The following is a 115,343-nucleotide window of genomic DNA, read 5'->3' on the forward strand; positions in this document are numbered from 1 at the left end:
CTGAATTACGCAACAAAGCCGCAAGAAGTTCATATCTCGATCGTAAGTTTAATTTACGAAGTAAGTTTGATGAGTGAGTTTTCACTGTATTGATACTTACGTGTTGCTGAGATGCTATCTGAGAGTTTGAAAGCCCCTTTAGCATCAATGTGCAAGTATCCCTTTCTTTTTTAGTTAACTCTTTGTAATTAATTATATTCTCGCAAGCTGATTCATAGTTAGGTTCATTACTTTGGTAGGAAGAAACCAGTTTATTTAACACTGACCTTGGGAACCATATATCTTCTTGATAAACAGATAAAATTGCTTTCGATATAAACTCAAAGTGCTGACCTACTTGCCCCGAAAAGCCTTTCTCTAGCCATACTGTAGAGGTACTGTCATTCACATTGACAGCTAACCAAAATTCGTTTCGTTCATGTAGGATAAATCCGTATCTTTTGGGACATGGCACTGTTTGAATATCAAACAAAACAACCGTTTCAGGTTCGAGTTTCGGTACTTGCATAAAGCATTGGGAATGAGTTATTTGCGCACTAGGAATAGATACCGAAAGTAGGTCTTTTATCACCCGATAGTATGAATTATTTCGGGTAAGGACATGAATGTCTAACGCGAGTTCAGAATCAACTTCCATGATTGACCTCTCTATTTACTCATACACAAAATCTTTAATAATCGGTAGGTTAATGGGGAGTTATCCCACGGTCTCTGGTTAGACAATATTAGTATTGATTGAGCATTATTCAATGTAATGGATGTGGTATTTTTTTAAGGTGTTGATTTTTAATGATATATAACTAAATGAAATGAAATGCGCACCAATGGGTCATACTTTAGTACCGTAAATGGTGCGTTTGTTAAAGGTGGGAGCCAGCTAGTTTTTTAGTTGGATGTAAATCTGCTCTACCTTTGTACGAGCCCAGTCTGTTTTACGCAAAAACTTTAAGCTAGATTTAATGCTTGGGTCTTTTTTGAAACAGTTGATGTTCACCATGTAACTCAACTCTTCCCAACCGTAATGCTCAACCAATTCAGTCAGTAGCTTCTGCAATGTGATACCGTGAAGTGGGTTATTTTCTTGTGTCATGAGATGTTCTCGCCATTTATTTGAGCTCAGTATATCAGTTTCGCTCTATGAATTATCAGACCATTTAAGTTGGTAATCTGTATCGATAATAGTTAACTCTTCTCGACCTCTATTCCCAAACAGCCGAACCTGACTTTGCATCCAAGCTTCAAAGCGTTTGATTTTCTCGCGATGAAAGTATCCAGCTGGCGCACATAGGAAATAATTGTATTTGGGCTTAAGTGCGATGTTACCTATCCGTACCAGCTTCTTTTCCTGCAAATACCGATAAACCAAGCTGTGCTTAACCAGAGCGACACCTTGAACGGATAACGCGCCTTCTAAAACAAAATGCGAACCGTCAAATTGCAGTGATGAGCGTCCTGCCTTCGCTCCAACAACGTCTAGCCATAGATTCCAATCCATATCAGGCCAGCGGTCTTCAATTAGCTCAGCTTTGTGTAGATCGTCGATGTTATAAATACCATGCTTCTCTTGGTAGATAGGGTGACAAACTGGGTAAACCACCTCGTCCATTAACCAACGAGACTCGATATTTGGGTAGTTACCGTGACCATACCGAACGCAGACATCGACATTAGAATCTTCAAACGTCACGAGCTTGTTGGTCGGTTCAATCAACATGGATAGATCTGGGTGACGATCGCGAAAGTCGCCAATTCTAGGTACCAACCAGTGTTGGGCAAATGATGGCACAGTTGAAATAGAAAGTTGAGTAGGGTTTGGGTCTTGGTTAATTCGCCTCACACCATCTTGAATGTGGGCAAAGCCTTTCTTCGCTTGCAGGTAAAGCACTTCACCTTCGTGAGTGAGTACTATTTTTCGGTGCTGGCGAATAAACAGGTCTGCGCCTAGCCATTCCTCAAGTTGGCGAATTTGTTGGCTGACGGCGGCTGCCGTGACAAACAGCTTTTCAGCTGCGAGCTTAAAACTGCCAGCTTCAGCCGCAGTATAAAAATAGTAGATCCCTTGGAATGGTGGGGTGCGTTCTCTCACATTAGTTTTCCTTAACTGAATGTCAGTATCTATCGTTTGTCGATGTTGCTCTGTTAGTCGATTATTGACCATAACAAAGCGAAAGATCAACAGGAGAAAGGCTATGAATACGATAACAGCGACATCAAGGGCTAACCAATTATTCTTATCATCGTTATCAGTTAAGAAATTCTATTCTAACTTTGAGCGTTATCTTCAGAATCGTAGAACCAGACAACAGCTGTCTGAGTTACCAGAGTATTTATTGAGAGATGTCGGGATTACTCAGAATCAAGTCGATAAAGAACTGAAGAAATCGTTTTGGGAGTGAGTCAAGACAGCGTAGCTTTTAACTCGACGTTGCTTTAACTCAACATAGTTTGTCGGTGTCGGGAGGTTTACGTTGCCGCTCTATGCTCATTGCTTATTTAAGCCTATTCCTTGTTTAAGAAATTAGTAGGTGAGATCTAATTATCCAATAGCTCGTTTACTTCTTCGTGCAACCAATTGGTGAACGCGGTAATACGCTCTTCTCTCGGGGAGTTAGGGTCAAAGCATAGGTTGACTTGAACCCCAGGTGTCATGCCTATATCAAAGGGCTTCACTAGCAAGCCGCGTTCGATGAAGTCACCAGCTAAGCTGTCTGTTGCCAAGCAAACCCCATGTCCCGCCATGACAGTCGTTAACCCCATATCAAAGGTACCGACTTCCATCCACTGAATGGTGCTGCTTTGAGTCGATATGTTTGCTTGCCTAAACCATTCCTCCCACGGGAAACAACCGCTATCAAACTGAATCAGCCAACATTTGAGGAGTTGTTCAGGTGATGTGAAGTTCAAAGAGTTTGCGAGTTCAGGGGAACAAAAAGGGTAAACCGGTTCGTTGATTAGCATCTCAAGAGTCAAGCCTTCTTCAACGCATAGATCTTCGCCTTGTCGAATAGCAACATCAATCTCGCCATGTTTTAAATTTGGGGTATCACACCCTGTTAGTATCTTAATTGGGATCTCTGGGTGCTTTACCGAGAACTTCCACAGCCTAGGTAGTAACCAACGAGAAGCAAAAGAAGGGGGACTTCTAACAACAAGCAGCCCTTGAATAGGTTCTGATTGGATCTTGTTTAACCCCAGCAGAACCTCTTGAAATCCATCAGAGACATGTCTAAAAAGTGTGTGCCCTTCATGCGTCAAAGTCATTGCACGCCCCTTACGAATAAAGAGCTTACATCCAAGCTGTTCTTCTAACTGTCGAATCTTCTGGCTGACGGCTGCTTGAGTGACGAACAGCTCTTCAGCCGCTTTGCTGTAATTGCTCAAGCGAGCCGCAACTTCAAAGTAACGGAGACCTGAAAGGTGACGCAGTCTATTGTCCATAACTTCTTCTTATAGTTCTTGTTAGGAATGGTTGTTCGCTTATCGAACAGGTTGTTTTCATAATAACGACAGAACGATGACAAATACAAGAGAGTAATTATGGAAGCATTGATCAGTTGGACGAGATTTTATGGTACTAAGTTATTTAAAAATAAGAAGATAAAAGTAGGTGAAGTTAAGGCGAAACAGAATCAGGTTTTATGTGCAGAACAACTGAGCCGACGAGTGAAGGAAGACATAGGGTTAGAATATGAGAACAACGATGCTTCTGATTATACGAAATACTTATAATTCTGACTTATGTAGTCAATAACGTGAAGTCGGGTCTCGCTGGCTTTATCTCAGTCATAATTTTCATCTGTATTGGTTTAGCTCAATCAGACTTTACTCATTAATTGTCGAGTATTTTTATAATTCCATTTATTATTAAACTAAATGCTTACTTTGAAATTATTCTGTCTTATTTTTGAGACTTTAACTCTAATTTATATAGAAATAAACGTCGTATTCTATATTTCATTTATTTTTCTAATAGATATAAAACAACCAGTTATTTGAATGATAAACAAATAAAGGTTCGAATTCTACTGTACTTTTGGATTTTTAATTTATTTAACTTTAGAAAAATAAAAGACTTAATTAACTTTCAGTCTGATTCACCCTTCTGTTGTACTACTTAAAATTCCCTGCGTGTATAAAACTTGAACAACTCGTTTATCAATTCTATATCTTTAGTGTTGAGTCTTTCTATATCTCCTTGGGTTTTCTATTGGGCAGATAGAGGGAATAGAAAGACGAGAGGGTGGGGGCTGTATGAAATCTATTTCAAGAGGTTCGGAGCGTAGCCGTTATCGAAACGGCTTTAAATCTAAAATAAAAGGCATCGCTATTATCGAGTTTACGATCGTGGTGAGTCTATTTTTTGCGCTTTTTTTAACGGTTGTTGATCTTGGTATATACGGGTTTGTTAAATTGACCATGCAACATTCGGCAAGGGAGGGCGCAAGATACGCCATTACAGGTCGTTCTGACTTGGATCCTGACTCATCGAGTGATCGCGAAGCGGCAATCTTAGAAAAAATTTCTCAATCGTCGAGCGGCTTGCTCGACAAAGTGATGGATGTCCAAAACATACGTGTTGAAGATGTTTACGGCAACGCTGTCACCGGGTTTGGTGGTTCAGGGGACATTATTTCTATTCATCTTGATTGCGAGTGGCCATCTGTAAATCCCTATATGTATGTTTTGCTCGATGACGGGAAGTTTAAATTTACCGTTAGCGCGGCAATGAAAAACGAAGCGTTTTAGGGAGGACAGGATGTTTCCTTTTAAGATAAAAAAAGCCGCTGAGAAAGGGTTTGCGGCAATCGAAATGACGTTAATAGCACCTTTGTTTATGCTGCTTATTGTTGCGGCCGTAGATATCACGCACCTCATTCAAGCCAACCACATTATTATCAGTATAAGTCGAGAAGGTGGAAACATTATTTCTCGGAGTAATACAGATACCCCGCAAGAAGTGATGGACATTATAGCAACGACATCGGGAACATTGGATTTGACACAAGACGGGGTCATTTACATTACCGAGGTGGTTGGTCAAGAGGATGCTTCTCCGTACATTAAAAGCCAATACCGATGGAACCAACACGGGCTAAGTAAAAATAGTGCTATTTGGTCGAGTTGCAGTAACTGGACAAGTGATGGAGAGTGTTCTGATGTGGATGCAGATAACCCTCCTCTGGTTAACAATCTAGCGGTTGCGCTGGATGATGGGGAGATTGTGTACAGCGTAGAAGTATTCTATGACTATTCGCCTATTTTTAGTCGAGTTTTTGATGAAGAATATATTCTGAGCGACACAACATATATGTAAGGGAGATCAATATGGATAAGAGAACCCCAATCAAATATCGTTACAGTCGAGGGCTAGTGGCTTTAATGTCAGTTATCGCACTGCCTTTTATTCTCTTAGTTGTCGGGCTTTCTGTTGATGCTGGACGAGCTTATATTGTTAAGTCGAAATTATTTGCGGCGGTCGACGCGGCTAGTATTGCGGCTGCAAGAGCGGTCGCCAATGGTGAAGATGCAGGACGAGCAGCTGCACAAAAATATTTTGCAGCGAATATTCCAGCTGATTTTTATTCGGCGACACCTAGCTTGGGTGCGGTCAACTTCTCATATGATTCATTTGGCAATATCTCGATTGATATTTCAGCAACGGCACAAGTACCCACGCTCTTTTTACCCTTGATTGGGTTAGATACATTCAATCCTGGAGTGTCTGCGCAATCTATTCGTCGCCCCGTAGATTTAGTGTTAGTGATTGATAACACCACTTCTTTGAGGCTCGGTAGCATAGGTGACGTGACACAAGACGTCATCGACAGGTCTAAGTCATTCGTTGAAAACTTTCACGAAGGATTTGATCGGGTTTCATTGGTTAAATTTGCTTTCGGAGCCGAGGTTCCGGTGGGGTTCAATGCGACTCGCGGCCATAGTCGAAGTACCATTAAATCGGAGATAGACAGTTTTAATTTTGGTAGTACGTCTAATGCACAATATACCAATGCATCAGAAGGGATCTATCGAGCTTTAAATGAGCTTAGAACGGTTACTGATCCCGCTAACTTGAAAGTGATCGTGTTCTTCACGGACGGAGCGCCCAACACCTTTGCGACAACGTTTGATTTTGAGGACGGTGATTCGCACACGGGAGCTATTCGATCGAGTGATGGTAGCAGTGGTACGCCCCGAGGGCTTTGGAGGCATGATTCGATTGCAACGACTTTAAGTGGCGGTTATGAGGGCCGTGATATTGATGATCATATTAGCGAGATGCCCGATTACTATACCACTCATGATTCAAGTGCCACCGAGTTTAACATTTTAAATCCGACACATTCAGTACGTCCAGTGTCACAGTATGATCCAGATAGTCACTCTGCCAGTGACTTATATACTCGGGTGAATAGGGTTGCTCGTAATTTAGTGGAAGACATTGCTGAGGCTGCAAGAGGAGAAAACATTTACGTCTTTACCTTAGGTTTAGGTTCATCATTAACATCGGCAACCGGACCTGATAGTGAGTTTGGAGAAGACTTATTGTTACGAATGGCAAATTCTAGTGCGCTTTTGGATGACCCAGACTTAAGTGCAGACTATGACCCTGCTCAACTCGAAGGTGTGTATTGCCATGCCATAGATGAAGAGGCATTAGGTCCTTGCTTCGATGAGATGTTGGATGTGATTATTCGTTTAACCTTGTAACGTTTTTCTGGTTTGTCACTTTTATATATTGAAACTGAGGGACGCTCAATCGAGGGTTGAGCAAAATAAAAGAGGGAGCTAAAAGCTCCCTCTTAATGCTATGTATATTTTGTAGTTTGTTACTCTTCCCAAACCACCAATTTATCTTTCGGCCAGTTATGACCGACTTCGTGATATTTTTGCTCAAGGATATGTCGTTTGATCTTAAGCGTTGGTGTTAACACGCCATTCTCAATACTCCACGGTTCCTTAATCATTAATACGCCTTTGATCTTCTCGTGCGAGGCAAGTTGTTCGTTCATTTTTTCAATGACTCGTTTACTTGTTCTTTCGTAACGTGCTCTATCAAAATTAGGGAAGTCATGGGGTACAACAAGCAGGATAGGTCCTGGCAAGCCTAAGCCTATCAAACACATCATTTCTACACGGCTGTATTCAAAGAGTTTGTTCTCGATTGGAACGGGAGCAACAAACTTACCTTTAGCGGTTTTAAAGGTGTCTTTCTTACGCCCACGAATCGTTAAGTAACCTTCGCTGTCAATATCACCAATATCACCCGTATGTAGCCAACCCTCTGAGTCAAAAGACTCTTGAGTCGCAATGTCATTTTTGTAATAACCAGAGAACATGCCTTTGCTTCGAACTAAAATTTCTTCGTCTTCTGCAATTTTGAGTTCGATGCCCGGACCTGCATTACCCACGGTACCAATTTTGTCTGCTCTAAACGGGTGGTTAATCGTGCTGTAGGCGAAAGACTCTGTCATCCCCCAAGCTTCGGTAATGTGTAAACCAACGCTTTCATACCATGCGAGTAAAGCCGGTGATACAGGCGCTGATCCACAACCAAGAACACGAGCTTGGTCTAAGCCCAGACCATCAGCCAGTTTCTTCTTAATGATGTTATTCACGAACGGAATTTTAAGTAAGAAGTTCAGTTTTTTCTGTGGCAGCTTATCCTGAATTCGTTGTTGGAATAGAGTCCATAAGCGAGGAACTGAAATAAACAAGGTTGGACGGTGCATTTTCACATCGTCAATAAACGTGTCTAAAGATTCAGGGAAAGCTGTGACTACTCCGCCCATTACGGAAGAACCAAAGATGTACACTCGTTCGGTGATATGGGCAAGCGGCAGATAAGAAAACAGACGGTCACCAGGTTGGATACCAATGTGATCAATTAACCTTTGAACTGACCATGTAAAGGCACCGTACGTGAGCATTGCGCCTTTTGGCAGCCCAGAGGTGCCAGACGTATACACAAGCGACATCAGCTTATCATCGTGATGTTGAGGTCGTTTGGTTGATGGTTCATGTGTCTCGATGAGCTGCTCAAATGTATGTTGGCACTTCGCCGCAGTATCGTAGGGTAACGAGATACTAACTAAGCTCGGATTATCATCGATTACTTTTTGAGTCGCTGCAGGATCATCAAGCTTACCTGCAATTACGATTTTACTTTCACTGTGTTCAATACAGTATTGAATGGTGTCTGCCCCCGCTGTTGGAAAGATTGGGACGCTGACAAAATCTCCTAACATCATGGCAAGATCACAGATAAACCACTCTGCACAGTTTTTTGAAACGAGAGCGACTCGATCGCCGGGTTGGGCTCCGAGTCCTTCTAATGCTGACGCCAGTTTTAGTGCTTTGTCGGCCACTTCTTTATAAGTGAACTCAACAAATTGGCGGTTAATTATTTGTTTTAAATAGACTTCATCTGGGCGTTCTTCTGCCCATTTTAAAATCATGTCATTGGGTGTAGGGAGAGCTGTTGCTTTTTCTTGGCTAAACTCGTTAGGCTGAATCATTGTCTAACTCCATGTTTTTCGCTAAGTTATTTTTGTTAAAATCATGTTAAATGTACCATGATTTTTTCTTTTAGGGAGTAAAATTAGCGTTTTCTGTTATCCGTGCAGGCACGTCTGTAGCTTGCGGGTGTTACTCCGGTCCTTTTCTTAAAGATTCTTGAAAAATACGACACATCCTTGTATCCACATTGATAAGAAATAACAGCGATTTTTGATTCGGTATCGGCTTCGATCAACTTTTTGGCTAATAGGATTCGTTTATCGCATACAAAATCTCTAAAGCTTACCCCAAAGTGTAGATGAAACTTCTTAGAAAAGTAGGTTGTTGAACAGTGGCACTTTTCAGCGATCTCCGTTTCTCTTATCTCCTTGTTAATGTTGTCCATAACAAAGTTAACGACTTCAGAGGTAAACAACTTTGCAGGTAGCTGATTATTGTTATTCGTATCTCGGTCGAGATCAAAGTGAGGCTCGAAGATATGTTGCGTTTTACGCTGCAGTTCTTCGAACTTACTGGTCAGATGATTACTGCTCGTTTCTATTATAAAGAATATATTCTTATGATTTCGAACGATATTAGGTATCTGACCTGAACAAATAATGACTATTCGCTTGTTCAGGTTTTCGCAAATAGATAGTGCCATTTTAAGTAGTTGAAGTTCATCCGTTCGATTCAATATATAGAATACTAACCTTACATCTAAGTTACTGATTATAGATATATCCTGTTTATAGTTTTCAATAGGAAAGTAATGACGAATTTTATTGGTAATAACTGAATTGAAATCACTGTCTATATCAGAAAGTAGTGGTGTTATTATTTCCATAGGTATTGAACCTGTATCATATCAAAATAAACAGTAAGAAATACATATCAAAATGGCATTTATTAAATAGATTAGAAGTACAACAAAAAAGTGCAAGTAAATGGCAAGAAAATCCTAACCAAAAATATTGTTCAGCTCTAGATTTAGTTTACAGGTAAATAAACCTGTAATGTAAATCAAGGAGAGATTCTCATGAGTAAGTTTTTGAAAAATTGTAAAGAATTCATGAATGATGAAGAAGGTCTTACGGTTATTGAATATGTTATTGGCGCAGCCATGCTTGTTCTTGGGCTAACCACAATATTTACTGGGATTGGTACAGCGCTATCAACGAAACTAAGTACTATTGTTGACCAAATTAGTACTTCATAAGAGCTAACAGTAATGAACCTTAAAAGGGTGGGGTATCAGAAAGGGTTGACTACGGTCGAGTATGTTATTGGAGCTGCTTCACTTGTCATTCTCGCTTGGTTAATATTTTCTGGAATAGCGACGGCTCTAATCAGTAAGTTTCTTTCTATTGTGGCGGGTATCTAAATTAATGATAAGTGAATCTTTATTGTTTTGGGCATTGCTTATTATTGTTTCGGTATACGATGTTGAGAAACATCGTATACCAAATAAGATACTGATTTTGTTTTTATTTTTGTACTTTTTATCAGTGTTAAATAGTGGATTTTCTTTAGATGCATTAGTTACTTCATTGATAGGTGGTGTAGTTCTTTTCTGTTCAGGTTTGATTTTGTATTTTCTGAGGGCCATGTCTGCAGGTGATGTGAAATTATTGGGTGTTATTGGGTTGTATATTGGGTGGGGCTCATTACTTGATGTGTCTTATTACATACTCATCGCTGCCGGAATAATTGGAACATTATATTTACTTTATAATCGAGCCAATAATAGTGAGATAACAGTTAGAGGATACTTTGAAGAAAAACTAATGCTAGTTAGCGGGATATCTCCTGATATTAAAGGTGAACCTGTTGTGCATTCTCGTTACTCAAATAAAGTAACCATGCCATTTGCTCCTTCAGTTGTAATAGGTTTAGCGATGTACAGTTATTTTACATAGATCAAACTAAATCACTAGTCGATGTGTTGGAGAGGACATATGGATATGAGAGGGATACCTTCCCCGAGCAATTTAAAGCCTCAAATATCAGCTCCAGTGGTACCGACTTCCATCGAAATGCTTGGTGTTCCTGAGGTTGTTGTTGAGAACCTATTGCTCAAGCACCTATCAGCTTACCCTAAATCTGATGTGTTAGATTTGTCTAACTATTTATGTGTTGTTACACATGTCATAGAAAATGGACTAGCCACACTCAGAAATAAATCTCTTATCGAAGTATTTCAACCTACTTCTGCTTTGTCTTTGGAATCGTCTTCTCATAGTCACGTCCGTTATTCCTTGTCAGAGAAAGGCTTAGAAGAAGCCGATCTTGCATTCAAACGAGATGCTTATTTAGGTCCAGTTCCTGCTTCTCTCAAGCAATACACTGAAATTGTAGAGCAACAAGATTTAAGGGCGGAGCTTGTTACTCGCCCTGATGTGGAAGCGGCATTGAGTGATGTTTATGGCGTAAAAAAAATGATCTCCGTGTTAGGACCAGCAATAAATTCGGGTAGGGCGCTGCTGTTGTATGGGCACGCTGGCACAGGAAAAACTTTTGTCGCGTCTCGTATCGTGAACGCGCTTCATACTTCTGTTTTTATCCCTTATGCCGTTTATGCGTTAGGGAATGTCATCAAGGTTTTCTCAGCGCAACATCATACCCCTTTAGATCGTAATGGCAGTGAGCAAACTGTTTCACTCCGAGACCAATACGATAAGCGATGGCTCAATTGTGAACGTCCTAATATCCAAGTGGGCGGAGAATTAACCATGGACATGCTTGAGGTGAATCACTCTGAGCATAATCGCGTTTGGTTAGCACCTTTACAAATGATGGCTAATAACGGCATTTTTGTTATTGATGATCTCGGACGCCAACCCATGCCTGTTGATGCTTTACTCAACCGCTGGATCGTCCCAATGGAGTACTTCTTTGATCACCTGTCATTACCGAATGGGCAACAGATCACCATGCCATTCGTTTTAACTCTCGCATTTTCTACCAATTTGAATCCTGAAAAGATCAGTGACCCTGCCTTTCTGCGTCGTTTGGGTTACAAAATAGAATTCAAGCCTCTGAATCAGCAAGATTATGAAGCGCTGTGGGTGAGCGTAACTGTTGATAAAGAGATAGAACTGCAAGATGGGTTCTTTGGACGTTTATCTCAAATGCATACGCTGCACAAAGTACCGCTTTTCCCTTGTTTACCGAAAGACCTTGTTGGTATTAGCAAAGACATTCTTTCGTTTGAGCAACTCCCACCCGTTATCACATTCGACATTCTAGCCATGGCATGGAAAGTCTATTTTACCTCTGATGGACACGAGGAAGAGAATAATGAATAAGAGTCAAGTTTTCCTACTGTTTTTACTGTCCGTAGTATTCGGTTTAGCCGCTGTATTTTTCGCTAAACAATGGATGGACAATCAAGTTCAACCGACGATTGAAGTCGAGCAAGTTGAGCGTCATCCGGTTGTAGTGGCATCTCAAGAAATTGAAGCTGGAACCATAATTGAAGAGCAATATTTAACAACCAAGTTGATGGAAGTTGATTGGATCAATGAAAACAACTATTCGGATAAAACAGAACTGCTCGGCAAAGTAGTCGCCAATACCATTTATGCCGGAGAGGTACTTCATAAGTTACGTTTTACTGTGCCAGGAGAAGGGTCAACACTTGCTGCTCTTATTCCTGAAAATAAACGTGCAGTAACTATACGTGTTGATGATGTTATTGGTGTGGCTGGTTTCTTATTACCGGGGAATAAGGTTGATATTCTCAATACTGTTTCTTACGGCAAAAATTCTGCAGCGACTCAAACGGTATTAAAAGACATTAAGGTTTTGGCTGTAGACCAAACGGCTAAAACGAAAGAGAACAGTCCGATTATCGTTCGTGCGGTAACACTTGAGATGACGCCAAAAGAGGCTGAGAAACTCCTCACGGCTAAAAGCAAAGGTAGTATTCAGCTGACCTTAAGAAACCCACATGAAGTAGAGAAAAAAGTGGTTCGTCGATATGTGCCTAGACCAAGTGTCACCATTATCAAAGGTACAGAAACATCTAGTGTGCGCGTCAAGGATTGAGGTGAGATATGAAAATATTATTAGCGTGTGTTTTTAGCCTGATTTGTTTTTCAGCAGCCAGTGTTGCTGCTCTACAGACGGGAAAAACGGTCACGGTGCCGCATCATAAATCTACGCATGTGGTGCTGTCGGGAAAAGCGGCGAAGGTTTCTCTTGGCGATCCTGAAGTCTTAGACATTGTGATTTTGAAATCTAATGAGTTGTTCTTAATTGGTAAAAAATTAGGGGCGACGAATTTGATGGCTTGGGATTCGCGAGGTCAGTTGATTGAGTCGATTAACATCGAGGTTACTCATGATCTTAATAGCTTAAAGTCAAAGCTATACGAGTTTCTTCCTGATGAGACGATTGAGGTTCATAGTGCGCAAAACCGTTTGCTGTTAAGTGGGCAAATCAGTAATCAACAAAAAATGAATGTAGCGATGCGAATTGCCGAAACTTATGCGGCAGGACAGGCAGCGGATGATGCTAAAGAGAGTGGTAGTGAGCAAGCTGCTGCAACTGGTGTGATCAACTTGATGTCTATTGGTGGCGCACAACAAGTTATGCTTGAAGTGACGGTAGCCGAGGTTCAGCGAAGCTTAGTGAGAAAGTTCGATGCTAACTTCCATTTCTTCCAAACCAGTGGTTCTAACTTTTCGTGGGGTGCTTCATCAGTTCCTGCAGGTGTATTGGGCGCAACGCCAATTTTTGATATTCCAACCTCTACTGATTACGGGATTTTAGGTTCTTTCATCGATAGCAATACCTTGTTTACTTTTGCTCTTGATGTCGCGAAGCAAAATGGTGTGGCTAAGGTATTAGCAGAACCAAACTTAACCGCATTGAGTGGCTCAAAAGCGGAGTTTTTAGCGGGTGGTGAGTTTCCTATTCCTGTTCCCGACGACGATGGAATTACCATTGAGTACAAGGAATACGGGGTCGGATTGAAATTCATACCTACCGTACTCAGCGATAAAAAAATCAATCTTAACCTAGCGGTTGATGTGAGTGAGATAGCTAACAGCAGTTCATTGACTATCGATCCTGGTTCGACGAATGCGACCTACTTTATTCCGCCAATCACACGTCGAAGCGCATCTTCTACTCTTGAGCTGGCTGATGGTCAAACTATCGGGATCGCAGGGTTGTTGAGTGAGAACGTGCGAGATGTCAGTAACAAAATGCCGGGGATTGGTGATGTACCGATTTTAGGACAGCTTTTCAATAGCCAAGAATACATATCGGGTGAAACCGAGCTTGTCATCCTCGTTACACCGAGGCTCGCTAAACCAGTGGACCGAAGTAAAGTCACACTGCCAACTGATGCCTTTGTGGATCCGAATGATCTGGAATATTACTTGTTAGGTAGAAGCGCATACATTGCGGAGCCTTCTGATTCTGAAGACAGCAGCAATACAAGTTCAGACAAAGGAATCGCGCCAACTGATGGTGGCAGTGAAGGTTCATTTGGTCATGATTTATAAGGAGATAGATATGATTAGAACAATGATGGTCTTTCTCATAGTTGTACTCGTCGGTTGTGCCAATGACGCACCACTAGGGCAATCTGTGGCCACGTTAAAGATGGAACAAACATACAACCCTAATGCAACACAAGAGAACTTACAGGTTTTGCCTGATGGTACTGGGGAGCGCATGCAAGCTGGGTACGATAAGTATGTGGGTAAAGGTGATGAAGAACTCTCCGGAAGTAGCAGCCAGGTTTTAAATAGTTTTAATTAGCGCAAATGATTAGGTACAGATGCATCTAGTTACAAGTACTGTTTAGACGATCTCATTAGGGCAAATTAGATTTTTTGAACAGTGGTGCGAGATTGAATAGGAAGCGTCGTGAATAGGTTAGCCATCATCGTAATGAACTTAGTGTTTACCGTTAAGGCTTGATGGTATTAGGACAAGATGTCCACAATGAAGACAGGTGGGAATATGGGCGAAGCAATTGATATTTTACCTAATGAAGACGATGCGATTCGCCTTAAAACTAACTTGAATGTATGGCTGATTTATAACAATGAGAATTTTCACGCTCATATGAGACAGCAATTGAAACGTTGTCGAAACGTGCATATTGAGTCTTTTTCTTTGTTAGGTATGACTGAAGAGTATGTGAAGAATATTGATGCCCCAGATTTAATCTTTGTTGAAGCAAGCGGTGGCTGGGCTCAGAAAATGGTGGATTTGCAAAGCTACAATCTTCAGTTAGAAGAGCATGATTTATCTTTGGTTGTGTTTGGTGATGAAAGTGACAATGGGTCATTAAAAATAGCGCTAAGACTCGGTGCTTCGGATTTTCTGTCTCACGATATATCTATTTCTGGTCTTCTCCCCTTACTAAAGAAAACAGCGGCAGAGAAAATCGAAAACTCTAGCTACGGAGAAGTGTTCTTATTTATCAACACTAAAGGGGGTATGGGGGCGACGACCTTAGCGCTTAATACCGCCGTAGAAATAGCAAGTTATCACCCTAATGAGGTGCTGTTGCTCGATATTGACCTCCAGTTTGGTGTTATTCCTGAATATTTGAATATCACGCCGACCTACAGTATTTCGGATGCCATCGATAGCTCAAATGATTTAGATGAGATGTCCTTGAGTAGCTTGGTGAATAAGCACTCATCAGGGTTACACGTTTTAAGTTTCAAGCATGAAAATAACGCAGATGATTATGAACATGCTCAGAAAATCGGGAAGTTACTGCCCGTATTACGTCGCTTCTATCGCTACATTATTATCGACTTTTCTCGAGGGTTGGATCATATCTTCGCATCGGCTATCTCCCCTGCGACTAAGGTGTTACTTGTGGCTCAACAAACCTTAGTTTCGGTTAAAAATAGTAATCGATTAATTCGAACGCTCAAGTTTGAGTACGGGTTGCAGCAGGACTCAATCGAGATCATTGTGAATCGTTATGAAAAGCGACAAACAATTAAGCTAACAGATATAGAACAAACCGTTGGAAAGCATGACATCCATTTAATGCCTAATGATTTTAAGGTGGCTCTTGAGAGCGCTAATTTAGGTTTGCCGTTGGTTGAATCGAAGAAAAAGAGCTCAATTACACGGTCGATTATTGATTTGTCTCATATCCTTTCTCCGCCAGAACAAGAAGAGAAAGGTTGGCTTAAAAAAATATTTTCATAACACGTTTGTTACAGCATATATGAGGGATCGTTATGTTCTTTAAACGAAAAAATATTAATCCGGAGTTTGAAAAGAAAGTAGAACAGTTTTCCCAAGAGGAAGACGGCGTTGTATCGCCCCTCATTCAGAAAGTCGCTAACGTATCCCATGAAGCTAAGAGTTTAGAGGCGAGTGAAGAGCAAGAAAAGTCGATGAATGAGGCGAAAAAAGTCTTAGAGCAAGAATTGTCGATTAAACACTACTTTCATAAGCAGTTACTCGAAACATTAGATTTAGGGCTACTTTCTAGCTTAGATAAAGAGCGCGCCAAAGTAGACCTTCATGAAGCGATCGTTCAGTTAATGGCGGATGACCAAAGCCACGCATTAAGTGCCGAGGGGCGTAAGCGAGTCATCAAGCAAATTGAAGATGAAGTATTTGGCCTTGGCCCACTTGAACCATTGCTCGCCGATAAAACGGTGTCCGATATTTTGGTCAACGGACCTAAAAGTGTTTATGTCGAACGCCGAGGCAAATTAGAAAAAACACCGTATACGTTTTTAGATGATCGTCACTTAAGAAACATTATTGATCGTATCGTTAGTCAGGTTGGACGCCGGATTGATGAAGCGTCGCCAATGGTAGATGCTCGATTAGTTGATGGTTCACGAGTGAATGCCATTATTCCCCCTTTGGCCTTAGATGGCCCTTCCGTTTCTATACGACGTTTTTCTGTAGACAGCCTAACCATGGATAATCTGCTGGAATACAAGTCAGCCTCTCCACAAATGGCAAAGTTCATTGAAGCTGCCGTAAAAGGTGAGCTTAATATCCTTATTTCTGGTGGTACAGGCTCAGGGAAGACGACGACGCTGAATATTTTTTCTGGGTTTATTCCTAGAGATAAACGGATTATTACCATAGAAGATTCCGCAGAGTTACAACTGCAACAGCCACACGTGATTCGTTTAGAAACACGCCCTGCAAACCTTGAGGGTAAAGGTGAAATCAGTCAGCGAGAGCTAGTAAAAAACACCTTGCGTATGCGACCTGACCGTATTGTTGTCGGGGAGGTGCGTGGTAGCGAAGCTGTTGATATGTTAGCGGCGATGAACACGGGCCATGATGGTTCACTTGCCACGATTCACGCGAATACACCTCGTGACGCACTAAGCCGAGTTGAGAATATGTTCTCGATGGCGGGATGGAATATTTCAACGAAAAATCTAAGATCGCAGATTGCTTCTGCTATTCATTTGGTGGTTCAAATGGAAAGACAAGAAGACGGTAAGCGTCGCATGGTCAGTATCCAAGAGATCAACGGGATGGAAGGAGAGGTCATCACTATGTCTGAGATCTTCCACTTCCAGCGTCAAGGTATCGATGAGCATGGCAATATCTTAGGTTATTACACCGCAACCGGTGTTGTTCCTCAGTCTCATGATCAACTAGTTAAACGTGGTCTTGATTTGCCTTATGAGATCTTTACCGAGTCACATAGCTGAGGAGCCGATCATGGATAGTGTAACTGTATCGTTGGCCCTATTGTTTGTTGCGGTATTGTTTATTTCGCAAGCTTTGTTATTGCCAGCTGCCGGGAAAAAAGCTAAGCACAAAGAGCTATCTCGTCGTTTAAAAGAGACACAAAGAAATATTGATGAAGAGAGTTTGTCGCTCTTAAAAGACCATTACAACAAGGAACTTTCTCCCTTTGACCGTAAATTAATTGTTGTTCCTTTTTTTGCCGACTTAAAGCGCATGTTGGAATTAGCAGGCCTCAAAATCACATTAAGCCGCTTTTTGCTGATCGTATTCTTGGGCGGAATCCTATTGGCTTTGGTTGCTCTGGTGCTCAATCAAGTTTGGTTCATTTGTGTTGCCTCTTTCGTCTTTGTTTGGGTTGTTGCTTATCTGTTTGTTCAAAACAGAGTGACCTACAGAATGGCAAGGTTTGAGGAGCAGTTACCAGACGCCTTGGACATCATAAGAAGAGCCTTACAAGCGGGTCAGCCATTAGTTCAGTCTTTTAATGAGGTTGGCGAAGAGATGCCAGAGCCTATTGGGGTTGAGTTTAAGAACACCTATAACTTATTGAACTATGGTTATGATTTACGGCTCGCCATCTTACAAATGACAGAAAGAGTACCGACGGTTTCTATGTTGGCTTTTTCAAGTGCGGTCATGTTGCAGAAAGAAACGGGGGGCAACCTCTCTGAGAATCTGCAAAAAGTATCTGAGGTATTAAGAGCGCGCTTTAAGCTAGAAAGAAAAATCAAAACCCTTTCAGCTGAGAGTCGACTTTCTGCTTGGATACTGACGCTTTCTCCGTTTGCCCTATTTTTCGGTCTTAAATTCGTAAACCCTGAATACATAGAGCCTTTGTACAGCGATCCTAGAGGAATATCTATGGTCAGTGTGGGCGTGATTTTGTTGGCGATTGGGGCATTGTGGATAAGAAAAATAATAAATATCGAGATATAGATTATGGAATTCTTTGATTTAGAAGTATGGAAACAAACACTCTCTGAGTTCGGTATCACTAGCCAGACCCTGCTTTACGGGATGATTTTGCTGACCACTATGCTACTTACTCTTACTTTAGGGTTTCTTTTTGTCGGTACTCGCTCCCCGTTGGATAAAAAGTTAAAACAGATTTCCGGAGGGAATCATACTGGTAGTCGCAAACCTTATGACTTTACCAACACTTTGGAGTCGCTGACGCCATTTATTGGGCGAGGGAACAAAAAAGATAACGAAACGTATTCAGAAAAATTAATGCATGCTGGATATCATGAAAAGAGCGCACTTTCAGTATTTTACGCCTTTAAAGTACTTTCAACATTAATAGGGTTTGTTTGTGCATTCACAGTGTTTTATTTAGACATAGGTGATAGTTACAACAACTTGCTGATTGTGACATGTATTTTTGTCGGGACATTCTTCCCCAATTTTGTATTGAGTAAAATGCAAAAAGAAAGACAGAGAAAAATCAGAAACGGTGTCCCTGATGCTTTAGACCTTTTGGTGGTATGTACAGAATCAGGTCTTGGTTTTAATGCCGCACTAGGGCGTGTCGCTAACGAGTTATACATTTCACAACCCGAACTTGCCGATGAGCTAGATACTGTGTTTGCTAAAATTCAAGCGGGTGTCACGATGCCAGATGCTTTGAGTCAACTCGTTGAACGAACTGGGCTTCGTGAGTTGGAAGGGCTTGTTTCTTTGCTCTCGCATGCTTCAAGAATGGGGGGGAGTTTAGCTCAAACCTTACGTGACTATACCGAAGATTTTCGAGACAAACGCCAACAAGCTGCGGAAGAAATTGCAGCAAAAATCCCTACCAAAATGCTATTTCCCATGTTGTTGTTCATTTGGCCTTGCTTCTTTATCGTTGCTCTTGGGCCCGGAATGATGATTGTAATGGATGCACTGACATCTCCAGGAGCGAGTTTATGATGCGAATGAACAGAATGGTTTTACTTTTACTACCGCTATTGATTCTCGGGTGCGCCTCTTCTGATGAGCCAACTAATCAGTTTGATGCAGAATTGTATTCGGGTAAGCCAATTGACACCTTAACCAGTGACGATCCACCCGTCAGCGAAAAAGAAGCAATCATGCGTGGTGATGTCGCACTTAGAGACAACAACATCGATTTAGCTCTCTATGAGTACATCCGATCTCTGTCTTTTCCTGAGCAAGAGTTTCACGATAAAACGCTATTTACGATAGGTCGAATTCACTCCTCGAGAGGCAATTACGCACTCGCTGAAAAAGCGTATTTGGCGGCATTAGATTTTAACCCTGCGCATACTGAAGTATTAGAGCAGTTAGGTGTTTTATATGCTAAGCAGCGCCGTATAGACGAAGGTCGAAGCTACTTCTTTAAAGCGATCAATGCAGACCAAGTTCGTTTAAAAAGCAGTGAAACGATTAAAAACTACCAAGCGTTAAGTCAAAGTGAAGTAGCGGGTTTGAAGGTTGATAGTATGTCTCCAGCTTTGGCTTACATGGGAATCGGAGTCTTGGAAGATGTAGAAGGTAAACATCAGATAGCCCAAGAGTATTTTAAAAAGTCTCTTACTATCGATAAGACATCAGTGAAGGCTCTACTGAACATGGGTTACTCCCATTACATGTATGGTAACTACAAAGAAGCGTATCAATACACGCGTTCTGCTTTAGAGATCGAACCTAACAATGAGAAGGCTCAGAATAATCTTGCACTCATTTATTTGGCATCAGGTGATGTGAAAAAAGCGATAAATGTGTTCATGCGCCATATGGATGCGCCAGAAGCTCTGAATAATGTCGGGTACTTTTTAATTATTCAAGGTCGACCTGATGAAGCGATTCCTTACCTTCAACAAGCCATAGATAAAAAACCGTCTTATTACAAAATCGCCAATGAAAACCTAAATCGAGCCTTAGCCGAGGTGAGAGAAATGAAGGAGAGCACACCAATATAGTGTTGTTCTATGAAAAGTTACTCTCCTTATGGTAAATAGCACAAATGAATTAGCCCCTGATGAGTGTCCTTATCAGGGGCTATTATTTGTAACTCAGTTTGGTATTTAAGTACTTAATTATAAATAGTTAAGTATCGCACCAGCTGCGATAAAGGTACCAACTAAACCTACAATCGGCATCTTCACGGTTTTCAGTAGCCAAACACCAACAATGATCAGAGCGAAGTCTACACCGCTGCTCACTGCGCTTGTGAAGATGGGTTGATATAGGGCCGCAAGTAATAGACCAACAACTGCTGCATTCACACCGGTAAGAGCACCAGCCACCAAAGGTTTACTCGCAATTGCCTGCCAGTTCTTCAATACACCCAGTAGCAATAAGAAGCCCGGTAAAAACACCGCAATTGTAGCGAGCAGTGCACCTGTAATCGGCGCTGACGGCATTAATACATAACCGAGGTAGGTGGCCAACGTAAACATCGGTCCTGGTACGGCTTGTGCTGCGGCATAGCCCGTGAGGAATGCATCTTGAGACAGTTGGTCGCCAATACCATTTTGCAGCAACGGAAGAACCACATGACCGCCACCGAATACTAAGCTGCCTGCTTGGTAAAATAACCCAAACACTTCGATGCCTTGAGAATATGCACTGAACAGAGGTAAACCAACCAATAGTGCTACAAAAATGACAAGCGGAGTTATGGATATCTTATGTGTTGAAGGCGTTGTTTTTAAGTCTTGTGAGGTTAAGAACTTGCTGCCAATGATTGCTGCAAATAGGAGCACTAAGACTTGAGGCCAGATCCCAGGAATCAAAAGTAGAACAATCGCGGTGATCACACACAGTGCTGTTGCTATCTTTGATTGGCAAAAGTTTTTGTACATGCCGAAAGTGGCGTCAGCGACAACCACAACCGCGAGTAGCTTAAGTCCGTGGATGATTGAAATGAAAAGCGGCGCTTCCAACAACTGGTTACTCACTAAGGCCAATATCAACATTAGGATGACAGAAGGGGAGGTGAAGCCTACAAATGCAGCGATTGCACCGGTTAAGCCACCCTTTTTATAACCAACCGCGAAGCCAACCTGACTAGAGCCTGGACCCGGTAAAAATTGACTGAGGGCGACAATTTGCCCGTACTCTTCGTCGGATAACCAATTCAGTTTCTCAACAAAGGTTTTACGGAAGTAGCCAATATGTGCCGCTGGTCCACCAAAACTGATCCAGCCAAGCCAGAAAAAGGTTTTAAAAATTGAAAGCATGATCGATTCCAGATAAATGTTTAGCGTAATTTAGGTGGAGTTGAACTATGATTCAAATTAATTATTTTAATTATGACTATTAATGAAATGGGTTCGTATGTATGGCTGATTTTAACTGGAAAGGAATCGACCTTAACTTGTTGATTGCACTACAGGCATTGTATAAAACGAACAGTGTGAGCAAAGCGGCTGAGCGTTGTTATGTTAGCCAATCTGCAATGAGCCATAGTCTACAAAGATTACGAAAGCTGTTTGATGACCCTTTGTTTGAGCGAGTTGGCAGCAAGATGGAAGCGACCGACCGAGCCATTGAATTATCAAGTACCGTCGATGCGTTGCTTAATACTATTCAATCTGAAGTTCTGTTGTCCAAAAGGTTCGAAGTTGATAGTTATAGAGGCAGCTGGAAAATAGGGCTGACCGATTACGCTGAACAGATGTTTGGGCCAATGATCTTTGACTTTATTAAGCAAGTTTCGCCAAGCTCTCAAGTCGCGTTTTTCAACGTTAATCGAACCAATTATCAGCAGGTATTTGAAGAGGCTAAGCTAGACATTGCGATAGGCAGTTTTGGTGAAGTGCCTAAATTGTATGGCACAGAACTTCTCTACACCGAGCAACATGTCTGCTTGCTTGATGAATCCGTTTTGGATGTTGAGTTGCCTATGTCATTACAATCGTTTGTCTCTGTGGAGCACGCCTTAGTATCGCCTAATGGCGCCCTAAAAACCGCAGTTGATACTAAATTGGCTGAGTTAGGCTACACCAGAAAAGTGGCAATCGCATCGAGCAACTTCTTAACGGTAAAGCGATTGATCAGTGGCAGAAAGCTATTGTGTATTGTGCCGAAGTTAGTCGCTAGAAACGCCCCTAATGTAGACAGTTCACTGATAGCTGTCACTCCGCCAATAGACGTCCCTGATTTTGATATACAGCTTGTTTATCGTAAGGGAAAGCAATTAGACGACAAGAATACTCACTTGAGAAAAGTGATCTCCCATGCGGTTGAGATTGTCATTGCTGTTGAGTGATTGATTGTGGGTTTCTTTTGAGTATCTAGCCTATCTTCTAAGCATGTAACCTATCAAGTGCCAAAGAAAAACGACCATTAGTGCGCCGACATAACCGTCAACAGCGTAATGCCATGCCAAATGCACCGAACCAACCTGAATAAAAAAGGCGTAAATCCACGCTATGTAACCGAGTTTCTTATTCAATTTGAATGATGTCATCGCAATCAGAACAGATATGGTTACATGCATGCTAGGCATGGCTGAGATGCCAGTCCCTATATCTCCAATACCTCCAACGTAGCTTGCCCAAAGCGCATCTTGAGTACTGAGTGCCCACAAAGACATAAAGCCACGTTCAGTGAGTTCTGCGCTCTGCATGTTTAATCTTTGCATCAAAGGAAGATACAAATCTTGGTCATTGAAGTGACTAATAAAAACAGGGCCGGCTGATGACAGAAGGGTCGCCATTATGTTCCCAATGATAAACCACGAACTTAAGAATGTGAGTAAAAACTGGTTGCGAAGTTGGTCATCTTTACGGTAAATGACAAAATAAAGCAGCATTCCCCACATGATAAAAAACCACAAGTTGTACAAGATGTTGATGGCGAGTGAAGCTATTGAATTCGTTAAAAAAAAGTGGGTGATTTCCCAAGGTGAAATGCCAAAGTGCAACCATTTATCTAAATGGTAAAAATCGAGATCTAGAAAATATGGATTGAGATAAGGAATGACTGATTTTAAGAAGGTATAGCTAGAGAATGAGATGTTTAAGACGAGCATCAATAAAATAAAGTAGATCGGCTTTGATACTGGAAACAACAGAGTTTTGATTTTCTTGATGAACTGTTTGGTGGGTCTTTTTTCTCGATTGAACAACAAATGGCAGTAGTAGTATGTCGCCCATAAAATAAAGGTGACGTAACAGACAGTGGCTAAGATCTCTAAGTAGGTATATATGTTGTATCGAACTTCATGAGGCACGAAATAATTAACAACTAACGTTAACGGTGTCGTAAATGCAACATAATACAGAATCAGTTTGTTTCTTCTGAATTCATGAAGTAAAGACGATAACAAGTTTGATTGTTCTTTTTGAGGTGCGGGTTTGTCGGTGGTCGCCTCTGAATCCATATAACCCTTCATCACGATTTCCTATCATGCTTAAAGGTTAGTTCATTTGAGCTGGTTTTCTACTTTTCAACCTTGTGTCAGGGGTAAAAATAAACGAAATAAATCCTTCCATTTTTCACAACCAGACTATACTTAATTTACGACTCAAAGCAGTCGTAAAGAATATGCTTTTTGATTTACCTAAGTAAAAAAATTGGTTATATCCTCATGATATAGCTTAAAAAACTACCAGGCTAAACGGACTTAGTTGGTCTTGAAGCGCTAGCTCCCCCTAGCGCTTTTTCTTTTGTTCGATTATGGCAAAAGGGTCTGAATCCTTTTTAGCAGTTGCTCGATCTCTTGTTTTTCATAGTGAGCCGTCACCTTAGGTTGGCTGCTTTCTCTTGGGAGTAATGCCGTTTCGATATGGTGCTGCAGTAAGGCATCTTGTGAGTTGGCGTTGAGCTTCTCTGCAAGTACCACAGCTTGTCGGCCAATCGTGGTGAAGTCTTGTTTGATGGTGGTCAGTGGTGGATTAAAAAACGCACTGTCTTCGATACCATCAAAGCCGACGACCGCAACCTTATCAGGGACAGGTATCTGCAGTTCTTGCAGTGCACGTAAAGCCCCCAATGCCATCTGATCACTTGCCACTAACACGGCATCAAATACGGCTTGTTTAGCGACAGCTTCTCGAACGCCAAGATAACCACTTTCTGCTTGCCAGTTTCCTTGATATTGATACTGCACCTTACTCTCTGCATCTGATAACGCGGCTAGCCAACTTTGGTGACGAATCTTTGAGGCGCTGGATTCGTTCGGACCAGTGATCAACAGGAAGTCCGTTCGTCCGCTCTCAAGTAGATGTTGAGCCGCCAGTTTTGCTCCTTCCGCATGATCACCACAAACATAGTTCACTTGGCTGTTAGAAGGGACATCAATGAAGATAAGATTGAGGTGCTGATATTGTTCCACTAACAATTCTGCATCGGCACTCTTTAAAGGCACGTTCAGAATAATGCTGTCGACCTGTTGAGCCATCAGTTCACGAATGGCCTCACGGGTATTCGCGAGATTAGGCTCGGCAACAACAGAGAAAGCAACGCCATAACTCATATCATGAGCCTGCATTCGTACGCCATTTGCGATCATTGCTGCGCCATGCAGTGCCATATCGAGAGTGACTAAACCAACGCTGGTGGACTTGGCTCGACTGAGCATTTGAGCACCTTTATTGGGTACATAACCAAGTTGCTTTATGGCGGCGTTAACCTTGTTGCGGGTGGATTCCGCGACGTCTTGTGAGCCATTGGTTACTCGAGATACTGTCTGGGTGGATACCCCTGCCAGTTTTGCTACGTCTTTAAAGGTGATACTCATCGCTCTGCTCATCGAATATTTTAGAGTGAGATAAGCCTACCGAAATTTACCAAACTAAACTCTGCTCACTCTCAAATAAATGTCTTTTAAAACATTAAAAATGTTTCCGGAAACAGTCGATCTTGTGCAAATTTTTTGAATGTTAAAGCCAATTTACATCACGGTTTTATCGATATTGGATACTAATCTGGCGTGATGAGTTCACTATTATTTCTATATTATGTTTACGAAAACAATAGAGATTAGTAATGAACGAATTTATTCACTTAAAGAGTAAAAATCATAGTTTGATCATTAAATCAGGACGTGTTCCAGAGGTTTTGCATTGGGGGGCAAAGATCGCAAGTATTGATGAAGATCTTCTGCTTTCGACAGAAAGACCGATTTCTCAAGCTCGACTTGATGTGGATGTGCCACTTTCTCTTTGCCCTGAGTTAGGCAGTGGACACTTTAACGCTCCTGGCATTGAAGGTCACAGAGAAGGGCGTGATTGGGCTCCCGTCTTTAAGACCGTTCGTTACGATGCTCAAGATCAAGAGGCGTGTTTTTTCCTTGAAGACAAGGTTGCTCAACTGGATCTTAAGGTAGAGATTAAGCTGGATTTCGAATCTGACGTTGTCCAAAAACGTGTGACAGTCACCAATAAAGGCAGCAACAAATACTACTTGAACAAGCTTTCTTCAACGCTGCCATTGCCGAATCATGCTAACGATCTTATGACGTTCCATGGTCGTTGGTGTCATGAATTCCAAACTCAGCGTCAGCGCTTTGAACATGGTGGCTTCATGCAAGAAAACCGTCGTGGTCGTACTTCACATGAAAACTTCCCTGGCATGTTTGCAGGCACTCAAGGGTTCTCCGAGCAACATGGTTTGGTATGGGGATTTCATTTGGGCTGGAGCGGTAACCACCAAATGCGCGCCGATGTTCGTAGCGATGGTCGCCGCTTTGTTCAAGCGGGTGAGTTGTTGCTTGCAGGCGAATCCATTCTGGAATCTCAAGCAAGCTACCAAACACCTTGGCTGTTCGGCTGTTACAGCAACTCAGGTTTAAATGGTATCGCGCAACGCTTTCAACAATTTGTTCGCGACAACATTATTCAATTCCCAACCGATAAACCTCGTCCCGTTCATTTGAATACATGGGAAGGGATCTATTTTGATCACAAGCCTGACTACATCATGAAGATGGCAACGGAAGCGGGCGTGATGGGCGTTGAACGTTTCATTATTGATGATGGTTGGTTTGTGGGCCGTGATGGTGAACGTACCGCACTGGGCGACTGGTATTTGGATGAGGTGAAATATCCAAATGGCTTAGAGCCTGTGATTGAACATGTAAACCAACAGGGTATGGAGTTTGGCCTTTGGGTTGAACCTGAGATGGTAAGCCAAGATTCTAATCTTTACCGAAATCACCCTGATTGGGTGCTTGGTTTACAAGGGTATCATCAACCATCTGGTCGTTGGCAGTACGTGTTAGACCTACAAAATGAAGCGTGTTTTAACTATTTGTATGAACGCCTCAATGCGCTTTTGACTCGATACAACATCACTTACCTTAAGTGGGACATGAACCGAGAGTTGGTTCAACCTGGGCATCAAGGTAAAGCTGCGGTGCATGGTCAGACTAAAGCGCTATACCGTCTTGTTGATGAGTTAAATCGAGCGCACCCAGAAGTCGAGATTGAATCTTGCTCTTCAGGTGGTGGTCGTATCGATTTTGAAATTCTAAAACGAACCCATCGTTTCTGGGCATCAGATTGTAATGATGCCTTAGAACGCCAAGCCATTCAGAAAGGCATGAGTTACTTCTTCCCACCAGAAGTGATGGGGGCGCACATCGGCCCAGCAGAATGCCACTCAACCAACCGTCGTCATAGCATCAATATGCGTGGTGTAACCGCACTCATGGGGCACATGGGTGTTGAGCTTGACCCTGTTAAAGAGTCACCGGAAGAGAAACAAGCATTCTCACATTACATCTCACTGCATAAGCAATTTCGTCATGTTTTGCATTCTGGTCGTAGTTTCCGAATGGATCCTTCGGACAAAAATCAGAATATTTATGGCGTTGAAAATGACGATGAAATGCTGATCACCGTGTGCCAATTAGCGATGCCTGAATATGCTCTGCCTTCGCCACTTCGTATTAGCTGTGTGGAAGACAACGCGATGTATCAAGTGAAGTTAGTGGACATGCCAAAAACCAGTTTCCAGTTGATGAAACAGCGCCCCCAATGGCTCGACAAAACGTTGACCCTGAGTGGCGATAACCTCAAGGAAATTGGATTGACCTTACCGATTCTAGACCCAGAGTCAGCCTTGATTGTTCATCTGAAAAAGATATGAAGCGCTAACTCTGAGTACCCCTACAAATAAAATTCTAAATATAAAAATATAATCGGCAGCGAGGAATTGCTGCCGCAATAACTAAACTTAAGGAAAACAAAATGTCTATTACAGTTCTGCTGTCATTCTTGTTATTTACTGGTTTTGTTGTCGCGTTTACCTACAACAAAGTTAAAAATGACAAGAACACCTCACAAGACGGTTTCTTTCTTGGCGGAAGAAGCTTAACCGGTGGTTTGATTGCCAGCTCCCTAATTTTAACCAACTTGAGCGCGACTAGCTTTGTTGGCATGAGTGCACAAGCTTATACCCACAACATGAGTGTCATGGGGTGGGAAGTGGCCTCTGGTGTCACTTTGGTGATCATCGCTTTGATGTTGGTACCGCGTTACCTGAAGCAAGGGATAACGACGATTCCAGACTTCTTAGAGAGCCGTTACGACATGTCGGTGAAAAAGTTTGTGACGTTACTTTTCTTGTGCCAGTACGTCATCAATATCTTGCCAACCACACTTTATGCCGGTGCCGTTGTTTTGGGGGAGATCTTTGATGTTCAAGCTCTGCTAAATATTTCAGAGTTTAGTTCAATAGCCCTTATTTCGGCGACGATTGGTCTACTTGGCTTCTTTTACGCGATTTATGGCGGCCTAAAAGCGGTTGTGATTGCGGATACGATTAATGGCGTAGGCCTGATTGTTGGCGGCATGATGATCCCCGTGTTTGGTTTGATGGTGTTGGGCGAGGGCAGCTTTGGTGCTGGCTTGGATATTCTGCTTTATGCAGCGCCAGAGAAACTGCAATCGGTTGGTACAGAGACTGATCCACTGCCGTTCTCAACCTTGTTTACAGGTCTTCTACTTGTGAACCTTTACTACTGGGGTACGGATCAATCAATCATCCAGCGTGCGTTGGGTGCTAAGAACTTAAAAGAAGGTCAGAAAGGGGTGATTCTTGCTGGTGCGATTAAGGTTATCTCTCCGCTGTTCCTAATCATTCCAGGCATCATCGCATTCCACATGTTTGGTGCAGATGCCGGTAATCCAGACACCATGTACACGCGCTTGGTAAACGAAGTTTTGCCTAAGCCGTTGGTTGGCTTCTTTGTCGCGGTTATGTTTGGTGCCATCCTAAGTACATTTAATGGTGTGCTTAACAGTTCGACCACTCTATTTGCATTGAATGTCTACAAGCCTTTGTTTGGTCAAGGAAAAACGGACGAAGAGCTGGTGGGTAAAGGACGTATCTTTGGCGTTGTGATCGCGATTATCTCGGTATGTATCGCACCATTCATCATGTACGCACCAGAAGGTTTGTTCCAGTACCTACAAATGGTAGCTGGCTTCTTCAGTGTGCCAATCTTCACTATCGTGTTTGTGGGTTACATCTCTAAACGTGTGCCAGCTCTAGCGGCTAAAGTGGCATTGGTGGTATTTGTAAGTTCATACGCTGCGATGCAGTTAGTGTTCAAAACACCTATTCACTTCTTACACCAATTGGCGATTCTGTTTGTTGTATGTACAGCGCTGATGTTCATCATTGGCTACTTTATGCCACGTGAAGATGATTATGTGATGCCTGTGAATGAAAACATTGATGTTACGCCTTGGGCATTCCGTTTCGAAGCTTCGGCTATCATTCTCTACATGGTATTAGGTGCTTACGTGATGTTCTCTGATGTTGGTTTTGTCTCGGATGATCCAACCATCATGCAGGTGTACGGTGTGTGCGGCATTGTAATGTTAGTCGGTATTTTTGGCCGATTAGCAAAGCGTAAGAAAGCGCTTGAAGCTGCCGCATAACCTCCACTGAGCCTGCTATTCGTTCTTTTAAAATGAGCTTGATAAGTAAAAGGATCATAGTAGGCCAATAACTAAAAAGGCATCTCAATTGTAATGAATGAGATGCCTAACATATTGTTTTTATGATTGGTTATTGTCTGACTACTGACTACTGACTACTGACTACTGACTACTTACAAATTTACAAAGAAAAACGAGTCCATTTCTTCGCTCGCCAGCGACGAACCATGATCAATCCGCGGAACCATTCGTCCATCGCGATTGCCATCCAAGCACCAAATACGCCATAACCCCAATGCACACCAAGTAAATAACTCATCGCAACGCCAATGCCCCACATACTGAGAATGCCCATTTTGATAGGGAACTTAATATCGCCTGCGGCTTTTAAGCAAGAAATGAAAATTAGGTTAAACACGCGACCAGCTTCTAATAGTATCGAGCCTGCGATGAGTGCGGCAGTCAGTGCGATGATCTCTGGGTCTTGAGTGAATAAATCCAAAATCTCGAATCGGAAAATATAGACCACGCAGGTAATGGTGATAGAGGCGATAAAGCCTACTACAAAGTATCGTTGTACACGGTTGGCTATCTCATCTATCCAACCTTTACCAATGTAATAACCCGTTTGGATTTGGCTACCTTGGCCGATGGCTAAGGCAAAGGCAAAAGAGAGACGTGCGATGTTTTGTGCGTAAGTAAACGCGGCCAGTGAAGACGTTCCCATCTGCACCACAAAGAAGGTAATGCTGATCTGCGCCATGTTGTAAGAGAGTACTTCTCCAGCATTCATAGAGCCGATCTTCATGATTTTTTGATAGATAGCTTTAGGCACAGATTTGAACTGTTTCATCGGTAGGTCAATGCCTTTGTTTCTTACGACACCGATTAAGATCAATAAGCCGATCATTTGGCTAATGACTGTCGCCGTTGCAACCCCTTGTACGCCGTACACTGGCAACCCGAAAGGTTGGTAAAGTGCGCAGTAGTTGCCGAAGATGTTGATAACACCTGCAATCATGTTGATGACCATCGGTGATTTTGAATAGCCATGGCTGCGTAGAATCGTGGTGAGAACGACACCTATCGTGACATTAAAGGTGAGAGCACCACTGATAAACAGATACTCTTGAGCGTACTGTTCGACTTGAGCTTCCAGCTGGTAGAGCGGAATAAAATATTCAGCACCAAGAATTGCAATAATACTGAGTAACACACCGGTAATAATGGCCAAGATAATGCTCGCCACGCCCACATGAGCGCTCTCTTGAGTGCGAGAGGCACCGTTATATTGTGCGATTAGGATGCCTGTACCGCTGCTGACCATGGTCGAGACAATGATCAGGAAAAAAGATATCTGAGAAATAACACCAACGGCAGACACGGCTTTGTCTGAGTACCCCGATAACATGAATACATCACTGGTGTTGAGTGCGGTTCTTAGAAGAACTTCGATAAAAATTGGCCAGGTGAGCGCAACGATTCCCATGCGTTTATTTAGGGTGGAATCAGCATTAGGCATTTGGGTTTTCTCAGAAAGGGGTAAGCGACACTATAGTTTAGCCATTATTGAGTAAACGACTATCAAATTAATGTCCGGATAGCTATTAAGGGTAAATAAAGTTCGAATAAGCCTTCAGAGGCCAACATTTAGGTGTGAGTTATGAAACTTTTGAGAGATGTTTCATAAGGTAAAGAGGAAGAAAGTGGAAGCGTTTAACTACTTAAAAGTAGCACAAGAAATGAGTTTGAAATGAAGTGGTAAAGCTAGCGACATCGAGCTAGCTCTACCGTTTTTAAAGCCTAGTTAATACGCTGACCTTCAGCATCAAACAGATGGCAATCTTTTGATGCGAAATTTAAATTGAGAGACTGATAGCGTGCGACTTCCTGATCGCCAGGTAGGTGGACCTTAAAGCTATCAACGCCACATGATTGGCCAAACATATAAGTGCTGTTGCCAAGCCTTTCTACGACCTCGCTCTGGAACTCAATCGTGATATCTGACTCGCCATTGATCTCCAAATGTTCTGGTCGAATACCAAGAGTCAATTTTTGTCCTTCGGCAAGGCCATCACTTGGCAATGGTAGAGTCATTTTATTAAGTCCATTGACGGTCAGTTGGGCATGAGTTTCTGAGGTGCTGTTCACGATACACGGTAAGAAGTTCATTTTCGGAGAGCCAATAAAGCCAGCCACAAACTCATTTTGTGGAGAATGATACAGTTCGAGAGGTGACCCCACTTGTTCTACTCGACCGTCTCTTAGTACCACGATCTTGTCAGCAAGCGTCATTGCTTCGACCTGATCGTGCGTGACATAAATCATGGTATTTTGCAGATCTTGGTGCAGTTTGGCGATTTGTAAGCGCATATCGACACGAAGTTCAGCATCTAAGTTTGATAAAGGCTCGTCGAATAAGAACACTCTTGGGTTGCGAACAATTGCTCGACCGATAGCAACACGCTGACGTTGTCCACCTGACAGTTCTTTAGGTTTACGCTTCAATAAAGGATCTAGTTGAAGCGTTTTCGCTGCACTCGTGACTTGTTTCTCGACGACTTCTTTAGCTACCCCGTTCATTTTCAGGCCAAAGCCCATGTTTTCTTCAACCGTCATATGCGGATAAAGGGCGTAGGACTGGAATACCATCGCCACACCACGCTCGGCAGGATCGACATCGTTAACCAGATCATCGCCAATATGGATCTCACCTTCAGTAATCTCTTCCAAGCCAGCAACTAAGCGTAAGAGAGTTGATTTACCGCAACCAGACGGTCCAACGAATACTACGAATTCGCCGTTACTTATTTCTAGATCAACACCATGGATCGTTTGAACATCACCATATCGTTTGATGACCTGTTTTAAGCTGATATCAGCCATGCTCTCTCCTTGCTTCGTTGGACTGCATCTCTTTGCCTTTAAAACATACGCTTTCATCAGAAATTTGTTAGGTGCCTCGCATGATTTATTGATCGTGGTCATATAAATTTGGCGATCTATACTGATTTTTGTGGAAACGTTTACAAAAATAAAACATAACTGTGCGCAATGTTATCAATAAGCCTAATATTTGAACGTAATTACTATAAATGCTGCGTTGCTCGATTAAATTTAGAAACCTAGGTGGAAATTAATCAAATAGTAAATGAAGCTTTTAATACAAGGAATTTCGGGAAATGGAGCAATCTGTGAAAACGATATACCCAGAAAATCGCATCCCATCGGCGAAAAAGAAAAGGCGCATTAGTTCTAAGGTGTCGCCTTGGCTGTTCTTGGCGCCAGCCATCGCTATCTTCTCTCTCTATGTTATCTACCCCATCTTGGACAGTATCTGGCTGAGCTTCTTTGAGTGGGATGGGTTAGGCGAAAAAGAGTGGGTGGGGCTTGAGAACTATCGTGAGCTTTTTGACTCAGATGCTTTTTATACTTCGTTAACGAATAACTTCCTTTGGTTGATCTTCTTTATGCTTGCGCCACCGTGTGGCTTGGCGATTGCCCTTTTCTTAAACCAACAAGTGAAAGGCATTCGTGTCGTAAAATCCTTATTCTTTTTCCCCTTTGTTATTTCTCAAGTGGTGGTCGGCCTAGTATTTTCTTGGTTTTATGACCCGTCATTTGGTCTTTTCAATATGGTATTGGGTACCTTCGGTTTTGAGCCCGTTTCAATACTCGCTGACGAAGACTATGTTACCTACGGGATCATTGCCGCTGGCCTATGGCCACAAATTTCTTACTGCATGATCTTGTATCTCACGGGGTTGAACAACCTCGACCCAGAGCAATTAGAAGCGGCGCGACTGGATGGTGCAAAGAAGTGGCGCATGCTCTGGTATGTGGTGTTGCCTCAACTAAGACCTGCGACGTTTATTGCCGTGGTCGTGACCGTGATAGGTGCCCTGCGTTCTTTCGATTTAGTGGCAACCATGACGGCGGGTGGACCTTGGGGCAGCTCGACGGTACTGGCGTATCAAATGTATGAAGAGTCTATCTTTAACTATCGAATGGGTTACGGTGCAGCGGTTTCTGTGGTGCTGTTTCTGATTATGGATATCTATATCGCTTATTTCTTGTGGCGCATGTTAAGGAGTGAAAAATAATGTTTCCGCAACCAATTCAAAAAGCCGGTCGCTTTACTAATATCAGCTACCGAGTGGCGTTACCTATCTCGATCGTGATGTGGTTGTTACCGCTTATCGCCGTGATGATGACGTCAATTCGTTCAATGGATGACATCAACAAAGGTAATTACTGGGGCTGGCCGAGTGAGATTCAGTTTATTGAGAACTACACCCAAGTTTTTACCTCGACCTCAATGGGGCAGTACCTAATCAATAGCTTGATCATCACACTGCCAGCGGTCGCAGGGGCTGTCGCACTCTCGACTCTGGCTGGGTATGCCTTGGCGAAATACAACTTCAAAGCCAACGTTTGGATATTTGCGATGTTTATTGCGGGCAACTTTGTTCCGTTCCAAATTTTGATGATTCCAGTGCGTGATTTAACGATTGGACTTGGCCTTTACGATACCCATTGGGCGCTGATTTTCTTCCATATCGCTTTTCAAGCCGGATTTTGTACCTTGTTCATGCGTAACTTTATCGTCGGGATCCCAGATGCCTTGATCGAAGCGGCGCGTGTGGAGGGAGTCAGCGAATGGAAAATATTCTGGCATGTCGTACTGCCTTTGGTTCGCCCAGCTTTAGCGGCGTTAGCCGTGTTGGTGTTTACCTTTATTTGGAACGATTTCTTCTGGGCTCTAGTACTGGTTCAGAGTGATGACGTTCGTCCTGTAACTGCGGGTTTGAGCTCACTGCAAGGCCAATGGCTGGCGTCTTGGCAGTTTATGTCGGCGGGTGCAGTGGTTGCGGCTATCCCACCGGTAGTACTGTTTTTTACCATGCAAAAGCACTTTATCGCAGGTCTGACATTAGGTGCGACCAAAGGGTAAATAACGAGATAAGAATCGATACACGAACCTAGCAATATCGGCTGTTATAAGCCGTTATTGCTACCGACATCCCGAATGGATGAATCATTGAAGAGAAACTAAAACACGAACAACCCTACGAGAGAAAACAATAAGAATTGGACTTAGAGAGCTTAGCTCCATAACAAGGACCTCAATATGAAATACGTGAAACATATCGCTGCCTCTGCAGTGCTCGCTGCCTCCATGTCTGCAACATCGTTTGCTGGCACCTTAGTCATCAACTCTGATGCTTCTGATCCAGCGCCGAAAGAGGCGTGGGGTGAGATCATTAACCGCTTTGAAAAAGAAAACCCAGATATTACGGTTAAGTACAATTTGTACGATCACGAGTCGTACAAAACAACGATTCGTAATTGGTTGGTCACTTCGCCGCCGGACGTGGTTTTTTGGTATGCGGGTAACCGAATGAAAGCCTTTGTTGACCGCGGCCTGTTTGAAGATGTGAGTGATATTTGGACTGACAACAACATGAAGCAAGACTTCGCGTCAGCCGCACCTGCAATGACGGTAAATGGCAAGCAATTTGGTGTGCCATACACGTATTACCAATGGGGTATCTACTACCGAAAAGACATCTTTGAACAGTATGGAATTGCTGAACCTAAAACATGGGATGATCTGAAATCGGCATCGGCAACGCTGAAAGAAAATGGTGTAGCACCGTTTGCGATTGGTACTAAGTACTTGTGGACTGCTGCGGGTTGGTTTGATTACATCAACATGCGTACCAACGGCTTGGATTTCCATATTCAGTTGATGGAAGGCAAGGTGCCTTATTCTGACGAACGTGTGAAGAAAACCTTCGCGAACTGGGCTGAGCTTGTTGAGCCTGGTTACTATCTAGAAAATCACGCCTCCTATTCTTGGCAAGAAGCTCAACCTTTCTTGTACAACGGTAAAGCGGCGATGTACCTGATGGGTAACTTCATCACGCCTAACTTCCCTGCTGAGTTAGATGGCAAGATGGATTTCTTCCAATTCCCTGTGATCGATCCAAGTGTTCCTATGTCTGAAGATGCGCCTATGGATACGCTACACATTCCTTCAAAAGCGAAAAATAAGGAAGATGCACGTAAGTTCTTAGAGTTTGTTGCTCGCGCTGAAAACCAACAGCTGATCAATGAGATGCTGTTACAAATTCCGACCAACAATAAAGCCAAAGCCAAGTCTGATCCGTTCTTAGATAAAGGTGTAGCAATGCTCGCTTCTACCGATGGTACGGCTCAGTTCTATGACCGTGATACCGATCCTGCGATGGCCAAAGAGGGCATGAAAGGTTTCCAAGAGTTTATGGTTCACCCTGACCGAATCGAAAAAATCTTAAAGAAACTCGATAAGGTGAGCAAGCGTACCTTTAAGTAATACGTTATCTGCCGCAGCGACTCTTGCTGCGGCGCTTTTCCTTTTCAGTTTGTCATTGCCAGTGTTATTTGATTAGTGTTCGTCGTTTTGAGCACAAGAGGCACCCAATACAACCTGCCTAGTACTACTTGCAATGATTCACTATATTCGGTTTATCGTAAGGAACACTCAATGAGAACTTTCTCTCAAATCATCTCTGCCCGTGAATGGGAAAGCCAACACATCACTCATCATAACGTTGTTGAGGCTCATGCTCCTTTGAATGGTTACACCTCGTTGGCTGAGGCTGTGGGGAAGAGCTCGTCACGCACCTTGTCTCTCAATGGGGTTTGGAAGTTTCAGCTGTTCGATTCGCCTGAGTTGGTCAGCGAAGATTTTGTCTCTGAACATTTTGATGATTCCTCATGGAAGTCGATCTCAGTGCCAAGCAACTGGCAGATGCAAGGCTTTGATAAACCGATCTATACCAATGTGAAATATCCTTTCGCTGATAACCCTCCCTTCGTCCCTAGCGATAATCCGACAGGGCTCTACCGAACGCATTTTAACTGCACGGAACCGGAGCTATTAGATACCCATAGGCTGACCTTCGGTGGCGTGAATTCTGCATTTCATTTGTGGTGCAACGGCAAGTGGGTTGGTTATTCGCAAGACAGTCGATTACCGGCGGAATTTGATGTATCTGAATACTTGCAAGTGGGTGAGAACAGGCTCGCAGTCATGGTGCTGCGTTGGTCTGATGGTTCCTATCTTGAAGACCAAGATATGTGGTGGCTCAGTGGCATCTTCCGTGATGTGACTTTATTGAGAAAGCCCAAGGTCACAATCGAGGATGTTGGTATTGAGACGCAGCTAGATGCTTGCTATCGCGATGCTGTTTTAAATATTTCTACGAAAATAACCAAGCACAGCAATGATATAGAAGTCTGCGATAAGCTGAGAGCTGAACTTTATGATGCTCAAGGACAGTTGGTTTGTGAACCTCAAATCGTGGGCTTTGGTGAGCGAATTGTGGATGAGAAAGGGCCTTGGTCTGAAGTCGCTGAACACCGTATTTCAGTGGTGAACCCGAACAAGTGGAGTGCCGAATCACCTTATCTGTATCGTTGTGTGGTGTCATTGCTCAATGAACATGATGAGCTTGTCGATTGTGAGGCTTACGATGTCGGATTTCGATGTGTTGAAATTACCGATAGTTTGCTCAAAGTTAACGGTAAGCCGTTGCTGATTCGTGGTGTGAATCGCCATGAACATCACCCTGAATTGGGTCACACCATGACTCGTGAAGGGATGATTCAAGACATCAAACTGCTCAAACAAAATAACTTCAATGCCGTTAGAACCGCTCATTATCCGAATCACCCATTATGGTATGAACTGTGTGATGAGTATGGCCTGTATCTGGTAGATGAAGCGAATGTGGAAACCCATGGTCAGTTTCCGATGTGTCGACTGTCTAATGATTCGTCGTGGTTGAATGCGTACATGAGACGAATGACAAGGTTAGTGGAGCGCGATAAAAACCACGCCAGCGTGATCATTTGGTCGTTGGGTAATGAGTCGGGGATTGGTCGTAATCACCATGCGATGTATCAATGGGTGAAACAAACTGATCGAACACGCCCGGTTCAGTATGAAGGTGGCGGGGCAGATACAGCAGCGACCGATATCTTGTGCCCAATGTATGCGCGTGTTGATTGGGATTTACCTGTTGTTGAGAGTCAACCTGAAGTGACACCTCGCGTGGGTATTCGCAAAGCGATCGCTCTGCCAAACGAGCAACGTCCTCTGATTCTCTGTGAGTACGCCCATGCAATGGGGAACAGTCTGGGTAGCTTTGATAAATACTGGCAGGCGTTTAGAGACAACCTAAGATTACAGGGCGGATTTATCTGGGATTGGGTCGATCAAGGGATCACCAAAACCGATTCGATCGGCAAACAGTACTGGGGATACGGTGGTGATTTCAGCGACGATATTAATGACCGCCAGTTCTGCATTAATGGTTTGGTATTCCCAGACCGAACGGTTCATCCAACGCTGCATGAAGTGAAAAAGGCGCAACAGTTTTATCTGTTCAAGCTGGTTTCCGCATCACCACTGGTGATTGAGGTACACAGCGAACACCTATTTGTGACCAGCAGGGTTGAAACGTTGAATTGGACGGTTACCCAGAATGGTGTGGTGACGAGCGGTGGTTGTATCGAATTGATGGTTGGTGCGGGCGAGAGTGTTCAGATAGAGCTTAATGGTGTGACTATTCCTCATACGGCCAATGCGCTTAATTACCTCAATCTTGAAGTAGTATTAAATGCCAATACTGCGTGGGCGAATAAAGGTCATGTGACGGCGATTGAACAGCTGACCTTACCCACTCAGCCGCAATTGATGTTGGATGCCAACCTCTCTCAATTTCCACCGAAAGTGACTGAAACCGACGCGCTGCTGACGGTGAGTGGTGATGCTTATCAAGTTGAGTTCGACAAATTATCTGGGACATTAGAGAGCTGGAAAATCAAAGGGGTGGAACAGCTTGCGAGTGGTCTTCGAGATAACTTTTATCGTGCACCATTAGACAACGATATCGGTGTCAGTGAAGCAAACCGCGTCGACCCCAATTCATGGATAGCACGCTGGCAGGCGATGAGGTTGGATAGACTCACTCCAGAGTGTATCGAATTTTCATCCATCACTCAGAAAAACGGGGTGTCGGTGACGGCAATCATTGCTCACACAGTGGAAGGGCAGGTTCGTTTGTTGTCGACTTGGCGGTACCAATTATTTACCGATGGTGAGGTTAAGTTAGATGTGGATGTTCAAGCGGCGAAAGGTTTGCCGTCTCTGCCACGAGTCGGTTTTGAGTTTGCTTTGAACCATGTGCCTGATGGGGTGGAATGGTTTGGTCGTGGGCCACACGAAAACTACCCAGATCGAAAAATGTCAGCCCATATGGGGCGATATCAGCAGAACATTGAACAAATGCATACCCCGTATATTTTCCCTTCTGATTGCGGCTTGCGTTGTGATGTTCGTGAGGCAAAAGTGGGATCATTTGAACTGCAAGGAGACTTCTATTTCTCAGTCAGTCGTTTTGGGTTACAGCAGCTACAGAAGGCAAAACATACTTGTGATTTAACCGAACAAGAACAGCTGTTTGTTTATGTGGATGGCTTCCATATGGGGGTTGGCGGTGACGACTCATGGACGCCAAGTGTCCATGATGAATACAAACTATTGAAAGAGCATTACCATTATCAGGTGCGCTTCTATTGTGGTGAGAACGGTCAAGGTACAGCGAATAGAGTAAAAGGATCATAGTAGGCCAAATAGTTTAAATGCTTGTTTATTCGATTATTTGGCTTCAGATATAAAAAAGGCACTCAACATAACGCTGAGTGCCAAAGCCTGAAATTTGTTAATTCGCAGTATCTTATTGAACCGGTGTATTAATGAATCTCAGAGGACAGGTAAAAAGGTTCGATTTACTCTGCGTCAGTAAAGAAATCGTTGTAAAGCATGTACAAGTGAGCCGCACTCCAAGAGAAGTTTGGTGCGCCTTGTTGTTCGCCGGTTAGTGGGTTGTAGTTTTCACGGATTGGACCGTCTTGAACTAATCCATCGGCGTGGTCAAAGAACGCACCTGCCATTTCAATCGCATCGTCACGGTAGCCGTAGCTATCCATGCCTTTTAGGCCGAAGTAGAATTGATCTACCCATACACGTCCACGCCAGTAAATGTCTGGGCCAAATGCAGGGCTAGAAAGCGCTGCTGTGCCTAGTGGAACGTAGGTATTGAACTCTTCTGTATCTTTCATTACAGAGACAACTGCATCAGCGTTAGCTTGAGTGGCAGCAGCATTGAACAATGGTGACCAACCTTCAGGGCCTTTACCACGCTCTACAATCGGTTTACCTGCACAGCCATTCGCTAGTGGTTTGTCTTCGATACGAATGTCGTAGAAGAAGTTAGTGCCTTCGTCGAACATACAAGTGTTGATGTAGTTCGATAGGTGTTCAGCCTTTTCACGGAACTCTTTCGCTTCTGCGTCTTTACCAAGAATGTCAGCCATTTCTGCTAGGTACTTGTTATCGCTGTACATATAGCTTGCTTGGTCGACAGATTCTTGCAGTAGTGAGTAGCCCAGTAGCGTGCCATCTTTAGCGCGGTTTTGAGCGAACTCAACATCCCAATCGCTGCGCTTGCCGCCATTCGCTACATACGCGTCTAGCTGGTCTTTATCGATGAAACCAAATGCGGCTGCATCATCACGACCTGACTCCCAAGACGCGGCAGTTTGTGCTGGGCTTTCGATGTAATCGTAGTTACCTTCAGCAATCACTTTATCCAGTGCAGCTTGGCCTATAATTGTCTCGTGCTTATCGCCACGAACCACGGTGAAGTACATTTCCCCTTCAGGTGTGTTGTGTGCTTTGTCGCGTGCTGCGCCGTACTCTGGAACACCGTTACCGTTGTTGTCACGGTTGCGCAGCCACCAATCGTGGTATGCCACGAGTTTTGGATACATCTCTTCGAGCCAAGCTTCATCGCTGGTGGTCTTATAGACTTCCATTACTGCCCATGCTGCTAGGCTTGGTTTGGTATTACGTTCATTCCAGTTACCGCCATCGCCGCCACGTTCTGGACTTAGGTTGTAAGCGAGTAGATCGGGCACGTAACCTTCATCCCAAGGACGAACGGCATCGTCAGCCTGAATTTGGTAAGCGAACATCGCGCGGATGTTATCTTTCGCTACATCTGGGTTGAAGTGAGCCATTGCGTAGGCTTGCTTCCATGTGTCCCACGGCCAAGTTTGGTTGCCCGAGAACCAACGCGCCGTCACGGATGGTGTCACAGAGTCAAACTCCATCGCGCCTGCAGCGCCACGCCAGTTACCGTTTAGGGTTTCCATCGCTTTAACCGCAACACGCTCTTGCTCTGGTGTCGCGTTCGGGTTGGTTAAACCCATCTCAAGATAGCCTTCCCAACGTTCTGCTGATGCCGCTAAGAAGTCGGTAGGGTTTGCCATGATCTTTTTGATTTCAGGCTGTTCCGCTTGCGCTTCTTCTGCCGTTAGAACATGCGAGTATGTGGTGTAGATAGTCGTCGATGCTTCAATGTTTGCCGTTGAAGTAAACGCTAAACCATCAACCGTGGTTTTCGTTGGAATCGACTTGTGAACTTGGTATTCAGACTCACCAGAAGTCAGTAGATCCCATGTCGAACGAACCTTACCGAAGGTCACCTTTAGGCCATCGTCGGTTGCGACGATTTGACGGTCATACTCAGGGTAAGTTTCAGCGATTGTTTTGTCGGTTTGTGCCACGCCTTCTTTGGCGTGCGTCTTTTCTAGCAGTTCACCATCCCACACCAATTCAACCGGTGAGTCGGTAGTGATTTTGGTTTCTAGCAGAGAGGTACGGTTTGAAGCAAAGCGCATCGTCATCTCTACCGTGACATTGTCAGATTTTAGCGTCTGAACCAATGCGCCCGGTAGGCTGTAAGCTTCCATAGTGAAAGCCACTTTTTTGCCGTCTTTGAACACGCTTAGGCGGTCGAAGTTATCAGCCATGAAGTTGATGTATTCTTCGGTAAGCAGTGCTGTACCTGGGAATCCGCCCATGCCTTCTGCACTGTCTGGCAGCAGGTGACCGTGCCATGCACCTAGGTCGAAGAATGGGTTAAAGCGTTGGTGGTCATCGAAGTCGTAGTCACGCATGTATTCAGGTGAGCCAGTACGGTCGATAACGTTCTTAAATTCGTTGGCTTGCAGTTGCTCTGTGTCATAACTTGAGCCAGAGATTGAGTTTGAAGTACAACCAGTAACGACAAGGGCTGCACCGATAGCGAGAGCTGCGAATGATTTATTCAGTTTCATGATCAATTCCTGTTATTACCAGTATAAGTATTGCATTGCGAACACCTGAGCGTCGCCGATTTCAGTGTCGCTGCCTACGCCAAAGCGGCTATCGAAAGCAGTCGCAAACGCGCCGTTGCCGTATTCATACCAAACGCCAGCATTGATGTAAGAGGTGATTTCTTTGTCGCCATTGTCACCGTCAAAGTTTGCGTAGTTGTAGGCTGCAGATAGGTAAACGCCTTGTGCCGCTTCGTACCATGCACTGGTTTGAATACCAGACTCGCTACCGAAAGACTCTTGGTTGCCTTTATCTGTATCGTGCCAAACACGAGTGGCGAAGTTTTTGTACTCAGCACCCAATAGCAATAGTTCACCACCATCGTTGTTACGAACTTCACCACCACCCATTAGGGTTAAGTCGTCGGTCAGATCGTATTGAAGGTAACCATTGACCATGGCGTTCTTATCTTTCCATTGGTCTGCGAAGCTGTCGTATTTACCGAAGTGAACAAGAGCATCGTCTTCCGAGAAGTCAGACTCTGGCGCGAAAGAAACGCTGTAGCGAAGCTCGCCTTCTAGGTTTTGAATCTTCACACCAAGGTGCACGTCTCGCGTGTTTGAGATCGCGTAGCCGTATTCAACCGTAGGGTCACCCCACCATTGAACGTCATCTAATGAAGAGTCCATACGACCAATCATGAATTCTGTTTTGTTATCTGTGCGGTAGCCAGCGTAAAAGCGGTTGAAACCACCTTCAAAGCCGCCCCAGCCGTGGCCCGTTGCCCAAGCATTGCCTTCGTCGTCGGCTTGTACTGTCCAGCCTTCCATATAAGCAAGACCAAACCAATTACCGTGCTCGATAGCCAAGCCAGCTTCAATGTAAGTACCGTCTGCGTAGCGGCCTTTATCATCACCTTCGAGTGCCACGTGACCACCAAGGCCAAGCTCACCATAAAAATTAAATAGGGTTTCAGTTTCTGTCTGAGGAGGCTGAGTATCACTGTGGTTTGCTGCGGATTCTTCCGCGTGGGCAGTGGTACTTAAGGCAGCAAGAATACAGCTTGTAATAAGAGTGTTTTTAGTAAAACTACTTTTCATTTTAATCACTTCTGTGTCGGGTTTATAAATGAAGGTTCGCAAGCAGTTCTGACTTCTAATATGGGGTGCTCTTCAAGGCGTATTGGTCAGGTTACTTACGATCGCAAAACCAATATTAATGATAATTTTGATGTTTAAAATTAATTAAGTTTAAAAGTGTGATCTATTTTTAGTAAATATTTACTTTGTTTTTATTTTGACTTTCAGTTGAATTTGCAGAGGTATGGCTAGGGTTGTAAGTATTCGGGAGGTGAATTGTTTGATGGGTGGTTAGATTGTTGGTTCGAATGTTTTGATTCTTGAATGGCTTTGATTTAATCGAGATGGTTAGTGGAAATGTACCGACAAATAAAAAGGCACTCACCAAATGCGAGTGCCTGAAGTTTAAATGTGAGTGCAGGGAAAACTAAGCGTTCGCCGGTTCAGGTTTTGCTTCTAGTTTTTTCTCTTCTGGAGATAAGCTTTTTTCATATTTGCCGTACTTCCACCACGCGTAGCCAAGGAAGATAACAATCCCGCCCACGTTGTAGAAGATGATGGTCATGATGTCAGCACCTGTTGGGAAGGTTGACGCAAAGAAGCCAACAGTGAAAATGCCGATCAGAATCGAGACCACGGTAATGCCTGTCATACGTGAGCCCATTCTGAAATCACGAGGTAAGTGATCCAACTTCAAACGTAAATTAAGGTACGCGATCATGATGAATAGCGGTGGCAACATCGATGCTGCAGCTGTCATGTTGATAATGGTACTCATCAGATCTTGAACCGTATCGGACGCTAGTGTCGGAATGAACATCAGTGGAATCACAATCAAGAACTGAATCCAAGCCGCACGCTCTGGAACGCCTTGTTTGTTTAGAGCGACCGTTTTCTCACCGAAGATACCTTTAGGGATTTCAGAGAAGAAAATCTTAACGGGTGTCGCTGTCCACATCAGTAGAGAGCCCAGCATCGCCGTGAATGAAACCACGCCCACAAAGCGATTCATCAAAATTTCAGATAACCCAAAGTGTCGTGCTAGCCCTTCGAATACCTGCACTGAGCCGCCAGTAAATTTAAGCTCTTCTCGCGACACAAACACGTTTGCTAGTACTGAACCCACCGAGTAAAGCGCACCAATGAAGATACCGGCAATGATGATCACTTTAACGAAAGACTTGTGACCACCTTTGATGTCATTAACGTAAACCGCTACCGATTCTGCACCGCCAGCCGCCATGAAGATCCAAGTGATTACCCCAAGGAATGCCCAGTTAAAGCTTGGTGTCATCGCTTCAATGGTGATTGGGTCTGCTGGCTCGATACCACCGATCAAAGCACCGCCAGACAACAAGATGTAAGACATTGTTAGCAACAACATAAGCGACGATGTTAGTGAGGTGATGGGGCCTAGTAGTTTCGCGCCATTGTTTGAAATGTGCGTAGCAATCGCAAATAAAATGGTACTGAGGATCGCCGTGGTGATTGGCGTGAATATGTACTCAAACCCTAAGAACGCATACGACGCATAAGCGATGATTCTAGGCAGCAGAGAGGTGAAGAAGAACAGGTTAACAAACCAGTAGGTATAAGCCGAAATAAACGCCCAGCGGCCGCCTAGAGAGCTTTTAACCCAAGAATAAACGCCCGCTTCAGAGTTTTTATTCAGTGACACAAACTCTGCGACGATCAAACAAAAAGGCACAAAGTAAAAGATGGTGGCTAGAAAGAACATCGGTGCCGAGGAAAGGCCTATCTCGATGTTGTTGTTAATGATGTTGTTGAAGCTGTATACCGCCGCGAAGGTCATAGACAGTAGGGCAAACTTGCCTATCGTACTGCGTTTATTTTCGGACATGATGTTCTCCGGTGAATCACGTTGATGATCGTTATAACTTGGTCCTAGAGAGGGAGGCTCTAGGCCGCACTTTTATTGTTATGTTTGTTTGGCAAACACCCGCTTTGTTTTGTCAGGGTTGGCTCATTGTTGTTTTTATAGATTTACGATCGGACTTCTTAGTGCTTTTCTTTCCTCTTTTTCAGTAAAGTTATTACCAAAACAAAGAGTTAAAGGTTAAGAGGTTCATCAAAGAGATTGTTTGTTTCATAAACGACGATTTGTAAGGCTTGTAGGGGCTTTTTGTCGTTTTTAAATATGAACTCGTTCGTCTCTTCAGCAAGAAGATTAAAGATTAAGCGGCGGGAAGTTAATCAAAATTGATCAAATGTGTGACCTTGAGTAAATAAATTTAGTTAATGTTTTACCTTTGTTTTTGTTCGGGTTTTATTACGATTTAATTAACGTTTTTCGTGAAGTAAATCCTTGACGGAATGGCGTTTTTATTTTCGGGTGTTGGTTTTTAATTATCTGATTTAAAACAAAAAAGCGCCGTGACAGGCGCTTTTTAAATTGGTTCTAATGCTGCTAAGTATTACGATTGTTTAGCCGCTTCTAGCTTTGCATCTTTACCTGCCTGCTTTTTTTCAAAGCGAGAGATCCACCACCAAGCAATAGCTGAGAATACAGCCGTCATAAATACGTTGACGAAGAACGCTTGCATTAAGTCAACACCCGTTGGGAATGCTGATGCCGTCATGCTTACAACAAAGATACCGATAAGTACTGACACCACAGACATACCTTGAACTCGAGTACCCATGCGGAAGTCACGTGGTGTATCGTCATGCTTCAAGCGGAATACAAAGTACGCCACCATAATGAAGATAGGCGGTAACATTGCGGTACCTGCTGTTAGGTTGATTGCTGTGTTCATCATGTCTTGTACAGACTCAGAACCGAAGCCGTTAACCACTAGCATTAGGAATACGAAAGCGAATTGCCACCATGCTGCGCGAACAGGCACGCCGTGCTCGTTAAGCTCAGTCGTTTTCTCACCGTAAACACCTTTAGGGATTTCAGAGAAGTGAATTTTTACTGGCGCTGCTGTCCACATCATCATCGAACCGAACATAGCGACGAACAGAATGATACCGACGAAGCGACCCGTTAGAGATTGTGAAATGTCGAAGTAGTTCGCCATACCAGTGAAGATTTCAACCATGCCGCCAGCATAAGTTAATTCGTCACGAGCAACGAATACGTTCACTAATAGAGAACCGACTGCGTACATGATACCGATAGCGATACCCGCGCTGATGATCACCTTGATGAAAGACTTATGACCACCTTTAACATCGTTTAGGTAAGCGGCTGCGGTTTCTGCACCACCGGCTGCTTGGAAGATCCAACACATAATGCCTAACGTTGCCCAGTTGATGGTTGGTGTCATGGCTTCAAGCGTGATTGGCTCTACCGGCTCATGGTTACCACCGAGTGCCATCATTGCACCGATAACGTAAACCGCGAACAGTGCAAATACACCGTATGCAACGATCTCTGCAATTTTGCCTAACCAGCTCGCCCCTTTGGTCGAGATGTGTGTCGCTGCTGCAAACAGACCTATTGAGATTGCCGAAGTCACTATCGGAGAGAAGGCGTACTCGTAGCCAAGCATCGCGTAAGACGCGTATGCGATAACGTTGGGCAGCAATGATACAAACCAGAATAGGTTCACGAACCAATAGAGGAATGAACCTAAGTAGGCCGCTTTTGAACCCAGCGGTTGTTTAAGCCAGTCATACATGCCTGACTCAGAATTTTTATTTGCAGATACGAATTCAGCAATAATGAACACGAATGGAATGAAGTAAATAAGAGTGGCAAGCAAAAAGATAGGGGCTGAACTCAATCCCAATTCGATGTTGTTATTTACGATGTTGCGAACGTTAAATACCGCTGCAAATGTCATGGAGAGTAAGGCAAATTTACCTAACTTACCGCGTACAGATTCAGACATAGTGTCCTCCGAGGAATCACATAATTATAGCCGTTATTTCTCTAGGCTACTTTGTAGGGAAGGAGCAGAGAGGCTTTATGCAGTGTGACTGAGCCTTGAACGGCAAGCCTCAGTACACACTGTGAATAGATCTTGTTGTTGCTGCTTTCGGCTGTTTAGCTTCAGCAGCTTGGCTTCGGTTACTTATTTAGTTCAGTTACTTACTTAGTTTCGGTTACTTACTTATTAAGGAAGTAACCGTCTTCGATAGTCACTTTCAGTACTACTTTGCGAACTCGGTTATCACCGTGGAATCGGTAAGCTTTACTGTTATCAAATATCGCTACTTGGCCTTCAACTAACTCACAAGTCTCACCGTTACCCATTAGGTGTTCACGGTCGGTTTCATCGCTGTAAGCTTGGGTTTGCTCTAACTCTGATTTGGCTGCGAACTCGACGGTTTCACGACCTTCTAGGTAGTAATGCACGTCGAAGTAACGGCGGTTACCAGTGAAGTTTTCTGTGTTACGAGCCACACCGTCTTCAATGATGTAAGCCAGTGAGTCACCAATCGAATACATCACGCCATCTTTGATGTTGCCGATGTTTTCAATTGCTTCTACACAGCGTTGCCATTTACGACCGTCGCGGTAAACGACTTTAAACTGCTCTAGGTTGTCTAAAACGATCATCGCTTATGCCTCGTTCAGTTTTGGTTGAGTTTTTGGCGTATTCACCGTGAAGAACTCATCACCAAAGTTGTGATTGATTAGGTGCTGCGCATTACAGTCACCCGCTTGGAATGGAACGAGTGTTAGGCCGTAGCGGAATTCATCCATGTAAACACGGTAAGAATCCAACACTTCGCTGCCCCAAGAGTTTGAACCTAAGCCCATTACTTGGTGGTCTAGATTTAGCGTGATGTAACCGCTTTTCTCTAGCTCAATCGTGTGTTGTGCTTGGTGCATATTTTGATTGGTGTAGAACCATGCGCTGAAATTGATTTCTTGCTGTGGTTTTACTGCAATACCATTACCCGCGCGGCTTGAAAGCGCTGCCCAACGAACATGCTGACGGTTACCGTTATTTTGTGGGAACGGGTAGTTCTCGAACATGTCAGCTACGGTTGATTGGTACACATCAATCATGTTGGCTTGTTTGCTGTCTTGGTAGTTCTCTTCAGGTCCGCGGCCGTAGTATTGAACTTGGTCGAAATCACCGTTAATGCCCATGTCGAAACCAATCACTGGAATCACGTGAGGGTAATCACCGTAACGTTCGCCACTTAGCTCAACGTTTAGCTGACCTTCAGCACTGATCTGGTAGCGATATTCACAACGCATGCCGAAATCGAATACCGGTGGAGCAACGATGCTGGTGGTGGTGATCTCAATCTTGCCGTTGTTCTCTTCAACGTTTAGCGTGCGGAAGTGCTCTTGCATAATTTGTAGATGCGCAGGCTCCCAGTAACCATCGTGCTCTTGTTTATGGTTATCGATCATTGGCTTGAAGAAGTTCAGTTTAGGCTCCGACTCAATCAGTTCTTCGCCATTGACTAACCATGACGTCAGCTTGCCGTTCACTTTCGAGAAGTTCAGAGCGAAGTTGTGGCCTTTGATTAGGTAAGAAAGGCGAGATTCTTCAACATTCAATGTCGTTGCATTGTTGCTAGTGAATGCTTCTAGCTGTGCTGTGTTCTCTTTCGCTTGGAATTGATAAACCGCGATATCGTGGTTTGCTTCGCTGTATGAAGTACGAGAGTCCTTACGAACCGTAAAGTTCACAAACACTTCACGCTCATCTAGCTTTGGTAAGGTAAGCGTTAGTTCACGGCTAGAGTTTTCAGCCAGCTCTTCTACTTTGATGTGTTGTACTGCAACCGTTTCACCTTCAGCGCGGATTTCCGCAGTGATGGTGTAGTCATCGATGTTTGAGAACCAAAGCTTGTTGTCTACTGTGAAGGTGCCCGTTTGTGCATCGAAATCGCGAAGCTTCACTGGGGCAATCACTTGTTTGTACTCTTTCAAGCCAGGGCCTGGTGTTTGGTCTGGGTAGATCAAGCCGTCCATGCAGAAGTTGTAGTTGTTCGGGTAGTCACCGTAGTCACCGCCGTACTTGTAGAACTCTGTGCCTGCTTCATCACGCGCCAGAATACCGTGATCACACCATTCCCAAACGTAGTGACCTTGAATGGCATCATGCTTGTAGAACACGTTTTGGTATTCGGTTAAACCGCCTGGGCCGTTACCCATTGCGTGTGCGTATTCGCAGATGATGCGTGGCTTTTCGTGCGGGAATTCACCGAAGGCATTCATTAGTTGAGCACGTGAGTACATGGTTGAAATGATGTCGACCACTTCAGCATCACGGTCTTCTTCGTAGTGAACTAGACGGGTGTCATCAATCGCTTTTGCTGCATCGTACATAGAACGGATGTTGCAACCGTAGCCAGACTCGTTACCCAGTGACCACATGATGATAGAAGGGTGGTTCTTTTGAGCGTGAATATGACGTTCGATACGTTCAACAAACACCGCTTCCCATGCAGCATCGTTAGTGATGCGGCTTAGGTCGCCAACGTTGGCAAAACCGTGTGTTTCGACATCAGTTTCGCCCATCACGAATAGGCCGTAGATATCACACAGTTCGTAGAAGCGTGGGTCGTTCGGGTAGTGCGCTGTACGTACTGAGTTGATGTTGTGTTGCTTCATCAGTACTAAGTCTTTCTCGACGCGATCCATGCCAACAGCACGACCTTTCAGGTGGTCGTTGTCGTGACGGTTCACACCGTGCAGCATCACGTACTTGTTGTTGATGTAGAACAGACCATCGCGAACTTTAATATCACGGAAACCAACGCGTTGTGGAATCACTTCCAACACCTTGCCGTCAGCGTCTTTCAGCGTAAGCAACAGTTGGTATAGGTAAGGGTTTTCAGCGTTCCATTGAACAGGGTTAACCACATCAATAGAGAATTGAGTATCTACATTGCCACCAGTCTTATGATTAGGGACGGCTAAGCTATCTACAGAGCCTTGCGAGATAACTTGGCTGCCATCAAGCAATGCGTACTCAAGGGTTGCGTTTACCGCTGCTGCTAGGTTTTCTAGTTCCACTTTGCACGACAGAGTAGCGCTTTGGTAAGCGTCGTCGAAGTCAGTGCGAACGGTAACGTCTTGAACGTGCAGCTGTTCTTTGCCCACTAGGTAAACGTCACGGAAGATACCGCCCGTCCACCACATGTCTTGGTCTTCAATGTAGGTTGAGTCGGCCCATTGCATCACGCGAATAGAAAGTAGGTTGTTGCCTGCTTTTACGTGGCTAGAGATATCGAACTCAGCGGTGAGGCGGCTGCCTTTGCTGAAACCCACGTACTCGCCGTTTACGTAAACTTCGAAGTAAGTCTCTACGCCATCAAATTTGATGATGGTTTGCTTATCGTCCCAGCTTTCGCCAAGGAAGAAAGAGCGTTGGTATGCACCGGTTGGGTTGTCTGATGGTACGAAAGGCACATCAATTGGGAATGGGAAACCTTCATCTGTGTATTGAAGATCGCCGTGGCCTTCCATTTGCCACATGTTTGGAACTGTAATATGGCCCCAGTCTTTCATTTCTTGAGAGTAGAACTCTTCAGGAACCAATAGTGGATTGGTGAAATAGCTGAAATTCCATTGGCCACTCAATAGTTGGAAGTGGCTGCTAAGTTCACGCTGAAACGTTTTTGCATTCTTTTCTGATGCGTATGAGAAGAAATATGCACGCGGTGCCATACGGTTCTCATGTAAGTTCAGGAAGTTTTCCCAGTTGTTCACGTTGCCTCTCTCTCGGCCTAAATGCAATTTGCTGACCGACGTTCTTATGCGTAATTGGGTCGTAGTGAATACGAGTATTTTTGGACTGAGGTAATTATTAGTAAAACTTTTACTAAATGAAATTAGTGAAAACGTTTTACTTTAACTCCATCACGTTTTTTATGGTCTTTTTACAGTGCTGTGTGATCCACTTAAAAGAATACTATTGGCTGTTTTATGAAGCAGGCTAAAGAGGCAGGTATGTGTATATAGGCGTATGTGATGGGCACAAAAAAGGCTACCTTAAGTAAAGGTAGCCTTAGTTTATCTATTTGATATATTTAACTATTTTGTCGTATCACGCAGCTTTAATTTGCTTGGTACATAGACACGTAGTGGGATAGTACGGCCGTCGCGTACTTTCTCAATCAACAGGTTAACGCCTTGAATTCCCATTAGTTCAGAGTGAATACGAACAGTCGATAAAGATGGGAAGGTAAATTTAGCTGTTGGGATGTCATTTACACTGATCAGCGCAATATCTTCAGGAATGTTTAATCCGTGCTCATGAACAGCTCGTAAAACACCAATTGCGATGGAATCTGACGCAATAAACATGGCTTTAGGGTAGTCGCCAGTCGCTAGCATCTGTTTTGCAAGCTTATAACCTGAAGAGCTAGAGAAGTCTCCACGATAGATGTCTTGCTCGCTGACAACGTTCTTAAGGCTACCGTATTCAGCAAAGGCGACTTCGCGAATATCAGGAGTGTTGACGTTATCTTGTCCGCCAATAAAACCAATGCGTTGATAGCCTTGGCTGATAAAGAAGTTGGTGATCTCTTTGCTGATCAAAGCCAGGTCGATATCGACAGAGTCATAAGGTTCAGAGTGATCAGTGAAATCGACATAACAGATATTATCGCTTAGCTTTTTGGCTTGTTCGATAACCTCCGGTGTCATTCTTCCCGCCAACAATACACCAGTAATAGGTGCTGAATTTACGTGTATTTTACTTTCATAACAGTTGGTTAGTTTAACTTCCATCTTGTCACATTGGGTTTCAATCCCGTGGCGAATCGATAGATAGTAAGGGTCATTCACTTCAGCTTCTTGCTTGTAGTTATACAGCGCAAGGAAGTGGTGATTTTGTTTTTTACTGCTAACGGCTTTTCGTGAGCTGCTGGTTTTGTATTCCAACTTCTCTGCAATTTCAAAGATACGCCTTTTGGTCTCTTCCTTGACGCTTAATGTTGGATCTTCATTGAGAACCCTTGAAACTGTAGCCAATGAAACATGTGCTTCAGTCGCGATATCTTTTAACGTTGCCATACTCACTTCCTGTTATTGGAACATTGCGCTGCTTTGAAATTGGTATTTAGTAAAAAAGCAATGCACCTCTTTATTCTACAGACCTATTGTAATCAAACTGGAAGTCATTGCATTAACTTTTAGTAAAATAAATGCTCAACTCCTCTATGATGTCTCAAATCTAACTATCTATAATTATCTTATTAAAATTCAATGAATTAGATGTGTTTGTTTATAGGTTCTCCCTATGTCACGTTCAGTAACAATGATATGAGTTAGTGTAAACGTTTACACTTCGTGGTTTTGATCACAGAATTATAGTCAAAATGGCTGCTACTATTTCTGGCATACGGTGCTACTGAGCTGAATGTCAGTTCGAGTTAGTCCAAGAATGACGACAAAGAGAGGTTGACTGTGAAAGTACTGGTTACGGGCGGCATGGGTTATATCGGAAGTCATACATGTATTCAAATGATACAGGCGGGTATGGAGCCAATCATTGTTGATAACCTTTGCAACAGTAAAGAGCTAGTACTGGAGCGAATCGAATCATTGACCGGTAAGCGACCAACTTTTTATCTTGGCGACATTCGTGATCAATCTTTTCTAGATAGCGTTTTTTCAGAAAACGATATCCAAGCTGTGATTCACTTTGCTGGCCTGAAAGCGGTTGGGGAGTCGGTGTCCAAGCCTTTGGAGTACTACGATAACAACGTCAATGGATCATTGGTGTTAGCTCGCAGCATGAAGAAAGCGGGTGTGAAGAGCATTGTATTTAGCTCTTCGGCTACCGTTTACGGTGATCCAGAAGTGGTGCCAATTACTGAAAGCTCTCCAACGGGTGCAACAACTAATCCTTATGGTCGCAGTAAGTACATGGTCGAAGAATGTTTGAGTGATTTGTTCAACGCTGAGAACGATTGGAGTGTGACATTACTGCGTTACTTCAACCCAGTTGGCGCCCATCCATCGGGCACTATGGGTGAAGACCCACAAGGTATCCCAAACAATCTGATGCCGTTTATTGCTCAAGTAGCGGTAGGTCGTCGCGACAAATTGGCTGTTTTTGGAAACGATTACCCAACAGTCGATGGCACAGGCGTTCGCGACTATATTCATGTTATGGATTTAGCGGACGGACACGTAGCCGCATTGAAAGCGGTTGGCGAGAAGGCGGGTTTACACATTTACAACCTAGGCACGGGCAAAGGTTCCAGTGTGCTTGAGATGATTGAAGCCTTTGCTCAAGCATCGGGTAAGCCGGTTCCTTATGAGCTTTGCCCACGCCGCGCTGGTGATATTGCTGAATGTTGGGCAAGCACTGAAAAAGCAGAGCGCGAGCTTGGCTGGAAGGCGACGCGTAGCGTGATGGAGATGACGGCGGATACGTGGAACTGGCAGTCGAATAACCCGAACGGCTATTCCCCTTCGTAATTGAAGCCGCAGCGTTGTTAACTGTGCTTACCAATTCCAATCACATAGAAGATCTATGCTCATGGATATTGGAAATCTTGCTGCCTAGCTGTAACTCCAATTTCTTTGGGGAAGGCAAAGACAAGATATGAGAAAAGCGAGATTCCAGATATCTCGTCCCTCGATTCTGGAATGACGGATGAGCATAAGGCTATGAAGCGGTTGCCTTTGCACAAATAGCACAACGAGATCACACGTCATTCCCTACAGCGAGGAACGAGCGTGATAGGGAATCTCCTTGTAGAAGAATTATTCATCTTGGTGAATTGACCAAGACACAAAATTTGAGAGCAATCTAAACATGTCAAAAGTTGAATTTAACCCAGTAGACCATCCGCACCGTCGTTATAACCCATTAACGGGTCAGTGGATCTTAGTATCACCGCACCGAGCAAAACGTCCTTGGAGTGGCCAAGATGAAAAACCATCGACTGCGCAGCTTCCTGCGTATGAGAAAGAGTGTTTCTTGTGCCCAACCAATACGCGTATTTCGGGCGATGAAAACCCAGATTACGACGGCACTTATGTATTCAGTAATGATTTCGCGGCGTTGATGCCTGACTCACCTGATGCTCCAGAGTCTGATAACCCTCTATTCAAGACTCAAGGTGTACGTGGGTTGAGCCGCGTGATCTGTTTTTCTCCGGACCACAGCAAAACGCTGCCGGAGCTTCCGGTAAACAAGATCCGTGGTGTTATCGATACCTGGAATGAACAGATTGAAGAGCTAGGTAGAGACTACCTGTGGGTTCAAGCGTTTGAAAACAAAGGTGAGACCATGGGCTGCTCTCAGCCACACCCACACGGTCAAATCTGGGCAAACAGCTTTTTACCCAACGAGATTGAACGCAAAGAAAAACTGTTAAAAGAGTACTTTGAACAGCAAGGTTCTAATCTTTTAGTGGATTACGTTGAAGCTGAAATGAAAGACGGCTCTCGCACTGTGGTTGAAACTGAACATTGGATTGCAGTGGTGCCTTACTGGGCAGCGTGGCCATTTGAAACCATGTTGCTGCCAAAAACACACATCCGCCGTATGAGTGAACTGACTGACGAGCAGCGTGATGATTTAGCGCTTGCGATCAAGAAGCTGACGAGCCGTTACGACAACTTATTCCAATGCTCATTCCCTTACTCAATGGGCTGGCACTATGCGCCGTTCTTCGAAGAAGGTACTGACATCGACCATTGGCAGCTACATGCGTTGTTCTACCCGCCACTGTTGCGCAGTGCTTCGGTTCGTAAATTCATGGTCGGCTACGAAATGTTGGCTGAGTCTCAGCGTGATTTAACCGCAGAACAAGCGGCACAACGTCTTCGTGATTTGAGTGACGTTCACTACAAAGAACAGTAATCGCCTGTTCCGTTGATAGTAAAACTAATCGATAACTCGGTTACTAAATAAAAAAGCGAGATTCCTGATATCTCGTCCCTCGATTCTGGAATGACGGCAGGTGAGAAGCTGATGTTGTCATTCCCTACCGTGAGAGACGAACGAGGTAGGGGATCTAAAAGAATTAAAGTGGTGCCGTAAAGGGGCCATAACCAATTGAACAAAGAGTTTAACCAGAGAGTTTACTTATGTCTGACCTAATCCAAAACGTGAAAGCATCTTTTGAGCAAGTCCTTGGTTACCAAGCGACTCATATTATTCAAGCGCCAGGTCGTGTGAACCTGATTGGCGAGCATACCGACTACAACGATGGTTTTGTTCTACCGTGTGCCATTAACTACCAAACGGTAGTGGCAGCGGCTAAGCGTGACGACAACATCGTGCGCGTAGTATCAGTAGACTACGGTAATGCATTGGATGAGTTCGACTTAACTCAAGAGATCACATTCCAACAAGATAAGATGTGGGCTAACTACATTCGTGGTGTGGTGAAGTGCTTAAAAGGTCGTGGTTTTGAATTTACAGGTGCAGACATCTCTGTAACGGGCAATGTACCTCAAGGTGCAGGTTTAAGTTCTTCTGCGGCACTGGAAGTAGTCATCGGCCAGACATTCAAGGTGCTTTACAACCTAGAGATCAGCCAAGCCGAAGTTGCACTAAATGGTCAGCAAGCCGAAAACGAATTTGTAGGCTGTAACTGCGGCATCATGGACCAAATGATCTCAGCTGAAGGTCGTGCAAATCATGCGATGCTTTTGGATTGTCGTAGCCTAGAAACTCAAGCGGTTTCAATGCCTGAAGATATGGCTGTGGTTATCATCAACTCAAACAAGAAACGCGGCTTAGTCGACAGCGAATACAACACGCGTCGTGAACAGTGTGAAGAAGCGGCGCGCATCTTTGGTGTTCCTGCACTTCGTGATGTGACTATTGAACAGTTCAAAGCGAAAGAGTCTGAGTTGGATGAAATGGTCGCGAAACGTGCCCGTCACGTGATCACTGAAAATGACCGTACCGTTGAAGCGGCTCAAGCTCTGCGTACTCATGATATGAAACGCATGGGCGAATTGATGGCTGAATCACATGCGTCAATGCGTGATGATTTTGAAATTACAGTCAAAGAAGTCGACACCTTAGTTGAACTGGTAAAACACGTGATTGGTGACCAAGGTGGCGTGCGTATGACTGGCGGTGGTTTCGGTGGTTGTATTGTGGCATTGGTTCCACCTGCATTGGTTGATGAAATAAAAACAACCGTTGAGCAGAAATATCAAGCGGCGACGGGCCTAAAAGAATCTATTTATGTGTGCCAAGCGAAAGACGGAGCAGGCTTAGTTGAAGTAATCTAAACGCTTCGAGACTTAATATAGAGCTTACCAACTAAAAAGATCATGGTAGGCCAAATGCTAAAGCCTTCATTTCAGGTAGAGGCTTTTTACTGGCACTAGAAGGAATTTAGAATGACACAAGAGCAAAACCTGCATCAATCCATGACACAAACTCCAGCCTATGATGGCCAACCCGCTCAGTTAGTGACGCTATCAAATACGCATGGCATGCAAGTGACATTCATGGACATTGGTGCAACATGGTTGAGCTGTATCCTGCCAGTAAAGGGAAATAAAAGAGAGGTTTTGTTGGGTGTTAACTCAATGGAGAACTTCGATAAACAAGCCAGCTATATGGGCACAACCGTTGGCCGTTATGCTAACCGCATTGCCAATGGTCGTTTTAAAATTGATGGTCAGAACCACAAGCTGGAAACCAACCAAGCGGGCAATACCTTACATGGTGGTCCGAACGGTTTTGATAAACGTCGTTGGAATATTGCCGAGCAAAGCGAAACGTCAGTGGTGTTCACTCTAGAGTCTGCTGATGGCGACCAAGGATTTCCGGGGAATTTGAATGTGTCGGTGCGTTATGACATTACCGAAGACAATCGAGTTTCTATTCATTACTCTGCGACCACAGACAAGCCAACCGTGGTCAACCTAACGAATCATGCGTACTTCAACCTACTTGGTGCAGAAGCCGGGCACGATTGTTTGTCACACATTGTCAGCATCAACGCCAATCAGTTCTTACCGACCAACTCGGTAGGTATTCCATTAGGCAATCTTAAATCGGTGAAATCGACCAGCTTCGACTTCAATCAGCCTATGATGATCTCAGAGCGTTTGTTGGGTGATGAACAGCAGAAAGCAGCAAAGGGTTACGACCACTCTTTCCTATTGGCTGATGGCTGTAAGCGCACTCAATGCGCTGCGACCGTAACGTCACCGGACGCGCTCGTCACACTAAAAGTATTTTCAACCAAACCTGCAATGCAGCTATACACCGGAAACTGGCTTGGTGGTACACCAAACCGAAGTGGTGGCAGCTATGAGGACTACGCTGGTTTGGCGTTAGAAACCCAGTTCTTACCTGACTCTCCTAACCACCCAGAGTGGAAGCAGGACAGTTGTATTCTCAAGCCTGAACAAGAATATAACTACCGTACCTGTTACCAGTTTGAATTTTCGGGGGATTCTTCAAACTAGTACGCTCTAGCTCAAAACGGTTATGCCAATTGCTTTTGTTTGTGAATAGAACGATGTGAGTTATCGCGTTGTTCTTGGGGGATGAGCAAAAGTGGCGCTCAACAAGAGTGCGGTTTATTAAGTGCGATTGTTGGGTATCCGAGTAAGGTAGGAAAGCCCTAACAGAAGCGATTCTGTTAGGGCTTTTTTTTGTTTGTTGTTTGGTGAGTTGACCAGAACTTAGATTTTCTCTACCGAATTACGGCGCACCAAAGTCGGAGAGAACATCATTGGCTCCGTTGAGGTGTTTTCACCTTTGGCTAAGTGCAACGCGAGTCGTGTCGCTTTCTCTGCCATCATCTGAATCGGGTAGCGAATGGTGGTTAGCTTTGGATGAACATAGCGTGCAATCAAGCCATCATCGAAACCGATGATCGACATTTTGTCCGGCGCTTGAATACCGTTTTCATCTAGGACAGACAAAGCACCTGCCGCCATGTAATCGTTGTACGCAACAATGCCTGTGATTGGCAGTGATTTAGTCAAAAGGTTGGTCATGGCGTATTCACCCCCTTCACTGGTGGGAGCTGAGTATTCAATATAGCTGTCAGATAACGCTATTTTGTAATCCGAGAGTGCTGACAAGTAACCTTGTACGCGCTCATCGGCATCTTCAATACTGTGCGATGAAGCGATACAGGCAATATTTTTATGACCATGACGGATCAGATATTCAGTCGCAAGATACGCACCTTTCTTGTTGTCCAAGAAAATACAACGGTTAGCAATCTCAGCAATATAGCGATTGATCAGCACTAAGCCTTTGACTTCTTTTGAGTAGGCAATCAGTTCTTCGTCTGTCAGGCCTTTTGAGTGGATCACTAAGGCGTCGCAACGGCTATTGATCAGTAACTCAATCGCTTGTCTTTCTTCTTCACGATCGTGTGAGCCATTACCGACGAGGATATGCTTTCCGTTCTCACGAGCGACATTATCGACAGCCTTAACCAGCGTGCCAAAAAAAGGATCGGAGATATCACCAACCAACACACCGACGGTATTGGTGCTCTGGCTTACCAGCGCGCGAGCATTGGCATTCGGGCGATAGCCTAGTTTAGACATCGCTTTGGTGACGGATTCAATTGAGTTCGCACTTGCCTTCGGAGACTTATTTACGACTCGAGATACGGTTGCAACAGAAACACCAGCTTCCCTTGCGACATCTTTAATTGTTGCCATTTTTAACCTCTATACATTGCTGCATCTATTTAACACCGACAATGAGTGCAAGGCAACGAAACTCTCATTTTACTTCCAGTAATGAGATCTTTACCGCTTGTAATTATTAGGCTTAATGCTAGTGTAAACATTTACATTTTACTTAATTTTAGTAAATGATTTAATGAGTGAAAATAAATCAATATAGGAAGTGAGAAATGGATACTGTCTCTTATGGTGACTTTGCTAAGTTAGAAATGCGTGTCGGTAAGATCATTGAGGTTGTGCGCCATGAAAACGCAGACAAGCTTTACATCGTGCAAGTGGATATCGGCGAGAAGACGCTACAAACGGTGACCAGCCTAGTGCCTTACTACACCGAAGAAGAGTTGATGGGTAAGCAGGTTGTTGTTTTGTGTAATCTAGCGAAGGCGAAGATGAGAGGCCACACTTCTGAGTGCATGTTGTTATGTGCCGAAACGGAAGATGAATCTGAAAGTGTATTGCTGACCCCGGAACGTGCGATGCCTGCAGGTATTCGTGTCGTTTAAGATCGCTTTAGGTTGGTGAACGATCGAGCTCACCAACCTAGATTAACTGGCGATGTAGATTAATTAACGATGTAGATTAATTAACTGTGCACATCCATTAGCAACGTATATCCATTAATAACGTACATCAACTAGCTTCGAACAGTCAGTATCAAGTCATCAATCACACTGTGGTGGTGATCTGAAACCCCAGCAAGATTGCCGTATTTAGGCTGGTGGCGATCATTTTCTAATGGGTGATGCCAACCTTGTGTGTGTTGAACAAAGTGCGCCGCAAAGCTTTCAGACACTTCTAAACATCCTGCTAATACCGTATCGACATAGGTTTGAACGATAGGGCTGTTTTCGCAAGGTGCTTGAATCTCGTCTTTGATGTAAACCCAGATCGATTGATCCTGTTTAAACTCATTTTGGCTTTCTATCTGAGAGGCCTTTAATTCGATTCGGTGATAACCACGCTCACGGCGATCAAACTCAGTCAGCGCAATATCATCCACCTCAAGCAAAACTCCATTTACTTGTCCCTCACCGAGATTCACGATCAAAGGTGACAAAACATAGCTGTCATCGATCTTACTCCAGTGACGAACTAGGCCATGCACTATCGCAGGAATCGCTTGTCCTGTTTGACCTGTGAGTTGACGAGAAGAGGAGTTGATCAAGCTACCATAACCAAAAATATACATCGCGTTCCCTGTCTGTTCTTTTGTATTTGAGACTAGTCTTACTATATGTTTGGCTTCATCAAATGTCAGCAGTTTTTTATTTTACACACTCATGAGTCTAAATGACTTTTATGGGGTGTGTTTTATTGACACTTTTTTGAAGCCTAAAGACTCCTTATTACTTGTTTTTATTGGCTTTATACCTTTGGCGCGTTTCATGCATTACGTTAGGCAATATTGCAGTGATGATTACTGCATCATGAATTTGACTATGAAATAGCAATTCCCAGAAGCCACTCTTGGCTTGTTATCTGAAATGAGGAACGAGTTTGTTAAATATCACAGATAAAAGTGTAGAAGATGCGATTCCTGCATATCTTCGATTAGGTTTTAGACCTTTCTTCTTTTTAGGCAGTCTCTATGCTGTGATCGCGATTGTGGCTTGGGTCATCATGTTCCAAAACGGTCAGCCAGAAATGCTAAAAGTACCGGCGCTTTGGTGGCACGTACATGAAATGCTGTTTGGCTTTGCCATGGCGATTGTGGTCGGTTTTGTGTTAACTGCGGTGCAAACATGGACGGGTGTCAATGGAACCAAACACTATCGATTAGCCGTATTGGTTGGTTTGTGGTTAGCACCTCGTATTCTGTTTTGGACCCCCGCACCGTTATGGCTGATCTCATCGGTTGAGGCGTTGTTCTTAATCTTCGCCGCTTACGAAATTGGTTTCCGAGTTGTTAAATCGAAAGGCTGGAAGAATCTATTCTTTGTGCCGCTGTTTATATTGGCTATCGTGGCGAACTTTGCTAGTTACGCGACCGTTAAAGGTATGCCTCCATTCCCATCGTCTGCAGTATGGCACGCAATGTTATGGTGGTTTACCTTGCTGCTATCAGTGATGGGTGGGCGAGTTATTCCGTTCTTCACCGCACGTCGCTTCGATTTTGAAAAAGCACAACCACTGGTTTGGTTGGAATGGTTAGCGAATCTACCTTTGGTTGGCTTATTTGTATTGAGCTTCTTCCCATTGACCTTTGCTCAAGTCGGCAATGAGTTGATGGTATTTGCAGGTGTGACTCAGTTGGTGCGCTTTATCCGCTGGAAGCCTTGGACTACGTTATCTGAACCCTTGGTGTGGTCGCTGCATGCGGCTTACCTATGCATCCCTTTAAGCTTGCTGCTACGAGGTTTATTAGACAACCCGTTCGCGAGCCACAACATGCTGCATTTGTTTGCGATTGGCGGTTTGAGTGGGTTAATTCTTGCGATGATTACGCGCGTGACAATGGGGCACACGGGTCGTGCTATCTATAAAGGGCCAAGTATGGCGTTAGCGTTCTCGGCTATTTTTGTCGCGGCTTTGGTTCGCAGCGTAGGTGTGACTTTCTTCCCTGCGTATTTATTTGAGATGGTGAACATCAGCGCGGGTTTATGGACGTTAGCATTCGGGTTGTTTATCTGGAAGTTCGGCATGATGCTTCTAACGCCAAGAGTGGATGGTCACCCAGGCTAAGCCTATTGATTTTCGAACCCATTTTGAAAGGGAAGCACTGAGCTTCCCTTTTTTGATCGCAGCAAAGCTCCATTCTTAAAGGTCCATTCTCTTAGTGAGTATTTTCGGCAAGATATTGGCGCACTTGTGCAATGAGATCTTCTTTGGCGTGAGGCGAGATGAAACTCGCTTCGACAGCATTAATACTGAATTGCGCTAATTCGTTTTTGGTCAGTGGATGAGCATTGGCGACGGCGAGGAAGTTATCATTCATATAGCCGCCGAAGTAAGCCGGATCATCGGAATTGATGGTGACGCATAACCCTTTTCTCAGCAACTCGACGATATTGTGTTCTTGCATGGTGTTGAAGACCTTTAGTTTGGTATTCGATAGCGGGCACACGGTTAGCGGTGTGCGTTTAGCGATTAGCTGTTCCATCAAGTCTTCATCTTCAACACAGCGAACGCCATGATCAATACGGGTGATGCCTAACAAGCTCAGCGCGTCACTAATATTTTGCGCAGGGCCTTCCTCTCCGGCGTGCGCGACGGTCAGAAAGCCTTGGTTGATCGCCTCTTGGAACACATGCTTAAACTTCTCCGGCGGGTTTCCTTCTTCCGACGAATCCAGCCCGACGGCAATGATCTTATCTTTATAGGGAAGGGCTTGTTTGAGTGTTTCAAAAGCGCTGTCTTCATCAAGATGGCGCAGAAAACACATGATCAGCTGGCTGCTGATCCCTAGTTCTTGCTCGGCTTGATTCAAAGCTTGAGTAATCCCACCAATGATGACTTCAAAGGCAATGCCACGTTCGGTGTGGGTTTGAGGGTCAAAAAAGATCTCAGTATGAACCACATTATCTTGTTGGCACTTGAGTAGATAAGCCCAAGTCAGGTCATAGAAATCCTGTTCATGAATCAGTACGTTTGCGCCTTGATAATAGATATCGAGAAAAGACTGAAGATTGTGGAATTGGTACGCGTCTCTTACTTGGTCTGGGTTATCAAAGGGAATCGACACGTTATTGCGCTTGGCCAGTTGGAACATCAGCTCAGGTTCTAGCGTGCCTTCAATATGTAAATGCAGCTCAACCTTGGGTAAATGTTTGATGAAGCTATCCATAGCAATTCCTTAGCTATTTTAATTATGGGCGGAGTAGGCGAGACAGTAGAGTCTGTAAACCTGAGCCTGCAGGTTATCTCTTTCATTTATCTCTGTTTGAGCATAGTTCATTTCATTGTTGTCGATAAAATTGCACAGAAGTTGATGATGAATCGAGAGTTACGAACCCATTGAAATCCGGCGCAAACGATTTGCAGCATGGGAGTGTGATCCGCTGCAAATATTTGCAGCAATATTCATTGATTTGTGCTCTAATACCGCGCTTACCAAGGGATGGTGTTAAAAGATGCTCACTTAGATGGAGTTATCAAAGTGACCGATCCCTTAATGATCTCCCTTAGGAAAAAATAGAACATGTCTAAGAACAAAAAATTTGATATCCGCCTTACAGAAAAACGCAACGGTTGGTGTGCAGAGATTACTCGTCAAGTAACGTCTCGCAGCACAACAGTATCTAAGCGTGAGTCTGGTTTCGAAACTGAAGCTCTAGCACAAGAGTGGGCAGAGAAAGAGCTAGCATCTTTCATCTCAAACCAAGCTGAACGTAACGAGCGTAAATCAGAGCAGCGTAAAGAGCGTGACGAACTACGTCACACTAAAGAGCTTAAAGCTGAGCAAGCACGTGAAGCACGCGCAAAAGCTCGTGAAGAAGAGCAAGAAGACGCTGAGTAATCCAGTGCACAATTAATTTACAGGTCCCTTAATTTTAAGATAAGGGACAAGTAAAAAAAGCCCCGATATAGCTTTTCTCTTTCTAGTTAAAAGTTTATCGGGGCTTTTTCATTTGTGGCGTATTGGTCTGGATCACGTAACCACTCATGGCTGGTGGCTACGTATCTGATTCACTAATTACCCGAATTCGGTCCTTAGTTGTTTAGCGCTGTCAGCCAATCGTCTTCCGCGACTTCTTCAATGTAACTCTCTACAGACTGTCCCACTTCATCATCATCTTGCTTGAAGTAAGCAATGTGGAATACTGCGTCACCTTCGTTTACCAACGGTAGAGTTTGTTGACCAATCACGATACCGCCTTTAGTGGTGATTACTTGGCCTTCTTGGTGACCCAATGGAGAACTGATGTAAGCCAGTGTTTGTCCTGCTTCAACTTGTTCGCCAAGCCTTACCATATTACGCAAAATGCCGTCTGATTCAGCGCGGATCCAACTGGTCGATTTACTCAATACTGGCTCTGGTAACTTCTTACGGTTAGGGCGGAGCATGCCGATTTCTTTCATCACTTGATGCACGCCAAGGTAACCCGCACGAATCGCTAGGTGATCAAAACGCAGCGCTTCACCACCTTCGTAAGTTAATACAGGAATACCCAGTTTTTCCGCTTCGCTGCGCAATGAACCATCACGCAGTGGAGAATCTATGATCACGGGTGTTGCGAACGCTTTTGCGATGCGCAGTGTTTCAGGGTTCGACAGGTTTGCACGGATCTGTGGCAAGTTAGTACGGTGAATCGCACCTGTGTGAAGATCCAGAATGTAATTACAGTGCTTCGCTACGTTCTCAAAGAAGGTGTGAGCGATGCGTGATGTCAGTGATCCTTTTTCACTTCCTGGGAAGCAACGGTTCAGGTCACGACGGTCTGGTAGGTAACGAGACTTATGGATAAAACCAAATACGTTAACGATAGGCACAACAAGTAGTGTTCCTTTCAGTTTTTTTGGATCAATCGCATTGGTCAGCTGTCGTGCAATCTCAACACCGTTTAGTTCATCTCCGTGGATCGCCGCGTTTACCATCAGTGTTGGGCCCGCTTGGCGACCATGAATAATTTCAATCGGGATTGAAAGTGGAGAATGCGTGTAAAGCTGAGCCGCTTGCAGTTCAATCTCCATTCTCTGTCCTGGCTGAACAGTATAACCAAGTAATTCGAATGGTTGATTAGGTTTTAGTCTTGCCATTTAGGTTGTTCTCAACATGGTGATAATTCGTTAACACGGAATGTATCAATCGTTGATTTTTAGTACGAATCAATCGCTTTACGGTGACGACAAAACTTTTTTATGGAGGCGTTTCTTAATTGGTTTCTGTTTTTGATTTGGCTAGTTAGAAGGGGTTTATAATTGTGAATTTCCTGACAATACATTGATTTAACGCTGATATTTATTGTTCGGTTGGTTGGTATTATCCATCGCCATTTTTTGGCGGCCAAATTCAAATATCGAGATCAAAATGAAAAAAACAATTTCAAAAGTTGTAGCACTAGCAGTGGTATCTGTTGCTCTATCTGGCTGTGTGGGTAGTAATGCAGTAACCGGTTATCTAATGAAGTTTAACGTGAAGGCTGTTGATAACCGTTACGCTCGTGGTGGTTTGAACATACTACTTGCACCTGCGTATGGTCTAACGGTTGCTGCCGATTACTTAGTATTCAACTCACTAGAGTTCTGGACGGGTAGCAACCCACTAACAGGTGCTCCGCACATCTTTGATACTAAGACTGATACTTACCTTGATATCAACGATCAGCTTGATAAGTCACTGACTGAAGCGCCAGTAGGCCCGATCACGAGTGCCGATATGATTGAGAAAGGTCAAATGCAGCAGATCGACGAAAACACTATCCAAATGGACATCACTTACCAGTCTGGTGAGCGTGCGACGTTAATCGGTGTTCGTGAAGGCGAGATGGTGACGTACTTCATCGACGGCGAAGTAGTGGCACAAACTTCAATTGATGAGCTAGAAAGCTACGCGGCTTCACGCGCTTAATTATTTATTTAGTCACAAGTAGCAGTGACAAAGATTAGATACAAAAACAGGTACTCATTGAGTACCTGTTTTATTTTGTTCTTAATAAACGGTGTTTACTGAAAAGTGCTATTTATTGAAGAGCCCATTTATTGGAAACACCATTTACTGAAAAACACTAGCGAATCGATTTATGCTTTTTCTGGGATCGAAGCAAGTAATGCAACCATTTGGTTCCAGAACAGCTCAACTGTGTCGATCTTCACTTTCTCATCAGGAGAGTGTGGGAACTTGATCGTTGGGCCGAAAGAAACCATATCCATGTTCGGGTAAGGTTCTTTGAACAGACCACACTCAAGGCCAGCATGGATAACCATGATGTTTGGCTTGTGACCGTAGATGCCTTCGTACATGTCGCGGAAGATATGCATGATCTCTGAATCTGCGTCTGGTTTCCAACCTGGGTAAGCACCAGAGAACGCGATGTTAGCGCCTGCTAGTTCAGCAATAGAGTGAAGCATACTTTCTACTTGGCTACGGCCAGAGTCGATAAGAGAACGGATCAAGCAAAGTACTGTGATTGAATCTTCTTCCGTTGTGATAACACCTACGTTTAGAGACGTTTCAACAACACCTTCAATCTCGTCACTCATACGAATCACGCCGTTTGGACATGCGTTAAGTGCCGCGATAAAGCGAGCTTGGTCTGCTGACGCTAGTGCGCCCATTGCTACAGAAGCTTCTTCATTGAAAGTCACGATGCTGTCTTCTACTTTGCCTAGCTCTGTTGAAAGCAGCTCAGTGTAGTAGTTGTATAGCGAAGCTAATTTCTCTTGGTTTGCAGCAGGAACCGCAACCGTTACGAAGCCTTCACGAGGGATCGCATTACGAAGGCTACCACCTTTGAATTCTACGATGCGAAGGTCTAGCTCTTTTGCGTGACCCGCTAGGAAGCGAGCAATCAGTTTGTTTGCGTTTGCACGACCGGTGTGGATGTCACAACCAGAGTGACCGCCTTTTAGGCCTTTTAGCGTTAGCTTGCGTGTTACGAAGTCAGCTGGAATCGCATTACGTGCAATTTCAAATGTCATTGCGCCGTCGATACCGCCCGCACAACCCATGTACACTTCGCCTTCTTGCTCTGAGTCAGTATTAAGAAGGATATCGCCTTCTAACCAACCCGCTTCAAGACCGAACGCGCCAGTCATGCCTGCTTCTTCATCTACAGTGAGTAGAAGTTCGATAGGGCCATGTTGGATTTCGTTTGAAGCAAGAACGGCTAAGCAAGAAGCCATGCCCATGCCGTTATCAGCACCAAGCGTTGTGCCTTTTGCTGTAACCCATTCGCCATCGATGTATGGCTGGATTGGATCTTTTGCAAAGTCGTGATCAGTGTCTTCGTTCTTTTGTGGAACCATATCGATGTGAGCTTGTAGCACGACACCTTTTTTGTTTTCCATACCCGGCGTTGCTGGCTTTTTGATGAATACGTTGCCCGTTGGGTCGCGACGTACATCTAGGCCTTGCTCTGTTGCCCACGCAATAATGTATTGAGCAAGCTCCTCTTCATGTTTCGAAGGGTGCGGGATTGAACAAATTTTATCGAAAAACTGCCAAATAGGGGCAGGGGACAATTTACTGATCTCAGAATGGAATTCAGACACGGATGACTCCTTTTTTATTTGATAACCATATATTTAGGATTTCTATAGGTAAAAACTTAGAATAAAAATCTAAAATATGGGTCTGTTTTGATGGCAACAGCATACCACTTGAGCGTTTTGACGAGTAGCGGTTATAAACCTCAAATACCTCAAATTTTGAAAGCGATCTTGTCCACCTGATCATAATTAAGAGACTTGATGCTTATAAATGGCGCAGGCAAACGTTTGTTTAATTCCATTCTGTAATTTAATTACAGAAATAAGTTTTCAAAATAACCATAATTGGCCAAAAGTGTGACGCATAGCAAAAAATACTTGTAATCTTTTTTCTTTGGGGTATATTAATAACCAACTTCTGAGATGAAGAGTAAATGCTCAAAGGATGAGTCCGTTTTATCGCCTCCAAGGAACCGAGAAATCAAATTCGTTTTTTATTGATTTATTAAGGTGATAGTTATGAAAGGTTTACCATCTGCAATGTTCTGGATTAACAGCTCTGTTTACACTAGCAACTTTGCATACCCTACAAGCTTTGGTTACTAATACCGTAAGCATGTAACTCGAACAGTTTTGTTCACCCCTATATATTGGAATTCTTTTACAGCCCTTTTGGTTGACAGATTCTACCGCCACTCAGTTTTGAGTGGCGTTTTTTTTGCCTGCTACTTTTCCAAACCGCTTTCGCTTGTCACTTTCTTTGCTGTTCTGAGTGGTTGTTTTTTAAACGCCAAAATATCAATTTGCGTCTTATTACTGATCCTGTTGAAAAATACACAACTCTTGTGGGTTTAAATTGAGAATATGATGGCTACATTCTCAATGGAAATAACCGATGGTTGAAAAAATAACCAAGTAACCTCATCGCAATTATTGTCCTTAATTTATTGTTTTTAATGGTTATTTTTCTTGTTGTTCTTCATTTTTAATCGCTTTGTTTCATACGGCATTCTGATAAATATCGATTAGAGCCTTAATTCTATCTGGAATTTGTTATTTGATAACTTTATAATCCACAGCCAATCGTTTACGCAACCGTTTACTTTTTACCCTTATAGGATTCGATAATGTTCGAAAAGCTATTCAAACTCAGTGAAAATGGCACCAATGTGCGCACTGAAATCATCGCAGGTCTAACCACCTTCCTAACAATGGCTTACATAATTTTTGTAAACCCAATGATTCTAGCTGATGCTGGTATGGACCATGGCGCTGTATTTGTAGCAACCTGTTTAGCGGCTGCAATTGGCTGTTTCATCATGGGCTTTGTTGCTAACTACCCAATTGCTCAAGCTCCAGGCATGGGTTTGAACGCATTCTTTACCTACGCTGTTGTAATGGGTATGGGTTATACGTGGCAAGTTGCTCTGGCAGCGGTTTTCGTATCAGGCGTAATCTTCATCTTCTTAAGTATCTTTAAGATCCGTGAATGGATTATCAACTCGATCCCTATGTCTCTGCGTGTTGGTATCTCTGCGGGTATCGGTCTTTTCCTAGCATTTATCGCGCTTAGCAATGCAGGCATCGTTGTTTCTAATCCAGCGACTAAAGTTTCACTGGGCGATATCACTGCGATTGCGCCAATGTTAGGTGCGCTTGGTTTCTTCATTACTATTGCTCTTGTACACCGTGGTGTGAAAGGCGCAGTAATGATCGCGATTCTCGCTATCACAGCGATTGGTATTGCGATCGGTGACGTTCAATACGGCGGCATCATGTCGACACCACCAAGCCTTGCTCCTACATTCATGCAGCTAGATTTCTCTGCTGTATTTGAAATCGGTATGATTTCAGTTGTATTCGCATTCTTGTTCGTCGATTTGTTCGATACCGCGGGTACCTTGGTTGGTGTTGCAACGAAAGCAAACCTAATCAAAGAAGACGGTAAACTACCGCGCTTGAACAAAGCACTGCTTGCTGATTCTACCGCAACATCTATTGGTGCATTGCTAGGTACATCAAACACAACTTCTTATGTTGAGAGTGTTGCGGGTGTTGCTGAAGGCGGTCGTACCGGTCTAACTGCGGTTGTTGTTGGTATCTTATTCCTACTGGCTCTTTTCTTCTCGCCACTTGCAGGTATGATTCCGGCTTACGCAACATCAGGTGCACTTTTCTATGTAGCAATTCTGATGATGTCTGGCCTAGTTGGCATTGATTGGCGTGATCTTACGGAAGCCGCACCAGTCGTGGTAACATGTCTGCTTATGCCTCTGACGTACTCTATCGCTGAGGGTATCTCACTAGGTTTCATCGCTTACGCTGCAATTAAGCTGCTAAGTGGTAAAGGTCGCGACGTTTCACCTGCTGTGTGGGTAATGTCGGTTATCTTTATTCTTAAATACATTTTCGCTTAACCGTCTAGATTTCTGCTTAATCGCTGAAGAGGCTATGTAAGGCATAGCCTCTAATAACATGACAAAATTATTAGGTTTTATACTATGAGCAACAAATTCGTTATCACTTGGGACAACATGCAGACTTACTGCCGTCAACTTGCTGAAAAGCAAATGCCAGCAGAGCAGTGGAAAGGAATCTGGGCAGTAAGCCGTGGTGGTTTGGTTCCTGGTGCAATCTTGGCTCGCGAACTGGGTATTCGTCACGTAGATACGATTTGTATTTCTAGCTACGACCACGATCACCAACGTGATATGACAGTCGTTAAAGCACCTGAAGGTGACGGCGAAGGCTTCCTAATCGTTGAAGATCTTGTTGATAGTGGTGATACTGCACGTAAGCTTCGCGAAATGTACCCTAAAGCGAAATTGATCGCTGTATGTGCTAAGCCATCTGGTGCTGATTTACTAGACGAGTACATCGTGGATATTGCTCAAGACACATGGATTGAGCAACCTTGGGATACTAGCCTAAGCTACGTTGAGCCGGTAAATCGCAAGTCAAAATAAGTGTAAACTTAGTTTTTTGAGAAATGACCCTTTATAGGGTCATTTTTTTTTATATGATTAGTAACAACCATTTCTTATTAAGTATCCCAATGTCTGAATCAGAAGAAACGAGCTCGAACCTTTCGGAAACCTTGTTTGTAAAGCACAAGCAGGCCAAAGAGACCTCAATGCTTACTCGCTACATGCCAAGTTCTGAAGAACTGCTGGATAAAAAGCGTGAAGAGCAGAACTCATCTTGGTATCGAAACCTAAGACGTCTTCAGTGGGTATGGCAAGGCGTTAACCCGATAGAGCAAGAAGCGGTATTGGCACGCATCGCGTCATCCGATAATTCTCGTACCACTGATGAGTGGTTAGATACCGTGATGGGCTACCGCAGCGGTAACTGGGCATACGAGTGGACCAAGCTGGGCATGCAGCACCAAAATCGCTCGAATGAAAAGAGCGGCGAAGAGATGGCTGAAGAGTTGTTTTCAGCATCGCTGTGTTTCAGCATTGCGGGCTACCCACATCTAAAGAACGATAACCTTGCTGCTCAGGCACAGGTATTAGCGAATGCGGCGTATTCTGAAGCGATCAAACACACTAAATTGATCGTCAAACAAATCGAAGTGCCGTATCAAAACAAAAAGATTAAGGCGAACTTACATCTAACCAAAACAGACAAACCACAACCTGTCGTGATCGTGAGTGCAGGTTTAGATAGCCTGCAAACTGACATGTGGCGTTTGTTTAGAGATTACCTAGCACCGAAAAATATTGCGATGCTAACGATTGATATGCCGTCGATAGGGCACAGTTCGCACTGGCCACTAACCGAAGACTCTTCTTGCCTGCATCAAGCCGTGTTGAATGAACTGCCTAACATTCCATGGGTGGACCATCATAAAGTCGGTCTGTTTGGGTTCCGATTCGGTGGTAACGCGATGGTGAGGTTGTCCTTCCTTGAGCAACATAAACTCAAAGCCTGTATCTCTTTAGGGGCTCCGATCCACGATATCTTTGTTCATGCCGACAAACTAAAGCAGATGCCTAAGATGCACTTGGATGTATTGGCTTCGCGTCTTGGTAAAGGGGCGGTGGATATCAATAGCCTTTCTGGACAACTGATGGCTTGGTCATTGAAGGTGCAAGGCTTGCTGGCTAACAGTAAAACCAGTGTTCCTATTTTGGCATTGGCTTTGGAAGGTGACCCTGTTTCACCGCATCTGGATAATCAACTGGTTGCTATTTACAGTGATTACGGCAAAGCGAAGAAAATCAAAACCAAATCAATTACACAGGGGTATGAGCAATCCCTCGAATTAGCGATAAAGTGGCTTGAGGATGAATTATTTAGATGACATTTCTCCGAAATTAGTTAAGCATGAAAAGTGTACAAAGTAAGTACCTGATACTCAGAAAAAATTTATAAAATCCAACTGCGTGCTTTCTACGTATTGCAGTCTGAGTAACGTCATTCTTAACATTGAAATGGAGATTCAATATGTCAGAAGTGACACAACAACCTACGCATTATCGCTTGTTAAACGTTTTAAAGGCTATTGGGCCTTACTTGAGGGAGCCGCAATCAGAAGATGGTCATTACATTTTTGATTGCTTGTCTGTGTGTGTGAACGATAAAAAGTCACCAGAAGAGCGTGAGTTCTGGGGCTGGTGGTTAGAGTTGGATAAGTCGGAAGAAGGATTCTCGGCGAAGTACAACACGGGTAAATACAACATTGATGGTAACTGGGATCCTTTGCCATTACCTAAAAAGGCGGTCGCTGAGGTGTCTCGAACTCAAGAAGCCTTTCACCAAAAGCTGGTTGACGAACTTCAAAAGAAATTTGAAATCGGCGTTCAGTTAGACGAAGAGTCTGTCGAATTCGTCTGATTTTGAAGGTTGCTCTTCTCTATAAAGCAAAAAGGTGCGATTTCGCACCTTTTCTGCTTGTGAATTCCCCTGTTGATTGCTAAAACATCACCTCTTATTTGTTTTATTCATAAAAGACTTCATGACAACAAATCATCAAAGCGGGACAACAACACAGCGTAAAACTGTCGTTGTTAAACTGGGTACCAGTGTCTTAACTGGTGGAACATTGGCATTAGACCGCGCTCACATGGTTGAGCTGGTTCGTCAATGTGCTGAATTAAAAAAACAAGGTCACTCTGTGGTTATGGTTTCGTCTGGCGCAATTGCGGCCGGACGTGAGCACCTTGGTTACCCCGCACTTCCCAACTCAATGGCGAGCAAACAATTGCTTGCGGCAGTTGGGCAAAGTCAGTTGATTCAAGTTTGGGAGTCTTTGTTTGCTATCTATGGCCTTAAAATTGGCCAGATGCTACTGACTCGTGCTGATCTCGATGATCGCGAGCGTTTTCTGAATGCACGTGACACGATCAACGCGCTCGTTGAGCACGATCTTATTCCGGTAGTAAACGAAAACGACGCAGTAGCCACTAATGAAATTAAAGTGGGCGACAACGATAACTTGTCGGCACTGGTTGGTATTTTATGTGGCGCTGATAAGCTTTTGTTACTCACTGACCAAAAAGGCCTGTTTACCGCAGACCCTCGTAAAGACCCAAATGCTGAGCTCATCAAAGAAGTGAAAACTATTGATGACACACTGCGTAAGATCGCAGGTGGAAGTGGTACTACGTTAGGTACTGGCGGCATGGCGACAAAACTGCAGGCAGCTGATATTGCTCGTCGTGCGGGTATTGAAGTGATTATTGCTGCGGGCAGTGCTGAAAATGTGGTGTTTGATTCATTGAGTGACAACCCACAAGGCACACGTTTCTTGCCTTTAGCTGAAGCGCTTGAAAACCGTAAACGTTGGATTCTAGCGGGCCCAGCTTCTGCTGGTGACATCGTCGTCGACGATGGAGCGGTGAACGCAGTTAACACTAAAGGCAGTAGCTTGTTGGCGAAAGGGGTTGTTCGAGTTAAAGGCGAATTCTCTCGTGGTGAAGTCACCCAAGTCACAGACAGTAAAGGCAAAGTAATTGCGCGTGGTATCTCCAGTTATTCAAGCCAAGACCTAGCAAAAATTGCAGGCAAGCACAGTAAAGATATTGGCGACATTCTTGGATACGATTATGGGTCAGAAGTCATTCACCGTGACGACCTGGTTGTGATTCAAGAGTAGTTCGTGATCTCGTGATGATAAGGCGAATCGCCTTTTTACATCCAAAGACAGACAGAATTTAGGGAGAGTTAAACGTGGATTTAACTAACATGGGTATTGCAGCAAAAGACGCTGCTTTCCACCTAGCGACCGCATCTACGGCGCAAAAGAATAAAGCATTGGCGATCATTGCTGATGAGTTACAAGCAAACGCTGCAACGATTCTAGAAGCGAACGCGAAAGATATCGAACTTGGCCGTGCTGCTGGTCTGACTGATGCACTATTAGATCGTCTGTTGCTCAACGAAGAGCGCTTAACCGGTATCGCTAACGATGTTCGTAACGTGATTAGCCTGAACGACCCTGTGGGCAGCGAAATGGACAGTAAGGTACTGGAAAACGGTATGTCACTGTCTCGCCGCCGTGTGCCACTTGGTGTGGTTGGTGTTATCTATGAAGCGCGTCCAAACGTAACTATCGATATTGCAGCACTGTGTTTGAAGACAGGTAACGCAAGTATTCTACGTGGTGGTAAAGAGACGTTCTTCTCGAACATGGAACTGGTTAAAGTTATCCAGTCTGCATTAGAGAAAGCTGAGCTTCCTGCCGCTTCAGTTCAGTACATTGAAAAACCTGATCGTGAACTCGTATCTCAACTGCTTAAACTGGATGACTACGTGGATATGATTATTCCTCGTGGCGGTGCTGGCCTGCACAAGATGTGTAAAGAGAACAGTACTATTCCAGTTATCATCGGTGGTTTCGGTATCAGCCATATCTTTGTTGATGAGAGCGCTGATCTTGAGAAGTCTGTTGATGTGGTTGAAAACTCGAAAGTTCAACGTCCATCTGCATGTAACTCATTGGATACGCTGCTAGTGCATGAAGCGGTTGCTGAGGCTTTCCTTGCTAAGCTGACACAGCGTTTAGCAGGTAAGGTAACCTTGGTTGCTGACGCCAGTGCAAAATCACTGCTAGCAGGTTTTGAAGACCAACGTGATGCGGTTGAAGGTGACTTTGACACTGAATGGCTAAGCTACACGTTAGGAGTGAAAGTGGTAGCGGATGTGGCAGAGGCGATTGACCACATGCGCGTACACAACGCGAGTCACTCAGATGCGATCATGACTAATAGTCTAGAGAGCTCAGAGCGTTTCATTAACTCTGTCGGTTCTGCGGCGGTTTATGTGAATGCATCAACACGTTTTACTGATGGCGCACAGTTTGGTTTAGGCGCTGAAGTCGCAGTATCAACCCAGAAGCTGCACGCTCGAGGCCCAATGGGCTTAGAAGAACTGACAAGCTACAAATGGGTGGGTAAAGCGAACTATTTGATTCGCGGTTAACGCTGGTCGTTAATTTTACTCCTCAGCTCATTTTTGAAATGGCGATCGAGTAGCAATAATCAATGAATCACCACACAAAAGGGCCTTAATTGGCCCTTTTTCTTTCCTAACGTTTGGCAATTCCGTTACACTGATATTCAATTATTTGGAGGTGATATGCATTGTCCTTTTTGTTCAGAGAACGACACTAAAGTAATCGATTCAAGACTGGTAGCCGATGGCCATCAGGTTCGTCGTCGCCGTCAATGCCTTGCATGTAGTGAACGTTTTACGACTTTCGAATCGGCAGAACTTGTGATGCCGAAAGTCATAAAGTCGAATGGAAACCGCGAACCATTTAATGAAGATAAAATGGTGGGTGGTGTACAGCGCGCCCTAGAAAAACGCCCAGTGAGTGCTGATGCGATTGAACTTGCGATCAGTACGATTAAGTCACAACTCCGTGCAACTGGTGAGCGTGAAGTACCAAGCGAGATGATTGGTAATCTTGTGATGGGCCAATTGAAAGAATTGGATAAAGTGGCGTACATTCGTTTTGCCTCTGTTTACCGCAGCTTTGAAGACATCCGAGAGTTTGGCGAAGAAATCGCTAAATTAGAGGATTAATTCCTCAATCATGTCTAATTTTACTCCCCTAGATTTTCAAATGATGTCGCGTGCTATTCAGTTAGCCAAACGCGGCATTTACACCACTGCGCCAAACCCGAATGTGGGTTGTGTCATCGTGCAAACCGACGGTCAGATCGTTGGTGAAGGTTTTCACGCCAAAGCCGGTGAACCTCATGCTGAAGTACATGCCATGCGAATGGCTGGCGATAAGGCAAAAGGTGCGACCGCTTATGTCACGCTAGAACCTTGCTCGCACTATGGTCGAACGCCACCTTGTGCTGAAGGTTTGATTAAGGCTCAAGTAGCCAAAGTGATTTGTGCCATGCAGGACCCAAACCCAAAAGTTGCAGGTCGTGGTATCAAAATGCTACGCGACGCCGGCATTGAGGTTGAAATCGGTTTATTAGAGCAAGATGCTCTCGACTTGAATCCTGCATTTATCAAGCGTATGCAAACGGGCATGCCATTCGTTCAGTTAAAGATGGCCGCTAGCCTTGATGGGCAAACGGCATTGGAAAATGGTCAAAGCCAGTGGATCACATCGCCAGAAGCGCGTCGTGATGTTCAAAATTACCGAGCAAAGTCAGGCGCTGTGTTATCAACTAGCCAGACGGTGATTGACGACAACGCGTCGCTGAATGTTCGCTGGGCAGAGTTGCCAAGCAGTATCAAAGATCATTACGCTGAAGACGAGCTGCGTCAGCCGATTCGCGTGATTCTTGATCGTCAAAATCAACTGCGCCCTGAGCTCAAGTTATTCCAAACTCCAACATCGGTATTGAGAGTCGCTGAAGCGTCTGCTGATATTGAAGTCGGAACCACAGAGGCAGGTCAGCTCGATTTGCACGATCTGATGCGTCAATTACCTGCAAATCATATCGACCATATTTGGGTCGAAGCGGGCGCAACATTGGCAAAAAGCTTGATTGAAGCGCAGTTAGTGGATGAGCTAATCCTCTATTTAGCACCTAAACTAATGGGCAGTGACGGACGAGGTTTGATGGGCGCATTAGGGCTCACTTCAATGTCTGATGTGATTGACCTAGAAATCAAAGATGTTCGACAGGTTGGTGTGGATATTCGCATTGTCGCGAAGCCTATTATTGCGAAATCAATTGCGGCTAACCAATAGTCGCGAAATAAATCGTGACGAAACCACAGTAGAAATAGTTACTCCAACTACATACGTGTCGTTGACAACAAAAAGAGTTTTAAAATGTTTACAGGAATTGTAGAAGCCGTAGGTACATTGAGTGCAATCACTCCCCGCGGAGAAGACATCACCGTAACGGTTAATGTTGGTAATCTTGATATGGCTGACGTTAAGTTAGGCGACAGTATCGCAACCAATGGTGTGTGTTTGACGGTTGTTGAGTATAACGACCACAGCTACAGTGCAGACCTTTCGCTTGAGACCCTGAAAAAAACGGGTTTTGTGGATTACCAAGCGGGCGACAAGGTCAACCTAGAGAAAGCAATGTTACCGACCACGCGTTTCGGTGGTCATATCGTATCGGGTCACGTTGATGGCGTGGGTGAGATTGTTGAGCGTAACCAAGTCGGTCGTGCGATTGAGTTCTGGGTAGAAATGCCTGCAGAGATCTCAAAGTACGTAGCTCAAAAAGGTTCAGTCACCGTAGATGGTATTAGCCTGACTGTGAATGATTTACGCAAGAATGCGTTTAAGCTGACGATCGTTCCTCACACCTCTTCAGAAACCACCATTGATCAATTCAATGTTGGTCGTAAAGTGAATCTAGAAGTCGATGTATTAGCGCGTTATATGGAGCGTCTACTGCAAGGCCAGCAGCAAGAGTCTGAGCCTGAATCTCGATTAACGATGGAATTCTTACAGCAGAATGGTTTTGCCTAACCGTTGGTACAAAGTGCACTAAACATCACTTTGTAAAAGCGAGCAATATCATCAGGTTTAAATAGTGTCGGTTCTAGGAAGCAGAACCATTTCAAAGGATATAGAACAATGCCAATTAGTACTCCTCAAGAAATTATTGAAGACATTCGCCTAGGAAAAATGGTTATCCTGATGGATGATGAAGATCGCGAAAATGAAGGCGATCTGATCATGGCAGCAGAACATGTCACGCCAGAAGCGATTAACTTCATGGCGATGTATGGCCGTGGCTTAATTTGCCTAACGTTGACCAAAGAGCGTTCAAATCGCATGGGTCTAGCGCCTATGGTTCAAGACAACAATGCTCAATACACGACGAACTTTACGGTTTCAATTGAAGCTGCTGAGGGCGTAACAACGGGTATTTCTGCGTCAGACCGCGCTGTTACCGTTCAAGCGGCTGTGGCAAAAGATGCGAAAGCGGCTGACTTAGTTCAACCTGGCCATATCTTCCCTCTGACAGCTCAAGAAGGTGGTGTTCTAACACGCGCAGGCCACACTGAAGCAGGCTGTGATTTAGCTCGTCTAGCAGGCTGTGAACCAGCATCTGTTATCGTTGAGATCCTAAATGACGACGGCACCATGGCACGTCGCCCTGATCTTGAAGTCTTCGCTGAAAAACACGATATCAAACTAGGCACCATTGCTGACTTGATTGAATACCGCAACAACACAGAAACGACGATTGAACGCGTAGCACAATGTCATTTGCCAACAGAGTTTGGTGACTTTGAGCTTGTGACTTACCGTGACACGATTGATAACCAGATCCACTACGCAATGCAAAAAGGCGACTTGTCTGTAGGCGCTCCTTTAGTGCGTGTTCACCTGCATGACACGTTCACCGATCTGCTTCATTCAGACCGTGGTACTGAGCGCAGCTGGTCGCTAGATAAAGCGATGAAGCGCATTGGCGACGAAGGCGGTGTGTTGGTTATTCTGGGTAACGAAGAGTCGTCTGATTCTTTGATTCACAAAGTGAAGACATTCGAAGCTCAAGACAAGAACGAGCAGCCAACCATGGCGAAGAAGCAAGGTACCTCGCGTCGTGTTGGTGTGGGTTCTCAGATTCTACAAGACCTAGGCGTGCACGATATGCGTCTGCTTTCTTCAAGCACCAAGCGTTACCACGCATTGGGTGGCTTTGGTCTTAACGTTGTTGAGTATGTTTGCGAGTAAGTCGATATATCTCTGTTTATAGCAACATAATTTACCGATGATTCCAGTGGCTCTTTTGGTGATTCGTTTTGCCAAAAGAGCAAAGTAGTTGAGCCCGATTCAAAACGTGTTAAATACACGAGCTTGACTACTGGTTGCTCCTATATGGTTGAGAGCCGTGCTGCGTTATCATCTTTACATCTCCGGTGTCTGTTCTTCTAAATTAGCATTAGATATTGCTCACAGTTTTGTGCTAGAATCCGGCGATTCTCACTTGATGAAAATAGTTAAAGGAAGGCTTATGAAAGTGATCGAGGGTGGCTTCCCAGCGCCAAATGCAAAAATTGCTATCGTTATTGCTCGTTTCAACAGTTTTATTAACGAAAGTTTACTTTCTGGTGCAATCGATACTTTAAAGCGTCATGGACAAGTAAGCGAAGACAACATCACTGTTGTTCGTTGCCCTGGTGCAGTAGAACTTCCACTTGTAGCGCAACGCGTTGCAAAAACAGGTAAGTTCGATGCGATTGTATCTCTTGGTACAGTAATCCGTGGCGGTACACCTCACTTTGACTATGTTTGTAGTGAATGTAATAAAGGTTTGGCACAAGTGTCTCTGGAATTTTCTCTTCCAGTAGCGTTTGGTGTTCTTACTGTTGATACGATCGATCAAGCTATTGAACGCGCAGGAACCAAGGCTGGTAATAAGGGTGCAGAAGCCGCACTTAGCGCACTTGAGATGATCAACGTTCTTTCTGAAATCGATTCCTAATGGGGGCCAGTGTGAAACCAGCCGCACGTCGTAACGCACGTCAATTTGCTCTACAAGCAATTTATTCTTGGCAAATTACTAAAGAAAATATTGCTACCGTTGAAGAACAGTTCTTATCTGGTGGTAAGTATGATGAAGAAGAGCATCATGCCGCAGAACCTGCTCTAGCTATGCCAGAAACAGACGTTGCATACTTCCGCGACTTACTAACTGGTGTTGCTCTTAGCCACATGGAACTTGATAGCAAGCTTCGTCCATTCGTATCTCGCCCTATGCAAGATCTGGATTTGATGGAACTAGCGCTTCTACGTTTAGCTATGTACGAGATGACTCGTCGCGAAGATGTACCATACAAAGTGGTTATCAACGAAGCTATCGAGCTTGCAAAAGTATTTGCAGCAGAAGACAGCCATAAGTTTGTTAACGGTGTGCTTGATAAAGCTGCACCACACGTTCGTAAGAAATAAGACGTTCGTATATTGAATCTAAAGGTCAGCTTTTATGCTGGCCTTTTTTGTAACTAAATTTCTGTAATCTCAATAATTACGGTGATTTGTATGAAGACTAAAGATAGGGCATGTGATGTCTGGCGAATTTAACCTGATTGAAAAATATTTTGTAAATCGACAACCACAACGTAAAGACGTACATCTGGCTGCTGGCGATGACTGTGCTTTGGTCAAAGCGCCGGGCAATGTTGAGATAGCGATCAGTACGGACACCTTAGTGGCGGGCACTCACTTCCTAGCGGAAGCAAACCCAGCTTGGGTGGCACACAAAGCCTTGGCTTCGAACATCAGTGATCTTGCGGCTATGGGCGCGACGCCTGCTTGGGTTTCATTTGCGTTAACTATGCCAGAAGTCGATGAAGAATGGCTTGCTCCCTTCTGTGACTCCTTCTTCAAGCTCGCTGACTACTTTGGTATTCAGTTAATTGGCGGTGATACAACCAAAGGGCCACTAAGTCTGACACTGACTGTACAAGGTTTTGTGCCAGAAGGTCGAGCACTGCGTAGAGATGGCGCTAAAGTGGGCGACTGGATTTACGTAACGGGTAACCTAGGTGATAGCAAAGCAGGCCTAGAAGTATTGCTTGAGCCAGAACAGAACAAAGTCAGACCTTATGCTCTTGAACTTGAAGAAAGGCACTATCTGAGCGTTCCTAGAGTATTGGCTGGTCAGGCGTTGGTGAACCTTGCTTCATCGGCTATTGATATCTCTGATGGTGTTATTGCTGATTTAAAACATATCCTTAAGCGTTCTCAAGTTGGCGCGAGTATTGATGTAAGCACGCTGCCAATCTCTCCAGAGTTACGTCAGTTTGCATCCGATATTGCTTCGGCTCAACAGTATGCGTTGACCAGTGGTGAAGAGTACGAACTGTGCTTTACTGTGCCGGAAGAGAATAAAGGCTCATTGGAAAGTGCTTTGTCACACACTGGAACAAAAGTCACCTGCATTGGCCAGATAAGACCTGTAGAATATTTTGAATTACACAATAATGGTGAACCACTGAGTTGGAACTTAACTGGTTACGATCACTTTAAGGTTAATTGATGACAAACCCACTTTCTCTTATTTCTCTTAAAAATCCTTGGCACTTATTGGCAACGGGTTTTGGTAGTGGCTTATCGCCGATTATTCCCGGCACCATGGGCACGCTTGCGTCGATCCCATTTTATCTATTGCTGGTTCAGTTACCTTTCCCTATTTATGTCATTCTTGTGGTTGTGAGCTGCATTATTGGTATCAAAATATGCCAAGTGACGTCTGATGACATGGGCGTGCACGATCACGGCTCTATTGTATGGGATGAGTTTGCGGGCTTTTGGATCACCATGGGCCTAGTGCCGTTGTTGAGTATTCCTGTTAATGATTGGAAATGGCTATTCGCCGGCTTTGTTCTGTTTCGTTTTTTCGATATGGTAAAGCCTTGGCCAATTGGTTGGTTAGACAAGCGAGTTCACGGCGGCTTAGGTATCATGATTGATGATATCGTGGCGGGTATTATGGCGGCGATTTCGCTGTATGCAGTGGCTCATTTTTCAGGTTGGCTCGTTTAAGAATCAATATCTAAAGAACGAACAATAATACATAAAAACAAGGAATTACAATGTCTAAGAAGGTTTACTGTGTTGCTCAATTTCAGCCTAAAGAAGGCAAATTGAACGAGTTGTTTGAAGTTCTGAAATCACTAGAGCCAAACACAATGCGTGAAGACGGTTGTATCCAATATACAGTGACTCGTCACATTCAGAGCCCATTTGCAGAGGGTGAGAGTTTCCCTATTGCATTCAATGAGATCTGGGCGGACAACGAAGCATTCGAAGCACACTGTCAACGTCGTGAGATTCAGCAGTTCTTCCAAGAGCAGTGTGTTGAAGAGACAGGCTTGGTTGAGAACTTCAACGTTGCTATCTACTCTGACGAACCAGAGAACTATGACGCGCCAGTACTTAAGCCTTGTTGCTAAGCAGGCTTAATTGCTAATAACTAACAGCTAAACAACGAATAGTTTATCAGTTAGCAGATACTAAAAAGGTTGACCCTAGGGCCAACCTTTTTTGTTTTGTCGCTTATGCTGTTTGCTTGTGAAAGCTATTTGGCAAGGTAGTCGGAGATAGACTTCTCAATACCTTTCGCATCTAAGCCAAGCTCTTCATGCAGCTCACCTTGAGTACCTTGAGCAATAAACTTGTCAGGTAGGCCAAGGTTTAAAACAGGCATCAGTAGTTTTTCTTGCATCAAGAACTCAATCACACCCGCGCCCGCACCACCTGCAATCGCGTTTTCTTCGATAGTCACTAGTACATCGTGGTCAGCAGCAAGTTGTTTGATCAGAGCTTCATCTAGCGGTTTCACAAAACGCATGTCTGCAACTGTCGCATCGATAGCGTCTGCGGTTTGAAGTGCACTTTCAAGGAAAGTACCAAAGCTCAGGATAGCGACCTTCGAGCCATCTTTTGCTTTTTCACTTTCGCGAACGATACGACCTTTACCAATCTCAAGAGCGGTAAACTCACTTTGAATCTCAGTACCCATGCCATTACCGCGAGGGTAACGAACGGCACTTGGCCCCGTGTGCTGGTGGCCGGTGTAAAGCATTTGGCGACATTCGTTCTCGTCGCTTGGTGCCATGATCACCATGTTTGGAATGCAGCGCATAAAGCTTAAGTCGAACGCACCTTGGTGTGTTTGACCATCGGCACCGACAAGACCTGCACGGTCAATAGCGAACATAACCGGTAGATCCATGATTGCCACATCGTGGATCAGTTGATCGTAGCCACGTTGTAGGAAAGTTGAGTAGATAGCCACAATCGGTTTATCACCCGCAATCGCCATACCAGTTGCTAGTGTCACAGCGTGTTGCTCAGCAATTGCTACATCGAAGTACTGTTCTGGATACTCTTTCGAGAAACGCACCATACCAGAACCTTCACGCATTGCTGGCGTTATCGCCATTAGCTTAGGATCTTGAGCGGCCATATCACACAGGAAGTCGCCAAAAATCTTAGAGAAAGTTGGTTTAGAGCTGGTGCTCTTAGGCAGACTTGAATGTGCAGGATCGAATTTAGGTACACCGTGGTAGCCAATTGGATCTTTTTCAGCTGGCTCGTAGCCTTTGCCTTTCTTCGTCATGATATGCAGGAACTGAGGGCCTTTAAGGTCTCTCATGTTCTTCAGCGTTTTAATCAGCTCGTTTACATCGTGACCGTCTACAGGACCAATGTAATTAAAGCCTAACTCTTCAAACATGGTGCCAGGGACAACCATGCCTTTTAAATGTTCTTCTGTACGACGAACCAGCTCTTTAATCGGCGGAACGCCTGATAGCACTTTCTTGCCACCCTCACGAATTGACGTGTAAAGACTGCCAGAAAGAACTTGAGCGAGGTGGTTGTTTAGAGCACCGACGTTTTCAGAGATCGACATCTCGTTATCGTTAAGGATAACCAGCATGTCATTGTGAATATCGCCCGCGTGGTTCATGGCTTCGAAGGCCATACCTGCGGTGATCGCGCCATCACCAATGACACTCACGACTTTACGATTCTTACCTTCTTTCTTCGCACTGATTGCCATACCAAGTCCGGCGCTGATCGATGTTGAAGAGTGACCAACAGATAGGGTGTCGTATTCGCTCTCTTGACGCCATGGGAATGGGTGCAGTCCATCTTTTTGACGGATAGTCGACAAGCGGTCGCGACGACCTGTAAGAATCTTGTGTGGGTAGGCTTGGTGGCCAACATCCCAAACCAACTGGTCAAAAGGCGTGTTGTACACATAGTGCAGAGCAACTGTTAGCTCTACTGTACCTAAGCCTGACGCTAAGTGACCACTTGACTGGCTCACCGAGTTAAGAAGATAGGTACGTAATTCATCACAAAGCTGTGTAAGCGTCTCTTTTGGAAGTAGACGCAAATCCTCTGGCTTATCAGCCAAAGCAAGAGTTGGGTACTTTGATATATCAAGAGTCATAGGTAATGCGCGCTTATTGTCTTAGTTCTTGCGCTCGATGACGTATCGGGCGAACTCTTCGAGTGACTGGGTATTGTATGGGATTGCAGCCAAAGCTTGAAGCGCTTCCTGTAGCAGAGTTTGCGCTTTTTCTTGAGCGCCCTCTAAACCTAACAAAGAAGGATAGGTGCTTTTGTTCAAATCTTGGTCAGAGCCCTGTGGTTTACCCAAAGTTTCGGTATCGCTAATGATATCTAAAATATCATCCTGAACTTGGAAGGCTAACCCGATTGCATCGGCGTACTTATCTAATTGAGGCATCACTTCAAACGCTTTTTCGCCAGCAGCCAGAGCACCTAAACGAATCGCACTCTTCATTAGAGCGCCAGTCTTGTTACGGTGAACTTCTTCTAACTCTTCTAGCGTGACAGAGCGGTTTTCAGCTTCAATATCAAGAGCTTGTCCAATGCACATACCTTGTGCACCAGACGCTTCAGCTAGGCGTTGAATCATTCGAACGCGATTGCTTTCCCCGTCAGCACTTAATGTGCCTTCCGCAAGTATAGTAAACGCGAGAGTTTGTAGGGCATCGCCAGTTAAAATAGCCGTTGCTTCATCGTATTTGATGTGACAAGTCTGATGGCCACGACGAAGTTCATCGTCATCCATTGCTGGAAGGTCGTCGTGAATCAGAGAATAGGCATGAATACATTCGATTGCAGAAGCTGGAGTATCGAGTTCTTCAGCGGTACAGCCGAGCATTTCCCCTGTAATGTAGACAAGAAATGGACGTGCGCGTTTGCCGCCTAAAAGTAACCCATAACGCATCGCGTTGATAAGGTTCTGATTTTGGTGTGGCAGGCGATCAAGCCAAAGGTTCAGCTGCTCGTTATTACGTGCTTGATAAGACAATAAAGTCTCGATCATAGGGGATCTCATACAATTCGTTATTCTGGTTGTGGGTTAAAGTCACTAAGTTCTGCATTTTCATCATTTTGCAGTAAGATGCTAACACGCTGTTCAGCATCGTTTAGTTTACTTTGACCAGCACGAGCGAGGGAGATGCCTCGTTCGAACTTTTTCAGCGCATCATCTAAAGCTAGATCACCATTTTCTAGTTGATCAACCAAGCCATCAAGCTCTTCGATAGCCGCTTCAAAGCTCATATTTTCAGGTTTCTTAGTAGCCATAATAAATCTGCGTTTGGAAATATGAACGAACGTTACCCTAGGCCGCTGAGATGGTCAAATGTAACCAAGAAATTTTGCTAGAAAGTTCGTTTTTAAGGGGCTTGAACTCACTTTGGTTGAATAACCTTAGCTTTATCGAGTTTATGCGCTAAGGATAAGAGCAAAGTAAGCCAATAATTGTGATTCAAAAACGAAAAGTGTGATATTTAGGCCAAGAATTTACTAAAAGATCTTATAGTCTGGCCGATAAAAAGATTATCGTCGACGTAGAGCTACAAAAAAGCATGAGGAGTGCTCAGTGGATTTAGCAACCCTAATAGGTTTGATTGGTGGATTTGCCTTTGTAATCATGGCAATGATCCTAGGTGGAAGCCTCGGGATGTTCTATGACACGACATCCATTTTGATCGTGGTGGGTGGTTCAACGTTTGTTGTTCTAATGAAGTTCACCATGGGACAATTCTTTGGAGCAACTAAAATCGCTGGCAAAGCATTTATGTTTAAGGCCGATGAGCCTGAAGATCTTATCGCTAAAGTGGTAGAGATGGCGGATGCAGCACGTAAAGGTGGCTTCTTGGCACTTGAAGAGATGGAAATCAGCAACAGTTTCATGCAAAAGGGCATCGACCTATTGGTAGATGGCCATGATGGTGATGTGGTGCGTGCTGCACTGCAAAAAGACATCGCATTAACCACAGAGCGTCATGAGCAGGGCGCGAAGGTGTTCTCTGCATTTGGTGATGTAGCACCCGCGATGGGTATGATTGGTACCTTGGTTGGCTTGGTTGCCATGCTTTCTAACATGGATGATCCAAAAGCGATCGGCCCTGCGATGGCGGTAGCACTTTTAACGACCCTGTACGGTGCAATTCTTTCGAACATGGTGTTCTTCCCAATTGCGGACAAGCTTGCGCTGCGTCGTGACCAAGAGACACTCAACCGTCGTTTGGTTATGGATGGTGTATTAGCGATTCAAGATGGTCAGAACCCACGAGTTATCGATGGTTACCTCAAGAGCTACCTCAATGAAGGTAAGCGCACGATTGATGGTGAACCCGCGTAAGAGGATTTGAAGATGGATGAAGAAAATCCATGTAAATGTCCTCCTCCGGGGTTACCTCAATGGATGGGGACATTTGCTGACTTGATGTCACTGCTGATGTGTTTCTTCGTACTGCTGCTCTCATTCTCTGAGATGGACGTACTGAAGTTCAAACAGATCGCTGGCTCGATGAAATTTGCGTTTGGTGTACAAAACCGCTTGGAAGTGAAAGATATTCCTAAAGGTACTAGCATCATTGCGCAAGAGTTTCGCCCTGGTCGCCCAGAGCCGACTCCTATCGATGTGATCATGCAGCAGACCATTGATATTACGCAGCAAACGCTTGAGTTTCATGAAGGTGAATCTGAGCGTGCTGGCGGCACAATGCGTGACCAAGGCAAGATGACGGGAGGCAAGTCGCCAGAGGTTTCAACTCACGACAATCAAAATTCTGAGTCAGACCAACAGCAACAGCAAGCTGAAGCTCAATCGCAAGAGATGGAAACCTTGATGGAAAGTATCAAGAAAGCGTTGGAGCGAGAGATCGACCAAGGCGCGATTGAGGTGGAAAACCTTGGCCAGCAGATTGTGATTCGAATTCGTGAGAAGGGTGCATTCCCATCGGGTTCTGCTTTCCTACAACCTAAGTTTCGACCATTGGTTAGACAGGTGGCTGAATTGGTAAAAGATGTACCAGGTATTGTTCGTATTTCTGGCCACACCGATAATCAGAGACTTGATTCAGAGCTTTATCGTTCTAATTGGGACCTGTCATCGCAGCGTGCGGTGTCTGTGGCTCAAGAGATGGAAAAGGTACGTGGCTTCTCTCATCAACGCTTGAGAGTTCGCGGTATGGCCGACACAGAGCCAGTAGAGCCGAACGATACTGAATGGCAGCGTAGCCTCAACCGCCGTGTTGAAATCAGCATTATGCAGGGTGAGCCGCTTTACAGTGATGAAGTGCCTGTTATTGGTCAGTAGTAGGCAGAGAGACAGCGATTAGTCTTCAGGTACACATACGTTAGTCAGCAGATAGCATCGAAAGCCCAACCTTATGATGAGGTTGGGCTTTTTGTTTTCTGGTCTTCAATGATGCTCTCAGCGGTATTTATGTCGTTTTGAAACCTGCTACTTTTAATAACAGGCGGTTTAATTATCGGGTTAAAGCAACCACTCTTTTCCTTGCTTCACTTTCTCATGTATAATTCGCGCCCTTAGATTTAATATTGATCTATTATTGCTTCAATAACTATGTGAAATGACCTTTTACGTGGTGATGAACCTACTAAAATTTGTGAACCTTATTGGCGTGAAAGTACTATGAAATTTATTGTTAAGCCTCATCCGGAAATTTTTATTAAAAGTGAATCGGTGCGTAAGCGCTTCACAAAGATTCTAGAACGTAATATTCGTACTATTCTTCAGCGTCGTACTGAGTCTGTGGCTGTCTTCAACCGCCGTGACTACATCGAAGTGACGTCTGAGAGCGACAAGTACTTCAAAGAAACACTCGAAGTATTGACGCAAACTCCGGGTATTCATCACTCCCTTGAGGTTCAGCAATCAGAATTTAAAGACCTGCACAATATTTACGAGCAAGTTCTTGAACGAAGCGGTGCTCTTATTGAAGGCAAGACTTTCTCTGTGCGAGCCAAGCGTCGTGGTAAACATGACTTTACTTCTATTGAGCTAGAACGCTACGTAGGTGGTGGTTTAAACCAAGCGGTTGAATCAGCAAAAGTAAAACTGAAAAATCCAGATATTACCGTTAAAGTTGAAGTCGAGAACGAAAAGCTAAACCAAGTTATTGAACGTCATAAAGGCCTAGGCGGATTCCCTCTAGGTACTCAAGAAGATCTGCTTAGCTTGATCTCTGGCGGTTTCGATTCTGGCGTTTCAAGCTACTTACACATCAAACGTGGTTCTAAAGTGCATTACTGCTTCTTTAACCTAGGTGGCCCTGCGCACGAAATTGGTGTTAAGCAAGTTTCTCACTATCTATGGGATAAATACGGCTCATCGGCAAAGGTGAAGTTCATCTCTATCGATTTTGAACCGGTAGTCGCTGAGATTCTTGAGAACGTTGAAGATGGCCAAATGGGCGTGGTTCTTAAGCGTATGTTTATGCGTGCTGGTGGTATGGTTGCAGAGCGTTTCGGTATCGAAGCACTAGTAACGGGTGAAGCACTTGGTCAGGTTTCTAGCCAAACGCTAACTAATCTTCGCCACATTGACAACGTGACCGATACTTTGATCCTTCGTCCGCTTATTAACTGGGACAAAGAAGACATCATCGACCTGTCTCGTAAGATTGGCACTGAAGACTTTGCGAAAGTAATGCCTGAGTACTGTGGTGTTATTTCTAAGAAGCCAACAGTGAAAGCGAAGAAAGGAAAATTAGAAGCAGAAGAAGCTAAGTTTAACTTTGAAGTGCTGGAGCAAGTGATCGAGAACGCTCGAGTTATCGATATCCGTGATATCGAGAAAGAGAGCCAAGAGCAAGCGCCTGAAGTTGAACAAGTTCAAGCTGTTGCTGAGCACGCTATCGTTCTTGATATCCGTAGCCCAGACGAAGAAGACGAAAGCCCACTAGAGATCGATGGTGTTGAAATTAAACATATCCCGTTCTTCAAGCTTTCGACTCAGTTTGGCGACTTGGACCAAGCAAAAGAGTACTTGCTGTACTGTGACCGTGGTGTAATGAGCCGTCTACAGGCGCTTTATCTAAAAGAGCAAGGCTTCCATAACGTGAAGGTTTACCGCCCATAGTGGTATAGAGTAGCCGAATATTTTGCAAAGCCGTTTACTGAAAAGTAAGCGGCTTTTTTATTTTCTATTGTGAATGTTTTACAGTAGGCAGTAAGAGGCGCGAGTTTGTCGAGTTATCATCATGCTCTTTCTTGAGACTCTGAGATTGAAATGATGGGGTTTAAGTTGGCTTGTAGGTGACCGAAGAAGTGTGAGTATCTGAGGAACTCTGTTACTTTTTAGTGCTATTCAATGGTTCTATTTGTATGTGTTCAGTTGATTATTTGAGTGGGTGTCTGATTCTGTGATTAACGATGAAAAATAACAAAGATTAATTAGCACAGCTATTGATAAACTTGTTGTTATTTTTCTTTGCACATAAAAAAACACCGCCCATAAGGCGGTGTAAACAAATTTGACAGACAGGTCAAAATAAATACAGGAAGTACATGTCTCGTTTCAGTATAGAACTGCAACAAAACATTTGGTAGAACTCTACCCAACTCGAAAAGAACGAGTTTGCAAACACAACATCGCAGGAGCTAAACCAATTGATTCTAGAGAGAATCAAGCCGTTCAGGCTAGCTGCTGCGGGATGAAATATAGAATTTCTCTGGCCGCTAGGCAATGGACAAATTATAATGTTTCAGATAAAAAAAACTAATGCTTATTTAGAGAGTACCTATGTCTCGTCGATTACCCCCATTAAACTCGCTAAGAGTGTTTGAAGCCGCTGCTCGACACTTGAGTTTTACGCGCGCTGCAGAAGAGTTGTTTGTTACTCAAGCTGCAGTGAGTCATCAGATTAAAGCGCTTGAAGAATTCTTGTCTTTGAAGCTGTTTCGTCGAAGAAATCGCTCTTTGCTGCTGACTGAAGAAGGTCAGAGCTACTTCTTAGACATCAAAGATATTTTTACATCACTGGCTGAAGCGACGGATAAAGTGCTTGAGCGAAGTGAGAAGGGTGCATTGACCATCAGCTTACCGCCAAGCTTTGCCATTCAATGGTTAGTGCCAAGGCTTGCAGACTTTAATCAGCAAGAACCTGATATCGACGTACGAATTAAAGCCGTTGATATGGATGAAGGCTCGCTGACCGATGACGTAGACGTAGCTATTTATTATGGTCGAGGCAACTGGTCGGGGCTTAGAGCCGATAAGCTTTATCAAGAATACTTGATCCCTCTTTGCTCACCTTCAGTGTTGCTTGGCACCAAACCATTAGAATCTCTAAGCGATTTGGCATGTCATACGCTATTGCATGATACTTCTCGAAAGGATTGGAAGCAGTTCGCTAAGCAAAATGGCATCGATGGGGTAAACGTCAATCACGGTCCTATCTTTAGCCACTCAACCATGGTGTTGCAGGCGGCAGCTCACGGCCAAGGTATTGCACTGGGTAACAACGTGTTGGCGCAACCTGAAATCGAAGCGGGTCGTTTGATTGCGCCTTTTGACGAAGTATTGGTGAGCAAGAATGCCTTCTATGTGGTTTGTCATGAGAAACAAGCCGATATGGGCCGTATCGCTACCTTCCGTGATTGGATGCTGGCGAAAGCGCAAAGTGAACAAGAGGATTTACTCGATGAATAACGTCATCATTGATGGTGAAAACAATCCAATCACCTTTGTCTTTGCACATGGTGCTGGCGCAGGTATGGATCATGAATTCATGCAGTCGGTGGCAAAAGGGTTAGCCTTTAAAGGGATACGAGTGATTCGTTTTAATTTCCCTTACATGATTAAACGTGCTGAAGATGGCAAGCGTCGTCCACCTGACAGAGCCCCTAAGCTGCTTGAAGCTTACCAAGACATCATTGAGCAGTGCGATGCCGATAAGCTTGTGATTGGCGGTAAATCGATGGGAGGGCGCATGGCGAGCCATTTGTCTGAAGTTGATAAGGTGGCAGCAATGGCCTGTTTAGGCTTTCCTTTCCACCCTCCTGGTAAGCCAGAGAAGTACAAAGGTGAGCACTTAGCTGAGTTACAAAAGCCATGTCTTATTTTGCAGGGTGAGCGCGATACCTTTGGTAAGCGTGAAGAGTTTGCTGATTTCGACCTGTCGGATTCTATTCGTGTTGAATTTATCCCAGACGGTGATCACAGCTTTAAGCCTCGTAAGAGCTCTGGTTACACAGAGCAGCAGAATATTGCCTTAACCGTTGAGAAGCTGTCAGCGTTTATCAAAGAGGTACTCAATGAGAAGTAAGTATTTACTCACGTTTGCAGGTATCTCTGGTGCGATTGCTGTGATGCTTGGTGCCTTCGCGGCTCACGGGTTGAAAGCTATCTTGCCAGAATATCTGCTAGGCGTGTTTGAGACGGGTGTTCAGTATCAGTTTATCCATACTTTAGCGATATTGGCGTGTGGCGCTCTGCTGCAGATGAAACTTGGCGCTAAATCACAAAAATATTTTTTCATTGCGGCAATTTGCTTTATCATCGGCATCCTTTGTTTTAGTGGCAGCCTTTATGGCTTGGCACTGACAGGAATAAAATGGTTTGGCCCTATCACTCCGTTTGGTGGTCTACTATTTATCATTGGTTGGGGAGTCTTCTCCTTCGCTGCTTTGAATATAAAAGAGGTAACTCAGTGAAACACGTACTACTTTATTGTCGCTCTGGTTTTGAAAAAGAATGTGCTGGCGAAATTCAAGACAAGGCAACACAACTGGAAGTGTTTGGTTTTCCTCGCTTAAAGAACAATACAGGCTTTGTATTGTTTGAATGTTATCAAGCAGGCGAAGCCGATAAATTGGTTAAAGAGATCGACTTCCAATCGCTGATCTTTGCTCGTCAAATGATAGCGGTAGCAGCTGAAATCAAAGATCTGCCGACTGATGATCGTATCTCTCCAATTCTTGAGGCGCTTTCTGAGAAAGAAGGTTTCCCACGTTGTGGCGATATCCGTATTGAAACGCCAGACACCAATGAAGCGAAAGAGCTTTTGAAGTTCTGCCGTAAGTTTACCGTGCCAATGCGTCAAGCTATGCGTGGTAAAGGTCTGATGACAGCGAAAGACAATGTTAAGAAGCCTGTGCTTCACTTATGTTTTATCGCTCCGGGTCATTGCTTGGTGGGTTACTCTTACCCAACTAACAACTCACAGTTCTTTATGGGCATTCCTCGTTTGAAGTTCCCATCAGATGCGCCAAGCCGTTCTACATTGAAGCTAGAAGAAGCGTTCCACGTATTCATCCCTCGTGATGAGTGGGATGAGCGTCTTGCTCCAGGTATGTGGGGCGTAGATTTAGGTGCGTGTCCAGGTGGTTGGACTTACCAACTGGTTAAGCGTTCTATGTTCGTTCACTGTGTTGACAACGGCATGATGGCAGACAGCCTAATGGAAACGGGTCAAATCAAGCACCATATGGTAGATGGCTTTAAATTTGAACCTGATCGTAAGAACGTAACTTGGATTATCTGTGACATGGTTGAGAAACCAGCTCGTGTTGCTCACTTAATGGGTGAGTGGATCATCAAAGGCTGGGCGAAAGAAGCATTGTTCAACCTTAAACTGCCAATGAAAGGCCGTTACGATGAAGTACTGCAGGATATCGAGAACCTGAAACAGTTCCTGATTGATAACAAAGTTAAATTCAAGATGCAGGCGAAGCACCTTTACCACGATCGCGAAGAGATCACGGTTCATATTCAGTCGCTTTCGAATATCTCACCGTACTAATATTTACATTAGTGTGTCAGTGATAAAGAAAATGCTCCTTTAAGGGGCATTTTTTGTATCTGCAGTTTGGTTATGTGAACGGTGACGTTTTTGGCAAACGGTTTGGCTATCGTCGCCGATTTGTAATTAACTTCAGCGATTGAAGCCTAAAAAAGCCGTAAGAGATCGAGACTTACGGCTACCTAATTCAGGGATGATACGAAGAAGGGTTTATTTAATAATTCAGCGGCAAAACTAGTCAGTTTTACAACAAGAACATCTTAGCCAAAAGTGATTTTATTAAAAGTAAGTGAATGTAAGTAAAGAATGTAAATGATAAGAATTATCATTCAAAGTGTGTAATATTCACGCCTCCTTACTTGATTCTATAAACTATAAAAACACAATATGAAACTTAAAGCATTATCAGTGGCCGTTACGGTTGCCTTGACTTCATTTACTGCCCTTGCTGCAGACGAAACAGAAACCGTTGTCGTTATCGGTTCCGCTCTTGATCAACTTGTTCAGACAGAAATTAATTCAGATATCCTTGAAAAGAAACAAGCATCGGATATCAAAGATGTTCTGAACACCATGCCTAGCGTAACGGTAGACGGAAACGCACGTTACTCACGTAAAGTCTATGTACGTGGTATGGAAGACAAATTTGCTGTTGTGACCATTGATGGTGCTCGTCAAGAAGGTCAGCTATTTCACCACTCGGGCGATCAGGCGATTGACCCTGCGATGCTCAAGCGTGCTGAAATTGAACTCGGCGGTAACTCAGCACTTTCGGGTTCTGGTGCGATTAACGGTTCATTTAGCTACGAAACCAAAGATCCTAGCGATCTTCTTAAGCCGGGCGAAAGTGTCGGTGCACGAGTAAAAACGAGCTATCAAACGGCTTATGAGCGTTTCGCAACCAATGTCAATGTCGCTGTGTATGCAAAAGTGAACGACAAGCTACAGTTTATGGGGATTGCAAACTACTCAGAAGATGGTGATCTGCACATTCCAGATCAGGAAGCTGTAACGTCCAAGCAGGGCGAGCTTAAATCTGGTATGGCTAAGGTTGTTTTCATTCCGAACGATGCCAATGAATTTAAACTGACCTTCAACCGTTACAACGATGGCGGTAAGCGTCAACTTTCTGGTGAGAAGGCAGGTGCACTGTATGCTGATGATGAACACAACTACCACTCACTAAATCGCGATACAGTGACTCTGCAACATGAATACGATGCGGGTAGTGATCTGGTACATATGAAAACCAATGTTTACTACAACCGTCAGTACATGGAGCGTGATGCGCTAGTTGATACTGCTTGGGACAAAGACGCGAACGGCAACTGGATTAAAGACGGTAAAATTGCTATTCCAGATCGTGAATACAACGTGACAACCATCGGTGGTGACATTCGTAACATTTCTTGGGTTGGTGAGCATGAGCTTACTTACGGTCTTGATGGTTACAAAGCTGAACAATGGATTGATGCTGGCGATGGTGTTTACCAAAGCGGTTCAAAGCAAGGCGAAACTAAGAAGTACGGCATGGATGGCGGCACGGTTACCGCTTACGGCCTTTACGTGCAAGATATGTATGAGTTCAGCGATTTCCGCTTAACCACGGGTCTGCGTTACGACGTTCACAAGTTGGGCGGTGTTTACACGGGTGATTTTGATCAGCTGTCTCCAAAGTTCAAGGGTGAATATCAAACTACGGATAACTTAAAACTTCGTGTTGGTTACGGTCGTCTGTTTAAAGGTGCATCACTACCAGAAACGCTAACGATGAAAGCAGCACCTGATGTTGACCAGTCTGATACCAAGGCGATGACGGGTAACAACTATGAAGCGGGCTTTGATTACGAACTGACAAGCTTACTTGCGGCTGATTACGCTATCTTAGGTTTTACGGCTTACACCTACAACCTTGATAATCAAATGCATCCAACCAAGAACAACTCAACATTAGCTAACCAGTATGATGTTGAAGTGTGGGGTGTTGAAACGGTATTAAGCTATGAGTTAGATGCGTTAAGTGTTTACGCTAACCATTCGTACTCAGATGGCGAGCAAAAGAGCCTGAAAAATGGCAAGACAAGCCACATGAATAAAACCGGTATTCATAACTTTAAGGCTGGTTTTAACTACAGCATAAACAGTGAGTTTGTGTTTGGTTGGGATTCACGTTTTGTACCGGGTAATGATTACACGGATGAAGATGGTGATGAAATTAAACGCGCAGGTTTCGCAACGCATAACATCTGGGCGGCTTACACACCTACGTTTGCTAAAGATCTAGAAGTGAATCTTGGTGTCGATAACCTACTTGATAAGAAGTACGCAGAGCATACTGGCTTTGGTATCTCTTGGGGCTCAGATAAGTACACCAGCTACGAAGCGGGTCGTAACTTTAAAGCTTCTATCGCTTATAGCTTCTAATTTGCTCTTAGCTGAAAGTCACTCTAGAAATAGAGAGTTATCAGTATAAGTGAAATGTTTCGCATTAAAATGAAACAACAAAAAGCCTTAGTTTAGACTAAGGCTTTTCTGCTTTCTAATGGATTGATCTATAAGCGATCTATTTCTAACGGTTAGCTTTTAGCGATTGAGCTTGTAACGTCGAATTAAGACACCGCTTCGTAGCGAATATCTTGCAGATTGAAGCCCAAATCGATGTCTGTTTTGAGTGCTGAAACGAGCTTGCATACGCGAGCCGATTCAATATGCTCATCGAATTTCTTGCGATACTTTTTCGGTAAGTCTTCAGCTAGGAATGCCGTCTCTATATCTGGATACGTGGTTAATATCTCTTTGGCCGCTTTTGGTCCAACTCCAGGAATCCCCGGTACTTGGCTTGAGCTGACGCCCGTTAATCCCCAGTAATCTGCGAGCTGTTCAGGTTTTACGCCAAATTCCGCTTCGATAAAGGGTTTATCTAACCAACGGTGCTGAAAGTAATCACGGATCTGTAGCGTTGGTGATAACAGTTGGCAGTAGCCCTTATCCGTCGAGATGATGGTGACCGTTTCTCCGTGATCGGCCACTTTCTTAGCGAGCGTAGCGACTAGATCATCCGCTTCATCACCATCAGATAGCAGTGAATCAATCCCTAATTCCCACCAAGCTTGTTGGATAGCATCAAGGCCTTTCATTAATGGTTCAGGCATCGGCTTGCGGTTTTGCTTGTAGGCAGGAAGGATTTCAGCGCGCCAGCCTCGATCTTGTAAATGATGATCAAATACTGCAATGATATGGGTTGGCTTTGATTCTTTTAGGATGCGATTAAGAGTACGAGCAGTAGTGGTGATGGTTCTTGCAATATCGGTTGGGTCCGGCTGAACAGAGTGAACGCGTCGGATGAGATTCAAAGCATCGATAATAACAAGATGGATAGACATAAGTTTCCACTAAATAGGCAATAAATAAGGGGCTGCTAGCCCCTTATAGTAACGTATCACTTGGTGAGTTGAAACGTTGGCGACGTAAACGTCATGACTTGTTTAGCTTTATGCTTATGGCCTGTTATCAATCACTTGTCGTTATTCGCTGCTAGGCATAATTTTATAGCAAGGAACGTAGTCAGTGCCACCCGGCAGTTTCATGCGATGTTGTTCAACAAAGTCATTCAGCACTTGGTCCATTTTGGTCATCAGCTCTTTGTCGCCATCAATCAGGAATGGGCCGTGTTTCTCTATCTCTAGAATACCTTCGGCTTTGACGTTACCGGCCACAATGCCAGAAAACGCTTTGCGTAAATTAGCCGCAAGGCTTTCTGTTTTCTGGTCCATATGAAGATCAAGTGCCGCCATAGACTCATGTGTCGGATCGAAGGGCAGTTGGAACTCAGGCTCAATATGCAGTGACCAGTTATAGCTATAAGCATCGCCGGTCTCTTTACGGTGAGAGCGTACATCTGGCATCGCTTGTTTCATGATTTTCGCAGCGCGTGCTGGATCATCAATTACGATTTCGTAGTGTTTCTGAGCCTCTTCCCCGAGGGTTTCACCGATGAACTTATCGATAGAGCGGAAGTAAGCTTCACTCTCTTTTGAACCCGTTAATACAATCGGCATGGGTTGGTCGACGTTATTTGGGTGCATCATGATCCCTAAGATATACAGCAACTCTTCAGCCGTACCGGGGCCACCAGGGAAAATAATGATGCCATGCGCCATACGAACGAATGCCTCAAGACGCTTCTCGATATCTGGCATGATCACCAGTTCGTTCACTATCGGATTTGGTGGCTCTGCAGCAATGATTGAAGGCTCGGTAAGCCCCAAGTAACGATGATCAGTATAGCGCTGCTTAGCGTGACCAATCGCCGCGCCTTTCATTGGCCCTTCCATTGCACCTGGTCCACACCCTGTACAGATGTTGAGTTCACGTAGGCCAAGTTCATTACCTACTTCACGAGTATATTGGTATTCAGTGGCGTTAATTGAGTGGCCACCCCAACACACGATCAGGTTAGGTTCGATGCCCGGCGTAAGTGCGCCTGCATTTCTCAAAATACCAAATACGAGGTTGGTAATATGAGTGGCATTAGTCAGGTTGAGTCTTTGATTGTCTGCAAGATGCATGTTGACATAGACAATGTCACGCAGCACTGAGAATAGGTGCTCTTGGATACCCTTGATGATTTCACCATCGACAAAGGCATGCTCTGGTGGGTTGCTCAGTTCGAGCTTGATACCACGCTCACGTCGCACGACTTCAACATCAAACGATTGATACTTGTCGAGTAACTCTTTGGAGTTGTCGGTGTGGCTTCCCGAGTTAAGTACCGCTAACGTACAGTTACGATACAGTTGGTACAGATCACTAGACGCGGTTTTCTTAAGACGCTCAACTTCAAGTTGAGAGAGTAAATCCATGCTACCGGCAGGGCTGATATGAGTGATCATAGTGCCTCCTTGTTGAAAAGAGCAGGGGGACGTTGAAGTGACCCTCTGGCTCGAGAGTGAGAAGCAAACGTTGAAAGTGTTTGGTTAAAGGTGAGAGAGTTAACCAGACGAAACGGTTACGACAGCGTTGCTTAATGGATTATATAATCTTGCTTAACAATCTATATGCAGGTGCTTAACTGTATATACATGGGTGCTTAATAGCAGATGTATAGATGCTTAAGAGCTAATATAAAATAAATTAAGAGCGTATATACAGCATTGCTTGCCAAGAATGCTTGTTAAGCGAATGTTAATCATTAGCTTAGCAAACATTGAGGGAAATGGTATGTGATAAGTATTTGAAAAAATGAAATAAATTAAATCTAAGGCTGGCTTAGTTCCAAACAAGTTGGTTGGTACCGCGTTGCTTTGCTTTGTTTAGCGTCTTATTAAGTCTCTCTAATACCTCTTCAGGCGTATCAGACTCTTTAAACTGAGTACTTGCCGCACACAAGGTAATCGTGATTTGTTGGTCACGGAACTTAAAGGGTAGGCGGCTTACTTGAGCTTGGATGTTTTGAATTACCTGGTGGCAATATTCATCGGTTTGTTCTGGCAACAGCAAGACAAACTCTTCTCCAGAAAAGCGAGCCACGGTATCGGTTGTGCCTGCTTCTTTAGTAATTGTTCTCGCGATGATTTTAAGTGCCTTATCACCCGCGGTATAACCAAAGCTGTCGTTGATGGCTTTGAAGTTGTCTATGTCGAGTAGCACTACGCGCAGTGAGTGTTGTGCACGAATCCAACGGCGATACTCAAGCTCTAAGCGATCAGTAAAGGCGGTGCGATTGTAAACTTTAGTGAGCGGGTCAAGTAGCATACGCTGAGCCTGATCTTCTAAGCGCTTGCGGTAATCTTGGGTGACTTCATAGAGTGAATCTAACTGAGTCTTCCCATAACTCATTCTCTCTATTAGAGCTTGTTCTTTCTGTTCTGCGTGATTCAGTCTTTCTGAAAGAGAGGCGATTTCAGTGAGTAGCGGATTAATCGTTCGCTTTAAACTATCAATTTCCTTCGCTTTCTCTACAGAGTTCTGGCTCTTAATGACAAGTTCACTTAACTCAGAGTTAAGGCCTTGGCGGTGCTCAAAGTAACTTTGGCTCTGATCGGCATTTTGGTCTGCCGTTTTGATACTGGAGGCCAGCGAAGAGTTTAGCTGATCGATAAATTGTTCAGACTTCTTACGCTCTAGGTTGGTGCCTTCAATTACTAGTTTGAGGATCTGAAGTGTCAGCTCAAGCAGATTTTGTGTGGAAACACCCAGTAGCAGTTTCGCTCGAATATCGGTAAGCAAATCACCCGATTCACCCTCGAAATCGAGTTCAGTGATCAGATGTTGTAATTCGTTTGATAGGTCGGAAAGGAGTTCTTGTTCCGGAGAATGCGTAACGTCGGCAAAATGAGTGCGTGAGTTATTCGCCATAATCTTAATGGCACGCTCATAAATACCGAGAAGTTTCATGGCATGGTCGACTTTCTGACTGCCATTGCATTCGGAGAAGCTAAGTAAGTTTCGTAGGTCGCGTTTAAGCTGTGCTGGAAGGCCTGTTATGCGTTGCAGCGTTTCCCCACTGTGCTTAATGCTATCGTCCAGATATCCGTTCTGTTTATCCATAGCCAACGTTTTCTGCTTAAGCATCCTTTCTAATACTGCCAGCTTTGGGATCATCGAGCTAATGTCTTTTTGCTTTTCTAGCTCTTCCCGAAGGGCAATGAGGTTTTCATCTAAATGGCTGTTACTGCCAACACATGCGTCACTTAAAGATGTGACGATACGCTTTAGAACTTTTTGTTCTCTAATAAATTTGAACGAGGTGTCTCTTTGCGTCAAACGGACCTGCTCCAACTGAAGTTTCAGCTGGTGGAGTTGCGCCTGAATGTCTTTTTCAAGAATGCCCATAGATGTATTAATTAGCGCCGCGTAGACCGAGCTCGATCATTTTGATGAAATTCCGTTGCATCGATAATAACAAAACTAAAAATAAGGTCACGGCTTGCCGCTCTTAACCGCTCGCAAATCAGTCATCTTTTAGCATTTTTTTGATGTTGTCCTCATTCTGGTATGACGATTGTATCTTTATTAACCCTTGATTAATCGCATGTTTACACGCTTCTCTTATGTTACCAGTTGCAAGGCTCGCTGCGGGCGCATTATCGATAGCTTTTAAATATACCCATTGGCTGCTGCGCTCTTTGAGACTGATCTCACGCGCTAGATTAGTCGACATCAATAAGACGTCGAGCAGTTCTTGGTCGTTAATTGCAGTGTAAGCACGTGGCAGGAACGGGTAGTCAGCGATGCCCATACGGACTGTTCGGTTGATGTTTCGCTCGGGTTCGAAGTTATTAACCCAAGATTGAATCTTTCTGAACAGGGCTTCAGGTGATAAATCACGGTCAGCGTTGGGCTCGATATAAAGCAGGTTCGCATCCGAGAAATGGTAGACACGAGCTGGGCCTTCAAGCTTAGATTTGAGGAATTCACCAAAAGCATCTTCGAGTTCTAGGCCTGCTTTGTAACCGTTCTGCGTGTACATATTACGTAGGAAAGGTAAGTCAATCATCACGAAGCGTAAACGGTCGTTGAGCGGTTCATGAATCAATTCACCAAGCTGCCACTGCTCAAAGGTTTGGCTGGTTTGTTCCAATGAATTTGAGAGTTTCGCATTCAGCATTCTTAGATTAGGAAGCTTAGAACGCGAATGCGTAAAGAGGTCGGTACGCAGTGAATCGACCTCTTTGGCTAAGGTTTGAATGAGGTAGCCTCGGCGCAGCACAAAGAAGAATAAGACAATGCTGAACAAGAATAGGGCAAACGAAATCTTTTGGAACTTACGATGTTCTAGTTTGTATTTCTCTAGCTCTTGCTCTTGGCCTGCATAGTGCAGGGTTTGTTCGGCAAACTCTTTTTGTTGGCGGAATGCGTCTTCCCCAACACGGTTGAGTTTTTGCTGCTCTAAAGAGACAAGGCTGTTGTATTGCTTGAGATTTGCCAATGCTTGCTGTGGACGACCTGCCTGTTCATAACCCAAAGAAAGTAAATAGTATGAGCGTTGCGACAGGCGCATATTTTCTACCTGACGCGATATCTCAAGTGCACGTGTCGCATGCTTGATCACATCTTCGCTCTCTTGCAGGTGGTAAGCCAATCCTGCTGATAATAGCGCAGCACGACCTTCCAGTTTTGGAATGTCGGTGTACTCAAGCAGTTCAAGGGCACGGGTTAAGTACTGCTCAGCTAGAGGGTAGTTATAGAGGCGTAAGTAAGTTGCCGATAGACTTAGACGAATATCGATGACTTGGTGGATATCTCTGTCGGTACTTTCGTGGTCAAGGACGTTGAAAAAATGCACAAGAGCAAGGTTATATTTACCTTGTAAGAAGTACACATCACCCATCTTTTTAAGTACTTGAGCTAATATGGGAGAGTTTTCAAAGTTATCGTAAAAATCAGCAGCTTGAGATAGATGTTCTAATGCCTTGTCTAAGACTTGGCGCTCAAAGAAAAGCTGTGCAAGCAGGCGATTGACCTTAGCTAAGCGTGAACTCAGGTTACCTTCTACTGATTTCCAGTAGCCATACAACAACTCAGAGAGTGCGTGGTTGTACTCTTTATGGGTTAGATAAAATTCACCGACCGAGATGTGGTAGTCGATGGTAACTTTTTCTGAGTAACGCTGATCGAGGTAGGTTTTCGCTTCTTGGTAGAACTTCTCGGCTTCGTCGACCTTATTGTCATAAGAGGCGATATCAGCTTTCAGCATGATCAAACGATAGGTAATACCTTCTGTTAAACGTAAGGTTTTATTCACCGATTCTAGGTTTGCTTCAATACTTGTCAGCTCTGCTGTTGCTGTGGCTGACTTTCTGTCACTCAGCCAAAGTAAGCGAACTTTTAGGATCTGAAGGTCCAACTTTAAGTAATTAAGCTTATAGGTTTTTGCGAGCTCAGAGGCTTTGTCGATGTTTTTAATCGCAATACGAATGTTGCCTAGGTTGTATTCCGCCTTGGCTAAGATTTTATACGCATCGATACTGCTGTTTGGCGTTCTAATTGAAGAGTCTGTCTCTTCGCGAGAAATCGCTGAAGGGCTTTTCTCACGTTGATCCGAAAGGACACGCAGCGTTAGGTAACTGTTGGCCATTTGTTTTGCTTGGCTCGGCTCAATCTCTACAAGGTTGTTAGCCTCGTTGAGTAGCGCCGACGAATAAACCGACGCATTGACCGATGTGCTTAAGCTTAAAATAAATAGACTAACAACGTATAACCAACGCATTTCAATGTCCCTTTAAAGATTTGGTAGGTTCAAATAAGTGTGGGCGGTTCACGCCGACTATTGGCGAGCCATACGCTTATTGTGGCTTGGTCTATCTTGCTCTGTTGAACGGTATGGATTGATATCCAGACCACCACGACGCGTGTAACGTGCAAACACGGTTAGCTTCGATGGCGCACAGTATTTCATGATATCAGTGAAGATGCGCTCAACACATTGTTCGTGGAATTCATTGTGCTCACGGAAAGAAACTAAATAGCGTAGCAGAGCTTCACGGTCAATTTGCTTGCCTGAATATGCGATCTCAACGCTGCCCCAATCCGGTTGGTTGGTGATCAAGCAGTTCGACTTCAATAAGTGGCTATGCAGAGTTTCTTCTACTTCTTGTTCGCCAGCAGCACCTTCAAGCAGTGACGCTTCAAAATCATAGCTGGTGATTTGGATATCTTGGTTGTCGATACAGTCACCTTCCATCGTCACGATAGGTTGGTTAGTGTAGTCGGTTACTGAGTTTACATTCACAATCACAGGTTCGCCTGCACATGCAGACAAATCTTGGGTCAGGCGCTCAGTGACTTGAGCCCAGTTTTCAAATTGAGTCTGGTTATAGCTGTTTAGGTACAGTTTGAAAGATTTTGATTCAATTAAATTTTGGCTGGTGGCTGGGATGAAAACTTCACCCACCGCTACTTGTGGTAGGCCGTTGATGTTTAGCCACGAAAGCTCGTACATCGTCCAAATATCATGACCAACAAAAGGCAGCTCGCCGTTTAGCGCAAGATCATCGCGATTAAGGCTACGAGGCACTGGTTGCAATAAACTTGCATCGTATTGGTTAGAGTACTCAGTTTTTTGGCCAAGGGTTAAACCCGCTAGCTCTTTTGCGTCAGAATATTTGCTCATACTTTCGTTTCAAATTCGATTAGAATGGGGTCGATTTTACTGAATCCCCCTTACCCTGTCATTAAGTCATCGCTTAATAGGTGCTGAAAGGGCTCGGATTCTATTCATTATTTTGTGTTTAGGAGATTTTCATGACTCAACGTGCTCAAGACGCACTACTTTCTTTTAGTCAGCGATACGTTGACGCGTGGCAGCAGCAACACCAAAGCTTACCTCGTAATGAGGAGTTGGTGGACATCGTATCGCCATGCGTAGAAGAAAAGAGTGGCGACGCCGTGTTGTGGAAGCACTATCCACGTGAGCAATTCGCGGATTTCACCAACGTTGAAACCGGTATTGAGTTGACTCTGCATGGAGACATTAAGACTTTCTACGGTGCACAATTCAGCGCAGATATGAACGCGACCTTCGATGGTAACGAATTGACTCTGTTACAGATTTGGAGTGATGAAGACTTCGAATGCCTGCAAGAAAACATTTTAGGTCACCTAGTCACTCAGCGTCGTTTAAAGCTAAAACCAACGGTTTTCATTGCCGCGACCGATGCAGAGCTTGATGTTATCTCTATCTGTAATCTGACGGGTAACGTGATCCTAGAGCGCTTAGGCACCAAAAATCGTGATGTACTAGCCGAGACATTGGCAGAATTTTTAGAAAAGCTACAACCAGCGGTATAAATAGATGTACGTACTAGAGCTTCAATTTGAGTGTTTTGATAACACAACGGTCAGCGCTGTCGATAAAGCAGTTAATGGCTTGATGGATGCACTTCGTTACAACGGACAAGTGCTAGGCCGTGAGTTTCCAATCGTGATGGGCGACGGCGAATTCTATGTTCGCGTTGTGTGCCCCGAACAAGACAGCTTACACCCACGTAATCATTCAGATTTCGTAAAGGTCTGTTTTGAACGCTTATCAGCGGCGAGTTTATTAGCGCCTAAGATGCGTCTGCTTGGTCGAGATCTGAACTCAGAAGAAGTGGCAGAAGATGAAACGCCAAGCTGGCAGGTGTTATACACGACATTCGTGCATACCTGTTCGCCGTTGCGTAGTGGCGATAGCTTGCTACCAATCCCTTTGTATCGCAATCCTCCTACATTCAATGGTGACCATAAAGCCGTGTTGAAATGGCAGACTGAATGGCAAGCCTGTGATGAAGTACAAATGGGCGGGGGTTGCCGTGCTGAACATGCAACGCTGACCGAGATTAGCGATACCAAAAGCGTATTGTTCAAACGCGGCTGGGGCTTGAGAGGGCGCATTGAGTACCTCACTAAGATCCCAACGTATTACTACTTATACCGTGTGGGCGGCATTAGCTTAAAAGCTGAAAAAGAGCGTAAATGCCCACAATGTGGTGGCGAATGGCTGCTTGATGCGCCTATTCACGATATTTTCTATTTCAAGTGTGATGACTGTCGATTGGTGTCAAACATCTCTTGGGATCACCTGAAGTAACCCTTCTGTGGTTATTTAAACGTCGTATTTTAGATATCGGAGTATTGCTTAAGTGCTCCGATATCGATTTCCCCTTTATATCAATCGTTTATCATCTTGTTTTCCTACTCGATTTCGCGACTCACAAGCTATCTTTTCCCAATCTTTATTACTCTCCAATTGTTCGCTACTGTTCCCCCCAATCCAATTGTTCGCTACTGTTCCCCCCAAGTAGGTACAGAACGTGATATTCCCCTCTTTCTGTAGCTCCAACGTATTCATAGAAATAATCCAACACCCATCAACTTTTAGTTACCTCAATAGTTAGCCTGATCACAATAATCAATCAGTTCTCTTTCAATTTATATTCTTCTCAATATAAATGGGATCGATCCCATGGGAGTGTTCCCATTTATAAAAACAACCTGATTCTAGATCTGAAAGGAATGGACGATGAAACTGTTACCTATTGCTGCTGCACTCTCTACTGCTTTACTTGCCCCTAATTTATACGCTGATGAAACCACGCCATTGGAGTTCAATGGTTACATGCGCGGAGGCGTTGGCCTGAGTAATGAAGGCGGCTCAAACAGCAAGTGGGAGGTGAGTAAAGTTGGCCGACTCGGCAACGAAAATGACCTGTATGGTGAGTTTGGTTTTAAGAAAGAGGTGTATGCAGAGGACGACGTTTCATTTTTAGTTGATTCCATGTTGTCGTACTGGCAAGGCCAAGATGAAAACGCGGCAGATAAAAGCGTTGATGTGGTGCAATTGAATGTTCAGGCTGTGGGGCTTTTTGAAGATAAGGACATTGGAATTTGGGCGGGTGAACGTTACTACCAGCGTCATGATGTGCACATCGTTGACAACTACTACTGGGATGTCAGTGGTATTGGTGCTGGTGTTGAACACATCAATATGGGCCCAGGTAAATTATCGGTAGCTTTGATTCAAGACACCGTTACGGGTGATGTATTTGATGGCAAAGAAACCACAGCCATGATTGCAGACGTGCGCTATGCCGGGATTCCACTGTGGAACAATGCGGATCTTGAGGTCGGTATTGATATGAACTTCGCCAATGAAAAACAAGGTCAAACGGTCGATGCGGATGACAGCGTAATGCTAACGGCAAGCTTGAATCAAAATCTTACAGGTGGCTTCAATAAAACGATTCTACAGGTTGCTAACTCTGGTTATGCCGAGCAGATGACAACCTTTGGTACCGGTAAGGGCATCGTACGTGATGCAAACAATAATGACGCCGAGGGCTTCCGATTGATTAACTGGGGCGTGCTTGCGATTGGCGAGAACATCGAGTTTGGCCACACTGTTCGTTATGCTGCATCAACCGGTGTTGGCGCCAATAACAGTGATGATGATTCTTTCAGTGCGGTAATTCGCCCGCTTTACAAGTGGGACAAGCGTATGCGTACCATTCTTGAAATTGGTGGCTTTGTTGAAACTATCGATAACAAAGATGGGGCGGGTGGTAAATTCACAATTGCTCAGGCCTGGGTTCCACAAGTGGGTTTCTGGTCTCGTCCTGAATTCCGTATCTTTGCGACTTACCTAAACGATGCTGAAAACGACAATGCTTTCGGTGAAGGTAAAAACAGTGAAATGAGTGTTGGTATGCAAGTGGAAGCTTGGTGGTAAGTCGAACTTTCTTGTAAATTCTAACCAATAAAAAGGGGCTGACGTTATGTCAGCCCCTTCGGGTATCTATACAGTGCTGTCGTTTAGTTGATTACCAACCTTTAACTACGCCACCTTGGAAGATATCAGAAGCTGCGTTGTACACTTCTTCAGTTTGGTAAGCTTTTACGAAGTTCTGTACATTTTCAGCGTTTAGATTTTCTTCACGAGAAACGATTAGGTTTACATATGGAGAGTCTTTGTCTTCAACGAAGATGCCGTCTTTTTGCGGAGTCAGGTTGATAGAGCTCGCGTAAGTTGTGTTGATGATAGACAGTGCAACATCATCAAGAGAACGTGGCAGTTGAGCTGCGTCTAGTTCAACAATCGTTAGGTTCTTAGGGTTACCCACAATGTCACGAACGGTTGCTAGAAGACCAGCGCCTTCACGAAGTTCAAGTAGACCTTGTTGCTCAAGAAGAAGTAGAGAGCGACCTAGGTTTGTAGGGTCGTTTGGTACTGCAATACGAGCGCCGTCTTGGATTTCATCTACAGATTTCACTTCTTTAGAGTAACCTGCAATTGGGTAAACAAACGTGTTACCAGCGATTGTTAGCTTGTAACCACGGTCAGCCACTTGCTGATCTAGGTACGGTGCGTGTTGGAATGCATTGATATCGATAGAACCGTCATCTAGAGCTGCGTTTGGTGTTACGTAATCTGTGAACGTCACTAACTCAACATCTAGGCCGTACTGCTCTTTTGCTACTTTAGCCGCTACTTCTGCAACTTGTGCTTCAGCACCTGCCATTACGCCAACTTTGATTTTAGAAGTATCCACTTCTTTCTCGCCACAACCTGCTAGTACTAGCGCTGAAGCTGCCGCTGCGATAGTCAGTAAACCTTTAAGGCTAAATTTCATAATAATCTCCTTTTAATAAATCTATTGAATTTGGTTCAGACGACTCTTGTCTTAGATAGTTTGCGTTTTAACGCTGAGTCTTTATCTGTGGTCAACGCGGCGAACCAATGAATCACCGATTGATTGAATAATTTGTACCAGCACAATCAACATTACTACTGTCACAGCCATGATGGTCACATCGTAGCGGTGGAATCCGTAACGAATCGCGACATCACCTAGGCCACCGCCGCCTACAGTTCCGGCCATTGCTGAGTAGCTCACCAGAGTCACTAACGTAATCGTTACTGAGTTGATGATAGTCGGAAGTGCTTCAGGAAGCAGAACCTTATTGATGATTTGTGTTGGTGTTGCGCCCATTGATTGAGCTGCTTCTACTAGACCTGTTGGTACTTCAAGTAGCGCACTTTCGATAAGTCGAGCCACGAATGGGATAGCGCCAATCGTTAGTGGAACAATCGCTGCGGTTGTACCGATGAAGGTACCAATCAACATCTTAGTCAGTGGGATGATTGCAACCATCAGTACTAAGAAGGGCACTGAACGGCCTACGTTGACAACCGCACCAAGAATTTTGTTTAGTTTGGTGTTCTCTAACAGACCACCTTTTTTAGTCGTGTGTAGAATCACGCCTAATGGGATTCCGACAGCGAAACCAACGATGCCTGCAACAGCAACCATGTAAAGAGTTTCACCTGTTGCGCCTAATAGAAGGTTACCGTTAAGGCTGATCCAGTCAGCAATCTCGTTGAAACTAAAGGACATAGCCAAGCACCTCTACTTTTACATTGTTGTCGCGTAGGAATTGGATAGCAGCATTATCATCTGCTTCATTACCGAACAATTCAGCAACCATCATGCCGAACTTCACGCCGCCGGCGTAATCAAGGTCAGAGCTTAAGATGCTAACGTCGATGTTGAATTTGCGTGCGATTTGCGTCATCAACGGAGCATCGACCGTTGCACCTGTAAACTCAAGGCGTACCAGTGGATAGCTGCTGTTTACGCGAGTATCTTGCAAACGTGCTTGGTAATCTTCAGGAATCGTTAGATCGAGCGTTGAACGAATGAACTGATGTGCCAGCTCTGTTTTAGGGTGTGCGAATATTTCACCCACAGTGCCTTTCTCTACTAGCTCACCATCACCAATGATCGCGACTTCGTGACAGATGCTTTTAACCACATCCATTTCATGAGTAATCAGTAGGATAGTGATACTCAACTTACGGTTAATTTCGCGTAGCAGCTCAAGAATAGATTGAGTTGTTGCTGGATCCAGCGCACTGGTCGCTTCATCACATAGCAGTACTTTTGGGTCTGACGCTAGCGCACGAGCAATCGCGACGCGCTGCTTTTGACCACCACTTAAGTTCGCAGGGTAGGTATCACGCTTATCCGATAGACCAACAAGCTCAAGTAGTTCACTCACTTTCGCTTCAATCGCAGCTTTATCTCTACCAGCAAGCTCTAAAGGCAGTGCTACGTTGTTAAATACAGTACGAGAAGACAGCAGATTGAAGTGTTGGAAGATCATGCCGATGTTACGGCGAGCTTCGCTGAGTTCTGATTTGCTGAGTTTTGTCAGGTCAATACCGTCAACAATAACTTCACCTGAGGTCGGGGCTTCCAACATATTTACACAACGGATCAGGGTACTTTTGCCTGCACCTGAAGAGCCGATAACTCCAAAGATTTGACCTTGAGGTATGTGAAGGTTGATATCGATTAAGGCATTGATTTCTTTAGTGCCTTGATAAAAAACCTTGTTGACTTGATTCACTTTAATCATAGAGAAACCCGTGCAGGTGGAACAGAATAATATGTCGATAGCTCGCTCGATTTACAGACGATGCTATGGTGTTCTATGATCTAAGTCAATAGATATTTTTACGTCTAGACGGCTAAACGTCGATTGTGTTGCTAAGGTAGAAACAAATCGTTAACGAACGCAAAACTAAATAGATAGTGATGAAGCAAATAAAGCGTGTAATAATTAATGATTAATAGAGAGTTGATAGAGAACTGAATTTTGTCTAAACCGGCTGTTTTTTTAGATCGTGATGGTGTGATTAACGTTGATCATGGCTACGTACATGATGAGCATGACTTTGAATACATCGATGGTGTGTTTGAAGCGGCAAAAGCGTTTAAAGATATGGGCTATTTATTGGTACTTGTGACCAACCAATCTGGTATAGCACGTGGCAAGTTTAGCGAAGATCGTTTTCTTTCTTTGACGCAGTGGATGGATTGGAACTTTGTCGATAATGGCGTTGAGTTAGATGGTATCTATTACTGTCCTCATCACCCTGAACACGGCATTGGCGACTACAAGCAAGATTGTGAATGTCGCAAGCCTAAACCTGGTATGTTCATTTCGGCGCGTGATTTTCTTAAAATTGATATGGCTAACTCTGTCATGATTGGCGATAAAGCTGAAGACATGATGGCCGCAGAAGCCGCTGGTGTTGGTACCAGAGTATTGGTGAGAACCGGTAAACCCGTGACAGAAAAGGGTGAGGCACTTGCCAGTGTCGTGCTAGATAGCATTAAAGATGTACCCGCTTTCCTGAAAGGCTGATACATTTTCCTATCGTTAACAGGCTTACTTATTTCGTGGGTTCTAACCAGTCAACTGGGGTGCTAACCCATAAATAAGATATCAGCGCCGTTAACTATATAAAGATGAGGAACGCAGTATGAAAGCATTGTTGGCAGCATCTCTATGTACGATAGCGTTAGTTGGGTGTTCTAAATCCGCGGCGCCTGATGGTGCAGTCTCGGACGATCAATTCGTGACTTATCAATGTGAGTCTGACGCTTCATTTAAGGTCGCTTACCTTGGTCATGAAAAAGCGGTATTACGTTTGCCAGATAATGAATATCGCCTAACTCAAATAGCGGCAGGTTCAGGAACGAAGTACATCTTAGATGATGGAACCTCTGAACTGATCAATAGCGTCACTTTACGCACTAAAGGTGACAACGCACGTCTAGAACTTGGTCGTGTCGTCTATAAAAATTGCCGAAAGTAAGTCATAGTTAACTTCTAGGATTTACAAACAGTTAAGTGAGGGGGTATGCCCTCGCTTTTTCCTCTCTTCCCTTTAACGTTAGACTTTTTATGAGCAAAAAACTCACTATTCTCGATATTGCTAAGCTGTCCGGTGTTGGTAAGTCAACCGTATCTCGCGTTCTGACCAATGATCCAAAAGTGAAACCTGAAACCCGTGAAAGGGTGGAAAGAGTAATTCAAGAATCTGGGTACTCGCCTTCAAAGTCTGCACAGTCTATGCGCGGTGGCAGTCAAAAAGTCATCGGCGTAATCATTTCTCGTCTGGACTCTCCTTCTGAAAACAAAGCGGTAAGTACGATGCTGGCCGAATTGTATCGAGCGGATTACGATGTGGTGATCATGGAAAGTCAGCTTGATAGAGAAAAAGCCAATGAGCATCTGCAGGTTCTCAAGCGTCGCAATGTAGACGGCATCATTGTATTCGGTTTTACTGACTGTGATATTCCTGCGATTGAAGCTTGGGAACACAAAGCGGTGGTGATTGCTCTGGATACCGAGAACGTGACGTCGATTAACTATGATAACCAACAGGTGATCAATAGTGCGTTAACGCATTTAGCAGATCAGGGGATCTCTGAGGTTGGCTTCATTGGCGTTGATCCTAGTGATAAATCAACCGGTGAACTGCGTCTTAAGGCTTATCTCGAGTGGTGTGAAAATACAGGTTCAATTGCGAACTATCGTACTGGTCAACTTCATCATGAAAGCGCTTATCAGTTGGTGGATGAGGTGCTTGCTCCTGCGACTCAAGCGATTGTCTGTGCGAGTGATACACTGGCTCTTGGCGTAATCAAACGTCTGCAAGAGTTACAACGTGAAGATGTGGTGGTGACTGGCGTTGGTGGCAATGATCTTCTCTCTTTCTTGTTCCCTCGAGTATTTAGCATTGATCCTGGATATCAATCTGCGGGGAAATTAGCCGCTAATCTATTGATCTCTCAGCTTTTAGGCAATGCAGAGATCTCTCATCACACTCAATCTCCTATTCTATAATCCACTCAATCAAGCGAAATTGAACCGCTTAGATTAAAATTAGAGTGTGATCTCTTTCAATTAATGGGACTGTTCCCATTTTAATTTATCATTCATGAGGGCATTATAATACCCGTAATTGGGAATGTTCCCATTAATCTAAATCGAGTGGTTATAGCTGCATGGTTTAGAAGAGTAATTGAATGAAACCAGGGTGGGGTAGTATGAGTAAGATAGCGAAGCAAGACGTTGCGCGTCTTATCGAGTTAGTCGGTGGCAAAGAGAATATTGCGAGTGTCAGCCATTGTCTGACTCGACTGCGTTTTGTATTGAACGATACGGAACAAGCGAACAAAGCAGAATTAGAGAAGCTTAAGCTGGTAAAAGGTTGCTTTACTAACGCAGGTCAATTCCAAGTGGTTATTGGCACCGAGGTTGATGAGGTGTACGCACTTCTGATTGAGCAAACCGGTAAAGATGCATCATCAAAAGATGAGGCGAAGTTGGCTGCTCGTCAAAACATGAATTTCCTTGAGCGTGGTATCTCCCATTTAGCCGAAATTTTTGTACCACTGCTGCCTGCCATTATTACTGGTGGTTTGATTCTTGGTTTCCGTAATGTGATTGGCGACATTCGCATGTTCGACGGCAAAACCTTGGTTGAGATCAGCCAGTTTTGGGCAACCGTTCATTCTTTCTTATGGTTGATTGGCGAAGCTATTTTCTTCTTCCTACCGGTTGGTGTGTGTTGGGCGACGGTTAAGAAACTCGGCGGAACGCCAATTCTGGGTATCACACTCGGTGTGACCTTGGTTTCTCCACAGTTGATGAACGCTTACATGATAGGTAAATCGGTGCCTGAGGTGTGGGACTTTGGTTTGTTCGTGATTGAGAAAGTCGGCTATCAAGCTCAGGTGATCCCTGCAATGTTAGCGGGTGTGGCTCTGGCTTTCATTGAGACCAACCTTAAGCGGATTGTTCCTTCTTATCTGTACCTGGTTGTCGTGCCATTTGTCTCGATCATCTTGTCTGTGATTCTAGCGCACGCTTTCATTGGCCCATTCGGTCGTATGTTAGGTGATGGTGTGGCATTCGCGGCTAAAGTGGCAATGACCGGCGACTTCGCCATTCTTGGTTCAGTGGTCTTTGGCTTCCTATACGCACCTTTGGTTATTACAGGTATTCACCACACAACCAACGCTGTGGATCTACAACTGATGCAAGACTTAGGTGGCACACCAATCTGGCCTTTGATTGCGCTATCAAACATTGCACAAGCTTCAGCGGTTGTCGGCATCATCATTTTGAGTAAGCGCGAAGGCGAACGAGACATCTCGGTACCAGCAGCAATCTCAGCGTACCTAGGTGTGACGGAACCAGCGATGTACGGCATCAACCTTAAATATAAATTCCCCATGTTGAGCGCAATGATAGGCAGTGCTGCGGCCGCCGCGATTTGTGGCAGCGCAGGGGTGATGGCGAATGGTATCGGTGTTGGCGGCTTGCCGGGTATCTTATCGATTCAACCGCAATATTGGTCGATTTACTTAGTCGCGATGCTGGTGGCGGTTGTACTGCCGATAACGTTGACATTGTTCTTCTATAAACGAGCACAGATGAAAGGCGAGCTAGAAACCGCCAACGCGTAATGCATTTAACAAGCGATGACTTCAGGTAAGTCATCGCTTTTTCTCTTATTTATAGCTTTTTCTTTTAGTTATAACGGCTATTCGACCATGATTCACATGGTGATTTTTATTTTATATTTTCTGGTAAGTGAGTGTTAGAGATGGCGATGACTGAACATGATGAAAGCTGGTGGAAAACCGCAACCATCTATCAAATCTACCCAAAGAGCTTTTGTGACAGTGGCAGTAAAGGTACTGGCGATATCAAAGGGATCATTTCGAAACTGGATTACCTCAAAAACTTGAGCGTGGATGCGATTTGGCTAACCCCTGTTTACGCATCTCCTATGATCGATAATGGCTACGATATTTCAGACTACTACGCGATTAACCCTCAATTCGGCACCATGGAAGACTTCGACTTGTTACTGTCTGAAGCGCATCAACGTGGCATCCGTATCGTGATGGATATCGTGGTAAACCATACTTCGACAGAGCATGCATGGTTTCAGTCTGCACTGGGTGACAAAAACAGCCCATACCGTGATTATTACATCTGGAAAGACCCAGTAAACGGTCAAGCACCAACCAACTGGCAGTCTAAGTTCGGTGGTAATGCATGGGAAATGGATGAAGCCACTGGTCAGTATTTCTTACATCTATTTGCGAAAGAACAGGCCGACCTCAATTGGGAGAACCCGGTTGTACGTGAAGAAGTGAAAGACGTTATCAGCTTCTGGGCTGAAAAGGGCGTCGATGGTTTCCGCCTTGATGTCATTAACCTGATTTCGAAGCAGCAAGACTTCCCTAATGATGATATTGGCGATGGTCGTCGTTTCTATACCGATGGCCCGCGCGTACATGAATACCTAAAAGAGATCAGCGAAGCGGTATTCCAGAAGTACGGTAGCGTGACTGTAGGCGAGATGTCTTCAACCACGTTGGAGCATTGTCAGCAATATTCAAACGTTGATAACAGCGAGCTATCGATGGTGTTTAACTTCCACCACCTTAAGGTCGATTACACCAATGGTGAGAAGTGGACTAATGCTCCGTTTGACTTCTTACAGCTCAAGTCGATCTTTAACCACTGGCAAACGGGATTGAACGGCAAAGGTTGGGGCGCACTATTCTGGTGTAACCACGACCAACCAAGAGTCGTGAGCCGCTTAGGTAACAATCAACAATATCGTGTTGAGTCGGCTAAAATGTTGGCTGCTTCTGTGCACATGATGCAAGGCACACCTTATATCTATCAAGGTGAAGAGATTGGGATGACCAACCCGGGTTACACCGAGATCAGCCAGTATCGTGATGTAGAGAGTACCAATATGTACGACATCATGGTTAACCGTGATGGTGTGGCTCATGAAGATATGATGGCGATTTTAGCGCAGAAATCTCGTGATAACTCTCGTACACCAATGCAATGGAACAGTGAGCCTTACGCTGGCTTTTCGCTATCACAGCCATGGTTAGATGTTGCGAATAACTACACTGAGATCAATGCTGAGCAAGCGCTTGAAGATAAAGACTCGGTCTTCTATTTCTATAAGAGTTTGATTGAGTTACGTAAACAAGTACCAGTGATTACGGATGGCAGTTATCAAGATCTACTGCCTGAGCACTCATCCATTTTTGCGTATGCACGTGAAAGTGAAGGACAAACTCTGCTGTGCATTAACAACTACTATGGTGAAGAGGCTGAATGCGTTTTACCTGAACGTTTTGAGATGGCGAAGGCTAAGAGCTTGTTGTCTAATTATCAAGTGAGCGAGAGTTTAGTGGCGTCTCATCATCAAGTTTTGCGACCTTACGAGACTCGTATTCTATTGTTCGAAGGTTAGCCTTGTTTTTATTTCAATCGGCTTGATTCTCATTCCCCTTAAAGGATTCGGCTGCTAAAAGGCTTTGGAGTGCTCCCCAAAGCCTTTTTTATTGTTTGCGGTTAGCACACGGTTAAGCTTAGGTTTAGTGAATCTAAGTCAAGGCTAGCTAATTGAGGTCAGTATCGCTGCTGATTCTTCAATAGTAGATTGCTCTACAGATATCAATTCAATCTGTTCAATTAAGCCGATGCTTGGGTTGAACCAGCGCTCTGATGATGTGCCAAATTCTGCGGAATCCATGCCTTCACAGTTGATGTTGTAGGTGTTTTTCTCTGTTAGGTTCGCAGCTTCGATCGATTTATCAGAGATCTTGAAACTCTTACGTACACCTGTTTCTTCAATCTGTTGTTGCCATGTGACTCGGCACGAGGCGTCAGTTGGAAGGCTTGCTACCCACGAGTGATCTTCAAAGTCATTTAGCATGTTAGCGACTGCTTCGCCATCTAACGTGACTTGTAACGAAACGGTTTCTTCACTGATATCAATGATCGGGTTGCTCTCTTTTACGTCTGTTCCTTTCAAACGGAACATTGGGCTGCTGTACATCATTCTTGTGATGTATTGGCTACCAATGAAGTAAGCGTTGGTGATTTCGTGTAACCCACGGTCCGGACCTGCAAAATAAATGCTGCCGTCTTCTTGTGTACCTTCAGCATTCGTCATGATGTCTTCAGAAACATAAAATTCGGTGATGCCGTAATTGATCAGGTCATTGATAACTTGAACGACCGCTTCATTGCCGGCCTCTTCTTGTAACCCTGCAATAATGAGCTCACCGCTTAAAGGAGTGAAGTTCATTGTCATCACGCCTTCAGTCTGACCATCTTTGGTAAACGAGTAGCCCAATGTTGTTTCTGGTTTAGGGGAAAATGCAGAGCTCGCAATCGGGTAATCAACCTGACTGCTTGGACCTTTATTACCATCTGTAGAACCAGAAGAAGAGCCGCCGCCGCCACAACCATAGAGAGCAAAGAGAGAGGTCGCTAGCAGCGTCATTGTTTTTTTCATGTTGAACATTCCTAAAGTTGGAAGCCCTTGGTGGGCCCGATGTTTTTAGGAATGTTATTGTTTGAAGAGTAAATAGGGCAAAAAACGAAGTCACATAAGATCTTAATTTATGTTTAAGTTATTTATTTTAAATGGTTTTTTGTTTTGATTTGAGATCTGTTGCCCAACAGCTGTGCAGTAATTCAGCATTAAGCTTTCCCACTGTTTTATGATAAGTGGGTCTTTAACGCTTAGCTTCAAGCTCTTCCAAGGTTGCAGGCAGGTCGATTTTGATTCTGGTTTGGATAGCCGGGCGAATAGATCTTCGGATGGAACCACTCTCAATAAGGCAACTAGAGACTCCATGTAGTTCAGGCGAAACTTCTCCATGTTGTCTTGCTTATAAGCGATATGAGATACCATCATATAAACCAACGCATTTTCGATCGTAGAGTTGCCTGAGGTATTGGTCAGAAGCTCTTTTGCGGTTTGCAGGTCTCTTAGTTTGAAATGAATGATACCAAGCCACAGCTTCAGTTCGTCTGGTAGTCGGTTAAAACGAGTTTGAACAAGGTTAGTGAACGCGACGAGCTTCTTCTGATCTGTTTCAAATAGCGCAAGTTGACGCGCAATCAGAGTCGACGTCATGGTGTTGAGCTTAATGCCATCCAACGCTATGGCTTTTCCACTTAGCAATTCGCTGACTTCGGCATTGTCGACTGACCATTCTGGCGGTAATGGTGCTGGCAGTGCAAAATAGTTAGCTAGCTCTCGGTTGATCTCCATAAGGCTGCTGCTGATATTATTGACATCAATAGAGTAAACACCACCAAATGCGAGCTTTCCTGAGTTTGGGTAAATCAGGCTTATCTTTGCGATAAGGCGTTTGTCCACTTCTTGATCTTTGAGCTGAATGTTAAGCAGGTAATCACTGGTACGCATGTTCTTTGCGCCCGGAAAGAAGGGAGAGCTATCAATAGGGTCAAGGAAGTAGCTTGGCGCATCTTGGTTAGCAAGATCGGTGTAGGCGTATTCAATCTGTTGTTGAAGTAATAGTGCTTTTACGACTTTTCGGTATTTTCTGGAATTCTCACCAATGGCATCCAATCGGTTCAGGAGAAGCTCAACCTTAGGAATCAATCGTTGGTCACGTTCAATTTCTGAAGCGCGAGTGGGAGATTGCCAAAGCATGTAACCCATTACCGCAGTGCTGATCAGCAAAGCCAAAGACACCACGACTAACCAAGGGTTAACTGGATTAGATCTATTCCCTTCTTGACTGACTGGAGATTCCAGTTCTGCATCATTCGGTGCAGTTTCAGGGGAGGTCGCAGCAAAACTAACCGAGTTTGGGTTTAGAAAATAGCCTTTACGTGGGTAAGTCACTAGTATTTTGGTTGCGTCGCTATCAGGCAGGTGTTTTTGAAGTACTGAACGTAAGGTACTGATTCGGTTGGTCAGAACATTTTTGGAAATGAAGTTGCTTTGCCATACTGATTCAATGATGTGCTCGGCGGCGAGCGGTTGACCAACGCTGGTAAGAAATAACTCTAAGAGCTCGATAGAACGAGGCTCTAAATCAATGATCTGCTCGTCGCAGCTTAAGACTCGTGTGTTGGGGTTGAACTCCAAGCCTTCAATATAAATA

The 115,343-nt window shown here is 44.2% G+C and carries 99 protein-coding genes (1 of these 99 running past the window's edge); 63 read left to right on the plus strand and 36 right to left on the minus strand.

The genetic code is table 11. From position 1 onward, the window contains the following. The 3 genes from AACT19_RS07365 to AACT19_RS07375 all read right to left on the minus strand — a co-directional run. The coding region (locus AACT19_RS07365; protein ID WP_076645902.1) for a response regulator transcription factor at nt 1-637 on the minus strand (637 nt) is incomplete at its 3' end. A gap of 240 nt (nt 638-877) precedes the next feature. Next, nucleotides 878-1,090: a VF530 family protein gene (locus AACT19_RS07370; protein ID WP_076645903.1), complete on the minus strand. Its 213-nt coding sequence runs from the start codon at nt 1,088-1,090 to the stop codon at nt 878-880. Nucleotides 1,091-1,135: 45 nt separating this feature from the next. Continuing rightward, complete coding sequence (locus tag AACT19_RS07375) at nt 1,136-2,086, minus strand: LysR substrate-binding domain-containing protein (RefSeq protein ID WP_076645904.1); 951 nt, start codon at nt 2,084-2,086, stop codon at nt 1,136-1,138. Between the two features lie 103 nt (nt 2,087-2,189). Between AACT19_RS07375 and AACT19_RS07380 the strand changes: the two genes are divergently transcribed. Further along, nucleotides 2,190-2,396 (plus strand): DUF1127 domain-containing protein, encoded by a 207-nt coding sequence (locus AACT19_RS07380; protein ID WP_076645905.1) that lies wholly within the window; start codon nt 2,190-2,192, stop codon nt 2,394-2,396. A 136-nt stretch (nt 2,397-2,532) separates the two neighbouring features. On the opposite strand, the gene AACT19_RS07385 is transcribed toward AACT19_RS07380, so the two are convergent. Further along, nucleotides 2,533-3,438 carry a LysR substrate-binding domain-containing protein gene (locus AACT19_RS07385; RefSeq protein WP_076645906.1) on the minus strand — a complete coding sequence of 302 codons (906 nt, stop codon included), beginning with the start codon at nt 3,436-3,438 and terminating at the stop codon, nt 2,533-2,535. 99 nt (nt 3,439-3,537) lie between these two features. On the opposite strand from AACT19_RS07385, the gene AACT19_RS07390 reads away from it, so the two are divergent. The 4 genes from AACT19_RS07390 to AACT19_RS07405 all read left to right on the plus strand — a co-directional run bounded on the left by AACT19_RS07390 (nt 3,538) and on the right by AACT19_RS07405 (nt 6,708). Next, a complete protein-coding gene (locus AACT19_RS07390; RefSeq protein ID WP_076645907.1) occupies nt 3,538-3,729 on the plus strand; it encodes a hypothetical protein in 192 nt (63 codons plus the stop codon). 522 nt (nt 3,730-4,251) lie between these two features. Then, a complete protein-coding gene (locus tag AACT19_RS07395) occupies nt 4,252-4,746 on the plus strand; it encodes a TadE family protein (RefSeq protein WP_076645908.1) in 495 nt (164 codons plus the stop codon). Nucleotides 4,747-4,756: 10 nt separating this feature from the next. After that, nucleotides 4,757-5,314, plus strand: coding sequence for a TadE/TadG family type IV pilus assembly protein (locus AACT19_RS07400; RefSeq protein WP_076645909.1), 558 nt, complete (start codon nt 4,757-4,759; stop codon nt 5,312-5,314). An 11-nt stretch (nt 5,315-5,325) separates the two neighbouring features. Further along, nucleotides 5,326-6,708 carry a vWA domain-containing protein gene (locus AACT19_RS07405; protein ID WP_076645910.1) on the plus strand — a complete coding sequence of 461 codons (1,383 nt, stop codon included), beginning with the start codon at nt 5,326-5,328 and terminating at the stop codon, nt 6,706-6,708. Nucleotides 6,709-6,827: 119 nt separating this feature from the next. Here AACT19_RS07405 and AACT19_RS07410 read toward each other — a convergent pair whose 3' ends face one another. Both AACT19_RS07410 and AACT19_RS07415 read right to left on the minus strand, forming a co-directional pair. Next, nucleotides 6,828-8,516 carry an AMP-binding protein gene (locus tag AACT19_RS07410; protein ID WP_017095482.1) on the minus strand — a complete coding sequence of 563 codons (1,689 nt, stop codon included), beginning with the start codon at nt 8,514-8,516 and terminating at the stop codon, nt 6,828-6,830. A gap of 83 nt (nt 8,517-8,599) precedes the next feature. Continuing rightward, the gene (locus AACT19_RS07415; protein WP_017095483.1) at nt 8,600-9,343 is read right to left on the minus strand and encodes a helix-turn-helix domain-containing protein; all 744 of its coding nucleotides are present in this window, start codon (nt 9,341-9,343) and stop codon (nt 8,600-8,602) included. A gap of 192 nt (nt 9,344-9,535) precedes the next feature. Between AACT19_RS07415 and AACT19_RS07420 the strand changes: the two genes are divergently transcribed. The 12 genes from AACT19_RS07420 to AACT19_RS07475 all read left to right on the plus strand — a co-directional run bounded on the left by AACT19_RS07420 (nt 9,536) and on the right by AACT19_RS07475 (nt 20,138). Further along, nucleotides 9,536-9,715 (plus strand): Flp family type IVb pilin, encoded by a 180-nt coding sequence (locus AACT19_RS07420; protein WP_017088257.1) that lies wholly within the window; start codon nt 9,536-9,538, stop codon nt 9,713-9,715. Between the two features lie 12 nt (nt 9,716-9,727). Continuing rightward, nucleotides 9,728-9,880, plus strand: coding sequence for a hypothetical protein (locus AACT19_RS07425; protein ID WP_017088256.1), 153 nt, complete (start codon nt 9,728-9,730; stop codon nt 9,878-9,880). A 4-nt stretch (nt 9,881-9,884) separates the two neighbouring features. After that, nucleotides 9,885-10,415, plus strand: a complete 531-nt coding sequence (locus AACT19_RS07430) for an A24 family peptidase (protein WP_076645911.1) — start codon at nt 9,885-9,887, stop codon at nt 10,413-10,415. Between the two features lie 39 nt (nt 10,416-10,454). Beyond that, nucleotides 10,455-11,804 carry an AAA family ATPase gene (locus AACT19_RS07435; protein WP_076645912.1) on the plus strand — a complete coding sequence of 450 codons (1,350 nt, stop codon included), beginning with the start codon at nt 10,455-10,457 and terminating at the stop codon, nt 11,802-11,804. Beyond that, entirely contained in the window at nt 11,797-12,546 is a 750-nt protein-coding gene (gene cpaB, locus AACT19_RS07440) for a Flp pilus assembly protein CpaB (RefSeq protein ID WP_017076279.1), read from the plus strand. The genes AACT19_RS07435 and cpaB overlap by 8 nt, the downstream gene beginning before the upstream one ends. Before the next feature lie 8 nt (nt 12,547-12,554). Then, nucleotides 12,555-14,012: a type II and III secretion system protein family protein gene (locus AACT19_RS07445; RefSeq protein ID WP_076645913.1), complete on the plus strand. Its 1,458-nt coding sequence runs from the start codon at nt 12,555-12,557 to the stop codon at nt 14,010-14,012. Then, on the plus strand, nt 14,002-14,271 hold the full coding sequence (locus AACT19_RS07450) for a hypothetical protein (protein WP_076645914.1): 270 nt from the start codon (nt 14,002-14,004) through the stop codon (nt 14,269-14,271). The genes AACT19_RS07445 and AACT19_RS07450 overlap by 11 nt, the downstream gene beginning before the upstream one ends. Nucleotides 14,272-14,475: 204 nt before the next feature. Continuing rightward, on the plus strand, nt 14,476-15,690 hold the full coding sequence (locus tag AACT19_RS07455) for an AAA family ATPase (protein ID WP_017095488.1): 1,215 nt from the start codon (nt 14,476-14,478) through the stop codon (nt 15,688-15,690). 32 nt (nt 15,691-15,722) lie between these two features. After that, nucleotides 15,723-17,174: an ATPase, T2SS/T4P/T4SS family gene (locus AACT19_RS07460; RefSeq protein ID WP_065682811.1), complete on the plus strand. Its 1,452-nt coding sequence runs from the start codon at nt 15,723-15,725 to the stop codon at nt 17,172-17,174. Nucleotides 17,175-17,184: 10 nt separating this feature from the next. Next, a complete protein-coding gene (locus AACT19_RS07465) occupies nt 17,185-18,150 on the plus strand; it encodes a type II secretion system F family protein (protein ID WP_017095490.1) in 966 nt (321 codons plus the stop codon). Between the two features lie 3 nt (nt 18,151-18,153). Next, nucleotides 18,154-19,125 (plus strand): type II secretion system F family protein, encoded by a 972-nt coding sequence (locus AACT19_RS07470; RefSeq protein WP_017095491.1) that lies wholly within the window; start codon nt 18,154-18,156, stop codon nt 19,123-19,125. Next, entirely contained in the window at nt 19,122-20,138 is a 1,017-nt protein-coding gene (locus tag AACT19_RS07475) for a tetratricopeptide repeat protein (protein WP_076645915.1), read from the plus strand. The genes AACT19_RS07470 and AACT19_RS07475 overlap by 4 nt, the downstream gene beginning before the upstream one ends. A gap of 117 nt (nt 20,139-20,255) precedes the next feature. On the opposite strand, the gene chrA is transcribed toward AACT19_RS07475, so the two are convergent. Then, nucleotides 20,256-21,401 carry a chromate efflux transporter gene (gene chrA / locus AACT19_RS07480; protein WP_076645916.1) on the minus strand — a complete coding sequence of 382 codons (1,146 nt, stop codon included), beginning with the start codon at nt 21,399-21,401 and terminating at the stop codon, nt 20,256-20,258. A gap of 101 nt (nt 21,402-21,502) precedes the next feature. Here chrA and AACT19_RS07485 point away from each other — a divergent pair, with 101 nt between their 5' ends. Next, nucleotides 21,503-22,432 (plus strand): LysR family transcriptional regulator, encoded by a 930-nt coding sequence (locus AACT19_RS07485; RefSeq protein WP_017088847.1) that lies wholly within the window; start codon nt 21,503-21,505, stop codon nt 22,430-22,432. Between the two features lie 30 nt (nt 22,433-22,462). On the opposite strand, the gene AACT19_RS07490 is transcribed toward AACT19_RS07485, so the two are convergent. Further along, nucleotides 22,463-23,560 carry a phosphatase PAP2 family protein gene (locus AACT19_RS07490; RefSeq protein ID WP_083717873.1) on the minus strand — a complete coding sequence of 366 codons (1,098 nt, stop codon included), beginning with the start codon at nt 23,558-23,560 and terminating at the stop codon, nt 22,463-22,465. Nucleotides 23,561-23,842: 282 nt separating this feature from the next. Beyond that, nucleotides 23,843-24,907, minus strand: coding sequence for a LacI family DNA-binding transcriptional regulator (locus AACT19_RS07495; RefSeq protein WP_076645917.1), 1,065 nt, complete (start codon nt 24,905-24,907; stop codon nt 23,843-23,845). A 248-nt stretch (nt 24,908-25,155) separates the two neighbouring features. Here AACT19_RS07495 and AACT19_RS07500 point away from each other — a divergent pair, with 248 nt between their 5' ends. Further along, nucleotides 25,156-27,258, plus strand: a complete 2,103-nt coding sequence (locus AACT19_RS07500; protein WP_076645918.1) for an alpha-galactosidase — start codon at nt 25,156-25,158, stop codon at nt 27,256-27,258. A gap of 101 nt (nt 27,259-27,359) precedes the next feature. Continuing rightward, nucleotides 27,360-29,057 carry a solute:sodium symporter family transporter gene (locus AACT19_RS07505; protein ID WP_017080747.1) on the plus strand — a complete coding sequence of 566 codons (1,698 nt, stop codon included), beginning with the start codon at nt 27,360-27,362 and terminating at the stop codon, nt 29,055-29,057. A gap of 181 nt (nt 29,058-29,238) precedes the next feature. On the opposite strand, the gene AACT19_RS07510 is transcribed toward AACT19_RS07505, so the two are convergent. Both AACT19_RS07510 and AACT19_RS07515 read right to left on the minus strand, forming a co-directional pair. Next, the gene (locus AACT19_RS07510; RefSeq protein WP_076645919.1) at nt 29,239-30,579 is read right to left on the minus strand and encodes an MATE family efflux transporter; all 1,341 of its coding nucleotides are present in this window, start codon (nt 30,577-30,579) and stop codon (nt 29,239-29,241) included. Between the two features lie 281 nt (nt 30,580-30,860). Then, nucleotides 30,861-31,943, minus strand: a complete 1,083-nt coding sequence (locus AACT19_RS07515) for an ABC transporter ATP-binding protein (RefSeq protein WP_017087456.1) — start codon at nt 31,941-31,943, stop codon at nt 30,861-30,863. A 296-nt stretch (nt 31,944-32,239) separates the two neighbouring features. Between AACT19_RS07515 and AACT19_RS07520 the strand changes: the two genes are divergently transcribed. The 4 genes from AACT19_RS07520 to AACT19_RS07535 all read left to right on the plus strand — a co-directional run bounded on the left by AACT19_RS07520 (nt 32,240) and on the right by AACT19_RS07535 (nt 38,733). Beyond that, entirely contained in the window at nt 32,240-33,160 is a 921-nt protein-coding gene (locus AACT19_RS07520; protein WP_017080042.1) for a carbohydrate ABC transporter permease, read from the plus strand. Next, nucleotides 33,160-34,011 (plus strand): carbohydrate ABC transporter permease, encoded by an 852-nt coding sequence (locus AACT19_RS07525; protein WP_004734435.1) that lies wholly within the window; start codon nt 33,160-33,162, stop codon nt 34,009-34,011. Before AACT19_RS07520 ends, AACT19_RS07525 begins: the two co-directional genes overlap by 1 nt. A gap of 177 nt (nt 34,012-34,188) precedes the next feature. Then, complete coding sequence (locus tag AACT19_RS07530; protein ID WP_017095501.1) at nt 34,189-35,415, plus strand: ABC transporter substrate-binding protein; 1,227 nt, start codon at nt 34,189-34,191, stop codon at nt 35,413-35,415. A gap of 171 nt (nt 35,416-35,586) precedes the next feature. After that, nucleotides 35,587-38,733 (plus strand): beta-galactosidase, encoded by a 3,147-nt coding sequence (locus AACT19_RS07535; RefSeq protein ID WP_076645920.1) that lies wholly within the window; start codon nt 35,587-35,589, stop codon nt 38,731-38,733. Nucleotides 38,734-38,897: 164 nt separating this feature from the next. Here AACT19_RS07535 and ygjK read toward each other — a convergent pair whose 3' ends face one another. The 7 genes from ygjK to ebgR form a co-directional block, all read right to left on the minus strand. Continuing rightward, nucleotides 38,898-41,291 carry an alpha-glucosidase gene (gene ygjK, locus AACT19_RS07540; RefSeq protein ID WP_076645921.1) on the minus strand — a complete coding sequence of 798 codons (2,394 nt, stop codon included), beginning with the start codon at nt 41,289-41,291 and terminating at the stop codon, nt 38,898-38,900. Nucleotides 41,292-41,306: 15 nt separating this feature from the next. Continuing rightward, nucleotides 41,307-42,371 (minus strand): protein YgjJ, encoded by a 1,065-nt coding sequence (ygjJ, locus tag AACT19_RS07545; RefSeq protein WP_076645922.1) that lies wholly within the window; start codon nt 42,369-42,371, stop codon nt 41,307-41,309. Between the two features lie 406 nt (nt 42,372-42,777). Then, nucleotides 42,778-44,211 carry an amino acid permease gene (locus tag AACT19_RS07550; protein WP_017080740.1) on the minus strand — a complete coding sequence of 478 codons (1,434 nt, stop codon included), beginning with the start codon at nt 44,209-44,211 and terminating at the stop codon, nt 42,778-42,780. Nucleotides 44,212-44,785: 574 nt separating this feature from the next. Further along, a complete protein-coding gene (locus tag AACT19_RS07555) occupies nt 44,786-46,210 on the minus strand; it encodes an amino acid permease (RefSeq protein ID WP_004734429.1) in 1,425 nt (474 codons plus the stop codon). Between the two features lie 218 nt (nt 46,211-46,428). Continuing rightward, entirely contained in the window at nt 46,429-46,881 is a 453-nt protein-coding gene (locus AACT19_RS07560; protein WP_076645923.1) for a beta-galactosidase subunit beta, read from the minus strand. A gap of 3 nt (nt 46,882-46,884) precedes the next feature. Continuing rightward, nucleotides 46,885-50,001 carry a beta-galactosidase subunit alpha gene (ebgA, locus tag AACT19_RS07565; RefSeq protein WP_076645924.1) on the minus strand — a complete coding sequence of 1,039 codons (3,117 nt, stop codon included), beginning with the start codon at nt 49,999-50,001 and terminating at the stop codon, nt 46,885-46,887. A 324-nt stretch (nt 50,002-50,325) separates the two neighbouring features. Next, nucleotides 50,326-51,309 carry a transcriptional regulator EbgR gene (gene ebgR, locus AACT19_RS07570; protein ID WP_076645925.1) on the minus strand — a complete coding sequence of 328 codons (984 nt, stop codon included), beginning with the start codon at nt 51,307-51,309 and terminating at the stop codon, nt 50,326-50,328. Between the two features lie 393 nt (nt 51,310-51,702). On the opposite strand from ebgR, the gene galE reads away from it, so the two are divergent. From galE to galM, 4 genes are all read left to right on the plus strand, one after another. Then, the gene (galE, locus tag AACT19_RS07575) at nt 51,703-52,722 is read left to right on the plus strand and encodes a UDP-glucose 4-epimerase GalE (protein ID WP_076645926.1); all 1,020 of its coding nucleotides are present in this window, start codon (nt 51,703-51,705) and stop codon (nt 52,720-52,722) included. A 340-nt stretch (nt 52,723-53,062) separates the two neighbouring features. After that, nucleotides 53,063-54,115: a UDP-glucose--hexose-1-phosphate uridylyltransferase gene (locus AACT19_RS07580; protein WP_076645927.1), complete on the plus strand. Its 1,053-nt coding sequence runs from the start codon at nt 53,063-53,065 to the stop codon at nt 54,113-54,115. Between the two features lie 227 nt (nt 54,116-54,342). Continuing rightward, nucleotides 54,343-55,503: a galactokinase gene (galK, locus tag AACT19_RS07585; RefSeq protein WP_076645928.1), complete on the plus strand. Its 1,161-nt coding sequence runs from the start codon at nt 54,343-54,345 to the stop codon at nt 55,501-55,503. A 111-nt stretch (nt 55,504-55,614) separates the two neighbouring features. Next, entirely contained in the window at nt 55,615-56,694 is a 1,080-nt protein-coding gene (gene galM / locus AACT19_RS07590) for a galactose-1-epimerase (RefSeq protein WP_076645929.1), read from the plus strand. 219 nt (nt 56,695-56,913) lie between these two features. Here galM and AACT19_RS07595 read toward each other — a convergent pair whose 3' ends face one another. After that, entirely contained in the window at nt 56,914-57,912 is a 999-nt protein-coding gene (locus AACT19_RS07595) for a substrate-binding domain-containing protein (protein WP_065205070.1), read from the minus strand. Nucleotides 57,913-58,109: 197 nt separating this feature from the next. Here AACT19_RS07595 and AACT19_RS07600 point away from each other — a divergent pair, with 197 nt between their 5' ends. After that, the gene (locus tag AACT19_RS07600; RefSeq protein ID WP_004734420.1) at nt 58,110-58,442 is read left to right on the plus strand and encodes a tRNA-binding protein; all 333 of its coding nucleotides are present in this window, start codon (nt 58,110-58,112) and stop codon (nt 58,440-58,442) included. A 131-nt stretch (nt 58,443-58,573) separates the two neighbouring features. On the opposite strand, the gene AACT19_RS07605 is transcribed toward AACT19_RS07600, so the two are convergent. After that, entirely contained in the window at nt 58,574-59,128 is a 555-nt protein-coding gene (locus AACT19_RS07605; protein WP_076645930.1) for a gamma-glutamylcyclotransferase family protein, read from the minus strand. Nucleotides 59,129-59,436: 308 nt separating this feature from the next. Between AACT19_RS07605 and AACT19_RS07610 the strand changes: the two genes are divergently transcribed. Then, the gene (locus tag AACT19_RS07610; RefSeq protein WP_017084194.1) at nt 59,437-60,621 is read left to right on the plus strand and encodes an NnrS family protein; all 1,185 of its coding nucleotides are present in this window, start codon (nt 59,437-59,439) and stop codon (nt 60,619-60,621) included. 91 nt (nt 60,622-60,712) lie between these two features. Here the strand turns inward: AACT19_RS07610 and AACT19_RS07615 are convergent, their stop codons facing one another. Beyond that, nucleotides 60,713-61,723, minus strand: a complete 1,011-nt coding sequence (locus AACT19_RS07615; RefSeq protein WP_017080055.1) for an adenosine deaminase — start codon at nt 61,721-61,723, stop codon at nt 60,713-60,715. A 354-nt stretch (nt 61,724-62,077) separates the two neighbouring features. On the opposite strand from AACT19_RS07615, the gene AACT19_RS07620 reads away from it, so the two are divergent. Then, nucleotides 62,078-62,395: a DUF3622 domain-containing protein gene (locus AACT19_RS07620; RefSeq protein WP_004734416.1), complete on the plus strand. Its 318-nt coding sequence runs from the start codon at nt 62,078-62,080 to the stop codon at nt 62,393-62,395. Nucleotides 62,396-62,589: 194 nt separating this feature from the next. On the opposite strand, the gene AACT19_RS07625 is transcribed toward AACT19_RS07620, so the two are convergent. Next, nucleotides 62,590-63,636 (minus strand): succinylglutamate desuccinylase/aspartoacylase family protein, encoded by a 1,047-nt coding sequence (locus tag AACT19_RS07625; RefSeq protein ID WP_076645931.1) that lies wholly within the window; start codon nt 63,634-63,636, stop codon nt 62,590-62,592. Between the two features lie 271 nt (nt 63,637-63,907). Here AACT19_RS07625 and AACT19_RS07630 point away from each other — a divergent pair, with 271 nt between their 5' ends. Further along, nucleotides 63,908-64,447 (plus strand): DUF3332 family protein, encoded by a 540-nt coding sequence (locus tag AACT19_RS07630; RefSeq protein WP_004734414.1) that lies wholly within the window; start codon nt 63,908-63,910, stop codon nt 64,445-64,447. Between the two features lie 170 nt (nt 64,448-64,617). On the opposite strand, the gene AACT19_RS07635 is transcribed toward AACT19_RS07630, so the two are convergent. Beyond that, the gene (locus tag AACT19_RS07635; protein ID WP_076645932.1) at nt 64,618-66,090 is read right to left on the minus strand and encodes an aminoacyl-histidine dipeptidase; all 1,473 of its coding nucleotides are present in this window, start codon (nt 66,088-66,090) and stop codon (nt 64,618-64,620) included. 1,064 nt (nt 66,091-67,154) lie between these two features. Between AACT19_RS07635 and AACT19_RS07640 the strand changes: the two genes are divergently transcribed. The 15 genes from AACT19_RS07640 (at nt 67,155) to AACT19_RS07710 (ending at nt 80,379) form a co-directional block, all read left to right on the plus strand. Continuing rightward, nucleotides 67,155-68,444, plus strand: a complete 1,290-nt coding sequence (locus AACT19_RS07640) for an NCS2 family permease (protein WP_017080057.1) — start codon at nt 67,155-67,157, stop codon at nt 68,442-68,444. An 84-nt stretch (nt 68,445-68,528) separates the two neighbouring features. Then, nucleotides 68,529-68,993, plus strand: coding sequence for an oxytetracycline resistance phosphoribosyltransferase domain-containing protein Tet(34) (gene tet(34), locus AACT19_RS07645; RefSeq protein ID WP_009847475.1), 465 nt, complete (start codon nt 68,529-68,531; stop codon nt 68,991-68,993). 89 nt (nt 68,994-69,082) lie between these two features. After that, a complete protein-coding gene (frsA, locus tag AACT19_RS07650) occupies nt 69,083-70,336 on the plus strand; it encodes an esterase FrsA (RefSeq protein ID WP_029222300.1) in 1,254 nt (417 codons plus the stop codon). Between the two features lie 143 nt (nt 70,337-70,479). Further along, on the plus strand, nt 70,480-70,869 hold the full coding sequence (gene crl / locus AACT19_RS07655) for a sigma factor-binding protein Crl (RefSeq protein ID WP_004734391.1): 390 nt from the start codon (nt 70,480-70,482) through the stop codon (nt 70,867-70,869). Nucleotides 70,870-70,945: 76 nt separating this feature from the next. Beyond that, nucleotides 70,946-72,130 carry a glutamate 5-kinase gene (gene proB / locus AACT19_RS07660; protein WP_207551959.1) on the plus strand — a complete coding sequence of 395 codons (1,185 nt, stop codon included), beginning with the start codon at nt 70,946-70,948 and terminating at the stop codon, nt 72,128-72,130. 74 nt (nt 72,131-72,204) lie between these two features. Next, nucleotides 72,205-73,455, plus strand: coding sequence for a glutamate-5-semialdehyde dehydrogenase (locus AACT19_RS07665; RefSeq protein ID WP_004734393.1), 1,251 nt, complete (start codon nt 72,205-72,207; stop codon nt 73,453-73,455). Between the two features lie 156 nt (nt 73,456-73,611). Further along, the gene (nrdR, locus tag AACT19_RS07670; RefSeq protein WP_004734394.1) at nt 73,612-74,061 is read left to right on the plus strand and encodes a transcriptional regulator NrdR; all 450 of its coding nucleotides are present in this window, start codon (nt 73,612-73,614) and stop codon (nt 74,059-74,061) included. Nucleotides 74,062-74,101: 40 nt separating this feature from the next. Further along, nucleotides 74,102-75,196 carry a bifunctional diaminohydroxyphosphoribosylaminopyrimidine deaminase/5-amino-6-(5-phosphoribosylamino)uracil reductase RibD gene (ribD, locus tag AACT19_RS07675; RefSeq protein ID WP_004734395.1) on the plus strand — a complete coding sequence of 365 codons (1,095 nt, stop codon included), beginning with the start codon at nt 74,102-74,104 and terminating at the stop codon, nt 75,194-75,196. 84 nt (nt 75,197-75,280) lie between these two features. After that, a complete protein-coding gene (locus AACT19_RS07680) occupies nt 75,281-75,937 on the plus strand; it encodes a riboflavin synthase (RefSeq protein ID WP_004734396.1) in 657 nt (218 codons plus the stop codon). A gap of 108 nt (nt 75,938-76,045) precedes the next feature. Next, nucleotides 76,046-77,155: a bifunctional 3,4-dihydroxy-2-butanone-4-phosphate synthase/GTP cyclohydrolase II gene (ribBA, locus tag AACT19_RS07685; protein WP_004734397.1), complete on the plus strand. Its 1,110-nt coding sequence runs from the start codon at nt 76,046-76,048 to the stop codon at nt 77,153-77,155. A 280-nt stretch (nt 77,156-77,435) separates the two neighbouring features. Further along, nucleotides 77,436-77,906 (plus strand): 6,7-dimethyl-8-ribityllumazine synthase, encoded by a 471-nt coding sequence (gene ribH, locus AACT19_RS07690; protein WP_004734398.1) that lies wholly within the window; start codon nt 77,436-77,438, stop codon nt 77,904-77,906. After that, nucleotides 77,906-78,373 carry a transcription antitermination factor NusB gene (gene nusB / locus AACT19_RS07695; RefSeq protein ID WP_004734399.1) on the plus strand — a complete coding sequence of 156 codons (468 nt, stop codon included), beginning with the start codon at nt 77,906-77,908 and terminating at the stop codon, nt 78,371-78,373. The genes ribH and nusB overlap by 1 nt, the downstream gene beginning before the upstream one ends. A 115-nt stretch (nt 78,374-78,488) precedes the next feature. Then, nucleotides 78,489-79,463 (plus strand): thiamine-phosphate kinase, encoded by a 975-nt coding sequence (gene thiL / locus AACT19_RS07700; protein ID WP_076645934.1) that lies wholly within the window; start codon nt 78,489-78,491, stop codon nt 79,461-79,463. Continuing rightward, nucleotides 79,463-79,969 carry a phosphatidylglycerophosphatase A gene (pgpA, locus tag AACT19_RS07705; protein ID WP_004734401.1) on the plus strand — a complete coding sequence of 169 codons (507 nt, stop codon included), beginning with the start codon at nt 79,463-79,465 and terminating at the stop codon, nt 79,967-79,969. The genes thiL and pgpA overlap by 1 nt, the downstream gene beginning before the upstream one ends. A 50-nt stretch (nt 79,970-80,019) precedes the next feature. Further along, complete coding sequence (locus tag AACT19_RS07710; protein WP_004734402.1) at nt 80,020-80,379, plus strand: putative quinol monooxygenase; 360 nt, start codon at nt 80,020-80,022, stop codon at nt 80,377-80,379. A gap of 125 nt (nt 80,380-80,504) precedes the next feature. On the opposite strand, the gene dxs is transcribed toward AACT19_RS07710, so the two are convergent. From dxs to xseB, 3 genes are read right to left on the minus strand one after another with little or no spacing between them, the layout of a single operon-like run. Beyond that, nucleotides 80,505-82,388, minus strand: coding sequence for a 1-deoxy-D-xylulose-5-phosphate synthase (gene dxs / locus AACT19_RS07715; RefSeq protein ID WP_004734403.1), 1,884 nt, complete (start codon nt 82,386-82,388; stop codon nt 80,505-80,507). 21 nt (nt 82,389-82,409) lie between these two features. After that, nucleotides 82,410-83,294, minus strand: coding sequence for a (2E,6E)-farnesyl diphosphate synthase (gene ispA / locus AACT19_RS07720; RefSeq protein WP_004734404.1), 885 nt, complete (start codon nt 83,292-83,294; stop codon nt 82,410-82,412). A 20-nt stretch (nt 83,295-83,314) separates the two neighbouring features. Continuing rightward, nucleotides 83,315-83,557, minus strand: coding sequence for an exodeoxyribonuclease VII small subunit (xseB, locus tag AACT19_RS07725; protein WP_004734405.1), 243 nt, complete (start codon nt 83,555-83,557; stop codon nt 83,315-83,317). Nucleotides 83,558-83,855: 298 nt separating this feature from the next. Here xseB and pomA point away from each other — a divergent pair, with 298 nt between their 5' ends. The 8 genes from pomA (at nt 83,856) to AACT19_RS07765 (ending at nt 93,456) form a co-directional block, all read left to right on the plus strand. Then, nucleotides 83,856-84,620: a flagellar motor protein PomA gene (gene pomA / locus AACT19_RS07730; protein ID WP_004734406.1), complete on the plus strand. Its 765-nt coding sequence runs from the start codon at nt 83,856-83,858 to the stop codon at nt 84,618-84,620. A 12-nt stretch (nt 84,621-84,632) separates the two neighbouring features. Continuing rightward, entirely contained in the window at nt 84,633-85,580 is a 948-nt protein-coding gene (locus tag AACT19_RS07735; protein ID WP_004734407.1) for a flagellar motor protein MotB, read from the plus strand. Between the two features lie 339 nt (nt 85,581-85,919). Continuing rightward, nucleotides 85,920-87,368, plus strand: a complete 1,449-nt coding sequence (gene thiI / locus AACT19_RS07740) for a tRNA uracil 4-sulfurtransferase ThiI (RefSeq protein ID WP_076645935.1) — start codon at nt 85,920-85,922, stop codon at nt 87,366-87,368. 663 nt (nt 87,369-88,031) lie between these two features. Beyond that, nucleotides 88,032-88,940 carry a transcriptional regulator GcvA gene (locus AACT19_RS07745; RefSeq protein WP_017080068.1) on the plus strand — a complete coding sequence of 303 codons (909 nt, stop codon included), beginning with the start codon at nt 88,032-88,034 and terminating at the stop codon, nt 88,938-88,940. Next, nucleotides 88,933-89,556 (plus strand): alpha/beta fold hydrolase, encoded by a 624-nt coding sequence (locus tag AACT19_RS07750; protein ID WP_076645936.1) that lies wholly within the window; start codon nt 88,933-88,935, stop codon nt 89,554-89,556. Before AACT19_RS07745 ends, AACT19_RS07750 begins: the two co-directional genes overlap by 8 nt. Continuing rightward, nucleotides 89,546-89,944 (plus strand): DUF423 domain-containing protein, encoded by a 399-nt coding sequence (locus AACT19_RS07755; protein ID WP_004734382.1) that lies wholly within the window; start codon nt 89,546-89,548, stop codon nt 89,942-89,944. Before AACT19_RS07750 ends, AACT19_RS07755 begins: the two co-directional genes overlap by 11 nt. Continuing rightward, on the plus strand, nt 89,941-91,032 hold the full coding sequence (rlmM, locus tag AACT19_RS07760; protein WP_004734383.1) for a 23S rRNA (cytidine(2498)-2'-O)-methyltransferase RlmM: 1,092 nt from the start codon (nt 89,941-89,943) through the stop codon (nt 91,030-91,032). Before AACT19_RS07755 ends, rlmM begins: the two co-directional genes overlap by 4 nt. Nucleotides 91,033-91,419: 387 nt before the next feature. After that, the gene (locus AACT19_RS07765; protein ID WP_076645937.1) at nt 91,420-93,456 is read left to right on the plus strand and encodes a TonB-dependent receptor plug domain-containing protein; all 2,037 of its coding nucleotides are present in this window, start codon (nt 91,420-91,422) and stop codon (nt 93,454-93,456) included. 185 nt (nt 93,457-93,641) lie between these two features. Here the strand turns inward: AACT19_RS07765 and xni are convergent, their stop codons facing one another. From xni to queF, 5 genes are all read right to left on the minus strand, one after another. Next, complete coding sequence (gene xni / locus AACT19_RS07770; RefSeq protein ID WP_076645938.1) at nt 93,642-94,415, minus strand: flap endonuclease Xni; 774 nt, start codon at nt 94,413-94,415, stop codon at nt 93,642-93,644. Nucleotides 94,416-94,556: 141 nt separating this feature from the next. Then, nucleotides 94,557-95,924 (minus strand): nucleotide 5'-monophosphate nucleosidase PpnN, encoded by a 1,368-nt coding sequence (ppnN, locus tag AACT19_RS07775; protein ID WP_076645939.1) that lies wholly within the window; start codon nt 95,922-95,924, stop codon nt 94,557-94,559. A gap of 376 nt (nt 95,925-96,300) precedes the next feature. Beyond that, nucleotides 96,301-97,866: a GGDEF domain-containing protein gene (locus tag AACT19_RS07780; protein WP_004734387.1), complete on the minus strand. Its 1,566-nt coding sequence runs from the start codon at nt 97,864-97,866 to the stop codon at nt 96,301-96,303. A gap of 118 nt (nt 97,867-97,984) precedes the next feature. Then, complete coding sequence (locus tag AACT19_RS07785) at nt 97,985-100,243, minus strand: tetratricopeptide repeat protein (protein WP_004734388.1); 2,259 nt, start codon at nt 100,241-100,243, stop codon at nt 97,985-97,987. A 57-nt stretch (nt 100,244-100,300) separates the two neighbouring features. Next, nucleotides 100,301-101,146, minus strand: coding sequence for an NADPH-dependent 7-cyano-7-deazaguanine reductase QueF (gene queF, locus AACT19_RS07790; RefSeq protein WP_017089737.1), 846 nt, complete (start codon nt 101,144-101,146; stop codon nt 100,301-100,303). A gap of 131 nt (nt 101,147-101,277) precedes the next feature. On the opposite strand from queF, the gene syd reads away from it, so the two are divergent. From syd to AACT19_RS07805, 3 genes are all read left to right on the plus strand, one after another. After that, nucleotides 101,278-101,823 (plus strand): SecY-interacting protein, encoded by a 546-nt coding sequence (gene syd / locus AACT19_RS07795; RefSeq protein ID WP_076645940.1) that lies wholly within the window; start codon nt 101,278-101,280, stop codon nt 101,821-101,823. A 4-nt stretch (nt 101,824-101,827) separates the two neighbouring features. Beyond that, the gene (locus AACT19_RS07800) at nt 101,828-102,604 is read left to right on the plus strand and encodes a Zn-ribbon-containing protein (RefSeq protein WP_004734369.1); all 777 of its coding nucleotides are present in this window, start codon (nt 101,828-101,830) and stop codon (nt 102,602-102,604) included. A gap of 432 nt (nt 102,605-103,036) precedes the next feature. Beyond that, on the plus strand, nt 103,037-104,242 hold the full coding sequence (locus AACT19_RS07805; protein WP_076645942.1) for a carbohydrate porin: 1,206 nt from the start codon (nt 103,037-103,039) through the stop codon (nt 104,240-104,242). Between the two features lie 91 nt (nt 104,243-104,333). Here AACT19_RS07805 and AACT19_RS07810 read toward each other — a convergent pair whose 3' ends face one another. The 3 genes from AACT19_RS07810 to metN form a co-directional block, all read right to left on the minus strand. Next, nucleotides 104,334-105,143: a MetQ/NlpA family lipoprotein gene (locus AACT19_RS07810; protein ID WP_004734371.1), complete on the minus strand. Its 810-nt coding sequence runs from the start codon at nt 105,141-105,143 to the stop codon at nt 104,334-104,336. 81 nt (nt 105,144-105,224) lie between these two features. Then, on the minus strand, nt 105,225-105,908 hold the full coding sequence (locus AACT19_RS07815) for a methionine ABC transporter permease (protein WP_004734372.1): 684 nt from the start codon (nt 105,906-105,908) through the stop codon (nt 105,225-105,227). Continuing rightward, nucleotides 105,898-106,932, minus strand: a complete 1,035-nt coding sequence (metN, locus tag AACT19_RS07820) for a methionine ABC transporter ATP-binding protein MetN (RefSeq protein ID WP_004734373.1) — start codon at nt 106,930-106,932, stop codon at nt 105,898-105,900. The genes AACT19_RS07815 and metN overlap by 11 nt, the downstream gene beginning before the upstream one ends. A gap of 240 nt (nt 106,933-107,172) precedes the next feature. On the opposite strand from metN, the gene gmhB reads away from it, so the two are divergent. The 5 genes from gmhB to treC all read left to right on the plus strand — a co-directional run bounded on the left by gmhB (nt 107,173) and on the right by treC (nt 112,666). Then, nucleotides 107,173-107,724, plus strand: a complete 552-nt coding sequence (gmhB, locus tag AACT19_RS07825) for a D-glycero-beta-D-manno-heptose 1,7-bisphosphate 7-phosphatase (RefSeq protein WP_004734374.1) — start codon at nt 107,173-107,175, stop codon at nt 107,722-107,724. 118 nt (nt 107,725-107,842) lie between these two features. Continuing rightward, nucleotides 107,843-108,178, plus strand: a complete 336-nt coding sequence (locus tag AACT19_RS07830) for an MliC family protein (RefSeq protein ID WP_076645943.1) — start codon at nt 107,843-107,845, stop codon at nt 108,176-108,178. 89 nt (nt 108,179-108,267) lie between these two features. Continuing rightward, the gene (treR, locus tag AACT19_RS07835; protein WP_004734376.1) at nt 108,268-109,212 is read left to right on the plus strand and encodes a trehalose operon repressor TreR; all 945 of its coding nucleotides are present in this window, start codon (nt 108,268-108,270) and stop codon (nt 109,210-109,212) included. A 203-nt stretch (nt 109,213-109,415) separates the two neighbouring features. After that, complete coding sequence (gene treB, locus AACT19_RS07840) at nt 109,416-110,840, plus strand: PTS trehalose transporter subunit IIBC (protein WP_016791314.1); 1,425 nt, start codon at nt 109,416-109,418, stop codon at nt 110,838-110,840. A 140-nt stretch (nt 110,841-110,980) separates the two neighbouring features. Then, the gene (treC, locus tag AACT19_RS07845) at nt 110,981-112,666 is read left to right on the plus strand and encodes an alpha,alpha-phosphotrehalase (RefSeq protein ID WP_076645944.1); all 1,686 of its coding nucleotides are present in this window, start codon (nt 110,981-110,983) and stop codon (nt 112,664-112,666) included. A gap of 144 nt (nt 112,667-112,810) precedes the next feature. Here the strand turns inward: treC and AACT19_RS07850 are convergent, their stop codons facing one another. After that, the gene (locus tag AACT19_RS07850; protein ID WP_076645945.1) at nt 112,811-113,716 is read right to left on the minus strand and encodes a hypothetical protein; all 906 of its coding nucleotides are present in this window, start codon (nt 113,714-113,716) and stop codon (nt 112,811-112,813) included. A 102-nt stretch (nt 113,717-113,818) separates the two neighbouring features. Then, on the minus strand, nt 113,819-115,343 hold the 3' portion of the coding sequence (locus tag AACT19_RS07855) for a winged helix-turn-helix domain-containing protein (protein ID WP_076645946.1). It continues 41 nt past the right edge of the window; the window shows 1,525 of its 1,566 coding nt (coding positions 42-1,566); its start codon lies off the right edge, out of view; the stop codon is at nt 113,819-113,821.

Origin of the sequence: Vibrio sp. 10N.222.47.A9, assembly GCF_963872585.1 — a bacterium.
Lineage (GTDB): Bacteria > Pseudomonadota > Gammaproteobacteria > Enterobacterales > Vibrionaceae > Vibrio > Vibrio splendidus.

Bases quoted from the DNA above. Each gene is read 5' to 3' on its own strand.
- AACT19_RS07370 (WP_076645903.1), bottom strand. From the start codon at position 1,090: ATGACACAAGAAAATAACCCACTTCACGGTATCACATTGCAGAAGCTA.
- AACT19_RS07380 (WP_076645905.1), top strand. From the start codon at position 2,190: ATGAATACGATAACAGCGACATCAAGGGCTAACCAATTATTCTTATCA.
- AACT19_RS07385 (WP_076645906.1), bottom strand. From the start codon at position 3,438: ATGGACAATAGACTGCGTCACCTTTCAGGTCTCCGTTACTTTGAAGTT.
- AACT19_RS07390 (WP_076645907.1), top strand. From the start codon at position 3,538: ATGGAAGCATTGATCAGTTGGACGAGATTTTATGGTACTAAGTTATTT.
- AACT19_RS07395 (WP_076645908.1), top strand. From the start codon at position 4,252: ATGAAATCTATTTCAAGAGGTTCGGAGCGTAGCCGTTATCGAAACGGC.
- AACT19_RS07400 (WP_076645909.1), top strand. From the start codon at position 4,757: ATGTTTCCTTTTAAGATAAAAAAAGCCGCTGAGAAAGGGTTTGCGGCA.
- AACT19_RS07405 (WP_076645910.1), top strand. From the start codon at position 5,326: ATGGATAAGAGAACCCCAATCAAATATCGTTACAGTCGAGGGCTAGTG.
- AACT19_RS07410 (WP_017095482.1), bottom strand. From the start codon at position 8,516: ATGATTCAGCCTAACGAGTTTAGCCAAGAAAAAGCAACAGCTCTCCCT.
- AACT19_RS07415 (WP_017095483.1), bottom strand. From the start codon at position 9,343: ATGGAAATAATAACACCACTACTTTCTGATATAGACAGTGATTTCAAT.
- AACT19_RS07420 (WP_017088257.1), top strand. From the start codon at position 9,536: ATGAGTAAGTTTTTGAAAAATTGTAAAGAATTCATGAATGATGAAGAA.
- AACT19_RS07425 (WP_017088256.1), top strand. From the start codon at position 9,728: ATGAACCTTAAAAGGGTGGGGTATCAGAAAGGGTTGACTACGGTCGAG.
- AACT19_RS07430 (WP_076645911.1), top strand. From the start codon at position 9,885: ATGATAAGTGAATCTTTATTGTTTTGGGCATTGCTTATTATTGTTTCG.
- AACT19_RS07435 (WP_076645912.1), top strand. From the start codon at position 10,455: ATGGATATGAGAGGGATACCTTCCCCGAGCAATTTAAAGCCTCAAATA.
- cpaB (WP_017076279.1), top strand. From the start codon at position 11,797: ATGAATAAGAGTCAAGTTTTCCTACTGTTTTTACTGTCCGTAGTATTC.
- AACT19_RS07445 (WP_076645913.1), top strand. From the start codon at position 12,555: ATGAAAATATTATTAGCGTGTGTTTTTAGCCTGATTTGTTTTTCAGCA.
- AACT19_RS07450 (WP_076645914.1), top strand. From the start codon at position 14,002: ATGATTTATAAGGAGATAGATATGATTAGAACAATGATGGTCTTTCTC.
- AACT19_RS07455 (WP_017095488.1), top strand. From the start codon at position 14,476: ATGGGCGAAGCAATTGATATTTTACCTAATGAAGACGATGCGATTCGC.
- AACT19_RS07460 (WP_065682811.1), top strand. From the start codon at position 15,723: ATGTTCTTTAAACGAAAAAATATTAATCCGGAGTTTGAAAAGAAAGTA.
- AACT19_RS07465 (WP_017095490.1), top strand. From the start codon at position 17,185: ATGGATAGTGTAACTGTATCGTTGGCCCTATTGTTTGTTGCGGTATTG.
- AACT19_RS07470 (WP_017095491.1), top strand. From the start codon at position 18,154: ATGGAATTCTTTGATTTAGAAGTATGGAAACAAACACTCTCTGAGTTC.
- AACT19_RS07475 (WP_076645915.1), top strand. From the start codon at position 19,122: ATGATGCGAATGAACAGAATGGTTTTACTTTTACTACCGCTATTGATT.
- chrA (WP_076645916.1), bottom strand. From the start codon at position 21,401: ATGCTTTCAATTTTTAAAACCTTTTTCTGGCTTGGCTGGATCAGTTTT.
- AACT19_RS07485 (WP_017088847.1), top strand. From the start codon at position 21,503: ATGGCTGATTTTAACTGGAAAGGAATCGACCTTAACTTGTTGATTGCA.
- AACT19_RS07490 (WP_083717873.1), bottom strand. From the start codon at position 23,560: ATGAAGGGTTATATGGATTCAGAGGCGACCACCGACAAACCCGCACCT.
- AACT19_RS07495 (WP_076645917.1), bottom strand. From the start codon at position 24,907: ATGAGTATCACCTTTAAAGACGTAGCAAAACTGGCAGGGGTATCCACC.
- AACT19_RS07500 (WP_076645918.1), top strand. From the start codon at position 25,156: ATGAACGAATTTATTCACTTAAAGAGTAAAAATCATAGTTTGATCATT.
- AACT19_RS07505 (WP_017080747.1), top strand. From the start codon at position 27,360: ATGTCTATTACAGTTCTGCTGTCATTCTTGTTATTTACTGGTTTTGTT.
- AACT19_RS07510 (WP_076645919.1), bottom strand. From the start codon at position 30,579: ATGCCTAATGCTGATTCCACCCTAAATAAACGCATGGGAATCGTTGCG.
- AACT19_RS07515 (WP_017087456.1), bottom strand. From the start codon at position 31,943: ATGGCTGATATCAGCTTAAAACAGGTCATCAAACGATATGGTGATGTT.
- AACT19_RS07520 (WP_017080042.1), top strand. From the start codon at position 32,240: ATGGAGCAATCTGTGAAAACGATATACCCAGAAAATCGCATCCCATCG.
- AACT19_RS07525 (WP_004734435.1), top strand. From the start codon at position 33,160: ATGTTTCCGCAACCAATTCAAAAAGCCGGTCGCTTTACTAATATCAGC.
- AACT19_RS07530 (WP_017095501.1), top strand. From the start codon at position 34,189: ATGAAATACGTGAAACATATCGCTGCCTCTGCAGTGCTCGCTGCCTCC.
- AACT19_RS07535 (WP_076645920.1), top strand. From the start codon at position 35,587: ATGAGAACTTTCTCTCAAATCATCTCTGCCCGTGAATGGGAAAGCCAA.
- ygjK (WP_076645921.1), bottom strand. From the start codon at position 41,291: ATGAAACTGAATAAATCATTCGCAGCTCTCGCTATCGGTGCAGCCCTT.
- ygjJ (WP_076645922.1), bottom strand. From the start codon at position 42,371: ATGAAAAGTAGTTTTACTAAAAACACTCTTATTACAAGCTGTATTCTT.
- AACT19_RS07550 (WP_017080740.1), bottom strand. From the start codon at position 44,211: ATGTCCGAAAATAAACGCAGTACGATAGGCAAGTTTGCCCTACTGTCT.
- AACT19_RS07555 (WP_004734429.1), bottom strand. From the start codon at position 46,210: ATGTCTGAATCTGTACGCGGTAAGTTAGGTAAATTTGCCTTACTCTCC.
- AACT19_RS07560 (WP_076645923.1), bottom strand. From the start codon at position 46,881: ATGATCGTTTTAGACAACCTAGAGCAGTTTAAAGTCGTTTACCGCGAC.
- ebgR (WP_076645925.1), bottom strand. From the start codon at position 51,309: ATGGCAACGTTAAAAGATATCGCGACTGAAGCACATGTTTCATTGGCT.
- AACT19_RS07580 (WP_076645927.1), top strand. From the start codon at position 53,063: ATGTCAAAAGTTGAATTTAACCCAGTAGACCATCCGCACCGTCGTTAT.
- galK (WP_076645928.1), top strand. From the start codon at position 54,343: ATGTCTGACCTAATCCAAAACGTGAAAGCATCTTTTGAGCAAGTCCTT.
- galM (WP_076645929.1), top strand. From the start codon at position 55,615: ATGACACAAGAGCAAAACCTGCATCAATCCATGACACAAACTCCAGCC.
- AACT19_RS07595 (WP_065205070.1), bottom strand. From the start codon at position 57,912: ATGGCAACAATTAAAGATGTCGCAAGGGAAGCTGGTGTTTCTGTTGCA.
- AACT19_RS07600 (WP_004734420.1), top strand. From the start codon at position 58,110: ATGGATACTGTCTCTTATGGTGACTTTGCTAAGTTAGAAATGCGTGTC.
- AACT19_RS07605 (WP_076645930.1), bottom strand. From the start codon at position 59,128: ATGTATATTTTTGGTTATGGTAGCTTGATCAACTCCTCTTCTCGTCAA.
- AACT19_RS07615 (WP_017080055.1), bottom strand. From the start codon at position 61,723: ATGGATAGCTTCATCAAACATTTACCCAAGGTTGAGCTGCATTTACAT.
- AACT19_RS07620 (WP_004734416.1), top strand. From the start codon at position 62,078: ATGTCTAAGAACAAAAAATTTGATATCCGCCTTACAGAAAAACGCAAC.
- AACT19_RS07625 (WP_076645931.1), bottom strand. From the start codon at position 63,636: ATGGCAAGACTAAAACCTAATCAACCATTCGAATTACTTGGTTATACT.
- AACT19_RS07630 (WP_004734414.1), top strand. From the start codon at position 63,908: ATGAAAAAAACAATTTCAAAAGTTGTAGCACTAGCAGTGGTATCTGTT.
- AACT19_RS07640 (WP_017080057.1), top strand. From the start codon at position 67,155: ATGTTCGAAAAGCTATTCAAACTCAGTGAAAATGGCACCAATGTGCGC.
- frsA (WP_029222300.1), top strand. From the start codon at position 69,083: ATGTCTGAATCAGAAGAAACGAGCTCGAACCTTTCGGAAACCTTGTTT.
- crl (WP_004734391.1), top strand. From the start codon at position 70,480: ATGTCAGAAGTGACACAACAACCTACGCATTATCGCTTGTTAAACGTT.
- nrdR (WP_004734394.1), top strand. From the start codon at position 73,612: ATGCATTGTCCTTTTTGTTCAGAGAACGACACTAAAGTAATCGATTCA.
- ribD (WP_004734395.1), top strand. From the start codon at position 74,102: ATGATGTCGCGTGCTATTCAGTTAGCCAAACGCGGCATTTACACCACT.
- AACT19_RS07680 (WP_004734396.1), top strand. From the start codon at position 75,281: ATGTTTACAGGAATTGTAGAAGCCGTAGGTACATTGAGTGCAATCACT.
- ribBA (WP_004734397.1), top strand. From the start codon at position 76,046: ATGCCAATTAGTACTCCTCAAGAAATTATTGAAGACATTCGCCTAGGA.
- ribH (WP_004734398.1), top strand. From the start codon at position 77,436: ATGAAAGTGATCGAGGGTGGCTTCCCAGCGCCAAATGCAAAAATTGCT.
- nusB (WP_004734399.1), top strand. From the start codon at position 77,906: ATGGGGGCCAGTGTGAAACCAGCCGCACGTCGTAACGCACGTCAATTT.
- thiL (WP_076645934.1), top strand. From the start codon at position 78,489: ATGTCTGGCGAATTTAACCTGATTGAAAAATATTTTGTAAATCGACAA.
- pgpA (WP_004734401.1), top strand. From the start codon at position 79,463: ATGACAAACCCACTTTCTCTTATTTCTCTTAAAAATCCTTGGCACTTA.
- AACT19_RS07710 (WP_004734402.1), top strand. From the start codon at position 80,020: ATGTCTAAGAAGGTTTACTGTGTTGCTCAATTTCAGCCTAAAGAAGGC.
- dxs (WP_004734403.1), bottom strand. From the start codon at position 82,388: ATGACTCTTGATATATCAAAGTACCCAACTCTTGCTTTGGCTGATAAG.
- ispA (WP_004734404.1), bottom strand. From the start codon at position 83,294: ATGATCGAGACTTTATTGTCTTATCAAGCACGTAATAACGAGCAGCTG.
- xseB (WP_004734405.1), bottom strand. From the start codon at position 83,557: ATGGCTACTAAGAAACCTGAAAATATGAGCTTTGAAGCGGCTATCGAA.
- AACT19_RS07735 (WP_004734407.1), top strand. From the start codon at position 84,633: ATGGATGAAGAAAATCCATGTAAATGTCCTCCTCCGGGGTTACCTCAA.
- thiI (WP_076645935.1), top strand. From the start codon at position 85,920: ATGAAATTTATTGTTAAGCCTCATCCGGAAATTTTTATTAAAAGTGAA.
- AACT19_RS07745 (WP_017080068.1), top strand. From the start codon at position 88,032: ATGTCTCGTCGATTACCCCCATTAAACTCGCTAAGAGTGTTTGAAGCC.
- AACT19_RS07750 (WP_076645936.1), top strand. From the start codon at position 88,933: ATGAATAACGTCATCATTGATGGTGAAAACAATCCAATCACCTTTGTC.
- AACT19_RS07755 (WP_004734382.1), top strand. From the start codon at position 89,546: ATGAGAAGTAAGTATTTACTCACGTTTGCAGGTATCTCTGGTGCGATT.
- AACT19_RS07765 (WP_076645937.1), top strand. From the start codon at position 91,420: ATGAAACTTAAAGCATTATCAGTGGCCGTTACGGTTGCCTTGACTTCA.
- xni (WP_076645938.1), bottom strand. From the start codon at position 94,415: ATGTCTATCCATCTTGTTATTATCGATGCTTTGAATCTCATCCGACGC.
- ppnN (WP_076645939.1), bottom strand. From the start codon at position 95,924: ATGATCACTCATATCAGCCCTGCCGGTAGCATGGATTTACTCTCTCAA.
- AACT19_RS07780 (WP_004734387.1), bottom strand. From the start codon at position 97,866: ATGGGCATTCTTGAAAAAGACATTCAGGCGCAACTCCACCAGCTGAAA.
- AACT19_RS07785 (WP_004734388.1), bottom strand. From the start codon at position 100,243: ATGCGTTGGTTATACGTTGTTAGTCTATTTATTTTAAGCTTAAGCACA.
- queF (WP_017089737.1), bottom strand. From the start codon at position 101,146: ATGAGCAAATATTCTGACGCAAAAGAGCTAGCGGGTTTAACCCTTGGC.
- syd (WP_076645940.1), top strand. From the start codon at position 101,278: ATGACTCAACGTGCTCAAGACGCACTACTTTCTTTTAGTCAGCGATAC.
- AACT19_RS07800 (WP_004734369.1), top strand. From the start codon at position 101,828: ATGTACGTACTAGAGCTTCAATTTGAGTGTTTTGATAACACAACGGTC.
- AACT19_RS07805 (WP_076645942.1), top strand. From the start codon at position 103,037: ATGAAACTGTTACCTATTGCTGCTGCACTCTCTACTGCTTTACTTGCC.
- AACT19_RS07810 (WP_004734371.1), bottom strand. From the start codon at position 105,143: ATGAAATTTAGCCTTAAAGGTTTACTGACTATCGCAGCGGCAGCTTCA.
- AACT19_RS07815 (WP_004734372.1), bottom strand. From the start codon at position 105,908: ATGTCCTTTAGTTTCAACGAGATTGCTGACTGGATCAGCCTTAACGGT.
- metN (WP_004734373.1), bottom strand. From the start codon at position 106,932: ATGATTAAAGTGAATCAAGTCAACAAGGTTTTTTATCAAGGCACTAAA.
- AACT19_RS07830 (WP_076645943.1), top strand. From the start codon at position 107,843: ATGAAAGCATTGTTGGCAGCATCTCTATGTACGATAGCGTTAGTTGGG.
- treR (WP_004734376.1), top strand. From the start codon at position 108,268: ATGAGCAAAAAACTCACTATTCTCGATATTGCTAAGCTGTCCGGTGTT.
- treB (WP_016791314.1), top strand. From the start codon at position 109,416: ATGAGTAAGATAGCGAAGCAAGACGTTGCGCGTCTTATCGAGTTAGTC.
- treC (WP_076645944.1), top strand. From the start codon at position 110,981: ATGGCGATGACTGAACATGATGAAAGCTGGTGGAAAACCGCAACCATC.
- AACT19_RS07850 (WP_076645945.1), bottom strand. From the start codon at position 113,716: ATGAAAAAAACAATGACGCTGCTAGCGACCTCTCTCTTTGCTCTCTAT.